Annotated in this window: 102 protein-coding genes and 5 tRNA genes (1 of these 107 only partly in view); 77 read left to right on the plus strand and 30 right to left on the minus strand. The window is 47.8% G+C overall.

From position 1 onward, the window contains the following. From pckA to BMX82_RS04290, 23 genes are all read left to right on the plus strand, one after another. Positions 1-1349, plus strand: the 3' portion of a protein-coding gene (pckA, locus tag BMX82_RS04180) for a phosphoenolpyruvate carboxykinase (ATP) (RefSeq protein ID WP_036910493.1). The gene continues 265 nt to the left of window position 1, outside the view; the window shows 1349 of its 1614 coding nt (coding positions 266-1614); the start codon falls outside the window, past its left edge; it ends in the stop codon at positions 1347-1349. A gap of 481 nt (positions 1350-1830) precedes the next feature. Further along, the gene (locus BMX82_RS04185) at positions 1831-2967 is read left to right on the plus strand and encodes a DUF6242 domain-containing protein (RefSeq protein WP_091766406.1); all 1137 of its coding nucleotides are present in this window, start codon (positions 1831-1833) and stop codon (positions 2965-2967) included. A gap of 1 nt (position 2968) precedes the next feature. Further along, the gene (locus BMX82_RS04190; protein WP_036910495.1) at positions 2969-3640 is read left to right on the plus strand and encodes a type IX secretion system protein PorG; all 672 of its coding nucleotides are present in this window, start codon (positions 2969-2971) and stop codon (positions 3638-3640) included. Between the two features lie 5 nt (positions 3641-3645). Next, positions 3646-4392, plus strand: coding sequence for an isoprenyl transferase (locus BMX82_RS04195; protein ID WP_036910497.1), 747 nt, complete (start codon positions 3646-3648; stop codon positions 4390-4392). Positions 4393-4449: 57 nt separating this feature from the next. Further along, positions 4450-7119, plus strand: a complete 2670-nt coding sequence (locus BMX82_RS04200; RefSeq protein WP_036910499.1) for a BamA/OMP85 family outer membrane protein — start codon at positions 4450-4452, stop codon at positions 7117-7119. 27 nt (positions 7120-7146) lie between these two features. Continuing rightward, complete coding sequence (locus BMX82_RS04205; RefSeq protein WP_036910501.1) at positions 7147-7656, plus strand: OmpH/Skp family outer membrane protein; 510 nt, start codon at positions 7147-7149, stop codon at positions 7654-7656. A gap of 40 nt (positions 7657-7696) precedes the next feature. After that, positions 7697-8200, plus strand: coding sequence for an OmpH/Skp family outer membrane protein (locus tag BMX82_RS04210; RefSeq protein ID WP_036910503.1), 504 nt, complete (start codon positions 7697-7699; stop codon positions 8198-8200). A gap of 1 nt (position 8201) precedes the next feature. Continuing rightward, on the plus strand, positions 8202-8714 hold the full coding sequence (locus BMX82_RS04215) for an OmpH/Skp family outer membrane protein (protein WP_091766409.1): 513 nt from the start codon (positions 8202-8204) through the stop codon (positions 8712-8714). After that, complete coding sequence (murI, locus tag BMX82_RS04220; protein ID WP_036910507.1) at positions 8701-9543, plus strand: glutamate racemase; 843 nt, start codon at positions 8701-8703, stop codon at positions 9541-9543. Before BMX82_RS04215 ends, murI begins: the two co-directional genes overlap by 14 nt. 386 nt (positions 9544-9929) lie before the next feature. Beyond that, complete coding sequence (aroQ, locus tag BMX82_RS04225) at positions 9930-10358, plus strand: type II 3-dehydroquinate dehydratase (RefSeq protein WP_091766412.1); 429 nt, start codon at positions 9930-9932, stop codon at positions 10356-10358. Then, entirely contained in the window at positions 10355-10981 is a 627-nt protein-coding gene (locus BMX82_RS04230) for an O-methyltransferase (RefSeq protein WP_091766415.1), read from the plus strand. Before aroQ ends, BMX82_RS04230 begins: the two co-directional genes overlap by 4 nt. A gap of 4 nt (positions 10982-10985) precedes the next feature. After that, positions 10986-11321: a 30S ribosome-binding factor RbfA gene (rbfA, locus tag BMX82_RS04235; RefSeq protein WP_036910513.1), complete on the plus strand. Its 336-nt coding sequence runs from the start codon at positions 10986-10988 to the stop codon at positions 11319-11321. A gap of 11 nt (positions 11322-11332) precedes the next feature. Next, positions 11333-12565, plus strand: a complete 1233-nt coding sequence (locus BMX82_RS04240) for an FtsX-like permease family protein (RefSeq protein WP_091766418.1) — start codon at positions 11333-11335, stop codon at positions 12563-12565. Beyond that, on the plus strand, positions 12565-13467 hold the full coding sequence (xerD, locus tag BMX82_RS04245; protein ID WP_091766421.1) for a site-specific tyrosine recombinase XerD: 903 nt from the start codon (positions 12565-12567) through the stop codon (positions 13465-13467). Before BMX82_RS04240 ends, xerD begins: the two co-directional genes overlap by 1 nt. A gap of 95 nt (positions 13468-13562) precedes the next feature. Then, positions 13563-14819, plus strand: a complete 1257-nt coding sequence (gene metK, locus BMX82_RS04250; protein WP_036910519.1) for a methionine adenosyltransferase — start codon at positions 13563-13565, stop codon at positions 14817-14819. A 3-nt stretch (positions 14820-14822) separates the two neighbouring features. Next, a complete protein-coding gene (locus BMX82_RS04255) occupies positions 14823-15842 on the plus strand; it encodes a DUF4271 domain-containing protein (protein ID WP_091766424.1) in 1020 nt (339 codons plus the stop codon). 7 nt (positions 15843-15849) lie between these two features. Further along, positions 15850-16599 carry a uroporphyrinogen-III synthase gene (locus BMX82_RS04260; protein WP_036910523.1) on the plus strand — a complete coding sequence of 250 codons (750 nt, stop codon included), beginning with the start codon at positions 15850-15852 and terminating at the stop codon, positions 16597-16599. A gap of 5 nt (positions 16600-16604) precedes the next feature. Then, complete coding sequence (gene rnpA, locus BMX82_RS04265) at positions 16605-16994, plus strand: ribonuclease P protein component (protein WP_051949686.1); 390 nt, start codon at positions 16605-16607, stop codon at positions 16992-16994. Beyond that, complete coding sequence (yidD, locus tag BMX82_RS04270; protein ID WP_103915191.1) at positions 16991-17221, plus strand: membrane protein insertion efficiency factor YidD; 231 nt, start codon at positions 16991-16993, stop codon at positions 17219-17221. Before rnpA ends, yidD begins: the two co-directional genes overlap by 4 nt. 34 nt (positions 17222-17255) lie before the next feature. Next, the gene (gene tyrS, locus BMX82_RS04275; RefSeq protein WP_036910525.1) at positions 17256-18551 is read left to right on the plus strand and encodes a tyrosine--tRNA ligase; all 1296 of its coding nucleotides are present in this window, start codon (positions 17256-17258) and stop codon (positions 18549-18551) included. Between the two features lie 58 nt (positions 18552-18609). Next, positions 18610-18680: transfer RNA gene (locus BMX82_RS04280), tRNA-Gln, on the plus strand. A gap of 24 nt (positions 18681-18704) precedes the next feature. Continuing rightward, the gene (gene kduI / locus BMX82_RS04285; protein WP_036910527.1) at positions 18705-19547 is read left to right on the plus strand and encodes a 5-dehydro-4-deoxy-D-glucuronate isomerase; all 843 of its coding nucleotides are present in this window, start codon (positions 18705-18707) and stop codon (positions 19545-19547) included. Positions 19548-19568: 21 nt separating this feature from the next. Then, positions 19569-20372, plus strand: coding sequence for a gluconate 5-dehydrogenase (locus BMX82_RS04290; RefSeq protein ID WP_036910529.1), 804 nt, complete (start codon positions 19569-19571; stop codon positions 20370-20372). A gap of 74 nt (positions 20373-20446) precedes the next feature. Here BMX82_RS04290 and BMX82_RS04295 read toward each other — a convergent pair whose 3' ends face one another. Then, the gene (locus BMX82_RS04295; protein ID WP_036910531.1) at positions 20447-20716 is read right to left on the minus strand and encodes an HU family DNA-binding protein; all 270 of its coding nucleotides are present in this window, start codon (positions 20714-20716) and stop codon (positions 20447-20449) included. Positions 20717-20970: 254 nt separating this feature from the next. On the opposite strand from BMX82_RS04295, the gene BMX82_RS04300 reads away from it, so the two are divergent. The 3 genes from BMX82_RS04300 (at position 20971) to secDF (ending at position 26145) form a co-directional block, all read left to right on the plus strand. Next, a complete protein-coding gene (locus tag BMX82_RS04300; protein WP_091767254.1) occupies positions 20971-21915 on the plus strand; it encodes a rhomboid family intramembrane serine protease in 945 nt (314 codons plus the stop codon). Beyond that, entirely contained in the window at positions 21912-23006 is a 1095-nt protein-coding gene (locus tag BMX82_RS04305; protein WP_036910533.1) for an endonuclease/exonuclease/phosphatase family protein, read from the plus strand. The genes BMX82_RS04300 and BMX82_RS04305 overlap by 4 nt, the downstream gene beginning before the upstream one ends. Positions 23007-23121: 115 nt before the next feature. Next, positions 23122-26145 (plus strand): protein translocase subunit SecDF, encoded by a 3024-nt coding sequence (secDF, locus tag BMX82_RS04310; RefSeq protein ID WP_036910535.1) that lies wholly within the window; start codon positions 23122-23124, stop codon positions 26143-26145. A gap of 183 nt (positions 26146-26328) precedes the next feature. Here secDF and BMX82_RS04315 read toward each other — a convergent pair. Continuing rightward, positions 26329-26403: transfer RNA gene (locus BMX82_RS04315), tRNA-Arg, on the minus strand. 235 nt (positions 26404-26638) lie between these two features. On the opposite strand from BMX82_RS04315, the gene BMX82_RS04320 reads away from it, so the two are divergent. After that, complete coding sequence (locus BMX82_RS04320; RefSeq protein WP_146063080.1) at positions 26639-27316, plus strand: hypothetical protein; 678 nt, start codon at positions 26639-26641, stop codon at positions 27314-27316. Positions 27317-27343: 27 nt separating this feature from the next. Here the strand turns inward: BMX82_RS04320 and BMX82_RS04325 are convergent, their stop codons facing one another. From BMX82_RS04325 to BMX82_RS04340, 4 genes are all read right to left on the minus strand, one after another. Then, positions 27344-30145, minus strand: a complete 2802-nt coding sequence (locus BMX82_RS04325) for a family 43 glycosylhydrolase (protein WP_091766427.1) — start codon at positions 30143-30145, stop codon at positions 27344-27346. Continuing rightward, positions 30142-31299 carry a MalY/PatB family protein gene (locus BMX82_RS04330; protein WP_036910539.1) on the minus strand — a complete coding sequence of 386 codons (1158 nt, stop codon included), beginning with the start codon at positions 31297-31299 and terminating at the stop codon, positions 30142-30144. The genes BMX82_RS04325 and BMX82_RS04330 overlap by 4 nt, the downstream gene beginning before the upstream one ends. Then, entirely contained in the window at positions 31296-32141 is an 846-nt protein-coding gene (locus BMX82_RS04335; RefSeq protein WP_091766430.1) for a DUF3737 family protein, read from the minus strand. Before BMX82_RS04335 ends, BMX82_RS04330 begins: the two co-directional genes overlap by 4 nt. A gap of 117 nt (positions 32142-32258) precedes the next feature. After that, positions 32259-32744, minus strand: coding sequence for a DUF3836 domain-containing protein (locus tag BMX82_RS04340; protein ID WP_081911035.1), 486 nt, complete (start codon positions 32742-32744; stop codon positions 32259-32261). A 209-nt stretch (positions 32745-32953) separates the two neighbouring features. Here BMX82_RS04340 and BMX82_RS04345 point away from each other — a divergent pair, with 209 nt between their 5' ends. From BMX82_RS04345 to BMX82_RS04355, 3 genes are all read left to right on the plus strand, one after another. Beyond that, entirely contained in the window at positions 32954-33451 is a 498-nt protein-coding gene (locus BMX82_RS04345; protein ID WP_143058309.1) for a hypothetical protein, read from the plus strand. 121 nt (positions 33452-33572) lie between these two features. Next, positions 33573-34868, plus strand: coding sequence for a sensor histidine kinase (locus BMX82_RS04350; protein WP_091766433.1), 1296 nt, complete (start codon positions 33573-33575; stop codon positions 34866-34868). Further along, entirely contained in the window at positions 34865-35566 is a 702-nt protein-coding gene (locus BMX82_RS04355) for a response regulator transcription factor (protein ID WP_091766436.1), read from the plus strand. Before BMX82_RS04350 ends, BMX82_RS04355 begins: the two co-directional genes overlap by 4 nt. Here the strand turns inward: BMX82_RS04355 and BMX82_RS04360 are convergent. The 3 genes from BMX82_RS04360 to BMX82_RS04370 form a co-directional block, all read right to left on the minus strand. Beyond that, positions 35563-36366, minus strand: coding sequence for a hypothetical protein (locus BMX82_RS04360; protein WP_036910550.1), 804 nt, complete (start codon positions 36364-36366; stop codon positions 35563-35565). The genes BMX82_RS04355 and BMX82_RS04360 overlap by 4 nt on opposite strands. 92 nt (positions 36367-36458) lie before the next feature. After that, on the minus strand, positions 36459-37454 hold the full coding sequence (locus BMX82_RS04365) for a GNAT family N-acetyltransferase (protein WP_091766439.1): 996 nt from the start codon (positions 37452-37454) through the stop codon (positions 36459-36461). Positions 37455-37471: 17 nt separating this feature from the next. Further along, positions 37472-38296, minus strand: coding sequence for a glycerol acyltransferase (locus BMX82_RS04370; RefSeq protein WP_036910554.1), 825 nt, complete (start codon positions 38294-38296; stop codon positions 37472-37474). A 215-nt stretch (positions 38297-38511) separates the two neighbouring features. Here BMX82_RS04370 and mraZ point away from each other — a divergent pair, with 215 nt between their 5' ends. Genes mraZ through ftsZ form a run of 13 tightly spaced genes read left to right on the plus strand, consistent with a single transcriptional unit; the run spans position 38512 to position 53969 of the window. Then, entirely contained in the window at positions 38512-38967 is a 456-nt protein-coding gene (gene mraZ, locus BMX82_RS04375) for a division/cell wall cluster transcriptional repressor MraZ (RefSeq protein WP_036910556.1), read from the plus strand. Then, a complete protein-coding gene (rsmH, locus tag BMX82_RS04380; protein ID WP_091766441.1) occupies positions 38964-39884 on the plus strand; it encodes a 16S rRNA (cytosine(1402)-N(4))-methyltransferase RsmH in 921 nt (306 codons plus the stop codon). Before mraZ ends, rsmH begins: the two co-directional genes overlap by 4 nt. A gap of 3 nt (positions 39885-39887) precedes the next feature. Further along, a complete protein-coding gene (locus BMX82_RS04385) occupies positions 39888-40355 on the plus strand; it encodes an FtsL-like putative cell division protein (protein ID WP_231622184.1) in 468 nt (155 codons plus the stop codon). Between the two features lie 11 nt (positions 40356-40366). Beyond that, positions 40367-42490 carry a penicillin-binding protein gene (locus BMX82_RS04390; protein WP_036910560.1) on the plus strand — a complete coding sequence of 708 codons (2124 nt, stop codon included), beginning with the start codon at positions 40367-40369 and terminating at the stop codon, positions 42488-42490. A gap of 24 nt (positions 42491-42514) precedes the next feature. Further along, positions 42515-43966, plus strand: a complete 1452-nt coding sequence (locus BMX82_RS04395) for a UDP-N-acetylmuramoyl-L-alanyl-D-glutamate--2,6-diaminopimelate ligase (protein ID WP_036910562.1) — start codon at positions 42515-42517, stop codon at positions 43964-43966. A gap of 12 nt (positions 43967-43978) precedes the next feature. Beyond that, positions 43979-45250: a phospho-N-acetylmuramoyl-pentapeptide-transferase gene (locus BMX82_RS04400; protein WP_091766444.1), complete on the plus strand. Its 1272-nt coding sequence runs from the start codon at positions 43979-43981 to the stop codon at positions 45248-45250. 10 nt (positions 45251-45260) lie between these two features. After that, the gene (gene murD, locus BMX82_RS04405; RefSeq protein ID WP_091766447.1) at positions 45261-46592 is read left to right on the plus strand and encodes a UDP-N-acetylmuramoyl-L-alanine--D-glutamate ligase; all 1332 of its coding nucleotides are present in this window, start codon (positions 45261-45263) and stop codon (positions 46590-46592) included. A gap of 21 nt (positions 46593-46613) precedes the next feature. Further along, positions 46614-47873, plus strand: a complete 1260-nt coding sequence (locus tag BMX82_RS04410) for an FtsW/RodA/SpoVE family cell cycle protein (protein WP_036910568.1) — start codon at positions 46614-46616, stop codon at positions 47871-47873. A gap of 34 nt (positions 47874-47907) precedes the next feature. After that, positions 47908-49011, plus strand: a complete 1104-nt coding sequence (gene murG / locus BMX82_RS04415; RefSeq protein ID WP_036910570.1) for an undecaprenyldiphospho-muramoylpentapeptide beta-N-acetylglucosaminyltransferase — start codon at positions 47908-47910, stop codon at positions 49009-49011. After that, positions 49008-50384 carry a UDP-N-acetylmuramate--L-alanine ligase gene (murC, locus tag BMX82_RS04420; RefSeq protein ID WP_091766450.1) on the plus strand — a complete coding sequence of 459 codons (1377 nt, stop codon included), beginning with the start codon at positions 49008-49010 and terminating at the stop codon, positions 50382-50384. Before murG ends, murC begins: the two co-directional genes overlap by 4 nt. A gap of 12 nt (positions 50385-50396) precedes the next feature. Then, a complete protein-coding gene (locus BMX82_RS04425; RefSeq protein WP_091766453.1) occupies positions 50397-51155 on the plus strand; it encodes a cell division protein FtsQ/DivIB in 759 nt (252 codons plus the stop codon). Between the two features lie 12 nt (positions 51156-51167). After that, the gene (gene ftsA / locus BMX82_RS04430; protein ID WP_036910856.1) at positions 51168-52616 is read left to right on the plus strand and encodes a cell division protein FtsA; all 1449 of its coding nucleotides are present in this window, start codon (positions 51168-51170) and stop codon (positions 52614-52616) included. A gap of 15 nt (positions 52617-52631) precedes the next feature. Then, complete coding sequence (gene ftsZ, locus BMX82_RS04435) at positions 52632-53969, plus strand: cell division protein FtsZ (protein WP_091766456.1); 1338 nt, start codon at positions 52632-52634, stop codon at positions 53967-53969. On the opposite strand, the gene recO is transcribed toward ftsZ, so the two are convergent. Next, complete coding sequence (gene recO / locus BMX82_RS04440) at positions 53964-54689, minus strand: DNA repair protein RecO (RefSeq protein WP_036910577.1); 726 nt, start codon at positions 54687-54689, stop codon at positions 53964-53966. The two genes, ftsZ and recO, sit on opposite strands and share 6 nt — an antisense overlap. A 147-nt stretch (positions 54690-54836) precedes the next feature. On the opposite strand from recO, the gene BMX82_RS12960 reads away from it, so the two are divergent. From BMX82_RS12960 to BMX82_RS04470, 7 genes are all read left to right on the plus strand, one after another. Beyond that, positions 54837-54908 (plus strand) — tRNA-Glu (locus tag BMX82_RS12960). Positions 54909-55060: 152 nt separating this feature from the next. Continuing rightward, the gene (gene rpsT / locus BMX82_RS04445) at positions 55061-55312 is read left to right on the plus strand and encodes a 30S ribosomal protein S20 (RefSeq protein WP_036910579.1); all 252 of its coding nucleotides are present in this window, start codon (positions 55061-55063) and stop codon (positions 55310-55312) included. Positions 55313-55524: 212 nt separating this feature from the next. Continuing rightward, the gene (gene gyrB, locus BMX82_RS04450; protein ID WP_036910581.1) at positions 55525-57501 is read left to right on the plus strand and encodes a DNA topoisomerase (ATP-hydrolyzing) subunit B; all 1977 of its coding nucleotides are present in this window, start codon (positions 55525-55527) and stop codon (positions 57499-57501) included. A 322-nt stretch (positions 57502-57823) separates the two neighbouring features. Then, complete coding sequence (locus BMX82_RS04455; RefSeq protein ID WP_091766459.1) at positions 57824-58375, plus strand: hypothetical protein; 552 nt, start codon at positions 57824-57826, stop codon at positions 58373-58375. Positions 58376-58444: 69 nt separating this feature from the next. Further along, positions 58445-59056 carry a hypothetical protein gene (locus BMX82_RS04460; RefSeq protein ID WP_091766462.1) on the plus strand — a complete coding sequence of 204 codons (612 nt, stop codon included), beginning with the start codon at positions 58445-58447 and terminating at the stop codon, positions 59054-59056. Between the two features lie 240 nt (positions 59057-59296). Beyond that, a complete protein-coding gene (locus tag BMX82_RS04465; RefSeq protein WP_091766465.1) occupies positions 59297-60268 on the plus strand; it encodes a hypothetical protein in 972 nt (323 codons plus the stop codon). Positions 60269-60392: 124 nt separating this feature from the next. Further along, positions 60393-60674: an HU family DNA-binding protein gene (locus tag BMX82_RS04470; RefSeq protein ID WP_091766468.1), complete on the plus strand. Its 282-nt coding sequence runs from the start codon at positions 60393-60395 to the stop codon at positions 60672-60674. A gap of 105 nt (positions 60675-60779) precedes the next feature. Here BMX82_RS04470 and buk read toward each other — a convergent pair whose 3' ends face one another. Then, positions 60780-61850: a butyrate kinase gene (gene buk / locus BMX82_RS04475; RefSeq protein ID WP_091766471.1), complete on the minus strand. Its 1071-nt coding sequence runs from the start codon at positions 61848-61850 to the stop codon at positions 60780-60782. Next, complete coding sequence (locus BMX82_RS04480; protein WP_036910583.1) at positions 61847-62683, minus strand: phosphate acyltransferase; 837 nt, start codon at positions 62681-62683, stop codon at positions 61847-61849. Before BMX82_RS04480 ends, buk begins: the two co-directional genes overlap by 4 nt. Before the next feature lie 83 nt (positions 62684-62766). Between BMX82_RS04480 and BMX82_RS04485 the strand changes: the two genes are divergently transcribed. Then, positions 62767-65109 carry a glycoside hydrolase family 95 protein gene (locus tag BMX82_RS04485; protein WP_091767258.1) on the plus strand — a complete coding sequence of 781 codons (2343 nt, stop codon included), beginning with the start codon at positions 62767-62769 and terminating at the stop codon, positions 65107-65109. After that, the gene (locus BMX82_RS04490; protein ID WP_036910585.1) at positions 65103-65978 is read left to right on the plus strand and encodes a helix-turn-helix domain-containing protein; all 876 of its coding nucleotides are present in this window, start codon (positions 65103-65105) and stop codon (positions 65976-65978) included. Before BMX82_RS04485 ends, BMX82_RS04490 begins: the two co-directional genes overlap by 7 nt. On the opposite strand, the gene BMX82_RS04495 is transcribed toward BMX82_RS04490, so the two are convergent. From BMX82_RS04495 to BMX82_RS04555, 13 genes are all read right to left on the minus strand, one after another. Beyond that, complete coding sequence (locus BMX82_RS04495; RefSeq protein ID WP_091767262.1) at positions 65973-66605, minus strand: DUF3109 family protein; 633 nt, start codon at positions 66603-66605, stop codon at positions 65973-65975. The two genes, BMX82_RS04490 and BMX82_RS04495, sit on opposite strands and share 6 nt — an antisense overlap. A gap of 107 nt (positions 66606-66712) precedes the next feature. Beyond that, positions 66713-67378: a uracil-DNA glycosylase gene (locus tag BMX82_RS04500; protein WP_091766474.1), complete on the minus strand. Its 666-nt coding sequence runs from the start codon at positions 67376-67378 to the stop codon at positions 66713-66715. A gap of 94 nt (positions 67379-67472) precedes the next feature. Next, the gene (gpmI, locus tag BMX82_RS04505) at positions 67473-68993 is read right to left on the minus strand and encodes a 2,3-bisphosphoglycerate-independent phosphoglycerate mutase (RefSeq protein ID WP_036910589.1); all 1521 of its coding nucleotides are present in this window, start codon (positions 68991-68993) and stop codon (positions 67473-67475) included. A 174-nt stretch (positions 68994-69167) separates the two neighbouring features. Continuing rightward, positions 69168-70595: an alanine/glycine:cation symporter family protein gene (locus BMX82_RS04510; RefSeq protein ID WP_091766476.1), complete on the minus strand. Its 1428-nt coding sequence runs from the start codon at positions 70593-70595 to the stop codon at positions 69168-69170. 34 nt (positions 70596-70629) lie between these two features. Then, entirely contained in the window at positions 70630-71256 is a 627-nt protein-coding gene (locus BMX82_RS04515; protein WP_036910592.1) for a ribonuclease HII, read from the minus strand. A 4-nt stretch (positions 71257-71260) separates the two neighbouring features. Next, positions 71261-72481: an aminotransferase class V-fold PLP-dependent enzyme gene (locus BMX82_RS04520; protein ID WP_091766479.1), complete on the minus strand. Its 1221-nt coding sequence runs from the start codon at positions 72479-72481 to the stop codon at positions 71261-71263. A gap of 1 nt (position 72482) precedes the next feature. Beyond that, complete coding sequence (gene sufD / locus BMX82_RS04525; protein ID WP_036910596.1) at positions 72483-73913, minus strand: Fe-S cluster assembly protein SufD; 1431 nt, start codon at positions 73911-73913, stop codon at positions 72483-72485. Next, the gene (sufC, locus tag BMX82_RS04530) at positions 73910-74665 is read right to left on the minus strand and encodes a Fe-S cluster assembly ATPase SufC (protein WP_036910598.1); all 756 of its coding nucleotides are present in this window, start codon (positions 74663-74665) and stop codon (positions 73910-73912) included. Before sufC ends, sufD begins: the two co-directional genes overlap by 4 nt. A 34-nt stretch (positions 74666-74699) precedes the next feature. Then, positions 74700-76148, minus strand: a complete 1449-nt coding sequence (gene sufB / locus BMX82_RS04535; RefSeq protein ID WP_036910600.1) for a Fe-S cluster assembly protein SufB — start codon at positions 76146-76148, stop codon at positions 74700-74702. Between the two features lie 2 nt (positions 76149-76150). Beyond that, positions 76151-78952, minus strand: coding sequence for a translation initiation factor IF-2 (gene infB / locus BMX82_RS04540; protein ID WP_036910602.1), 2802 nt, complete (start codon positions 78950-78952; stop codon positions 76151-76153). A gap of 32 nt (positions 78953-78984) precedes the next feature. Beyond that, on the minus strand, positions 78985-80244 hold the full coding sequence (gene nusA / locus BMX82_RS04545; RefSeq protein ID WP_036910605.1) for a transcription termination factor NusA: 1260 nt from the start codon (positions 80242-80244) through the stop codon (positions 78985-78987). A gap of 29 nt (positions 80245-80273) precedes the next feature. Further along, positions 80274-80741: a ribosome assembly cofactor RimP gene (gene rimP, locus BMX82_RS04550; protein WP_036910608.1), complete on the minus strand. Its 468-nt coding sequence runs from the start codon at positions 80739-80741 to the stop codon at positions 80274-80276. Between the two features lie 110 nt (positions 80742-80851). Next, positions 80852-82615: a S41 family peptidase gene (locus BMX82_RS04555; protein WP_036910610.1), complete on the minus strand. Its 1764-nt coding sequence runs from the start codon at positions 82613-82615 to the stop codon at positions 80852-80854. A gap of 171 nt (positions 82616-82786) precedes the next feature. Here BMX82_RS04555 and BMX82_RS04560 point away from each other — a divergent pair. The 5 genes from BMX82_RS04560 (at position 82787) to BMX82_RS04580 (ending at position 85798) form a co-directional block, all read left to right on the plus strand. Beyond that, positions 82787-82860 (plus strand) — tRNA-Asn (locus BMX82_RS04560). 128 nt (positions 82861-82988) lie between these two features. Beyond that, a complete protein-coding gene (locus BMX82_RS04565) occupies positions 82989-83282 on the plus strand; it encodes a hypothetical protein (protein WP_091766481.1) in 294 nt (97 codons plus the stop codon). A 378-nt stretch (positions 83283-83660) separates the two neighbouring features. Next, the gene (locus BMX82_RS04570; RefSeq protein WP_036910613.1) at positions 83661-84026 is read left to right on the plus strand and encodes a type I restriction enzyme endonuclease domain-containing protein; all 366 of its coding nucleotides are present in this window, start codon (positions 83661-83663) and stop codon (positions 84024-84026) included. Positions 84027-84036: 10 nt separating this feature from the next. Further along, positions 84037-84993: a bile acid:sodium symporter family protein gene (locus BMX82_RS04575; protein WP_036910862.1), complete on the plus strand. Its 957-nt coding sequence runs from the start codon at positions 84037-84039 to the stop codon at positions 84991-84993. A gap of 34 nt (positions 84994-85027) precedes the next feature. Further along, complete coding sequence (locus BMX82_RS04580; RefSeq protein WP_091766484.1) at positions 85028-85798, plus strand: DNA alkylation repair protein; 771 nt, start codon at positions 85028-85030, stop codon at positions 85796-85798. On the opposite strand, the gene BMX82_RS04585 is transcribed toward BMX82_RS04580, so the two are convergent. After that, positions 85793-87091: an MATE family efflux transporter gene (locus BMX82_RS04585; protein WP_091766487.1), complete on the minus strand. Its 1299-nt coding sequence runs from the start codon at positions 87089-87091 to the stop codon at positions 85793-85795. The two genes, BMX82_RS04580 and BMX82_RS04585, sit on opposite strands and share 6 nt — an antisense overlap. An 88-nt stretch (positions 87092-87179) precedes the next feature. Here BMX82_RS04585 and argS point away from each other — a divergent pair, with 88 nt between their 5' ends. The 3 genes from argS to BMX82_RS04600 all read left to right on the plus strand — a co-directional run bounded on the left by argS (position 87180) and on the right by BMX82_RS04600 (position 90192). Next, positions 87180-88961, plus strand: coding sequence for an arginine--tRNA ligase (gene argS / locus BMX82_RS04590; protein WP_036910619.1), 1782 nt, complete (start codon positions 87180-87182; stop codon positions 88959-88961). Beyond that, the gene (locus BMX82_RS04595) at positions 88961-89419 is read left to right on the plus strand and encodes an RNase H family protein (protein WP_091766490.1); all 459 of its coding nucleotides are present in this window, start codon (positions 88961-88963) and stop codon (positions 89417-89419) included. Before argS ends, BMX82_RS04595 begins: the two co-directional genes overlap by 1 nt. 128 nt (positions 89420-89547) lie before the next feature. Next, complete coding sequence (locus tag BMX82_RS04600; RefSeq protein ID WP_091766493.1) at positions 89548-90192, plus strand: porin family protein; 645 nt, start codon at positions 89548-89550, stop codon at positions 90190-90192. A gap of 345 nt (positions 90193-90537) precedes the next feature. On the opposite strand, the gene BMX82_RS04605 is transcribed toward BMX82_RS04600, so the two are convergent. Together BMX82_RS04605 and ribD are read right to left on the minus strand one after the other, a co-directional pair. Further along, positions 90538-91785: a VapE domain-containing protein gene (locus BMX82_RS04605; protein WP_091766496.1), complete on the minus strand. Its 1248-nt coding sequence runs from the start codon at positions 91783-91785 to the stop codon at positions 90538-90540. A gap of 430 nt (positions 91786-92215) precedes the next feature. Continuing rightward, positions 92216-93136 (minus strand): bifunctional diaminohydroxyphosphoribosylaminopyrimidine deaminase/5-amino-6-(5-phosphoribosylamino)uracil reductase RibD, encoded by a 921-nt coding sequence (ribD, locus tag BMX82_RS04610; protein WP_036910631.1) that lies wholly within the window; start codon positions 93134-93136, stop codon positions 92216-92218. A 37-nt stretch (positions 93137-93173) separates the two neighbouring features. Between ribD and prmC the strand changes: the two genes are divergently transcribed. The 11 genes from prmC (at position 93174) to BMX82_RS04665 (ending at position 102819) form a co-directional block, all read left to right on the plus strand. Then, a complete protein-coding gene (prmC, locus tag BMX82_RS04615) occupies positions 93174-94004 on the plus strand; it encodes a peptide chain release factor N(5)-glutamine methyltransferase (protein ID WP_091766499.1) in 831 nt (276 codons plus the stop codon). Then, the gene (locus tag BMX82_RS04620; RefSeq protein ID WP_091766501.1) at positions 94001-94501 is read left to right on the plus strand and encodes a regulatory protein RecX; all 501 of its coding nucleotides are present in this window, start codon (positions 94001-94003) and stop codon (positions 94499-94501) included. The genes prmC and BMX82_RS04620 overlap by 4 nt, the downstream gene beginning before the upstream one ends. After that, positions 94488-95189 (plus strand): ComF family protein, encoded by a 702-nt coding sequence (locus tag BMX82_RS04625; protein WP_091766504.1) that lies wholly within the window; start codon positions 94488-94490, stop codon positions 95187-95189. Before BMX82_RS04620 ends, BMX82_RS04625 begins: the two co-directional genes overlap by 14 nt. A gap of 79 nt (positions 95190-95268) precedes the next feature. Then, complete coding sequence (gene pyrE / locus BMX82_RS04630) at positions 95269-95898, plus strand: orotate phosphoribosyltransferase (protein ID WP_036910640.1); 630 nt, start codon at positions 95269-95271, stop codon at positions 95896-95898. 22 nt (positions 95899-95920) lie between these two features. Continuing rightward, positions 95921-96352 (plus strand): SRPBCC family protein, encoded by a 432-nt coding sequence (locus tag BMX82_RS04635; RefSeq protein WP_036910641.1) that lies wholly within the window; start codon positions 95921-95923, stop codon positions 96350-96352. A 40-nt stretch (positions 96353-96392) separates the two neighbouring features. Beyond that, positions 96393-97724, plus strand: a complete 1332-nt coding sequence (gene argH / locus BMX82_RS04640) for an argininosuccinate lyase (RefSeq protein WP_036910642.1) — start codon at positions 96393-96395, stop codon at positions 97722-97724. A 6-nt stretch (positions 97725-97730) separates the two neighbouring features. Then, the gene (locus BMX82_RS04645) at positions 97731-98279 is read left to right on the plus strand and encodes a hypothetical protein (protein WP_091766507.1); all 549 of its coding nucleotides are present in this window, start codon (positions 97731-97733) and stop codon (positions 98277-98279) included. Positions 98280-98361: 82 nt separating this feature from the next. Beyond that, positions 98362-98447 (plus strand) — tRNA-Leu (locus tag BMX82_RS04650). Positions 98448-98519: 72 nt separating this feature from the next. After that, entirely contained in the window at positions 98520-100181 is a 1662-nt protein-coding gene (locus BMX82_RS04655; protein ID WP_036910643.1) for a tetratricopeptide repeat protein, read from the plus strand. A 16-nt stretch (positions 100182-100197) separates the two neighbouring features. Then, positions 100198-101232, plus strand: a complete 1035-nt coding sequence (locus BMX82_RS04660; protein WP_091766510.1) for a DUF4369 domain-containing protein — start codon at positions 100198-100200, stop codon at positions 101230-101232. 39 nt (positions 101233-101271) lie between these two features. Next, a complete protein-coding gene (locus BMX82_RS04665) occupies positions 101272-102819 on the plus strand; it encodes a YifB family Mg chelatase-like AAA ATPase (RefSeq protein ID WP_036910644.1) in 1548 nt (515 codons plus the stop codon). Positions 102820-102822: 3 nt separating this feature from the next. Here the strand turns inward: BMX82_RS04665 and BMX82_RS04670 are convergent, their stop codons facing one another. Next, on the minus strand, positions 102823-104736 hold the full coding sequence (locus tag BMX82_RS04670) for an AsmA family protein (RefSeq protein WP_091766513.1): 1914 nt from the start codon (positions 104734-104736) through the stop codon (positions 102823-102825). A 119-nt stretch (positions 104737-104855) separates the two neighbouring features. Here BMX82_RS04670 and BMX82_RS04675 point away from each other — a divergent pair, with 119 nt between their 5' ends. Genes BMX82_RS04675 through BMX82_RS04685 form a run of 3 tightly spaced genes read left to right on the plus strand, consistent with a single transcriptional unit; the run spans position 104856 to position 106356 of the window. After that, complete coding sequence (locus BMX82_RS04675; RefSeq protein WP_036910646.1) at positions 104856-105275, plus strand: Fur family transcriptional regulator; 420 nt, start codon at positions 104856-104858, stop codon at positions 105273-105275. Continuing rightward, positions 105272-105961: an HAD family hydrolase gene (locus tag BMX82_RS04680; protein WP_036910648.1), complete on the plus strand. Its 690-nt coding sequence runs from the start codon at positions 105272-105274 to the stop codon at positions 105959-105961. The genes BMX82_RS04675 and BMX82_RS04680 overlap by 4 nt, the downstream gene beginning before the upstream one ends. Further along, complete coding sequence (locus tag BMX82_RS04685) at positions 105958-106356, plus strand: acyl-CoA thioesterase (protein WP_036910650.1); 399 nt, start codon at positions 105958-105960, stop codon at positions 106354-106356. Before BMX82_RS04680 ends, BMX82_RS04685 begins: the two co-directional genes overlap by 4 nt. On the opposite strand, the gene BMX82_RS04690 is transcribed toward BMX82_RS04685, so the two are convergent. Next, positions 106353-109232 (minus strand): two-component regulator propeller domain-containing protein, encoded by a 2880-nt coding sequence (locus BMX82_RS04690; protein ID WP_091766516.1) that lies wholly within the window; start codon positions 109230-109232, stop codon positions 106353-106355. The two genes, BMX82_RS04685 and BMX82_RS04690, sit on opposite strands and share 4 nt — an antisense overlap. Before the next feature lie 199 nt (positions 109233-109431). Between BMX82_RS04690 and BMX82_RS04695 the strand changes: the two genes are divergently transcribed. The 3 genes from BMX82_RS04695 to BMX82_RS04705 are packed head-to-tail and all read left to right on the plus strand — an operon-like array spanning position 109432 to position 115335. Beyond that, positions 109432-110544: a glycoside hydrolase family 43 protein gene (locus tag BMX82_RS04695; protein ID WP_091766519.1), complete on the plus strand. Its 1113-nt coding sequence runs from the start codon at positions 109432-109434 to the stop codon at positions 110542-110544. A gap of 45 nt (positions 110545-110589) precedes the next feature. Further along, positions 110590-113643: a SusC/RagA family TonB-linked outer membrane protein gene (locus tag BMX82_RS04700; RefSeq protein WP_091766522.1), complete on the plus strand. Its 3054-nt coding sequence runs from the start codon at positions 110590-110592 to the stop codon at positions 113641-113643. Between the two features lie 18 nt (positions 113644-113661). After that, positions 113662-115335, plus strand: coding sequence for a RagB/SusD family nutrient uptake outer membrane protein (locus BMX82_RS04705; protein WP_091766525.1), 1674 nt, complete (start codon positions 113662-113664; stop codon positions 115333-115335). Positions 115336-115343 lie beyond the last annotated feature (8 nt).

The following is a 115343-nucleotide window of genomic DNA, read 5'->3' on the forward strand; positions in this document are numbered from 1 at the left end:
CCATGAGCGAGGAGGTTTGGGCCAAGGTTAAGGAGATCGCTATCAAGGAGCTCTGCAACAAGGAGCTTTATGTAGTCGACGCTTTCTGCGGTGCTAACGAGGCTACACGTCTGGCTGTTCGTTTCATCGTTGAGGTTGCTTGGCAGGCTCACTTCGTAAAGAACATGTTTATCCAGCCAACTGCTGAGGAGCTGGAGAAGTTCGAGCCTAACTTCGTCATCTATAACGCTTCTAAGGCAAAGGTTGAGAACTACAAGGAGCTGGGTCTGAACTCAGAGACTTGTGTTGCCTTCAACACAACAAGCCGCGAGCAGTGCATCATCAACACGTGGTATGGTGGTGAGATGAAGAAGGGTATGTTCTCTATGCAGAACTACTATCTGCCTCTGCAGGGTATCGCTTCAATGCACTGCTCTGCTAACACCGACATGGAGGGTAAGAACACCGCAATCTTCTTCGGTCTGTCTGGTACAGGTAAGACCACTCTGTCAACCGATCCAAAGCGTCTGCTGATTGGTGACGACGAGCACGGATGGGACGACGAGGGTGTATTCAACCTCGAGGGCGGTTGCTATGCTAAGGTTATCAACCTGAGCAAGGAGAACGAGCCTGACATCTACGGCGCTATCAAGCGTAACGCTCTTCTGGAGAACGTAACTGTAGCTGCTGACGGCAAGATTGACTTCGCTGATAAGAGCGTAACCGAGAATACTCGTGTATCATATCCTATCGACCACATCGAGAAGATTGCTCAGAAGGTAAACGGCAAGAGCGCTGGTCCTGATGCTAAGAACGTAATCTTCCTGAGTGCTGACGCATTCGGTGTACTGCCTCCAGTATCTATCCTGACTCCAGAGCAGACCAAGTACTACTTCCTGTCTGGTTTCACAGCTAAGCTGGCTGGTACAGAGCGTGGTATCACAGAGCCAACTCCAACATTCTCTGCTTGCTTCGGCCAGGCATTCCTGGAGCTGCACCCAACAAAGTATGCTGAGGAGCTGGTTAAGAAGATGGAGAAGAGCGGTGCTAAGGCATACCTCGTTAACACTGGTTGGAACGGTACCGGTAAGCGTATCTCTATCCCCGATACACGTGGTATCATCGACGCTATCCTGGACGGAAGCATCCTGAAGGCTCCTACAAAGAAGGTTCCTTTCTTCGACTTCGAGGTTCCAACAGAGCTGCCTAACGTAAATCCTGCTATCCTTGATCCTCGCGACACTTACGCTACTGCTGCTGAGTGGGAGGAGAAGGCTAAGGATCTGGCTGCACGCTTCATCAAGAACTTCAAGAAGTACGAGGGCAACGAGGCTGGTAAGGCTCTGGTAGCTGCTGGTCCTAAGCTCTAATAGAGAATTTGACTTACATCAAATAAAGGGTGGTTTCTTCTGAAATCACCCTTATTTCATTGCACGCTTCGACAAAAACCATTACCTTTGCATATGTAATCGTGAGATTATTTCTTTATTCATTAGGTTAGTAGTTAGATTTTTAAGGTAAAGATTATGTTATTAGATTTTCAAACAACGGTCATGTTGGCGGCGGTTGTTATTGCCTCCGTGCTAAGCATTATAACATTAATGCACACCAGCGTTCGATAAAAAAGCGAGGGTGAAGCCAATTTCCGTTGAAAAAGAGTGTGGGGTGAGGGATCATACCACACTCTTTTTTAATGAAAAAATGAAAAAATAAAAGACAGAAAAACAAAACTAACTTAAAATCGGTCAAATTATGGCATATTTTCTTTAATTATAAGGTGAAAATGACTTATTTTTGAGGAATTGTTGGTAAATTTGCAGCCAAAATGCAACAAAATTGATATTAGATTCAATGAAACGATATATCCAAATGCTCTGTTTCCTAACGTTGGGGATGCTTATATGCACTTCATGTCTCAATTCTGACGACGACAACGACAAGGAATATTATAGTGATACAGCCGTCAGCGCCTTCTCTCTGTCGGTAGTAAACCGTTATATACATACGACTTCATCGTTAGGTACTGACTCTGTATATAAGAAGACCTTGACAAACCCCGTTGTTTTCACTATCGACCAGTATCAGCACAAGATATACAATACAGACTCGTTGCCATCTGATTGTGATATAAAACATGTTCTAGCCAACATTACTAGCATCAATAGCGGCACGATTGTTATTAACTACCTTGCAAATTCAGGAACAGACTCTCTGATGTACTTCAGCAACACCGATTCTATCGACATGACCAAGGCAAAAGAGATTCGTGTCTATGCTCAGGACGGTAACAACTTCCGCTCTTATCAATTGACAATTAACGTACATCAGGTTGAAAGCAGCAAGATAATTTGGGAGCAGAAATCTCTTACTGATATGCCTATAGACCCAAAAAAGGCAATCTGGGAACAGCGTATAGCCGCTGTAGGCCTCAAGCAGTTTATCGGTGCAGGCAGAGCAGAAGCATACGCCTACAACATCAATGGAAAGCTGATGGTCAGCAAAGACAATGGCACAAGTTGGAAAGAAGAAGAAAGCGACAACAACACCTCGCTGTTGCCATTCACCAATTTCGCCTTTACTTCATGGCCTTTTGCTGCTAATGACTCTACAGACTACCAGTTGTTGGTTGGCGCAAACGACTTTTACGACAAAGCTTGCGTAGTATGGCGTAAGATTAACGAGTTTTCTTTCCGTAGTCAGCCTTCCAAATGGGTATTTCTGCCTGTAGAAAGCAACAATGTATATTATCTGCCCAAAATGGAAAACCTAAACCTTGTATATTTCAATGGCAAGGCTCTCGCCATTGGTAACGACGGTAAAATCTACGTAAGTCGCGACCAGGGTCTCACCTGGAAAACAACATACACATACACCCTCCCCCATGAAATCGGGACCTATAACCTCATTGCCACGACTGATGACAATGGTTATCTCTGGCTTGTTGGTAAAGATACCGGTGAAGTATGGCGAGGCCAAATGATAGAATAGAGTGAGAAAATTTATAGTAGGTATCTTCATGGTGGCACTCTCAATAGCCACACATGCTCAAGAAGAACCTGAATACAGGATGGAACTGGGTGCAGGTCTCGGATTGATTACCTACGTAGGGGATTTTAATAGCAGCCTTGCTAAAGGAATGCAGTCTTACGGAACAATTCTCGCAAAGTATCGCTTAAACCCTCGAATGGCAGTGGCCATAAATATAGGGACAGGAAAGGTTAAAGGCTCGACTGACGATGTCAACACATGGTATCCTACAGAACACTATGAGTTCAATCATCGCATTTCGGAAACAGACTTGCGCTTTGAATACAACTTCTGGGCATATGGGACAGGAGAGGAGTATAGAGGAGCACGCCGGCTAACACCTTTCATCACAGTAGGGCTAGGAGCTACCCTCTATGGAGAAGATCAGAATGGTATAACAGCCAACCTGCCTATCGGCGCAGGTATCAAATACAAACTCGGACAACGGCTGAACTTGACAGCAGAATGGGTAATGCACTTTACACCGAGTGACAAGTTGGACGGCAGAAGCGATGTCTATGGTATCAAGAGCAGCGGATTCTTCAAGAACAGCGACTGCTATAGTACTCTTCAAGTAGCATTGACTTACGACTTCTTTGCAAAATGTAAAACGTGTAATAACGATAGAGATTAAGATATATGAAAGAACTTTTGGACATGAACCGCATTCCTCAGCACATTGCCATCATTATGGACGGCAATGGCCGCTGGGCCACCGAACGGGGTAAGGATCGTAGTTTCGGCCATCAGGCCGGTGTCGATGCCGTACGTCGCATCACCTCTGAATGTACCCGCTTAGGCGTGAAGTTCCTCACCCTATATACCTTCTCCACGGAGAATTGGAATCGCCCAGCCAATGAGGTGGCAGCCCTAATGGGACTGGTGCTTACATCGCTTGAGGATGAGATATTCATGAAAAACAATGTGCGTTTCCGCGTTGTCGGCGACCGTTCACGCATTCCGGAAGCTGTCAATAAAAAACTGGCCGAAACAGAGACACACACCGCAGGTAATACAGCAATGACAATGGTGGTAGCTTTGAGCTACTCTTCAAAGTTAGAGCTAACCGCAGTCACCCGCAAGATTGCACAGGAAGTAAAAGATGGGAAATTGAATATCTGCGATATTACCGAAGACACCATCAACGATCGTCTTTGGACAAACTTCATGCCAGATCCCGAGTTACTCATCCGTACTGGAGGTGAATTACGTATTTCAAATTATCTACTCTGGCAAATTGCCTATTCTGAATTGTATTTCTGCGATACATATTGGCCTGACTTCATGGAGGAAGACCTTCATAAGGCCATATATAGTTATCAAAGTCGCCAGCGCCGCTTTGGGAAAACCGAAGCACAGGTAGAGGCTGAAGAAGAGAAAAAATAAATAAGATAAAAGTATAATCATAAAGTGACATATAATATTATTAATAAGGTACGGGCAATGATAAAAGGCGTCTTAGCTCTTTGCATTTTTACCTTTTTACCTTTAAACATCACTGCTCAGGATAAAATTATAAGCCCTGACATCTCATACGCAGGTACACCACGTACCTGCGAGATTGCCGGTATAGCTGTTGAAGGTGTTGATGGCTACGAAGACTATGTACTTACAGGCCTTTCCGGTCTGACTATCGGACAGGAAATCGAAGTGCCTGGCAGTCAGATTACTGAAGCCGTCAAACGCTATTGGCGCAACGGTCTATTCTCGAAAGTCAGTATCACAGCAGACTCTATCGTTGGCTCTAAGATTTACCTCTGCATACACTTAGGCATGCGTCCTCGTATCAGTGCTATTAACTATAATGGCATCAAGAAGGCTGAGCGCGAAGACATGGAAGCAAAATTAGGTATGGTGAAAGGTATGAGTCTTACTCGTAATATCGTTGACCGTGCCAAGATTCTTGCCAAGAAATATTTCGATGATAAAGGCTATAAGAATGCAGAGATTGAGATTCTCCAGCGCGAGCAAGAAGGAACTAATCAGGTTGTCCTCGATGTTAATATCGACAAGAAAGACAAAATGCGTGTACACCAGATTATATTCGACGGTAATGACAAACTTACCGATGGAAGAATCAAGGGTTCACTCTTCGGCAAAGGTGCTTTCGGTAAAATTCACGAAGCCAACAAGTTCAATAACATCTTCAAATCGAAGAAATTCACCGACGAGCGTTACAAGGAAGCAAAACAGGCATTGATTGAGAAGTATAATGAACTTGGTTTCCGTGATGCTTCCATCATTGAGGATTCCGTCTACGGCTTCGACGACAAACATGTCAACGTATATGTAAAAGTGGACGAGGGAGACAAGTACTATGTTCGCAATATTACATGGGTAGGTAACACCGTTGTTTCCACAGACTACTTGAATGCCGTGCTCGGCATGAAACGAGGCGATGTATACAACCAGAAGCAGATGAATAAACGATTAAAAGAAGACGACGATGCTGCTGGTAACTACTATTACAACAATGGTTACGTATTCTCGAACATCGAGCCAGTAGAAGTGAATATCGATGGTGACTCTATCGATGTCGAGATGCGCGTCATAGAAGGTCCACAGGCTCACTTGAACCATGTACGTATCTATGGTAATGACCGACTTTACGAGGAGGTTGTACGTCGTGAACTCCGCACAAAGCCTGGCGATTTATTCAACAAGGAAGCCCTGCAACGTTCTGCCCGTGATATAGCCTCCATGGGATTCTTCGATCCGGAGAAGGTAGCTCCCGATATCAAGCCCAACTATGAAGATGGTACCGTAGATGTTAACTGGGCACTTGAGCAGAAAAGTAATGACCAGTTGGAGTTTTCGCTTGGTTGGGGACAGACGGGTATTATCGGTAAGGTTGGTATCAAGTTTAACAACTTCTCTATCCGCAACCTCTTCGGCAAGAACAAACTCCATCGTGGCATCCTGCCTTATGGCGATGGAGAGCAGCTTGGATTCAGTTTCCAGACCAATGGTAGCTATTATAGCTCATTGAGTGCTAACTATGGTACTAACTGGTTTGGCGGTAAACGCCCGAACAGTTTGAGCATCGGAGCATTCTATTCCAAGCAAAGCGATATTTCCAGCTACTACCGTAATAACGCATTCTACAACAACTATGCTATGTACAATTACGGATATACTGGTTATAACCCCTACTATATGAACTACGATTCGATGCTCGACGACGATAAGACCATGACAGTATTCGGTGCATCTCTCGGATGGGGCAAGCGCCTACGTTGGCCTGACGATTTCTTCCAGTTCTCTGCACAACTTGGCTACACACGCTATATGTTGCGCGACTGGAGCTATTTCTATATCCACAATGGTAATTGTAACAACATCAACTTAGGCCTCACTTTGTCGCGTACCTCTACCGACAACCAGCTCTTCCCACGTCATGGCTCTGAATTCATGGCGTCGGTGACAGTTACGCCACCTTGGTCGTTGTTCGACAAGAAGGACTATGCCAATCTGGCCAAGAACTCAAGCTCGGCAACTTACGAAGACGAGTTGCAGGATGTTTACCGCTGGATTGAGTATCACAAGTGGAAGTTCAAGAGTCGTACCTTTACTGCTCTTACAGGTGGACAGAAATGCTTTGTGCTGATGACCCGTGTAGAAATGGGACTGCTAGGCAGTTACAACAAGGACAAGCGTTCGCCATTCGAGACCTTCTACGTAGGAGGTGATGGTATGAGCGGATATTCATACGGCTACTCAGAGGAAACCATCGGTCTACGTGGTTATGAAAACGGTTCACTGTCTTACTCTTCGGCCTATGAGGAGATGATGAATGGACGATCCATCTCGTCATACAACTCTTACGCCTACGACCGCTTCACACTTGAACTGCGTTATCCGTTCATGTTGGGCAACACTACCATTTACGGACTAGGCTTCCTCGAAGGCGGTAATGCATGGGCCAATGCCAAAAACTTCAACCCCTTCAAGATGAAACGATCTGCAGGTATCGGTGTGCGCATCTACCTCCCGATGGTTGGTCTGATGGGTATCGACTGGGCTTATGGTTTCGACAAGGTTTATACCAACCAGTCAGGAGCACAATCACGCGGCGGCAGCAACTTCCACTTCATTCTCGGACAGGAATTTTAAAGTGTAACAATAAAAAGAAAGAAGCTTATGAAGAAATTGATAATCTGCTTAATCTGTGCCTTTTGCGGTTGCATGTCATCCTCAGCACAGAAGTTTGCCGTGGTGGATATGGAGTATATCCTCAAAAACATCCCCGCCTACGAACGTGCTAACGAACAGTTAAATCAGGTTTCCAAACAGTGGCAGGCAGAAGTCGATGCCCTGAATACCGAAGCCCAAACTCTCTATAAGAACTATCAGAACGAGGTTGTCTTCCTTTCTAAAGAACAGAAGAAAGCTAAGCAGGATGCTATCGTTGAGAAAGAGAAGCAGGCTGCAGATTTAAAGAAACAGTATTTTGGGCCTGAGGGCGAACTCTTCAAGAAGCGCACAGCTTTGATGTCGCCTATTCAGGATGAGGTCTACAATGCCGTCAAGGACATCGCTGACCAGCGTGGCTATCAGTTGGTACTCGATCGTGCCAGCAATTCTGGCATCATCTTCGGTTCTCCCAAGATTGACATCTCTTCAGACGTTCTTCGAAAACTTGGTTACTAACCTTTACAAGCATATTAATTAAAAACAATAGAAAAAGAAAATGAAGAAATTAATTATTTGCGCTATTTGCGCTATTTGCGGTTTCACAACCGCCAACGCACAGAGTAAGTTCGGTCACGTGAATACTCAGGAAATCATCCAAGCTATGCCTGAGTACTCAAAAGCAGAGTCAGAAATCAAAGCCCTCCAGAGTCAATATGAGGCAGACCTGAAGAGCATGCAGGATGAACTGCAGAAAAAGGGTGAGGCCTTCGACAAGGAGCAAGCCACACTGCCTGATAACATCAAGCAGCGTCGTCAGCAGGAACTTCAGGATATGTATCAGAAGATTCAGCAGAGTTTCCAGGATAACCAGCAAGCTCTCCAGAAGGCTTCTCAAGAAAAGATGCAGGCTATTCAGGCTAAGGTACTTGACGCAATCAAGTCTGTAGGTCAAACAAATGGTTATGTCTACATCATGGAAGATAACTCACTGCCCTACATCAGCTCAACCCTCTCTACTGATGTTACTGCACAGGTAAAGGCTAAGCTTGGATTGAAGTAATATGAAGCGATTCGCAAGCATCTTGATATTCGTGTTTGTTCTCCTGAGTACATTCGCTCAGGAAAACAACACTTTCAGGTTTGGTTTTCTCAGCTATAAGGCAGCTTTGGAGTCGATGCCAGACTATGCCACCATACAGCAGAAGATGAAAGACCTTCAGGCCCAATATCAGGCTGAAGCCAAACGAGTAGAAGACGAGTTCAACCAAAAATACGAAGATTTTCTTGAAGGTCAGCGCGATTTTCCAAAGACCATTCTTCAAAAACGTCAAACCGAATTACAGGAACTGATGGCTAAGAACATCGCTTTCAAGGAGAACGGGCGTCAGGAGTTAGCTCAAGCAGAGCAGAATGCAATGGCTCCATTGCGAATCAAACTCATCGAAACACTTGGGAAAATCGGTCGCGAGCAAGGTTACGCCTTTATCCTCGACACCGACATCAAGGCACTTCCTTTTATCAACCCTGCAATGGGTGAAGATATCAACCAACTGGTACAGAATGCTCTCAAGTAGTCCAGGTCCAATCGGTGTCTTCGACAGCGGCTACGGCGGCCTAACCATTCTTCATGGCATCCGCCAACTGCTTCCCCAATATGATTATCTTTATTTGGGCGACAACGCCCGTGCCCCCTATGGATCACGTTCGTTCGACGTGGTCTACGAATTTACCCGTCAAGCAGTATTAAAACTTTTCGAGATGGGGTGTCATCTCGTTATCTTAGGTTGCAATACTGCTTCAGCCAAAGCCCTCCGCACCATTCAGCAGAACGATCTTCCAAAGTGGGATTCCAAACGTCGTGTACTTGGTATTATTCGACCTACGGCCGAAGTCATTGGTAATCTCACTAAGAGTCGCCATATAGGTGTGCTTGCCACCGAGGGGACCATTAAAAGTGAGAGCTACAATCTTGAGATAAATAAGCTCCATCCTGATATTCAGGTAAGTGGTGTAGCCTGTCCTTTCTGGGTCCCCCTCGTAGAATACAACGAGGCTAATTCCCCTGGCGCTGACTATTTCGTCAAGAAGCGCATTGACCAGATTATGCTGCTCGACCCGCAAATCGATGCCCTCATCCTCGGCTGCACCCACTACCCATTGCTCATGCCGAAAATTCTAAAATATCTCCCTGAAGGCGTACACATTGTTTCTCAAGGCGAATACGTGGCCAAGAGCTTGAAACAATACCTTGAACGTCATCCCCAGATAGAACAGCGCTGCTCAAAAAACGGGAAGACCCACTACCTTACAACTGAGAATCCTGAGAGATTCAAGGAATCAGCCCAGATATTCCTCCACGAATCTATTAAGGTTGACAACATCACCTTAGGGACCTTTTGCTGATGCATTAATTTCGTCTCCCCCAATATTTACATATCGACAGTTGACAAAAGAATTCTTCACGGATCTACTCCACGGTAAAAGCCCTTCGTCTCGGTCACATAATATCCAGCGAACTGCGTTTGTACCGTCCATTAAGGTGTGAAAACGATAATCTCTTTCTGTGCTACCGTCATCTGCACTATTGTAATCATCACACATAATTTTACTAACAAATATTCTTTCAATAGAAATATATAAATTCCGATTTTCTTCTCACTTTTTCATACCTTTGAAACAAAGGTCCCGAAGTTAGGCTGCACCTCTGAAACAAAAGAAAAATGGCATTTTTCTTTGTATTTCGCTTGATTTACACTAACTTTGCACCCGTATTATATAATAAGGTGAAAATGAAGATTCAGATTATCAATGGGCCGAACCTCAACTTACTAGGGCAACGCGAACCTGGCATCTATGGTTCAGAGTCATTCGACAGCTATCTGCCTGAATTACGCAAACAGTTTCCTGATGTACAGATAGACTACTATCAGAGTAATATTGAGGGCGAACTTATCAACAAAATGCAGGAGACTGGCTTCTTCGGTGGCTACGATGGTATCGCGCTGAATGCAGGAGCTTATACCCATACCAGCGTGGCTCTTCATGATTGTATCCGCAGTCTGAAATGTCCCGTTGTTGAGATACACATCTCAAACGTGCACCAGCGCGAAGAGTTCCGTCATAAGTCGATGATATCGAGTGCATGCAAAGGTGTTATCTGCGGATTCGGTCTCGATTCATACCGCTTGGCTATCGAAGCACTGAAAGTTTCTAAATGACACTTGACGAATACATCCTTCAGCACACAGAGCCTGAGCCTGAATACTTATATCGGCTGTGGCGAGCCACAAACATCCACACTATTCATGGGAGGATGGCAAGCGGACATCTGCAAGGACGATTACTGAAGATGCTGGTACAAATGATTCGTCCAAAAAACATTTTGGAAATTGGCACATTCAGCGGATATAGTGCCATATCGATGGCAGAAGGTCTACCAGAGAGTGGAAAACTCTATACTTTCGAGATTAACGATGAGATGGAGGACTTCACCCGTCCGTGGATAGAGGGTTGTGAAGTATCCAGCAAAATTGAGTTCATAATAGGTGACGCTCTGATAGATGCACCAAAACTTGGCATAGAATTTGATTTAGCCTTTATGGATGGTGACAAGCGCACATACCGCGAATGTTATGAAATGGTAATGGATATTTTAAAACCAGGAGGATTTATCTTCGCCGACAACACACTCTGGGATGGACATGTAGTAGACCACACTTATGACAATGACCACCAAACGAAAGGTATTGAGACATTTAACAACTATATTGCCCAAGACAAAAGAGTAGAACAAGTAATACTTCCTCTGCGCGACGGGCTAACACTAATAAGAAAAAAATAGAATTATGCAAGAGACAAGACAGAACAAAATTGCGAGACTACTTCAGAAAGAGCTCTCGCTGATATTCCAGCAGCAGACTCGCGCCACTCACGGTGTGATGATTTCCGTAACACGTACCAAGATATCACCCGACCTCAGTATCTGTACAGCCTATCTGAGTGTGTTCCCCAGCGAGAGGGGGGAGGAAATGCTCAACAATATCAACGCTAATACCAAAAGTATCAGATTTGAATTGGGCAATCGCGTAAGAAATCAGCTGAGAATCATTCCTGAACTAAGATTTTTCATCGACGATAGTTTGGACTATATTGAGCGCATTGACGAACTCCTGAAAAAATAGAATAATACAAGGTGAACTTCCCTTTTTTTATAGCGCGTAGATATCTCTTTTCAAAGAAATCAACACACGCCATCAACGTAATCAGCGGCATCTCTGTTATAGGTGTCGCTGTAGCCACTATGGCACTTGTTGTTACCCTCTCTGTTTTCAACGGCTTTCATGATCTGGTTGCATCGTTCTTCACCGACTTCGACCCACAACTAAAAGTGGTACCTGCAGAAGGGAAAACAGTCGCTGCTGACGATCCGATTCTGGCACAGATAAAACAACTACCACAGATAGATGTCGCCACAGAGAGTGTGGAGGATATGGCATTGGCAATTTATAAGGGACGCCAAGCGATGGTTGTGGTCAAAGGTGTGGAAGACAACTTTGAACAATTGACACATATTAGCGATATTCTATTGGGCGACGGCGAATTCGGACTGCATGCAGCTAACATGGATTATGGCATTCTCGGCATCCGACTAGCAGAAATATTGGGCACAGGCTACACCTACGACGAACCTCTCCACATCTATGCTCCTCGAAGAGAGGGGCAATTCGACATCTCGAACCCCGAAGATGCATTCGAGGAAGACGAACTATACTCACCAGGTGTGCTCTTCAATGTGAAGCAGTCAAAATACGATAAGAACTATATTCTGACCAGCATCGGCTTTGCCCGTCGCATTTTCGGACAACAGGGAATGCTCTCTTCCTTGGAACTGAGATTGAAACCTGGTAGCAATTTTGATGGAGTAAAGACGGAAATTAAAAAGATCTGTGGCGACAAATATGTAGTAAAAGACCGTTTTGAGCAGCAAGACGACACGTTTAAGATCATGAAGATTGAGAAGCTTATTGCCTATATATTCCTGACATTCATCCTAATGGTGGCATGCTTCAATATTATTGGTTCGCTCTCAATGTTGATTATTGATAAGAAAGACGACGTGGTAACGCTCCGCAATCTGGGAGCCTCGGACAAGCAAATTATCCGTATCTTCCTATTCGAAGGGCGTTTAATTTCTGCTATCGGTGCTATTCTCGGCATCAGCCTTGGTCTGTTTCTTTGTTGGGCACAACAACGATTCGGCATCGTAGCTCTCGGCTCGTCAAGTGGATCGTTTATTATCAATGCTTATCCTGTCAGTGTGCATTCCGAAGACATCATTCTGGTTTTCATCACCGTATTACTTGTTGGATTCCTTTCTGTCTGGTATCCAGTGAACTACTTTGCCAAACGCCTGCTCAACGCCTAATGGGTAATGATAAAGACATTGTAAAAAGTTATGTGCGCTACCTGAAACTGCAGCGCAACATGTCGAGCAATACGCTTGACGCATACCAGCGCGATCTCAGAAAACTACTTGGCTATCTGGAGATGGAAAAGAAAAGCGTACTTGAAGTAACACTCAAAGATCTTCAACACTTTGCTGCAGAACTTCACGACATTGGCATTCATTCCCGTTCACAATGTCGTATTCTTAGTGGAATACGATCATTTTTCCATTTTCTACAATTAGATGGCTATCGCGACGATGATCCAACAGAGTTGCTGGAGTCGCCCCAGCTAAGTGAGCACTTGCCCGAAGTACTCACAACAGCGGAGATTGATAAGCTAGAAGCTTGCATTGACCTCTCAAAATGGGAGGGACATAGAAATCGCGCCATCATAGAAGTACTTTTCTCTTGCGGCCTGCGTGTGAGTGAGCTAGTGAACCTGAAATTGTCGAATCTCTATCTCGAAGAAGAATTCGTGAGGGTTCTGGGCAAGGGATCGAAAGAACGGCTGATACCCATCTCGCAGAAAGCCATTCATGAGTTGGAGCTTTGGTTCAACGATCGTAACCACATGACAATCAAGCCAGGAGAAGAGGATTATGTATTCCTGAATCGGTATGGCAAGCACCTCACACGCACGATGATACTCATCATGATCAAGCGATTGGCAGAGGTAGCCAGTATACAAAAGACCATTTCGCCCCACACCCTACGTCACTCATTTGCTACAGCCCTACTCGAAGGCGGTGCTGACCTGCGTGTAATACAGGTTCTATTGGGGCACGAAAGCATCGGAACAACGGAAATCTACACACATTTGGACACCTCGACTCTTCGACGCGAAATATTGGAACACCATCCAAGGAACAAGCAAAAGTAAAGAATTAACGTAGCTTTAACGTGTTTTTTGCATCTAATCCACAAAAAAGGTGTAACTTTGCACCCAGATTGTAAATAATTAAAAAGTTAGAGAGAATGAGTTACCTATTTTCATCAGAATCAGTTTCTGAGGGTCACCCCGACAAAGTGGCGGATCAGATTTCCGACGCGATATTAGACCAGTTCCTGGCATACGATCCGAAGGCACGTTGCGCCATTGAGTCGTTTGTCACCACAGGCCAAGTAGTTATTATGGGCGAGGTACGTAGTGATGTTTATATTGACCTGCAGACTATTGCCCGCAATACCATCAAACGTATAGGTTATACCAAAGCAGAGTATCAGTTTGATGGCGACTCTTGCGGTATCCTAAGTGCCATCCACGAACAGAGTGCCGACATCAATCGCGGTGTCGACAATGGCAATGAAGACGAGCAGGGTGCTGGCGACCAGGGAATGATGTTTGGCTATGCAACAAACGAAACAGAGAGCTATATGCCTGTTTCACTCGACTTGGCCCATCTGATTATGCGCACACTGGCCGACATCCGAAAAGAGGGTAAGGAGATGACATACCTCAGACCCGATGCCAAGAGCCAAGTAACGATACAGTACAGCGACGCTGGTATTCCTGAGCGCATTGACACTATCGTGGTATCTACCCAGCACGATGAGTTTGATGAGGATGAAAAGATGCTTGCGAAAATCAAGGACGACGTCATCAACATTTTGATTCCTCGTGTCAAACAGCAGATTCACTCTCAGAAAGTACTTGACCTGTTTGGTCTTGACATCAAGTATTACGTGAACCCTACTGGTAAGTTCGTAATTGGAGGACCTCACGGAGATACAGGTCTTACAGGTCGTAAAATTATTGTCGACACTTACGGAGGAAAGGGCGCCCATGGTGGTGGTGCTTTCTCTGGCAAGGACTCATCAAAGGTAGATCGTTCTGCAGCCTATGCAGCCCGGCATATTGCCAAGAACATGGTTGCAGCTGGCGTCGCTGACGAAATGCTGGTTCAGGTAAGTTATGCCATCGGTGTAGCCAAGCCTATGAATATTTACGTGAACACCTATGGCCGTAGTAATGTTGAGATGAGTGATGGCGAGATTGCCAAAAAGATTGAGAAGCTGTTCGATCTGCGTCCAAAGGCCATTGAGCGTAATCTAAAATTGCGCCAGCCTATGTATAGCGAGACTGCAGCATACGGACACATGGGGCGTCAGCCTGAAGTGAAGAAGAAGACATTCACCAGTCACTACCACGAAACCAAGGAGATTGATGTAGAACTCTTCACTTGGGAAAAACTTGATCGTATAGAGGATATTCGCAAAGAGTTCGGACTATAATCCATGCTGCCACAGGATAGCATACATACCGCATTACCATCAACCATCGTTGATGATACGGTGGCAAGTCCTTCGACAAGACCGCAGACACCATATCAGGTGCTGCGGTCATTGCCGAAAGATGCCACACCAGCCCAGCAAGACTCAGCCATCCAATCGTGGTTCGAGCCTTCAGAGATTCATTATAGTGAGCAACCAGACACGCTCCACTTACCAGGGCACGATGTAGCTCGGGATTTAAAGGAAGTCAGCCTACCCCAATATTATAGAGAGAATTTTTTTTCATCAGACTCCCTTTATCATCCAGAGTTGAGTGGTGGTCGTATTGGCGTTGCGGGCGACCCAATACCTTATGCACTCCATAACGATAGTATCATCACCGGTATTTTGTTATGCAGCTTCCTGCTAATTATGTTTGGGATGTCACGCATCTCTAGTTTCATGATACATCAGGCAAAGAACTTTTTCTATACTCCAAAAGTAGAGCAGAGTTTCACAGAAACGGGTACGGAAATTAAATTCCAGTTGGTATTCCTGCTGATTACCAGCTTGTTTTATGGACTTCTTTTCTTTTTCTATGCCACCCGTACTATATCTGACACCTTTATCCTATCATCAGAATACGGGCTTTTAGTAATCTATGCCATTGTCATAGTCTGCTATTTCTTGATAAAGGTCATATTGTATACTATAGTCAACAATATCTTCTTTAATCAGAAGAAAAATTTACATTTCCTAGGTACTCAGTTGTTCGTAGTAGCCTTAGAGGGCCTCTTTATGTTCCCCTTGGTATTACTCCTAACATACTTCCAACTTTCCATGCAAAATGCTATCAATTACTGCATTTTCATACTCTCTTTAGCCAAAATTCTAACATTTTACAAGTCTTACATCATCTTTTTTAAGCAAAAAGGGTGGTTTCTGCAGATTATTTTGTACTTTTGTGCCCTCGAAATGATACCTTTAGCCTTGCTTTGGGGCGGGCTCTTGGACATCACGAGTATTTTGAAAGTAAATTATTAGGACACAGATGATTAAGAAGATTTTGGTTTCACAGCCCAAACCTACTAGTGAGAAGTCGCCATATTTTGATATTGCGAACAAGTTCGGAGTAGAACTGATTTTCCGCCCGTTCATTAAGGTGGAGCCAATTAGTTCCAAAGATTTCCGTGCACAGAAAGTAAGCATCCTTGATTACACAGCTGTTGTATTCACTTCACGTCACGCCATCGACCACTTCTTCAATATGGCTAAGGAATTGAGAGTAACAATCCCTGAGGACATGAAGTATTTCTGTGTCACAGAGACTATTGCACTCTATATCCAGAAGTATGTACAGTATCGCAAGCGCAAGGTTTTCTTCGGAGAGACAGGCCGAGTAGAAGACCTTGTACCCACAATGGTTAAGCACAAGACAGAGAAGTATCTCGTTCCCATGAGCGACGTGCATAACGACAAACTCTCTCTGCTGCTCGACTCAAAGAAGTTGCAGCACAAGGAGTGCATTATGTATAAAACCGTCAGCAACGACTTCACGCCCGAGGAGGTTAAGTCGTTCGATTATGACATGCTGATTTTCTTCAGCCCTGCAGGTATCGAGTCACTCTGCAAGAACTTCCCCAATTTCAAACAGGGAGAAATTGCCATTGCAACATTTGGCCCCACCACAGCAAAAGCCGCTAAGGAAGCTGGACTTCGCCTCGATATTGAAGCACCCTCTGAGAAATATCCTTCAATGACAGGTGCTCTTCAGCACTATCTGCTCGAGACACAAGATTAATAATAATGATGGTGGCTCCTACTTTCAAGAAACAGGAGCGCATCGTCAGCAGTTTGCTGATAGAAACGCTCTTCGGCAAAGGTGATAGCCAATCGCTGGCAGCCTTTCCGTTGAGAGCTGTATACCTCCAGACAGAACGACGTCAAGGTTGCGCCCCTGTACAAATACTGATCAGCGTACCTAAGAAACGATTCAAACACGCTGTCGACAGAAACCGCATTAAGCGCCAAGTGCGTGAGGCCTACCGCCACCACAAAGGATTGCTCTGCAACTATGTGCCCGAAAATCAACAACTGCTGATTGCATTTATATGGCTTTCCGACAGACATTGTCCTACCAACGAGGTAGAAAAGCGCGTAGTCAGTATTCTACAACGCATCGCGACAAAATCATGAAATGGCTGTCTCATATCATATCTTGCCTTTTGGTACTACCTATCCGTTTTTACCAATTGTGCATTTCTCCTCTCTTAGGGCCTTCGTGCCGCTTTCAGCCGACATGCAGTGAATATGCCCGAGAAGCCATCATGAAACATGGTCCCATTAAAGGATTGGGATTAGCTATCTGGCGTATATTAAGGTGTAACCCTTGGGGAGGTAGTGGATATGATCCTGTGCCCTAGAAGAGAAAAAGAGTAAAAGTTAAAAATAAGACATATGAAGAATTTTGTAGAAGAACTGAAATGGCGTGGCATGCTGGCACAGATTATGCCAGGAACTGAGGAACTGCTCCAAAAGGAGATGGTTACCGCATACCTGGGTACTGATCCCACAGCCGACTCACTCCATATCGGACATCTTTGTGGCATCATGATGCTTCGCCATCTGCAGCGCTGTGGCCATCGCCCCATTATTCTTGTGGGTGGTGCTACAGGTATGATTGGCGACCCCTCTGGTAAGAGTCAGGAGCGTAATCTGCTTAACGACGAGACCCTGCGCCACAATCAGGAATGCATTAAGAAACAGGTAGCCAAGTTCCTTGATTTCGAGTCGAAGGAACCCAATGCCGCCATTATGGTCAACAATTACGACTGGATGAAGAATTTCACCTTCCTCGATTTTGCCCGTGAGGTTGGTAAACACATCACCGTCAACTATATGATGGCAAAGGAAAGTGTTCAGCAGCGCCTAAATGGTACAGCCCGCGATGGGCTCTCTTTCACGGAGTTCACCTATCAGTTGCTTCAAGGCTACGATTTCCTGTATCTCTATCAACATTATGGTGTGAAGTTGCAGCTTGGTGGCAACGACCAATGGGGTAACATGACCACAGGTACCGAGCTTATCCGTCGAACATTGGGCAATGAGGTTGAGACATTTGCCCTCACCTGTCCTCTCATCACCAAGAGTGATGGTAAAAAATTTGGTAAGACAGAGAGTGGTAACATCTGGCTCGACCCAGCCCGCACCACTCCGTATAAGTTCTACCAGTTCTGGCTCAACGTCAGCGACGACGACGCAGAGCGTTATATCAAGATCTTCACTTCACTTGAGAAGGATGTCATTGATGCTTTGATCGAGGAGCATAAGCAAGATCCCGGCCGTCGTATTCTTCAGAAACGTCTGGCAGAGGAGGTAACTGTTATGGTACACTCTCAGGAAGCACTTAACACAGCTATCGAAGCCTCTAATATCCTTTTTGGTAAATCTACCAAGGAAAGTCTGGAGAAACTCGACGAACAGACCTTCCTCGACGTATTTGATGGCGTTCCTCAGTTTGAAATCTGCAAGGATCAGCTCGGTCAGCCCGCTATCGAACTGCTTACTACCGCAGCTCCCGTGTTCCCTTCTAAGGGCGAGATGCGCAAGATGGTACAAGGTGGCGGTGTTTCTCTGAATAAGGAAAAAATCACCGATCAGAACCAGGCCATCACTGCTGATGACCTAATTGACGGTAAATATCTTCTGGCCCAGAAAGGCAAGAAGAACTACTATCTGCTGATAGTAAAGTAAGAAAGATATGTGAAAATTTGGCTATATGCCAAATTTTCACTACCTTTGCAACCGCAATTGGACGATGGTGTAATGGTAACACTACAGGTTTTGGTTCTGTCATTCCCGGTTCGAATCCGAGTCGTCCAACTCTAGAACAAACAACTAAAGCTTATGGAAACTAACTACGAAATAAGATACGCTGCCCATCCAGAGGATGCCAGGCACTATGACACAGCCCGACTTCGTCGTGATTTTCTGATAGATACCATATTTGCCATAAACGAGGTAAATATGATATATTCGATGTATGACCGTATGATTGTTGGAGGTGCCATGCCTGTGGGAGAAGTTTTGAAACTCGAGGCCATCGACCCTTTAAAAGCCGAGTTCTTCACCACCCGACGCGAAATTGGCATTTATAATGTCGGCGGATCTGGCACAGTGAAGGTTGGTGATAACACTTTCTCACTCAACTTCAAGGAAGCACTATACATTGGCAGCGGCGACAGAGATGTAGTTTTCTGCAGTAATGATCCCGAGAAGCCTGCCAAGTTCTATTTCAACTCTACCACAGCCCATACCGCCTACCCATGCAGGAAAATCACCAAGCAGGATGCTGTTGTGGCCCACATGGGAGATCTTAAGATGTCGAACGAGCGCAATATCAACAAAATGATTGTGAATCAGGTACTGCCTACCTGTCAACTACAGATGGGCATGACCGAATTGGCCCCAGGCAGCGTTTGGAATACCATGCCAGCCCATGTCCACAGTCGCCGCATGGAAGCCTATTTCTATTTTGAGTTGCCCGAGGATCAGGCTGTTTGTCACTTCATGGGGGAGCCACAAGAAACGCGCCACATCTGGCTTCACAACGAACAGGCGGTAATCTCGCCTGAATGGAGCATTCATAGCGCAGCAGCCACTCACAACTACACTTTCATATGGGGAATGGGCGGTGAGAATCTCGACTATGGCGATCAAGACTTTTCGAAGATTACTGATTTAAAATAAACTTCTAAAACAAAACAAATTATGGCAAATTTATTTTCACTCGAAGGTAAGAACGCTTGGATCACTGGCGCATCTTACGGTATTGGTTTCAACATTGCCAAGGCATTTGTTGCTGCTGGTATCAAGAACATTATCTTCAACGACATCAATGAAGCTGCCTTGCAGCGTGGTCTTGACAACTACAAGGAGGCTGGTATTGACAATGTAAAGGGTTATGTGTGCGACGTTACCGACGAGAATGCCGTCAAAGCACTCGTAGAGAAGATTCACGCAGAAGTAGGCCAGATCGACATCCTTGTCAACAACGCAGGCATCATCAAACGTATCCCTATGCACGAAATGAAGCGTGCCGAGTTCCAGCAGGTCATCGACGTCGATCTCGTTGCTCCTTATATCGTTTCTTCAGCCGTTATTCCTGAGATGATGGAGCGTCGTGAGGGTAAGATTATCAATATATGCTCCATGATGTCTGAGCTAGGCCGTGAGACCGTATCAGCCTATGCAGCTGCCAAGGGTGGACTGAAGATGCTGACCCGTAACATCTGTTCTGAGTATGGTGAATACAACATCCAGTGTAATGGCATTGGTCCTGGCTACATCGCAACTCCTCAGACAGCACCTCTGCGCGAGCGTCAGCCAGATGGAAGCCGTCATCCATTCGATTCGTTCATCTGCGCCAAGACTCCTGCAGGCCGCTGGCTTGATCCCAGTGAGTTGGGTGGTCCCGCAGTATTCCTCGCATCTCACGCTTCCGACGCAGTGAACGGCCATGTGCTTTATGTTGATGGTGGTATTCTGGCCTATATCGGCAAGCAGCCTAAGTAATTCTGCAGGTACATATATATAAAATAAAGGGGCTCCAAATTGGAACCCCTTAAATTTTTATTACAATTCAAAGATTACAGAGCAGCGGTGAGCTCAGCACCAGCCTTGAACTTAGCAACCTTCTTAGCAGCAATCTTAATCTTCTGCTTTGTAGCGGGGTTGATACCCTCACGAGCAGGGCGCTTGTTTACGCTGAAAGTACCAAAACCAACGAGCTGTACCTTGTCACCTTTTACGAGAGCGTCCTTAATAGCTGCTACTGTGGCGTCGAGAGCCTTCTTTGAGTCTACCTTTGAGAGACCAGCACCTGCTGCAATCTTCTCTACCAATTCTGTTTTGTTCATAATTAAGATAATTTTAATGAATTATTAATAGTAATAACTAATGTATAGTCGAATTTCAGGGCAAATATAATAGAAAGTATTTAAAGAAACAACAAAAAAACAGAAAAAATTACTTTTTTATTGAAAAATAGTTGTATTCGCCCTTTTTTTGATACAAAAAAGAGATATTTTTCGTAATTTTGCGCCCAAATCGTGCTTTAAGGCACAAAACGCGAAAATACGAAATAGAAAATAGTCAAATAGTAAATGATATGATGTTCCGCATACCCCCTATTACAAAGAATCTGCTTATCATCAACCTGATTGCATTCTTTGCAACATTTGTACTCCAACTGCGAGGAATCGACTTGGCCGATATCGGCGGCCTTCACTTCTTCCTGGCCAATGATTTCCATCTGTATCAGTTGGTCACCTACCTGTTCCTGCATGCCAATTTCATGCATATACTGAGTAATATGTTCGGTCTTTGGATGTTTGGCTGCGTGATAGAGAATGTTTGGGGACCCAAAAAATTCCTTTTTTATTACATTTCGTGCGGAATCGGTGCCGGGCTCTTACAGGAACTTGCACAGTTAGGCTCGTTCTATATGACCATTTCGGCTCAGGATCCCAGCGTCAGCTTTGGCGAGATCTTCGCCATTGGCCACCAGTTGGGGCAGCAATTAAATGCCTGGACCACCATTGGTGCCTCAGGTGCCGTTTATGCAGTCATTTTGGCTTTCGGTATGACGTTCCCCAACGAGCGATTATTCATCATACCCTTCCCTTTCCCCATTAAAGCCAAATGGTTTGTGCTGTTCTATGTAGCCATCGAGTTCTTCTCGGCCCTCGGCTCTTCTGGCGATGGTGTTGCTCATACAGCCCACTTGGGAGGTATGCTTTTCGGTTTCCTCATGATCCGCTACTGGAATCGTCATCCCAGCTCAGGTTTCGACCGCAATCGCGGCCAGCAATTCTTCGAGAATCTGAAGCGTAACTTCGATCAGCGTCGTTACAGTCAGGGACGTTCTCATCAAAGCAACCCTAATATGCACGCTCAGCGAGGAGGTTCAAAAGAGGTCGATCGTGAGTTTAACGCCCGCAAGAAACAGAATCAAGAAGAGATAGACGCCATTCTCGACAAGATTCGCAAAAGCGGCTACGATAGTTTGACCAAGGAAGAGAAGAAAAAACTCTTCGACGCAAGCAACGAGCGATGATTAAACAACTCAAGTCGTTTACCATCAACCTGATGGCCGGTGCTAATGTGGCAACAGTACTGTTGATGGTGTTGGCTGGCTATTCAGACCATCTCGACCCTCGGGAGTATCCCCTCCTCTCGGTGATGGGCATGACCTTCCCCGTATTCCTAATAGCCAATCTTGTGTTTCTCTTCTTCTGGCTCACATTCAAGTGGCGTAAGATATGGATTCCCATTGTGGGCTATGCCGTTGTCTATGTGCCACTTACTACTTATATGCCAATCCACAAGTCACAAGAAATGCCCGATGGCACCATCAAACTGATATCCTACAACGTGTGTCAGTATGGTGGCAACTACAAGTATGAATATGGTTTTGAGACGGTGTACCATTACCTGGAAGAACAGAATGCAGATATTGTATGTATACAGGAAGACGTTGACACCTGGCGACGATTTGTATTCAACTGGTATAAGAAAATCTATGCCTATAACGACACCACCATCTTCCATAAAACTTCCACCAGTATGAATGGCGTGGGCATTCACACAAAATACCCCATACTGAAGAAGGAACGCATCATGTACAAGTCAGTAGGCAACGGTTCTGTAGCCTATTACCTGAAAGTACAGGACGATACCGTCATCGTGATTAACAACCACCTAGAAGGCACTCATCTTTCAAATGAAGACCGAGCCAACTACAAACGCATGATCAGAGGCAAGATGGAAAAAGACACGGTAAAAACCGAAGCCTTCTTCCTACTCAAGAAACTAGGTCGGTATGCCGCCAAACGAGCACCTGAAGCCGACGCCGTACATACCTATATTGAGGCACATCGTGAGTACCCCATCATCGTGTGTGGCGACTTCAACGACAACCCCATCAGCTACTCCCGTCGCACTATTGCACAAGGGCTTACCGACTGTTATAAAGAAACAGGCTGCGGCATCGGTTTGTCATATAATCAGAAAGGTTTCTTTGTGCGCATCGACCATATTCTGTGCTCTGACCATTTTAAGCCCTACAACTGCACAGTTGACAACAAAATGGACGCAAGCGACCATTATCCCATCATTTGCAACCTAAAATTGGCTCCTAAACAATAAAAAATCAGCGAAAATCGCCGATTTATTTTTCATTATGTAAAAAAATGCCTATATTTGCACGCTAAAAATGTACGCGAACAGAATTAATAATAAATAAATAACAACAAAAATCAAAATGCAAAACAAAGGAATTGTAAAATTTATCGCAGTGCTTCTGATTCTCGTGTGCTGCTTCTACCTTTCCTTCTCATTCGTAACGCGCCATTACGAAAGTAAGGCTGCGGCTATGGGCGAGGAGGCAGGTGCGGAGTACCTCGACTCAATCAAGAACGAGAAGGTGTATATGGGCATCTACTCACTGAAGCAGTGCCGTGAGATGGAGATTGGCCTGGGTCTTGACCTGAAAGGCGGTATGAACGTGATCCTCGAGGTTTCAGTACCCGATGTAGTCGACGTGCTCGCCGACCACAAGCAGGACGCTGCCTACAAGAAGGCCATGGAGCTCGCCAAGAAGGAAGAGGAGACTAGCCAGAACGACTTCATCTCTCTCTTCGTAAAGTATTGGAAGCAGGAAGGCAACGGCCGTCCCCTCGCCGCCATCTTTGCTACTCAGCAGATGAAGGGCAAGGTGAGCACACAGTCAAGCGACTCTGAGGTAGAGGCCGCTTTGCGTGCTGAGGTACAGAGCGCCGTTGACAACTCATTCAACGTAGTCCGCAACCGTATCGACAAGTTTGGCGTTGTTCAGCCAAACATCCAGAAACTCGAAGGCCAAAGCGGCCGTATCATGGTCGAGATGCCTGGTATCAAGGAGCCTGAGCGTGTTCGTAAGCTCCTCCAAGGTTCTGCCAACCTCGAGTTCTGGGAGACTTATAACTCACAAGAAGTGACACCGCTGTTGGCTCAGCTCAACCAGCGTTATGCTGCTCAGGGCGGCGAAGTAGTAGACTCTGCTGCCGTTGCTGCCGACACGACAGCTGTCGACACTGCCAAGGCTGTCGCTGCTGGCGACCTCGCTGCCAAGTTGGCAAAGAAGGACAACAAGGCTACCGATTCTAAGGCTGCCGAGCTGGCAAAGAAGCAGAATCCTCTGTTCTCTGTCTTCCAGCCCACACAGGGCAACACCCTCGCTGTTGTTGGTTATGCCAACGCTCGCGATACCGCCGAGATCAACAAGATTATCTATAGCGACATTGCTGCGCGCATTTTCCCCTCAGAACTGAAGCTCCGCTGGGGTGCTAAGGCCGAGGACTTCGGCGGTCAGGACACTAAGGGAGACATTTTCGAACTCTATGCTCTGAAAATCACAGAGCCTTCAGGCCGAGCTCCGTTGGAGGGTGATGTCATCACCAGCGCCAAGGACGACTTCGACCAGATGGGTCACCCTTCTGTATCAATGCAGATGAACTCTGACGGTGCTCGCCGCTGGAGTCAGATTACCAAGCAGAATATCGGTAAGGCCGTGGCCATTGTTCTCGATGACGCAGTTTACTCTGCTCCCCGCATCCTGACTCAGATTGACGGAGGCAACTCTCAGATTACTGGTAACTTCACTATCGAGGACACAAAAGACCTGGCCAACACGCTGAACTCCGGTAAGATGCCGGCTCCTACCCGCATCGTGCAGGAGGAGGTTGTTGGTCCTTCACTGGGTGCTCAGTCAATCCAGCAGGGAATCATCTCGTTCATCGTTGCCTTCGTACTGCTGATGATCTACATGATCTTGCTGTACGGTTTCGTTCCTGGTATCCTTTCAGATATCGCTCTGCTGTTCAACCTGTTCTTCACATTGGGTATCCTCACCTCATTCCAGGCCGCTCTTACCATGCCTGGTATCGCCGGTATCGTACTCACACTGGGTACTGCTGTGGATGCCAACGTGCTGATTTACGAGCGCATCAAGGAGGAGCTGAAGAAAGGTCTGGGTGTTAAGGAGGCTCTCAACAAGGGTTACTCTAACGCCTTCAGCGCGATCTTCGACTCAAACTTCACTTCACTGATCACAGGTATCATTCTGCTCTACTTTGGTACAGGTCCTGTAAAGGGCTTCGCTACCACTTGGATCATCGGTATCGTTTGCTCATTCTTCACAGCCGTTTACCTCACACGTATCGTCTATGACTACATGCTGAAGAAGGACAAGTGGACCAACCTGACTTTCGTAACAGGCTATTCTAAGAATCTGATGCAGAATGCCCACTACAATTTCATGGGCACCTATAAGAAGTCGTTCGTTGTTTATGGCGTGTTCGCCATTCTGTTCTGCATCTCATTTGCCGTTCGCGGTCTGAGCCAGAGCATCGACTTCACCGGTGGTCGCAACTATGTTGTAACCCTCGACAAGGTGACTCCTGTTGAGGAGGTTCGTCAGGCCATGGCCGGTGCCTTCATCAACACCATGGGTGAGAAGGCCAATCAGGAGGCTAACACTTCTGTCATCGCCCTCGGTACCGATGGTAAGACTGTTCGTATCTCTACCAACTGGGATATCGAGTCAAACAATCCTGAGGTCGACGATCAGGCAGAGACCATCCTCTTCAACACTCTGAAGAAGGCAGGCCTCGTAAGTCAGGCAAATGTCGACGCCTTCAAGAACCCCGATGTTCGCGAGGGTGGTTCAATCATCTCTTCTCAGAAGGTAGGTCCTTCAGTAGCTAAAGACATCACCTATGGTGCTATCATCAGCGTGCTGATTGCTCTGGTAGCCATCTTCCTCTACATCCTGCTGCGCTTCCGCAACCTCGCCTTCTCAGTAGGCGCCATCGTTGCGCTGGCCCTCGATGCTTTGGTAGTACTCGGCCTCTACTCAGCCCTGTGGGGAATTCTGCCCATGTCGCTCGAGATCGACCAGGTATTCATCGGTGCCATCCTGACCGTGATCGGTTACTCTATCAACGATAAGGTGGTAGTATTCGACCGTATCCGTGAGAACATCGGCCTCTATGGCAAGCGCGACCGTCAGCAGCTGTTCAACGATTCGCTGAACCAGACGCTGGCTCGTACCATCAACACCTCAGTAACGACCTTGATCGTACTGTTGGCCATCTTCATTCTCGGTGGTGACAGTATCCGTTCGTTCTCGTTTGCAATGATTTTGGGTGTTGTATTCGGTACCCTGTCTTCACTCTTTATCGCTGCTCCCACAGCCTACCTGACTATGGGTCGCACCATTAAGGAAGACACCGCAGAAACAAAGTAAATAATTTCTTTTTCAAGAAGAACATACTACTGCTCGGGGCTGCAGTCCACTAAGGACTGCGGCCTTTTTATATTCACAATAACGTCATCTATCCCCTGTTACAAGCTGCCTGTAACACCATTACAAAACGTTTGTAACGGGCAGTATCATTCATCACAAATCTGCATTCTGCTGAGTTTCTCATGGTACCCCGACCGAGAATCGAACTCGGAACTAAGCTTTAGGAGAGCCTTGTTATATCCATTTAACTATCAGGGCGTGTGGTTTTCGGATGCAAAGATAGCGCAAAATTTTGATACAGCAAAGAGAAAGCAAACATATTTGCTTCCTAGAACATGATATTCTTACCCTTTTTTGTTTCATTTTGTTTCGTGAAACAAAATGAAACAAAAATTCTTTGGTTATATAATCCTTAATTACTAATTTTGCGCCATTAACTATATACCATAAAAGAAGAATACCTTTGCGTACAATATATAATTGAGAATAAATGATGAAACGAACCATAACCGTATTGGCCTCTTTATTGATACTAGGGGCAACTTCTACAAAAGCAGAATCTGCAGATTCGTATGAGGAGTTTGAAGAGTCTAAGATTCGTATTAATGTGACAGGCGAACTGAATAGTGCTGACGCATGGAAACTGGAGGCAGGATGCCATTGGTTTCCTATTCCTTTTGTAGGAGTAGGAGGCTCGTTGGGTTACTATAGGCAGTTTTCTACAACGGATATAGCAAGAGGGGATACATGGTGGACTAATGAAGATTCCGAAAAAGCACAGAACCTCTTTTTGCATCCATCTGCCATTTTCTTCTCGCCATACATCTTCAGAAAGTCGGATTATGCGATTTGTTTGTATGGGGAACTGGGTACCCTGCTAACCATTCCATACGATAGAATCGACATTGATATAAATCCCAACGAGGTCCGTATTCCTGAAAATCGTAAGAGCATTAGTAGTAGTAAGGGCGCATGGTGTTTCTTTGACGGCAAGATAGGTCTGTCTCTCAGAGTCAACAAGGGGACGATAACTTTGGGATATTCGTATTCCACTCTCGATGTGTATGCCCAGCGTAGAACTATGAAATACGACAATCAGAAGTTTGACCAGTTCTACCCCAAAGCTAAAGGTACTCATGGTGCCTTTCTATCTATCCAGATAGGCCTATAGCGTTTGCAGCCATATAATCCTGCCAAACTAATGGGCGACTTTTTGCTGGAAGGCATCGAATTGGGCTTGGCCGCTGTTGCCATAGCAGAACAATCCTACACGGATGCCCTTCCAATAGCCTGAATGCATGGAGAACGCAGAACCTGCGGGCTGGTAATGTAGTCCATCGGTACTATAATAGAACTGGTGGCTGTTGGCCTGACAATCGTTGGTGACGCGGAGCCAAAGCTTTTGGAAACGGCCATTCTGGACAAGGGTACGCTGCCCATCGACTTCAATAAAAACGCCTTCTTTGCAGAGACCAACGCCTCGGAACTGTTTGCCAGAGCAGAAAAGCCCCGCATAATTATCACCTGAAGCCTCAACCATCGTAAGACTTTCACTCTGATAACCTACGACTTTCTGCGTCAACATGTTATGACTGACCATTAGACAATCGGCAGGCAGAGCCTTTAGCGTGAGCCAGCCCTTACGGGCTGTGAGGCTCCAATGAGTATCGACAGGGTTGTGGTTCCACTGCCATTGGAGGCCAAGAGTGGCAGAGAAGTCGTCAGAGGTCTGAGGCAGGAAGACTGTAGCCGATGGAATGGGCTTTTTCCATGAAGCGACAGGCTCACCAATGTCGTTTCCATCGAAATCGACGCCCATCAATGGCCAGTCGGCTTCCCAACGGGCGGGCTGCAGATGGACCACACGTCCCAAGACGGGCGTCTCCTGAAAATGGTAAAACCACCAAGAGCCATCAGAGGCATCAACCAAAGCACCTTGATGAGGACCATTCACACGGGTAGAGCCTTGTTCGAGAACAACACGGCGCTCGTATGGACCATAGATGTTCTTAGAACGAAGTGCAGTCTGCCATCCCTGGCCTACTCCGCCCTCAGGAATAATAAGATAGTACCAGCCGTTGCGCTTAAGGAATTTGGTTCCCTCGGCCACAGGGCCTTCGTAGACGGTCTGACCTTCGTCGAGCAAGGTCTTACCGTCAGCCGACATGCGATGGACGATGATAGGGCCCGCGCCACGACGGCTACGCCCTAAGTAGGCTTGTCCGTCTTCGTCCCAGAAAGGACAAGGATCCTCCCATCTCTCGACACGTTTCACCAGATGGAGCGGCGCCCAAGGGCCATGAGGATTGCGGGCGGTGGTCATATAAAGTCCCTCGTCGGGGGTACAAAAATAGACGTAGTAAAGACCGTTGTGATAGCGGATGGCTGGTGCCCACGAGCCGCCGGCATAGTGTTGGTTATCATCCCATCCCGGCTCATCGAAGCGGCGGTATATCTGACTGATATACTTCCAGTTGACCATATCATCGCTCTCAAGTACTTGCATGCCAAGGAAATGGAAATCGGAAGCGACCATATAATATTTTGAGCCCACTCGGATGACATCAGGATCGGAGAAGTCTACATTAAGCACGGGGTTGCGATAGGTGCCGTCGCCTTGGTCGCCCCATCCTTCAACATCGTCATTCACAAAGTCTGGACGTATATCGGGCTGTTCTGTCACAATCTCAATATTCGAGAACTTCACATTGCGAGCATGACGCACAAAAAAGCCTTTGGCAGGCAGGTTGCCCCACATGGTGGCTTCTGGATAGGCTTTTTCTTTCTCGTCGCGGATGGTATCGCAGATTTGTGCCATTTCATCGGCTTTGACACCCCCTTTATGATAGAGTGATATGTTTGAGAGCGAGACATTACGAACAGGATGACCAGGCAGTCCAGTGATACTGCAACCCATGGAGCCCGCATGGCGAATTTGGATGTTATTGAGGTGGACGCCATCAATGTGCCCCACATGATTGATGGGTACGATGGCTTCCATATTGGCACCACTGGACAGGTAGCCACGTCCACGATTGCCCAGACGGATGAAGATGGGTGACTCAGTACCTTCGACGGTGAAATCGGATATATTGACGTTCTCGAGCACGCCTCCATCGACAATTTCAAGCGAGATGGCAGAAGAACCTATCCACTGACCGAAAAACTTCTCCTTCTGATCAGCACTAGGCTTCACCACAATGCCAGAGATGTTGACGTTACGAAAACCGCCATTGGTCTCTGTGCCCAGCTTCACGGCATTGCAGTGGCTCGACACCACACAATCGCTGATGCGAATATTCTCGCAAAGACGAGGCGATGTGCTTTTTAGCGTAATGCCGTCGTCGTCGCTATCGGCCATCATGCCTCGTACTATCACATCGTGACAGCCATCAATATCGAGAGCATCATTATTATAGTTATTACGGTTAAAAACCTTGATTCCATCGATATGCAGACGGTCACAAGCCAGATAGTGCTGCATCCAGCAACCACTGTTTTTAAGGGTAACGTCCTTAATAGTAATGTCCTGACTCTGGATAAAGCGAATGAGATGGGGGCGCGTGACACCCTCGTCATTCCAAGATAGTTTTTCGAAAGCACGCCCCTGCCCGTCAATGATACCATAGCCATCGATAACTATATTATGTACCGAGTCGGCATAGATCAGCTGAATGGTCTCTGTCTGGGTTCGGAGGGATACATAGCTCGATTTCATCGGGCGATAATCTTTCAGATCAGTAGAACCCAAGACAACTGCGCCATGATCAAGATGGAGATGGACATTGCTTTTCAGTACAATGGTTCCTATCCTGAAAAGGCCTGCAGGAATTACAACACGACCTCCACCTTTTTCAGAACAGCGGTCGATGGCTTTCTGAAAAGCCTCCGTACTATTTACCCCAGCATCGCTGGTGGCTCCATAATCTACAACATTATAATCGGCAGCCCTACAAATGAATGCCGGAATCAGGAGAAGTGTTGTTAGCAGATGTCTCATAATATGTTGGCTATACGTTTCAATGCTTCTTCCAAACGGCTACGCTGTGTGGCAATGTTGAAGCGGACATACCCCTCGCCCGTCTGAGGACCATACATCGTACCAGGATTTATCCACACCTTTGCCTCATTCAACAGACGGTCGCATAACTGCTGGGCGGTAATGCCCATGGCAGAGATGTCAACCCATGGAAGATAGGTGCCTTCGAGGCGACAGAGTTTCCACTGGGGCAGTCTTTCCTCGATGAAATCGCGCAAAAAGCAGTAGTTCTTCCAAAGATACTGGTTCAATTCGTCAATCCACTCTTCGCTCTCGTTATAGGCTGCCTTTAGGGCTACAGGACCAAAAGGATTCAGGTCGCACACCTCGTTAATATTGATGGCACGATCCAGTCGGCGACGCCATTCAGGTTGTGCACAGATGATATTAGCGGCCTGCAAGCCAGCGATATTGAACGACTTGGAGGGAGAGTTAAGTATGACACTATTCTGACGACAGTTGTCGCTCACAGCAGCAAAGGGTTGGAACTTGTAGCCTGGCATAATAAGTTCACAATGTATCTCGTCGCTCACCACCTTAACACTGTGTTTCAGACAGATATCATTCATGCGTTCCAGTTCCGCTTTAGTCCACACACGCCCACAGGGATTGTGGGGGTTACAGAGCAGGAAGACAGTAGTTTTCTCGTCGGAACACTTGACTTCGAAATCGGCCCAGTCTACTTCAAAGGTATCATCAACCCGCTTCAATGCTGTCTCAAGCACTTCACAACCATTATTTCGAACAGAAGAGAAGAAGCAGTTATAATCAGGCGAAAGGATAAGCACCTTTTCACCTGGCATGGTTAATGCTTTGATTGCGACCGACATAGCTGGAACAACTCCAGTAGTATAGAGTATTTCTTCACGCCGGATGGACCACTCGTGGCGACGCTGAAACCATGAGATAATAGCTTCATAATAGTCTTCCTCGACAACGGTATAGCCAAATACCCCATGGGCGGCACGCCTTTTAACGGCATCAAGGATAGCTGGGGCAGCCTTAAAGTCCATGTCTGCCACCCAGAGGGGAATCACGTCAGCCGAGGGACCTTCATCCCATTTTACACAGCCCGTACCTCTGCGCTCTACTTCTTCATCGAAATTATACTTCATTTCCTAGTTTCTATTACACAATTATTCGGTTGACGCACGTTCTCATCAATGGTGATACTACCGATGGAATCGGCAATAATGTGCCCAGATGTAGGATTCTTAATATTCTCAATATGGCCTTTAATATCTGCCTCGACGGTGGAGTACTCAAACATACGGTCACATGCTGCGTCGATAGTACAATTCTCGAGCACCAGGTTCTGGGTGTAGCACAGTAACTGTTCACCTGCCAAATGACAATTCACAAGTCGTACGTTCTTGGAGTGCCAAGCCAGATACTCGCCATCGAGTACTGAGTCATAGACAGTTACATTCTCGCACTCCCAAAAAGAGTCTTTTGTCAGGATCTTAGCGTTATGAATCTCCACATTCTTGCAATACTGGAACACGTACTTTGAGTCGCTCTCAAACCCATCGACATAGATATTCTCTGAGAACATGAAGGGATAAGTGCCTCCATGTAACTTGACGTTCTTGATCTTAATACCATTCACCTTCCAGAAAGTCTCGTCAGCATCGGTAATCTCCACATTCTCAAGTTCTAAATTCTTCATCTCGCGGAAGAACTTCGGGCCATCGATACGCGAATTCTTCATCACTAAATCGTTTGTATACCAGATGGCAGAACGAGAATCCATAGCAAAATAACAATTCTCAATATAGGCGCCATCGACATGCCACCAGGGATACTTACCATAAAACTTGCAATCGTGTGCTTCCATGTTCTGGCACTGCTTGATACCAGATTCGCCATCAGTGATTGTTACATTCTCCAATCGTAAATCATGACAGGCGAACAAAGGACGCTCGCCGCCGAATTTCTCATCTTTTATCAGTTTCATTGTTTTGTATTGTTTTATTCGGCGACAAAGATACAAATAAAAATCCGTAATCGGTTCACATCGACTACGGATTCTATAACCTATTTAAAGGTTTTTAATATGTTAGAGAGAGATTTATCATCGTTTGGCAATCAGACGACTATCGAGCGGCTCCATCACAACCATGCGACTTGAGAGGAACATATTGTCTTTTGCCTCGTTCATTTTATAGGTCCTGACCGTTGTAAGACTGGGAGCAACAGAGCGATAAAGCGTAACCTCGGCAGGCAGGTCGTAAGCCTGTTTCTCAGCATTCCACTTGCAAGTCTCCATGTTGTAGCCGTTCTTGTAATACTTGTAGTTGTGACAGAAATCGTTCACCCAATCCTTGCGGCCCTCATCCCAGCGCAATACTTCGCGGGTGGTAAGACGACCCTGCTCGTCGTACTCGTAACGATACTCCATCTTGGCACACACTTCATTGTCAGCCTTTTGCTCGTAGACTTCAATTCTGTGAATCACACCATCCTCCAGATCTGAGTTGTACAGATAGGGGGCATTCACGTCGTTAGCGGCATTGAAATACATCGTGAGAACTGTTGCGATAGTGATAATTGATTCCATATCTCTAATATTTTAATTGTTACTACATCTGTTTGACGTTGCAAAGGTAAGAAAAGTTGCAAAGGCATTAAGTTATCAGAATGTTATCTTTAGGTTAAATCCGAAGCACCATGTTAACAAACTATAAAAACAGCGTCTTCGATGCAGTATTTCACCACCCTCACACATTATAATAATAGGAAGGGGATTATTTTATTAATCATAAAGATATGGAAAAGAGAATCTTATTATGGATGGTCGCAATACTGACGCTTTGCAGTTGCTCTACAAGCGACAATATTTACGATCCTATTTCGCTATCCAAAGTGTCTCATAGCGATTGTGGGAATCATATTCGGACGCGTGGCGAATATGCGCCAAAGTTAAAGCTCACCTATAATAAGGATAGCAAGACCATTACTGGTGAGTATATCAACTACACGCTGAACTGCGACTATACCAATGCAGGCATCAATATTGACCATGATGTCGACGGGGCACTTGTCTTAAATCCTTGGAATGACGGTGAGGGTAAAGCCAACTGCATCTGTCATATAAACATCTACTTCACCATTCATAACGCCACCATGCCAAGATACCATCTCATCTTAAACCGCCAAAAAGTCATCATCCATGAAGGAGACGGTTCCATACGCGAAGAGATTTGGACAGACTACGATGGTGTTATTTCCTTCTCAACCCAGAATACAATTACAATAAATCTGTAATACAGATATCATAATAAACTTCTGTTTTTATTTGGTCATCTCAGGAAAAACCTATACCTTTGCCCCTTGTATTAAAGAGAAGCAAAGCAGGCCATCGACGGGCTGACGCGAGAAGACCATTATGCATAGAAACAGGTATAGAAACGTTTCAATCATTAGTGCGGCGGCAGTATTGTTGCTACTGGCCCTCTATATGTGGATGACCTACCGCTCTGTGTCGAAAGACATCTCGGAAAGGGCCAGTAACCAGTTGACATGGGCCATGTTCTATGAAAGTTACCAACGCGCGGAATTTGTAACCACTGGCGACACTCTCAGTCTGCCCCAGGCACGAGGAAATCTGAGTCTGGCCTCATCGGTCGAAGGTATGAACGACGCGTTAAGTTGCAAATATCAGTCAGAGATATCGCTTGACACAGTGGCTCTGTTTGTCGACTCATTGCTGAGCATAGCCCACATTAACCGCGATGTAACAATCCAAGAAATAGATGCCACCAAGAAGGTGATTCGTCAGAACAATAACCGAAGTACATCGTGGTCTCTGCTGACAAAACCTGTCAGTATACGTCGCAATCAGTCAAAGGCTATACGATTGGCGCTGAACAATCCCTATCCGGAATTAGCCCAAAAACTGAGCCCGCTATTCCTCATCAGCGCCATTATCCTGGGGTTCTTCGCCATCATCATCTTTCAACTATTGCGCTTCATTACGGAACAGGAACAGATTGCAGAACTGAGAAACGACTTCTCGTATGCCATGGTGCACGACATGAAGTCGCCACTATCGTCGATTATCATGGGAGCCCACTTCCTGCATAGCGGCAAGGTTGACGACAAGCCTCAGATTAAAGAGAAATATTATAGTATTATCGAGGATGAGGCAGAACACCTGCTGACACTTGTCAACAAACTGCTTACCATCTCGAAACTGGAAAACAAGAAACTGATACTCAACAAGTGGGACATCAATCTTGAGCCCATTATTGATGATCTTATAGAGAAAACCAAACCTAAGACCACAAAACCTTTAAAGGTTACTACCGACTTAAAGACAAAGAACATTCTGGCCGACGAACAGTATATTACAGAGGCCATTTCGAATCTGTTAGACAACGCTATCAAATACTCAAAAGACAATATCGAAATCAAGATATCAACCATAGATACCGACAAATATGTATTACTTAAGGTTCGTGACAATGGAATCGGCATCTCGAAAGAGGAGCAGCAGGTGATATTCGACAAGTTCGAACGGGCGGCTATACACGAGAAGAATCGCAAAGGCGGTGTAAGCGGTTTCGGTCTTGGACTGAACTACGTAGATCAAGTGATGAAAGCCCATGGCGGCAAAGTTACAGTGTCAAGTGAGAAAGATAATTATTCCGAATTTACTCTTTATATACCCAAGAACGTATGATAAAACTATTGTTAGTAGAAGACGACGAATCGCTGGCTTACATTGAGAAGACCGGTTTGGAAGATATCATAGGCGGCTATGAGGTAACGACTGCTGCCAATGGAAAGGAAGGCGTAAAAGCCTGGGAAGAGACGCATCCCGATGTGATTATATCAGATATCGACATGCCCGTAATGAATGGTTTTGAGATGGTGGAGCGTATCCGCGAGACGGATGGCAATGTGATTATCATCTTCACCTCTGCCCTTACCTCACCCAACGATGTGAAAGCCGGTTACCGTCTTGGCATCAACAACTATGTGAAAAAGCCTTTTGTACCCGAGGAGTTAGATGCCCATATTCAAGCTCTGATGAAAATGCGCGGTGGACTCAAGACACAGAACGAGACCAGCCACTACAAACTGGGCAAATACACGCTTGACGCCGATCATGCAACGTTGAGAAACGACGAAACAGGAGAAACTCAGACTATAACGGTGCGTGAGGCCCAGATTCTACAGCTGCTGGCAGACAATAAGAACAATGTGGTGAGGCGCGAGGCCATACTCAGTCGGTTCTGGAACACAGAGGATGACTACTTTGCCTCACGTTCGCTTGATGTTTTCATTAACAAATTGAGAAAGCTGTTAGCTGACGAGCCTAAAATCAACCTGAAAACGATTCGAGGCATCGGACTACAATTGCTGGTCGAGGGTTAATCAATGGGCTTGTAAGGCTCCATTGCTTTCAAGGTATAAAAGACAGCAGGCAGAACCAAGATGGCAACCATGAAGAACCACCAGCCCTCGAAAACGGTGCCTATCAGGCAAAGCATAACGATATAAAACACCACGTCACCAATGATGACAGGTATCACGCTACGGGAATACTCGTAGACCCATCCCTCAAACATCACCATCATCATAGTTGGCACTATTAGTAACGGACTGTTGTAAAGAAGTGACAACAAAGACATAACAACACCATAAACAGTTATCACGATGGCAGGACGATGCTTCCATTCCAATATCTCACGAAGCACAGCCCCATAGATAACCAGATTACAAGTAGCCTCAATAGCCGACAGCACCAAAATGGAGAAGATCGGATGAATTCTCATCCACCTGTATGTTTCACGCACGGTGGAATCCGACTCTGTAATAATCGTACCGTCAGGCTCTGCTATCGGATTATACACAATACAATTGAGCAAAGCCATACCTGCCATAGCTATAATCAGCGCAATAATCACCTTCCAACGCACGTTTCTGGGAATACGTCCCTCTGAATAAGACGCAAAACCAAAATGAAGAAACACCCAATGAAGGAGAATACAAAGTGTAAAGATCATACAGCATCCTCCAACTGTCATGATACTCATGGTTGTTGTTGTGCCCGATTCGTTTTCATTGAATCCATCGATGAATCCCGTGACAAAGCCGACAACGGCTCCACCAACAAACAGCACTCCAAGAGTAATTCCAAGTGCCAGAAGTAAATACATCAATGCCTTCTTCATCGTTTTTTTACACTTTATCGGGTGCAAAGATACGACGATTTTCTGAGATACTCCCCTATCGCAATGTTATCTTTAGGTTAAATCTTTAAGGTTCAAACCACGTTCTCCTTATAAATCAAGTTGTTGGCGCCGCTCGTAATTTTCAAGGCTTCAGGATGTTCCTTAATGAAAGAATCGATATGGCGCACACGTTTTTCTTCAAAGATCTCCTCAATAGCAATGAGAATACCTGTCTCTTCAACATCGCCAAAACCATAGTTGATTGCTGTACCAAAAAGTTTCATAGTAGGCGAGAGACTCATATAAGCATTAACCAGCGGCGGAATATTATAGCCCAATTTACGAACCTGCCCATTCAATATCTTATAGTCTTCCTTGAATGTATGGCCGCTGAAGAGTGCCTCCAACTCCTTCGGGTCCGTCTCCAATTCAAGCGGTTTCATCGGGATAATCAACTTGTCCTTATCGTCGAAATGCTTTTTCAGAAAATAAAGAATCATATCACGACCTTTGCGGATATAAGAAGGATACATGGTCATCTTACCAAAGAAATACTTCACGTTGGGCTTGATAACTGTCAGAGCGCCAAGTCCATCCCAAAGATTGTCGAGCGCAAAGAGACTTTTGGCACCCATGCGGGAACTCTGATAAGGGAGAGCAACAAACGAACGTCCCAGTTCGATAGTCAAAGGCGCATAGTCCTTAATAAAGCGATCAGAGAAATGGAACATATGGCTGGTAGCCAGGATGGGCTGACCTTTTTCGTCATACTCCCAGTCGGTACCCAACAGATAACGATAACCACCAATGATTTCTTCTGCCTCAGGATTCCATACGATAAGCTGCTTATAACAATTGTCACAGGTATCGAACTCATCGATATCCATTGACTTGCCCGTACCTCCACCAGCTTCACGGAAAGCGATCTCACGAAGTCGCCCGATCTCCTTCATTACATTAGGTGCGTTGTGAGCAGTTATCACATAAATCTCGTTATGACTCTTGTTCGTCATACGAAGTTGGCGCTCAGGTGTCAGCTCACTCTTAAGAAGTTCTTTGTCTATTGGCTGGATAATCTCCTGTTCCATTTTATTTATTTATAGCTTTAAAGTTTATAACAGTTTTCTCTAACAAATTGTGCCCATTCCATCGGCGATTTGCTTTTGTCAAAAGTTTGCCAGGGTACAGGCTTTCCTATCTTGATTTGAAAGGTTTTATGCACGTTTTTATACATTTCATCGACCAAATAGAGCATTGCGAGATTGAATGGCAGATACCTATCACTGAAATTAGCCAGACGATAAAAGAAATTAGAATTCTGCCCTCCGAAATGAATCGGCACAACATCACGTTGGTACTCTACACTCTTAGAAATAAAAGTTTTGGTCCAGGGTATATCCTCAATAACCCCATTACGACGGCGAGAACATAAGCCCGCAGGGAACATCAGCATATGATTGTCACTCTCAAATCCCGCCTTCACCATAGCAGGGAAGTTGCGACTTTGGCCGCCTGTCTTATTGATAGGGATACAGACGGGAGCCAAACCTGGCAAATTCATCAGTAAGTCGTTGACAAGATAGCGGAATCGTCCGTTATAATGCCTACCGATAACAGCCCCAAGAGCCACCCCATCCTCTCCACCAAGGGGATGATTGCTGACAAAGGTGTAAAGTTTGCCGTCCTGAGGATCCGGAAGATTCTCCTTACCCTCAATCTCCAATGTCATGTCGAGATATCTGACACACTCCTCGAGCCATTCCACCCCCGATTTGTCGCGACTCTCCCACAGGAAAGCGTTGACTTCATCCTGATGAGCGATGCGCTTGAGCCAGCTAATCAAGGGGCGTGGTACAAACTTTGCCCTTGTGCCCATCTTGCCTTTCAATATCTGATCGATATCAATGGTTTTCTCTGTTACAGTTGTCATTCTCTCTTCAAAACACTAACGTGGTGCAAAAATAGCACATTTCTTTCAATAATGAGCAAAAAAAAGAAGAAAAAGTTTCTTTTTAAATGTATTTAGTACACAAAAGGGGGTTAAATCAATAAAATAAAGTTAAAAATAAAAAAAAGTGGGGAAATGTGGTGCAAAGTGGGGAAAAATTCATATCTTTGTAACCGATTTCTATTAATTATGTACGTATGCGTTTTTTAGGTAATATAGAAGCAAAGGCCGATACAAAGGGAAGAGCCTTTCTGCCAGCCGTTTTCCGCAAGGTGCTACAAGCATCAGGCGAGGAATGTCTGGTACTGAGAAAGGATGTTTTCCAAAAGTGTTTGGTGCTATACCCTGAAAGCGTATGGAATCAGCGTCTTGATCTGCTGAAGCAGCAGCTTCGCCCCTGGAAACAGTCACATCAGCAGATGTTCAGACAGTTTGTATCAGAGGCAGAAGTCGTAACACTTGACGGCAATGGCCGCTTCCTGATTTCAAAGCGTCTGCAGAAGATTGCAGAAATAGAACAAGACATCCAGTTTATCGGCATGGACGACACCATCGAGATATGGTCGCCGAGAAACCTGGAACAGACCCTCAAGACCGATGACGACTTCGGTATGGAATTTGAGAATATCATGAATACCAACGAGAACCAATGATGACTACTGCCGATACATATCACGTTCCAGTACTTCTACAGGAAAGCATCGACGGGCTTGACATCAAGCCCGATGGTGTTTATGTAGACGTTACTTTTGGCGGTGGCGGACACAGTAAGGAGATTCTGCGCAGACTTGGCAAGAAAGGTCATCTATACAGTTTTGACCAAGACGAAGACGCAGAGTGCAACATCGTTAATGACGAGCGTTTCACATTCGTAAGAAGCAATTTCAGATATCTCCGCAACTGGATGCGCTATTATGGCGTTGAAAAGATCGACGGACTTCTGGCCGACCTTGGTGTTTCCAGTCACCATTTCGATGACGAGACACGCGGTTTCTCTTTCCGTTTCGATTCTCCACTAGATATGCGGATGAACAAACGGGCAGGAATGACGGCAGCAGAAATCCTGAACAGTTACGACGAGGAACAACTTTCGGACATTCTTTACATCTATGGTGAACTGAAGAATGCTCGAAGAATAGCCTCAGCCATCGTCAAGGCCCGTAACGAGAAACATATAGAGACCACCAGCGACCTGATGGCAGCCACAGAGAAGCTATTTCAACGGGAGCGTGAGAAGAAAGAAATGGCCAAGATGTTTCAGGCCCTGCGTATAGAGGTAAACCACGAGATGAGTGCTTTGAAAGAGATGCTCAATGGCGCAAGAGATGTCCTTGGCGAAGGTGGCAGGCTGTCGGTCATCACCTACCACTCACTAGAAGACCGCATTGTGAAGAACTTCATGAAAGCAGGCAATGCAGAGGGTAAGGTAAAACAAGACTTCTTCGGACGTACAGAAGCACCTTTTAAGTCGATTAACAATAAAGTTATCGTACCCACAGATGAGGAACAACAGCAGAACCCACGAAGCCGAAGTGCAAAATTAAGGATCGCAGAAAGAGTTTTAGATTAAAATATGGCAGAAGACAAGAGCATGAAGCCAGAAGTGCAGGATGAGGAGAGCGTCAGCATACTGGAAGAAGCAGCCGACATGAAGGAACAGGCCAAGAAGACCATCCAGATGATTAAGGAGAAGGCGAAGGAAGAAGATCCCAAACTAACCTCTTCCTTGACATTGAGGACGATTCTCGGTGGTGACTTCCTGACAGCCGACATGGTTCGCCGACAAATCTGGCTCTTCGTACTGATGGTTGTCTTTACCATCCTCTATGTAGCATTCAGATACCAGTGTCAGCAGGACATGATTGCCATAGACAAGCTGGAGAAAGAAGTCCTCGATGCGAAATACAAGGCCCTTTCGAGTTCAAGCACCCTTACTGAGAAATGCCGTGAGAGCCATGTACTGGAAGCTTTGAAGCATAACAAAGACAGTTTGCTGCACATTGCAGACCAGCCACCTTATATAATTAATGTACCAGAATAAAGAGAGGCGGAATGAGTAAGTTCAAAAGCGAAAAAGTAATGCCCCGCTACTTTGCCATTGCAGTAGTCATGACATTGATTGGTTTTGCCATTGTAGGTAAGGCCATGTATATCATGACCGCCAAGAAGCAATATTGGACTGAAGTGGCATCCCGTCTGAAACGCGACAGCGTTACCGTAAAGCCAAGCCGTGGCAACATTCTCAGTTGCGACGGCCAGCTGATGGCCAGCAGTATTCCAGAATATAAGGTATACATGGACTTTCAGGCTGGAGCCGATGACTCTGTCGGCAGCCACAAGCGCGACTCTGTCTGGGAAGAGAAGATAGACAGCATCTGTCTGGGCTTAAACCAGATCTTTCCATCAAAAAGCGTCAATGAGTTTAAAACACACCTGCTTGAAGGAAAAAAGAAGGTACAGAAGAACGGCACCGTGGGCGCCCGCCATTGGGCCATCTGGCCACGGCGCATCGACTATAATACCTTCTGCGAGATTCGCCAATTGCCGATTTTCAAGGAGCCTGTATATAAAGGCGGTTTTCATTGGGAAGAATATAATGCCCGCCGCAAACCGTTCGGTTCATTGGGCGAACGTACCATCGGTGCTATGTTCGGAGCCAAGGATAGTGCCAAATACGGTTTGGAACTATCGTTCGACTCTATCCTCCGAGGCAAAGACGGCTTGATGCACCGCCGTAAGATTCTTAGCAAGTACCTGGATATTCCCGTTCTCTCTCCTATTGATGGTGCTGACATTGTAACAACCATCGACGTAGGTATGCAAGACTTGGCAGAGCGCGCTGTTGTTGAGGAACTGAAGGAGATTAACGGAGAAATGGGCGTTGCCATTCTGATGGAAGTGGAGACAGGCGATGTAAAAGCTATTGTTAATATGTCGCGTGGTTCAGATGGACGATATTACGAAACTGTGAACAACGCTATCAGCTATCGTTGTGAGCCAGGCTCTGTATTCAAGGTCGCATCGTTCCTGGTAGCCCTCGACGATGGTATCATTCCCAACGATACGAACTTCGTAATCCATACCGGTAGCGGTGTCATGGAGATGCACGGCAGACTGATGAAAGATCACAACTGGCGTCGTGGCGGTTATCAGGATATAAACGTTGCCAGAACGCTCGAAGTCAGCTCGAACATCGGCGTGAGCTATGTCATCGACAAGTTCTATGGCAGTAACCCCAGAAAATATGTAGAAGGTCTTTATCGTGTAGGCATCCACGAAGATCTGAAGATTCCTCTGGTGGGCTATCGCACCCCGATGATTCGTATGCCCGACACTAAGACCACTGATCGCGCCAAATACTGGAGTAAAACGACTCTACCTTGGATGAGCATCGGCTACGAGACACAGATTGCCCCCATCAACACGGTTGCTTTCTACAACGCAATAGCCAACAATGGCAAGATGATGCAACCCCGCTTTGTTAAGCAGATTGTAAAGAATGGCGAAGTCATTAAGGAATTTGAGCCCGTTGTTCTGAAAGAGCGTATTGCAAAACCCCAGGCCATCAAAACCATGCAGACCATTCTGGAACATGTGGTTAGTCAAGGATTAGGAAAGAAAGCCGGCTCAAAATCGTTTAAGGTGGCAGGAAAGACCGGTACAGCTCAGGTGGCTGACCAATACGGAGGCTACCACTCTGGTGTTACCCGCTACTGGCTTTCGTTTGCGGGTTACTTCCCTGCAGACAATCCACGCTACAGTTGTATTGTATGCCTGAAGAAGTCTGGTCTTCCCGCATCAGGCGGTGGTATGAGCGGTGTGGTATTCCACCATATTTCCGAAGGTGTCATGGCCCAGAATCTGAAGCGAAGCGTAGAAGACGCTCACGATGAATATTCCGTTCTGACCCCAATAGTAAAGGAAGGTGATGTCGTAGCGTCAAATCGCGTACTGAGACAACTTGGCGTGAAGGCAGGCAATAATATCAACGAAAAGAGAACTGCCAGGAACATTGTACCCAATGTTATAGGCATGGGAGCCCGCGATGCTGTTTACCAAATGGAAAGCAGAGGCGTCAAGACAAAACTGAGAGGCAGAGGCAGGGTGAAGTCACAAAGCATCTTTGCAGGGACAGCCGTCAGACAGGGCATGGTGTGCGAATTAATATTAGAATAATAATCAAATAATGTATAGAGAGAGATGAAACTGAACGAGCTGCTTAAACATGTAGAAGTAGTCGAGATCCTTGGTAATATGGATGTAGAGATTACTGGTGTGAATATTGATTCACGTCGCATTGAAGCCGGTCATCTGTTTGTTGCCATTCCTGGCACACAGACCGACGGTCACAAGTTCATTCCAAAAGCTATCGAACAAGGCGCTACAGCCGTGCTCTGCGAATATTTCCCGGAAGAGAGAAAGCCCGGCATCACCTATATAGCAGTAACATCAACTGAAGGCTGCGTCGGTGAGGTGGCTACCCAGTTCTTTGGTGATCCTTCACGGAAACTGAAACTGGTGGGTGTAACTGGCACAAATGGTAAGACAACCATTGCGACCTTACTATATAATATGTTCCGTAAGTTTGGACACAAATGCGGTCTGCTCTCTACCGTCTGCAATTACATTGAAGGTGAGGCAATTCCCGCAGACCATACCACACCAGACCCAATAGAACTGAACCGCCTGCTCGCTAAGATGGTAGAGGCAGGTTGTGAGTATGCTTTTATGGAGTGTAGCAGTCATGCTATTGCCCAGAAGCGCATCGGCGGACTCAGATTTACCGGTGGACTCTTTACCAATCTGACTCGTGATCATCTGGACTATCATAAGACGTTCGAAAACTATCGCGATGCGAAGAAAGCCTTCTTCGACGGACTCGACAAGGATGCTTTCGCTATTACCAACGCCGACGATAAGAACGGCTCTGTTATGGTTCAGAACTGTAAGGCACAAATCAAGACCTACTCTACCCGTTCGATGGCCGACTTCAAGGCGAAGATCATCGAATGTCACTTTGAAGGCATGTATCTCGACATTAATGGCAAGGAAGTAGGTGTACAATTTATTGGCAAATTCAATGTCAGCAATCTGCTTGCAGTATATGGCGCTGCAGTTATGCTGGGCAAGAAGCCCGATGACATCCTCGTCATTCTGAGCACACTGAAGAGTGTGAACGGACGATTGGAGCCTATCCATTCACCCGAGGGATACACAGCCATCGTTGACTATGCCCACACGCCCGACGCACTTGAGAATGTACTGAATGCCATCCACGAAGTGCTCGATGGTAAAGGGAAGGTGATTACCGTATGCGGTGCCGGCGGCAATCGTGACAAGGGGAAACGCCCGCTGATGGCGCAAGAAGCAGTAAAACAAAGCGATAAGGTGATTATTACCAGCGACAACCCCCGTTTTGAAGAGCCACAAGACATTATCAATGATATGCTGGCAGGTCTCGATGCTAAACAGATGAAGAAAGTTGTTAGCATTGTCGACCGCCGAGAAGCCATTCGCACAGCATGTATGATGGCAGAGAAGGGAGACGTCATCCTCATTGCCGGCAAGGGACATGAGGACTATCAGGAGATTCAGGGTGTGAAACATCACTTTGATGATAAGGAAGTAGTTCGCGACATCTTTAACGCTTAATTTTTTTGGCTTATGTTATACTATTTGTTCAGATTCCTCGACCAATATGACATCCCAGGCTCTCACATGTGGGCCTACATCTCTTTCCGCTCCATTCTGACGCTGATTCTCTCATTGATGATCTCGGCCTGGTTTGGCGAGAAGTTCATCAAGTGGATGAAACGTAGGAAAATCTATGAAACCGAGCGCGATCCGAAGATCGACCCGTTTGGAGTCGAGAAGAAAGGAGTGCCGACCATGGGCGGCATCATCATTATCGTCAGCATACTCGTACCTGTTCTTCTGCTTTGTCGTATACGTAACACTTACATCATCCTGATGATCATCACCACCATCTGGTTGGGATTCCTAGGATTCCTTGATGACTATATCAAGATTTTCAGACGCAACAAAGACGGTCTGAAAGGCAAATACAAGATTGTAGGACAAGTCAGTATTGGTTTCATCGTAGGTTTGACCCTCTGGTTGAGCCCCGATGTCGTTGTCAGAGAGAATGTCAACGTGAAACAGCATAATCAGGAATTAGTGGTAAAGCATAAACCTGAAGCTGTTAAGTCACTACAGACCACCATTCCTTTCATCAAGAATCACAATCTGAATTATTCAGAGATCATGTCATTCTTCGGAAAGAACAAGGTAGCGGCAGGTTGGGTTATCTTCGTGTTTATCACCATCATAGCCGTAACAGGCGTATCCAACGGTGCCAACCTGAACGACGGCATGGACGGCATGTGTGCAGGAAACTCTGCCATAGTCGGTGTGGCACTAGGCATATTGGCTTATGTTTCATCACACATAGGCTATGCCTCCTATTTCGACATCATGTACATCCCTCACTCTGAGGAGTTAGTAGTCTTCCTTTGCGCATTTATTGGAGCCATGATTGGTTTCCTGTGGTATAATGCATATCCTGCTCAGGTGTTCATGGGCGATACAGGATCGCTGACCATCGGTGGTATCATCGGTGTATGTGCCGTCATTATCCACAAAGAGCTTCTGCTTCCAATCCTCTGCGGAATCTTCTTCGTAGAAAGTCTGAGTGTCATCATACAGACCCAGTGGTTTAAGATCCAGAAGCGGAAAGGCAAGCGTGTACGCGTATTCCGCGCCACCCCGATCCACGACAACTTCCGCAAGTTGGATTCCCAGTTAGATGCGACCAGCACCTATATCTTTAAGAGCTGGCCCAATCGCCCATTCCATGAATCAAAGATCACCATCCGCTTCTGGATTACATCCATTATCTTAGCGGCATTGGCCATCATAACATTAAAGATGAGATAAAAAAAAGAAAATGAAAAGAATAGTTATCTTAGGAGCAGGAGAAAGCGGTGCCGGCGCAGCTGTCCTCGCCAAGAAAGAAGGTTTCGACGTGTTCGTATCAGACATGTCGAAGATTGCCGACAAATATAAGAAACTGCTGAACGACCACCAGATTGAATGGGAAGAAGGACAGCACACAGAGGAAAAGATTCTCAATGCCGACGAGATTATCAAGAGTCCAGGCATCCCCGATACCGCTCCCATGATTCAGAAAATCATCGGTAAAGGTATTCATATCATCAGTGAGATTGAGTTCGCTGGCCGATACACCAACTCGAAGATGATTTGCATCACTGGCTCTAATGGTAAGACCACCACCACATCGCTCATCTATCACATCTTCAAAGATGCGGGTTATGATGTCGGATTGGCTGGCAACATCGGTAATTCACTCGCCCTGCAGGTGGCTGAGGATCCTCACGAATACTATGTGATTGAACTGAGTTCTTTCCAACTGGACAACATGTACGATTTCCGTGCCGATATCGCCATCCTGCTGAATATCACGCCCGACCATCTCGACCGCTACAACTTCGAGATGCAGAACTATGTTGATGCCAAGATGCGCATTATCCAGAACCAGACCCCGAAAGATGCTTTCATCTATTGGGCCGACGACCCCATCATCAAACGTGAACTGGAGAAGTACGACATCAAAGCCATCCAGTATCCTTTCTCAGAGTTGAAGGAGAAAGGCGTGATTGGCTACATTGAAGAAGGACAGTATAAGATTGAGGAGCCCGAGCCATTTAATATGGAACAGGAGAGCCTCAGCCTCACGGGTAAGCACAACATATACAACTCGCTGGCCGCAGGTATCGCAGCTGATATCGCAGGTATCAAGAAAGAGGAGATCCGCAAGTCTCTGAGCGACTTCCCCGGCGTAGAGCATCGTCTGGAAAAGGTATGTATGGTTCGTGGCGTCCAATACATCAACGACTCCAAGGCAACGAATGTCGATGCCTGCTGGTATGCGCTCGAAGCCATGAAGACAAAGGTCATCCTCATCATTGGCGGAAAAGACAAGGGCAACGACTACAGCCCCATCAAACCGTTAATCAAGGAGAAATGCTCTGGCCTCGTTTATCTTGGCGCCGACAATCAGAAGCTACACGACAACTTCGACGGAATGGGCATACCCGTACGCGACACCCACTCCATGAAGGAATGTATCGAAGCATGCTACGAGATGGCACAGCCTGGAGAGACCGTACTGCTCAGCCCCTGCTGCGCATCCTTCGACCTCTTCAAGAACATGGAGGATCGTGGCGAACAGTTCAAGGAACTGGCAAGAAGTTTATAGTTTACTGTTTATGGTATAGAGATGAATAAAAAGATTGGCAACATCTTCAAAGGAGATAAGGTCATCTGGATGGTATTTTTCTTCCTCTGTATGATCAGTATCGTCGAAGTATTCTCAGCTTCGAGCAACCTGACATATAAGAGCCAGAACTACATCGGGCCGATTGCTTTCCACACCGTCACCATCATCATCGGTGCCATCGTGGCAGTAGTCACCCTTAATATACCATGCCGTTATTTCAAGCTGATGACACCTTTCTTACTTATCATCTCAGGCTTTACCCTGCTATGGGTGCTTGTCGGCGGCGAATCCATCAACGGTGCCAACCGCGTCATCTCACTCCCTGGCGGCATCACCTTCCAGCCATCAGAGATAGCCAAGGGCACGATGGTACTTATCACGGCCCAGATTCTCAGTGCTATGCAAAGAGAAGAAGGAGCCGACAAGAAAGCATTCAAGTATATCCTGTGGATTGTCGTGCCCACAGCCGCTCTCATTGGTATTGAGAACCTGTCTACTGCCGCCTTGCTCTTTGCCGTCATCTTCCTCATGATGTTCATCGGCCGCGTGCCTATGGTACAGATGGGCAAGCTTGTTGGAGTAGCAACTGTCCTCATTGGCATCTTCCTTGCGCTGGTATTGACGCTTGGAAGCATTGGAGCCTCACAAGAGAGTACCAGCCAGACGGTAGAGACGGTAAATGGTCAGACCACCGACACAAAGGTCATCAAGGGTGGTGGTGTCTTTCACCGCTTTGTCACTTGGCGTAACCGTATTATCAAGCATCTCGACAAGAAAGACATTTCTCCAGAAGAGTACGACCTTGACAAAGATGCACAGGTGGCTCACGCCAATATCGCCATTGTATCAAGCAATATCATCGGTAAGGGTCCGGGACAATCCGTAGAGCGCGACTTCCTCTCGCAGGCATTCTCCGACTTTATCTTTGCCATCGTGATTGAGGAATTAGGCATTATCGGCGCTACCTTCGTGGTGTTCCTCTATATCGTACTGCTATACAGAACGGCTCGCATTGCCAGCCGGTGCGAGAACAATTTCCCTGCCTTCCTCGCCATGGGACTAGCTTTGCTACTCGTGGTTCAGGCTGTCTTCAATATGCTGGTAGCCGTCGGCATCGCTCCTGTTACAGGCCAGCCCCTGCCATTGATCAGTAAAGGCGGAACTTCGACCATTATCAACTGCGCCTATATCGGTGCTATTCTCAGTGTTAGTCGTTCTGCGAAAAAAAGGGAGCCAAAAATAGCCGTAAAAGAAATATAATTTGTAATTTTGCACCCAATATAATAAATAAGGTATGAGCGAAGAACTGAGAGTCATCATTAGCGGAGGCGGAACAGGTGGTCACATATTCCCTGCCGTCTCAATTGCAAACGCCATCAAAGCCTTGCGCCCAGACGCCAAGATTCTGTTTGTAGGAGCCTTGGGACGCATGGAGATGCAGCGTGTTCCAGCAGCAGGCTATGAGATTAAGGGCTTGCCTATTTGTGGTTTCGACCGCAAGAACCTTCTTAAGAACTTCAAGGTGCTCTATAAGATCTGGAAGAGTCAGCAGATGGCCAAGAAGATTATCAAGGATTTCCGTCCACAGGTTGCTGTGGGTGTTGGCGGCTATGCCAGCGGTCCTACTCTGAACAAAGCCGCAGCCATGGGCATCCCCTGCCTCATCCAAGAGCAGAACTCCTATGCCGGAGTCACCAATAAGTTACTCGCCAAGAAGGCCGAGAAGATATGCGTGGCATACGAGGGCATGGAGCGTTTCTTCCCTGCCGACAAGATTATTCTGACAGGAAACCCTGTTCGTCAGGCATTACTCGACACCACCATATCGAAAGAGGAAGCCGTTAAGAGTTTCGGCCTCGACCCAACCAAGAAAACAATTCTGCTCGTAGGCGGCAGTCTGGGTGCCAGAACCATCAATGAGAGTGTCCTTCAGCATCTTGATCTCGTCAAGTCATCCGACGTGCAGTTTATATGGCAGACAGGCAAATACTATAGTGCAGAGATTGCCGAGCGTCTGAAAGGCCAGGATATTCCGAATCTGAAGGTGACCGATTTCATCACCGACATGGGTGCGGCCTATCAGGCAGCCGACCTCGTAATCAGCCGTGCCGGTGCCAGCAGTATCTCTGAATTCTGCCTGATTGGCAAGCCCGTCATTCTTGTTCCAAGTCCGAATGTGGCAGAAGACCACCAGACCAAGAACGCCTTGGCTCTGGCCAACCGCGACGCTGCCATCTATGTAAAAGATGTAGATGCACCTGACACACTATTAGAACTTGCAGTCAAGACAGTCAACGACGATGCATGGCTGAAGTCATTAAGTGAGAACGTTCTGAAACTCGCATTACCCGACTCGGCAGAGATTATCGCAAAAGAAGTAATCAAGTTAGCAAAATGAAAATAGAAGATATTAAAGCAGTATATTTCGTAGGAGCAGGTGGCATCGGCATGAGCGCCATCGCTCGCTATTTCCTTAAGAAAGGATTAGTCGTAGCAGGCTACGACAAGACACCTTCTGAGCTGACACGTCAGCTTGAGAAGGAAGGCATGCTGATCCATTACGAAGAAGACACAGAACAGATTCCCTTTGCCTGTCAGCAAAAGGCCTCTTGCCTTGTTATTTACACACCTGCGATACCTGCCGAGCATCAAGAACTGCAATTCTTCCGCAACAACGGATTCGAGATACAGAAACGTGCACAAGTACTTGGCACACTGACACAAGCCCACAAAGGTCTCTGTGTGGCAGGCACCCATGGCAAGACCACCACATCGACCATGTGCGCCCATATCATGCACCAGAGTCATCTTGACTGTAATGCATTCCTTGGTGGTATCTCGAAAAACTACGGCACGAACTACATCCTTTCCGACTCCGACTTCGTGGTTATCGAGGCAGATGAGTTCGACCGTTCTTTCCATTGGTTGCGCCCATGGATGAGTGTCATCACCTCTACCGACCCCGACCATCTGGACATTTATGGCACGAAAGAGGCCTATCTCGAGAGCTTCCGTCACTATACAGAACTCATCCAGCCAGAAGGCGCTCTGATTATCCACCGCAATCTGGAAATGAAGGAGCATCTGCAGGATGGTGTACGCCGCTATGACTACAGCCTCAACGAGGGCGACTTCCACGCAGAGAACATCCGCATCGGCAATGGTGAGATTGTCTTCGACTTCATCTCTCCCATAGAGAATGTGAAAGATGTGCAGCTCGGACAGCCCGTCCCCATCAACATCGAGAATGGCATCGCCGCTATGGCCATGGCGCAACTCAACGGCTGCACAGCCGAGGAGCTGAAATACGGCATGAAGACCTATGGCGGCGTAGACCGCCGTTTCGACTTCAAGATCAAGACCGACAAGCTTGTCTTCCTGAGCGATTACGCCCACCATCCCAAAGAAATATACCAAAGCGCCAAGAGCATCCGTGAGCTGTACAAAGACAAGCATATCACCGCTATCTTCCAGCCCCACCTCTATACCCGTACCCGCGACTTCTACAAAGATTTCGCAGAGGCTCTGAGCCAGCTCGACGAGGTTGTTCTCACCGAGATCTATCCCGCTCGCGAAGAGCCCATAGAAGGTGTTACGTCAAAGCTCATCTATGACAACCTGAAGACTGGCGTGAAGAAAAAAATGATTCAGAAGGATGAGGTGCTCAACTACATCAAGACCCACCAGTTCGAAGTGCTTGTCGTACTTGGAGCCGGCGACCTTGACAATCAGGTGCCCCAGATGGTAAAGATATTAAATAGCAAGAAATAAGTAAATAGACTGATGACCGTCAACTGGAAGAAATCTGCTCTTGTAGCTTGCGACCTCGTTATCGCTGCCTACCTGCTGCTCGCCATCACCGCGTTCAACCGCCCTGATGTAAAGGCGACGCATTGCTCGGAGGTCAAGATCGACATCGAGGAGAGCGAGGTAGAAGGCTTCCTGAACGTAGACGAGATAAAGCGCATCCTGTCGCAAGACCACCTTTATCCTCTCTCCCAGCCCATGCAGGCCATTAGTCCGCGTAAGATAGAAGAAAGTCTGCACAAGAGTCCCTTTGTCGAGAAGGCAGAATGCCACAAGACCCAAAGTGGTCATGTATGTATCCGCATCCAGCAGCGGCTGCCGGTAGTCAGAGTGATGGCCGACAACGGTGAGAACTATTACGTAGACTCTCACGGCAATATGATGCCAGAGACCCGATACGTCACCGATCTCATCATTGCTACAGGACATATCTCACGCAAATATGCGCAGGGCATTCTGACACAGGTTGCGAAAATCGTTCTGCAAGACAACTTCTGGAAAAACCAGGTTGTACAGATCAATGTTCTTCCAAACGGTTCGATGGAGATAGTGCCTCGCGTTGGCGATCACATCATCTATCTCGGATTGCCCAATCAGGTAGAGAAGAAGTTGGAGCGCATGCGTAAGTTCTATCTATACGGTCTCAACAAGGCCGGGTGGAACAAGTACTCATATATCAGTGTAGAATTCAACAATCAGATTATCTGCAAGAAAAGGAATAGTAGTAAATCGTAAATATATCAGATGATGGCAGCAAAGGAATTTATCGTAGCAATTGAACTCGGTTCATCCAAAATGACCGGTATCGCGGGTCAGAAGAACCTCGACGGCAGCATTAACGTGCTCGCTATGGTCAAGGAGGATTCTTCTTCGTTTATCCGCAAGGGAGTGGTCTACAATATCGACAAGACCGCTCAATGCCTTACCAGTATCATCAAGAAACTGGAAAACCAACTTAAGACAGAGATCACTCAGGTATACGTGGGTGTAGGCGGACAATCTATCCGTGGTGTCAAGAATGTCGTGTCCAAAGACCTGCCCGTAGAAACCATCGTCACCCAAGACATGGTTATTGAACTGATGGATGCTAACCGCAATATGACTTATCAGGATCAGGAAATCCTCGATGCTGCCGTCCAGGAATATAAAGTAGGTCCTCAGTTCCAGCTCGATCCTGTTGGCATTCAGGCCACCCACTTGGAAGGACATTTCCTGAACATCCTGGAGCGCAAGGCATTCTACAGGAATCTCAACAAGTGTTTTGAAGTTGCGGGTATCAATGTAGCCGAGATGTATCTGGCACCTCTGGCACTGGCCGACAGCGTGCTGACCGAGGCAGAGAAGCGTTCCGGTTGTGCACTTGTTGATATCGGTGCCGACACGACCACTGTTTCCGTATACAGCAAGAACATCCTGCGCCACCTGGCCGTCATCCCCCTCGGAAGCAACAATATCACCAAAGACATTGCCACCCTGCAGATGGAGGAATCAGATGCCGAGAATATGAAACTGAAATACGGTTCAGCCTTCACCGACAACAACGACATTGACAATGAACTGAAATACTCTATCGACCCGGAGCGCCAGATTGAGAGCCGTAAGTTCATTGAGATTGTTGAAGGCCGTGTTGAGGAAATCATAGAGAACGTATGGTATCAGGTTCCTTCAGAGTTCTACGACAAACTGCTGGGTGGTATCATTCTCACTGGTGGCGGTTCAAACATGAAGAATATCGAGAAGGCATTCACGAACCACACCCATATCGAGAAAATCAGAATCGCCAAGTTCGTTACGCAGACCATTCTTACCAACAACGAAGAAATCAAGTCACATAACGGCATGATGAACACGGTGCTTGGACTGCTCATCAAGGGCGATATCAATTGCGCTGGCAGCGCCATCGACCCGAATGGCGACCTCTTTGGCAGCCAGAAACAAACCATTCATCCGACAAACGACCAGCGTCCTGCGCGCCAGGCCTCTGACATCCCTGCCGGTGTCATCCGCACAGAGGCAGAGAAGCAGAAGGCCGAGGAAGAACGACGCCGCCAGCAGGAGGAGGAAGAGCGCATCAGGCGTGAAGAAGAGCTCCGCCAGCAGGAGGAAGAAGAGCGTATCCGCAAGGAGAACAGTTTCTGGAACAAGGCCAAGAGAAGCCTTCTGAATTTTGGTAAGTCTATTGTTGAAGAAGAATAAAAACGCAAGAGCATTATGGAGAATAACATGAATATAGATATCCTGGACTTCGGAGCACCGGAGAAGGAACACAGCATCATTAAGGTTATTGGTGTTGGCGGTGGCGGCGGCAATGCAGTCAACCACATGTACCGCGAGGGCATTCACGACGTAACGTTCGTGCTTTGCAACACAGACAACCAGGCACTCAACGACTCGCCCGTACCTGTTCACCTGCAGCTTGGCAAGGAAGGCCTTGGCGCAGGAAACAAACCCGAGAAGGCCCGCCTGGCAGCAGAAGAGAGCATTGAAGACATCCGCAACATGCTCAGTGACGGCACACGTATGGCCTTTATCACCGCCGGTATGGGTGGTGGCACTGGCACAGGTGCGGCACCAGTCATTGCCCGCATCTCAAAAGAGCTTGGCATCCTCACCGTAGGTATCGTCACCATCCCCTTCCGCTTTGAGGGCGACCGTAAGATCGACCAGGCTCTGGATGGTGTTGAAGAGATGCAGAAGCACGTCGACGCCCTGCTTGTCATCAACAACGAGCGTCTGCGTGAGATCTACCCCGAACTGTCGGTCCTCGACGCTTTTGGCAAGGCTGATGACACCCTGAGCGTGGCAGCCAAGTCTATCGCCGAGATCATCACCGTACACGGCCTTATCAATCTCGACTTCAATGATGTGAAGACCGTATTGAAAGACGGAGGCGTTGCCATCATGTCAACAGGCTATGGCGAAGGTGAAGGACGCGTGAAGAAGGCCATCGAAGACGCTTTGAACTCACCGCTGCTCAACGACAACGACATCTTCAACTCGAAGAAAATCCTGTTGTCCATCTCGTTTGCAGGCTCTAAGGACGGCCAGCAGTCGCTGATGATGGAGGAGATGAACGACGTGAACGACTTTATGGCCAAGTTTGGCAACGACTTCGAAATCAAGTGGGGACTCGCCACCGATCTCGAACTGGGTAAGAAGGTCAAGGTCACCATCCTTGCCACAGGCTTTGGCATTGAGAGCATCGACGGCATGGGCAACCACCTGAAGAAACAGAGTCAGGAAGACCTCAACCGCATTGCTGCAGAACAGGAAAAGGCTGCCGAGCGCCAGGACCGTCGCAACCGCTACTATGGCGGCGAAGGGACCACCAAGCGCTACAAGCGCCGCCCGAACATCTACCTGTTCCGCCCTGAGGATCTTGATAACGACGATGTCATCTCCGCTGTAGAACAGACACCTACTTATAAACGCACGCGCGAGATTCTCGAGAGCATCAACAGTCAGACCAATAGCATCGAGGCTGTCGATATCGACGACACGCCCTCTGATTCACATGATGCCATTCAGAGCACCATCGTGTTCTCATAAATAGAGTTCTTGAAGCACGCTTATCGACTTCATCTCCGGAAAATCCGGCAGGTGAAGTCGATAATACTTTAACGACACCTCCAGCAAGCGGTTACGTTGCTGGTGCGACATCTGAAACAGGTGCATTGTCGGATAGTCCATTCGCATCATCAGCTGTACGCGCTCCGCTTCTTCTGGGAATAAGAAGTCCCTATGCACGGGGGGCTGAGGCATGAACACACTCTCACGCAAGTCAAAATAGTCGCCGGCACGATAGTGCTCCAGATTAGGATAGAAACCCAGGAAACGCGAGAGCCTCATCAGAAACACCAGATGGAAATTGGCAAAGCCACCACTCTTGCCGTCGAGCCACAACACACTACTCTCCAGATAGTCGTAAAGCAACTCATTACGCTGCTCTGAGCGAAGCGCATAATACAGGAACTCAGCCACAAAGAGAGAGATAGCCAGCTTGTGCGGATCGAACGGGATTGACGAGAAAGGTACGGCCAACCTCACGTCCGACAGTTTCTGCAACTGCACCTTCTGCCTCACATCCACCTCAATCTCCAGCATCGTCATGGGCTGGAAGAACTGCTTCTTGATCTTCGACTTTGTCGACTTCGGTATATTGACGATAAACGATAATCTACCGTGGCTTCTGGTGAACATATCCACAATGATACGCGTTTCACCATACTTAAGCGAGTGAAGCACAATGGCCTGAGTTTTCGTCAACATACGTGGGCAAAGGTACGAAAAAAGTGAAAAAGTAAAGAAGTGAAAAGCAGAAAAATACAAAAAAGAGGGTAAAATGGCATTTTTTTTATAGAAAATTTGGTGGATTGGAAAAATAGCAGTAATTTTGCACCCGCTAAAAAAGGCGATGGTCCCTTCGTCTATCGGTTAGGACGAGAGATTTTCATTCTCTAAAGAGGAGTTCGACTCTCCTAGGGACTACAGAATTAAATCTGTCATCTGCACAGCCAGTGCTACTGAGAACATCAGGAACGGTGACAGAGGACTTTCGGAAGAAAGTCTGCCCAGGGTAGCCCCAAAGGCGTAAAACCCACAAGCTTTAAGTTAAACATTCAAATTTTTAAATTAAAAAAATGGCAAATCACAAATCATCAGTGAAGAGAATCCGCCAGGACAAGAAGAAGGCGCTTCACAATCGCTACTACGCAAAGACAATGCGTAACGCCGTACGCAAGCTGCGTGCAATGACAAACAAGGACGAGGCAGTAGCCCTCTATCCAAAGGTACAGAAGATGCTCGACAAGCTGGCTAAGACCAATGTTATCCACAAGAACAAGGCAGCCAACCTGAAGTCAAGCCTCGCTCTGCACATCAACAAACTGTAATCAGTTATAGTTTCGTTATAAAACAAAACCGCAATCTTTTCAGGTTGCGGTTCTTTTTTTGTAGTTTTTTAGCAGATAAACATAGTTTATCTGACTTTTTTTTTGTACCTTTGCCAAAAATTTGGCGAATTACGGGCTGCATCTCAGCAAAAAGCAAGCTTTCCGCATTCGATTTGCACCGTTTTTGCAACCAATTAGTGAATTATAAAGAAATGACTGAAGAACAACTCAACCAAGAACAAAATTACTCCGCGAGCAATATTCAGGTGCTCGAGGGTTTGGAAGCTGTACGTAAGCGCCCCGCTATGTACATTGGTGACATCAGCGAAAAGGGACTTCATCATCTGGTCAATGAAACCGTCGACAACTCTATCGACGAGGCCATGGCCGGTTACTGTACACATATCGAAGTAACTATCAACGAAGACAATTCTATCACCGTACAGGACAACGGACGTGGTATTCCCGTCGACGAGCATGAGAAGATGCACAAGTCGGCCCTTGAGGTCGTTATGACCGTTCTCCATGCCGGTGGTAAGTTTGATAAAGGCTCCTACAAAGTATCAGGAGGTCTGCATGGTGTAGGTGTAAGCTGTGTAAACGCCCTCTCTACCCACATGATGTCACAGGTATTCCGCAATGGTCACATCTACCAGCAGGAATACGAGAAGGGTAAGCCCCTCTACGACGTAAAGATTGTAGGCGACACCGATAAGACCGGTACCCGTCAGCAGTTCTGGCCCGACGGTACCATCTTCACCACCACAGAGTACAAGTACGACATCATCGCCAAGCGTATGCGTGAGCTGGCATACCTGAATGCCGGTATCACCATCACACTGACCGACCTGCGTCCCGATGAGGAAGGCAATCTCCGTCAGCCCGAGGTGTTCCATGCCAAGGAAGGCCTGAAGGAGTTCGTTCGCTACGTCGACCGTCACCGCACCTCAATCATCGGCGATCCTATCTGTCTGAAGACTGAGAAGGATGGTGTGCCCATCGAGGTAGCCCTGCTGTACAACAGCGATTACTCAGAGAATATCCACTCTTACGTTAACAATATCAACACCATCGAGGGTGGTACCCACCTTACTGGTTTCCGCATCGCCTTGGCTCGTACACTTAAGAAGTACGCCGACGAGGACGATCAGCTGCGCAAGCAGATTGAGAAGGCCAAGATCGAGGTAGCCCAGGACGACTTCCGCGAGGGTCTTACCGCCATCATCTCAGTAAAGGTAGCCGAGCCTCAGTTCGAGGGTCAGACCAAGACCAAGCTCGGTAACAGCGAGGTGAACGGTGCCGTACAGAAGGCCGTAGGCGAGGCTATGACCAACTACCTGGAGGAGAACCCCAAAGAGGCCCATACCATCTGCGAGAAGGTAATTCTGGCCGCTACAGCACGTATTGCAGCCCGCAAGGCCCGCGAGAGTGTACAGCGTAAGAACCCGATGACTGGCGGTGGCCTGCCTGGTAAGTTGGCCGACTGCTCAAACAAAGATCCTAAGGAGTGCGAGATTTTCCTCGTCGAGGGTGATTCGGCCGGTGGTTCTGCTAAGCAGGGCCGCGACCGTCACTTCCAGGCCATCCTGCCTCTGCGTGGTAAGATTCTGAATGTAGAGAAGGTACAGTGGCACCGTGTGTTCGAGGCCGAATCGGTTATGAACATCATCCAGAGTATTGGTGTACGCTTCGGCGTTGACGGCGAGGACTCAAAGGATGCCAATATCGATAAACTGCGTTACGATAAGATTATCATCATGACCGACGCCGACGTCGATGGTTCTCACATCGACACACTGATCATGACACTCTTCTATCGCTTCATGCCACAGGTTATCCAGGGCGGTCACCTCTACATCGCTACCCCACCACTCTACAAGTGTACTTACAAGAAGACCTCAGAGTACTGCTACACCGAGCAGCAGCGCCAGGCATTCATCGATAAGTACGTAGCAGGTAACGGCGACGACAAGGCTCTGCACACCCAGCGCTACAAAGGTCTTGGTGAGATGAACCCCGAGCAGCTGTGGGAGACCACTATGAATCCCGAGAACCGCTTGCTAAAGCAGGTAACTATCGAGAACGCCGCCGAGGCCGACGAGATCTTCTCAATGCTGATGGGCGACGACGTAGAACCACGTCGCGAGTTCATCGAGAAGAACGCCACCTACGCTAATATCGACGCGTAAGGCACGATATCAAATACTTCAAATACTTTTCAAATCCCCACTTGCGATAGGTCTTATCCTATTCAGGTGGGGATTCTCATAGTTTGACAGAGATACCATATAGCAGAATACCGTTTCTAAAAGGTATACACATAGCACATTAAAGGCAGTTCCTCGTTGTTTATCAGCAACTTACATCTTACTTTTTAGAAACGTTTATATCGAATATTTATCTCATTTCTTTTTGTGAATTTGAGAAAAAACATTAATTTTGCAGCAAAATTATGCAAGATTCATGTACTTTCTAAGTTATACCTAATATAAACCATTAAAATTTGAAAAGATGAAAAAAGCAATTTTTAATTTCGGATTATTCTTATTGGCTGTTCTTCTGCCAATAGGATGCAATAGTGATGACAAAAAGGACCAAGAATTTGAAATAGGAATACCTATTTCACAAATAGAATGCGAAGACAATATTACAAATTTCTTCAATTCTGCTTTACCATACTCATCCATTTATCATTACTCAGATTCTTTCTTCTGTACTCCCGAAGAATTTGATAAGAATATTTGTTATGTTATTAATAGCAATACAGAATTGCAGAATGTATGTCGTAACGTTCCAAGAAACCTATTACCAGAAATTGATTTTTCTAATTACACACTAATCGTTGGACAAGAGCACGCTCAACTTGGCAATAAGCCTAAAGATTTGCTAAAAAAGACTCTTTATGAAACTGAAACTGGTTACATTTTGAGTCTGTACTATAATAAATTTGTCATGGGCTCAGGCTCTGTTGACACATTCCCAAGATTCATTGTATATTTCTGGGGAATCTATCCAAAACTTAAAAATAACAACATTATTATAAAACTTTCTATTAAAGATTAAGATGAAAAAATGCATTACTGTTTTTAGCTTTATATTGTTATGATATATATAACAAAAAATTTTTCGAATATGATAAAAATGGTATCAAAAAAGTACGTTAGAGATAAATTAAGTATATTATTACTGTTTATTTCTATTATTGGGTTGTTATATAGTTGTGATTCATCTAATAAAGAAGAAGGATTTGTCCTGGAAGAATTTTTAATCGATGACAGTGACATGAAATCTATAACTGATTCTGTTGTCGAAATGCATCTTTCTATATTACAATCAAATAAACAGATATTATCATTGAATCTTTCTCAAAAGGATTCTGCTTTATTTTTTATTTTTTCATTAAGAAACAAAAAAGACTTGGTTTACAACTATATTTACAGAGAAAACAAAAGAATTGTTGGTTATACGAACTCAGGGGATGTTAAACTAATATTATTATCTGATATAAATAATATTTCTGAATTTGGCAGCCAGTTTGGTAAATTTATTCATCCTACAGGGAACTCTGAAGTTTTTAGATATTTAAATTACCCTCAGAATCTTTATATTGGAGAAGGAGAAAATGCATGGCCAACCTTTGAGTTGATCTATGATCCAACATACATTGTATATCCGTATGTAAACAACAGATTCTTATATCCAATAATGACAAAAAATCCAAATATAGATATAAATTCAGATTGAATAGGTTTAGAATAAAAGTTTGACTATACGCTACAGGATAATGAGTACACTTACAATCAAAAAGAAATTATGATCTACGAGAATGGGACACTGAAGCAGATTCTGGTCGATGGTGGCTATGTCACCTTCAGCGGAACCACTAAAATATTAACACATAAATCTTAGCAAAATGAGAAAAACTATATTATTTTTTCTTTTTTGACAAGTTCTTGGAATCTTTATGCCCAAGAAATAACCGCAATGCAGAATCGAATATATGGAGGTGACTCTCTGGAAATTCGACGAATGGATTTCAGTGGGTTTGACTTAGACGGAAAAGACAAGACGTGGAATCTGAAGGGCGTGAAACTATATAAAAAGAGGCTGCGATCAAGGTATATCGAAAAAAAAGATACTCTTTTAAGCATTGGCTTACTTAATCGTGTACTCTACCAACAGTCGAGAGGCGGACAGTCTATCGTCAGCATAGAAGATAAATTGATGCAGATTGATTATAAAGAGGCTGAGGAATATCTAAGATTTCCAATGAAACAGGGCGATTCCATCGCAGGACAGTTCAGCGGAAAAGGACTATACTGCGGACAGGTCCCCGTGTATCGATATGGCACATACGTAACGAAAGCTGATTCAGTCGGTAAAATTATTCTTCCTTCGGGTAAGGAAATATATGGAGTGGCTCGTGTACACACGGAAAGGCTTATTAACCTGGATTATGACAACAAGACCGCTGAAAGAACAAAGATGCAGGAAAACGTCTACCGCTGGTTTGCTGATGGGTATCGCTATCCTATACTGGAAGCCATTATTACCACAAAAAGCGAGAAAGTGATGGAGCAACTACTTTTCTATTGCAACCCTGAGGATCAGGAACGACTGGCATCTAATGATGTAAACAAGGTGGTGAGGGATGCCGTGGCAAAGGTCGGAGAGAGTTCTCGTAATGAGAAGAACACGAAGAATGACGATGGATTCAGATATGAGATAAGCCAAAACGGTCAAGGGATAAGTATTCATTACCAGACAGAAAAGCCTGTAAAGATTGTAGCTATGCTTGCAAGTAATCAAGGCTATGTGTATCAGCATATAGAGAGAAACGATGGTGCTGACACTGGGGAAATCGATATCAGTACCAACGGACTTAGACGAGGACAATATGTTGTTTATCTGAATGCAAACGGCAAAAACCACGCAGAAAAGATAAGTGTGCGGTAGTGGCATTTAGGATTTGGCCAGCGCTGATATTTTAAGGAAAGGATTGATAAATTGTCGTACCTTTGCAGCCGCAAACAAGTTGCAACGGTATTTGCGTAATTATTAATCCTTTAAAACAAGAAGTATGTTAGAACTGAACATTTCAAAAAACAACAATCAGCTTAATGCGGGCTACGGCAAATATTATGCCCGCGTGGAATATAAGGAAACGCTCGGAATTGACGAAATGGCTAAGCACATGGCGCAACACAACACGCCATTCTCGGTAGGTACCATTACAGGTATATTGCGTGACTTCGTTGACTGTACTCGTGAACTCTGTCTTAGCGGAAACACAGTAAAGATAGACGACCTGGCCATCTTCAAGTGCTCAGTAGATGCTAATGGACTTACACTTTCAAACTAATTGCAGCAATAGCAACAGCTATTGTCTCGGTACTCGGAGCTGGCGCTGTGGTCAGCTGCATGTAGATAGGAATCCTCTCCGCCAATTGGCGGGGAGGATGTTTTTCTATTCATATACCTTGGCTTTTCGTTTGCCTTGGAGTACGGCGAGGGCATTGAGGGCGAGGGCTTCCATCTCATCCTCGCCAGGGAAGCAGTGGATGGGAGCCAAGAACTCCACACGTTGACGGAGGCGGCTGACAACATACTCAGAACGTGCCAGACCGCCCGTGAGCAGGATGGCATCGATATGGCCACAGAGTACAGCCGACTCAGCAGCGATGCTCTTGGCAACATGATAGATCATGGCATTGAGGATGAGTTCGGCATGTTTGTCACCATAGTCTTCGATACGGCGGATCACCTCGCGCACATCGTTGGTACCCAGATGGGCATTGAGACCTGCCTTTCCTGCAATACGCTTCAAGAGCTGCTTCTCGTTATACTTGCCACTGAAACAAAGACGGATAAGGTCGGAAGCCGGCAGCGAGCCGGCACGTTCCGGTGAAAAAGGGCCTTCGCCATCGAGGGCGTTGTTAGCATCAACGGCACGTCCGTGGTCGTGAGCCGCCACAGATATGCCACCACCCATATGACAGATAATCAGGTTGAGGTCTTCATACTCCTTGCCTATCTCGGCGGCATAGCGACGGGCTATGGCACGCTGGTTGAGGGCATGCCAGATACAGATACGGTTCATCAAAGGGGAGCCGGAGATACGGGCATAGTCGTTGAGCTCGTCGACAACACCTGGATCGGCAATGAAAGAACGACAGCCAGGAGTGGAGGCGGCTATCTCGTGTGCTATCAGGCAACCCAGGTTACAAGCATGATTATGGAGGGCTATGCCGCTATGGGTGTCTTGAATCATAAGGTCGTTAATCTCGTAGACACCACCCTCAAGCGGTTTTACAAGGCCACCACGCCCAATGACGGCATCGAACTCTACAGGGATGTTGGCCTGGCGAAGTTCATCGAGCACCAGTTGGCGACGGAAGTCCTGCTGCTCTATCACATCGTCGAAACAAGCCAGCTGTTCAGGGGTATGCGCGATGTTACGGACGAGCAAGGGCGACTCATCCTCAAAGACTGCCACCTTTGTAGAGGTAGAGCCTGGATTGATGACAAGTATCTTCATATAGCAGCAAGGGCGAGAGAATAGTACTTCGACTCCGGACTGTCAGCACGCGATGGCAACACGCAGCAACACTGTGTACCCTGCAACACACCAGCCGTCTTGGCATAGCCAAAGAGGGTGATGGTCTTATAAAACACGTTGCCTGCCACGATGTCGGGGAATATCAGTGCATCAGCCTGTCCGTCGATGACGGAACGGATGCCTTTCTCACGCAGGCTGACGGAGTCGAGCGAGGTCTTCAGGTCTAACGGTCCATCGATGATGCAGCGCCCGAAGGCACCTGTCTGGGCCTCGGCGATAATCTCCAGATAGTCGACAGTATAGGGGAATGTCTTGGCACTTACCTTCTCTGCACAATGGATGAGCGAGATACGCGGTTCCTCGATACCAAGGGCATGGCACACATAGTTCACATAGTGAATCTGCTGGCGACGTTGAGCCTCGGTGGGCACAGGAATCACGGCGGCATCGGTGAAAAAGAGCAGTTTCTCGTATTTGGGGATCTCGGCCATCGCCACATGGGTGAGCACATGACCCGGGCGGATGATGCCACTTTCCTTATCTAATATGGCTCGCAGAAGCACATCGGTATTGATGAGTCCCTTCATCAGGATGTCGGCCTCACCGCTCTTACACAGGGCCACCGCACGACGGGCGCACTCTTCCTTATCGTCGCCATCGACATAGATAGGTTCGATGAAGCCCATCTCCACACCTTTCTCTACAGCATAACGGGTACTGGCGTCGTTGGCACACACCACGGCTACACGCTTTTTGTCGCCTCGCTGCTGGAGAAAGACAATCATATCATTCAGGGTCTTTATCGGCTGCATGGTCTTTAAATTTTTGGTTTTATGCTGCAAATATACAAAAAGTTTTGTATCTTTGCAAGCGGAAAGAACTAAAAACAATGATTATGAGGAAATATCTGCTAATTTCTGCTATTCTTATGGGAAGCTCTTCTTTGTGTGAAGCACAGACTGAGCAGGCGCCTATGCTGTTGCAGTACGACAAGCCTGCCACCTACTTCGAGGAGTCGCTGCCCATAGGTAACGGTAAACTTGGCGCCCTGGTATATGGTGGTACTGACGACAACATCATCTACCTGAACGATATTACCTTATGGACGGGGAAACCCGTAGACAGAAACCTTGATGCCGATGCCCACCAGTGGATACCAAAGATACGCGAAGCGCTGTTCTGTGAAGACTACAAGCTTGCCGACTCACTGCAGTTGCACGTACAGGGTCCCAACTCACAGTATTTCCAACCGCTGGGTACGCTGCATATCAAAGACCTGGGGCTGGGCGCTATCACAAACTACCAGCGCAGCCTCAGCCTCGACTCGGCTATTATCAAAGACAGGTACGTACGCAACGGAAAGACTATTGAGCGAGAGTACTTCGCCTCGAACCCCGACAAGCTGATTGCCATCCGACTGAAGGGTGACATCAACTGCAGGATAGCCCTAACGGCTCAGGTGCCTCATCAGGTAAAGGCCATCCCCACCCAACTCACGATGACAGGTCACGCTACGGGCCTTTCTCAAGAGAGCATCCACTTCTGCACGATGCTCAGCGTTAAGACGGATGGCGAAGTGGCTGCATCAGACTCTTCCGTAACAATCACGAATGCCAAGGAGGCGATTCTCTATATCGTCAACGAGACGAGTTTTAACGGTTTTGACAAGCATCCCGTCAGAGAAGGCGCACCCTATCTAGAGAATGCAGCTAACGACATCTGGCACACTCAGAACATGAGCTACGACGAGTTCTACACCCGTCATCTGGCTGACTACAAGGCTATCTACGACCGTGTAAAGATCCGTCTCTCGGATAAGGCCATAGCCCACAAGGGTAATACCGATGACTTATTGCTCGACTATACCAACCATGGAGGCAAGAGCCGCTATCTCGAAGAGCTATATTTCCAGTTCGGACGCTATCTGCTGATCTCCTGCTCACGTACAACTGGCGTTCCCGCTAACCTGCAGGGACTCTGGACACCTCACCTCTGGTCGCCATGGCGTGGCAACTATACGGTAAACATCAACCTTGAGGAGAACTACTGGCCCGCTTTCGTGGCTAATATGGCAGAGACGGCTACCCCACTCGACGGCTTTATCAGCGCGCTTGCTACTAACGGCAGGTTTACCGCCAAGAACTACTATAATATCGGTGAAGGCTGGTGCTCGAGCCATAACAGTGACATCTGGGCAATGACAAACCCCGTAGGCGAGAAGCGCGAAAGCCCTATGTGGTCGAACTGGAATATGGGCGGGGCCTGGCTGGTGAATACCCTGTGGGAGCGCTATCAGTTTACACAAGACAAGGCTTATCTGAAGGACATTGCCTACCCGCTGATGAAGGGTGCTGCCCGGTTCTGTCTGCGCTGGCTCATTGAGAATCCTAAACAGCCTGGCGAGCTGATAACAGCTCCCAGCACGTCGCCCGAGAACGAGTATAAAACAGATAAGGGCTATCACGGCACCACCTGCTATGGCGGTACAGCCGACCTGGCCATTATACGCGAACTCTTCATCAACACGATTGCCGCAGGCAAAATTCTCGGTCAAAAAGACAAGGAGATGGAGCTGGCTCTGGCTAAGTTGCATCCTTATACCATCGGTCACATGGGCGACCTGAACGAATGGTACTACGATTGGGACGACTGGGACTTTAAGCATCGCCACCAGAGTCACCTGATTGGCCTATACCCAGGCAGTCACCTGACTGATCCGGCTCTACAGAAAGCAGCTGAAAGGACTCTTGAGATCAAAGGTGATGAGACGACAGGATGGAGCACCGGATGGCGCATCAACTTGTGGGCACGACTGAAGAACGGAGAGAAGGCACATCAGATATACCGAAAACTGCTGACAGCTGTTGCACCTCAGAAAAGCAAAGCACCTAACTACAGCAAAGGCGGGGGCACTTATCCTAATCTCTTCGATGCTCACCCACCTTTTCAGATCGACGGTAACTTCGGCGGCACAGCTGGCGTCTGCGAGATGCTCATACAGAGTAAGGACGGCGTCATTGAACTGCTGCCCGCCATTCCTGAAGCATGGAAGGACGGGGCTGTCAGCGGACTCTGTGCCAGAGGCGGCTATGAGGTGGCATTTGAATGGAAAGACGGCAAGGTGCGTGACTGCCAAATCAAGGCTAAGAACAACGGCCGTGTCACCTTATTATATAATAACATGCAGAAGACTATTAAGTTGAAAGCAGGTCAAACTCAAAATATCAAGACGTGGTAAAATTACAAATCAAAGAAACAGATCTGAACAAGGCAAAGAGCTGGAGCGAGTCGGTTTTCCTTGACGACGACCTCCTGCTGACGGAGCACATCAACAAGGCTCCTATGCCTACAGAGCCCAGAAAGATGAACTTTATCCTCATCGGACTGTGTACTAAAGGTAGAATCGAGTATCGACTCGACACCCAAGAGATGATTATCAACCCTGGCGATATTCTCATTGTCAGCGATAAGCATGTGGTAGATAAGTATCAACCCTCGCCCGACATGGAAGGATTGTGTATGATGCTTAGCGTGAACTTCTTCCATGAGATTATCCAGAACGTGAGGGATGTCAACTCACTATTCCTCTTTGCCCGTAGTCACCCTGTGATGAGTCTCGACAGGAAGGAGCAGGACACCTTTAAGGAGTACTTCCAAGTGATTAAGCAAAAGATTGGCGACAATGGAAACTTCTTCCACAAGGATCTGATCAGAACTTTGCTACTGGCTATGTTCTACGACGTTGGCAATATCATCAACCGAGTAAGGAAGCTCGACAAGCCACAGACACGCGCTGAAGCCATCTTCACCAACTTCATCAAGATGGTTGAGGCTAACTACAAACATGAACGCCGTATCAGCTGGTATGCCATACAGCTTGGCATCACACCGAAGTATCTGTCGGAAACGGTAAAGGCCGTTAGCCGTCGTACACCTAACGAATGGGTCGACAACTATGTCATGATGGAATTGCGCGTTCTTCTGAAGAACTCTACCAAGAGCATCAAGGAGATTACCGAAGAGATGAATTTCCCCAATCAGAGTTTCCTGGGTAAATTCTTCAAGGAGCATGTAGGCATCTCGCCCAATAAGTTCCGTAAACTATAAGTAGTTCTGGCGGCGCAGCTCTTCAACGGTATCGAGCAACTCCTGATACCATGCCTCGCCAAAACGACGGATAAGCGGGTCGCGAAGGAATTCATAGAGCCGGAGGTTCTCTTGAATACCCTTGGCAACGGCCATCTTGCAGACCGACCAACGGTTGTAGTTCAGACCTATAAGGCCCTCGCCAATACGCTTCTCACGAATAGGATAGAGCGCACAACTTACAGGCTTGCAGAAACGGGTTCGCCCTGCTCTGTAAGCCTTTTCTAATGCGCAAAGACAACAGTTCCTGATGGGCAAATGGGTGTTCCAATCTTCTATATCACCATAATAGGTAAACACACAATCCTTGCCACGAACGATACTCGTCACCAAGTCACCCTCCTGATCGGTATAAGCCACACCTTGCTTGTCGATCACTGCCTGAGCCGATGCAGACAGATCGCCCCACACCTCGTCGAGACAATTCTCAATCTCAGCAACCTCATCGAAGGTCACAGGTGCACCAGCGTCGCCCTCTACACAGCATTCGCCTTTGCAAACGCTGAGGTCACAACAAAATTTCTCCGTCAATATCTCTGACGAGAGCAACACATCGCCTACTTGGATAATGGGTGGAAGTTGATTCATCTTCTGATTGAATTTTGGCACGGATTACACGGATTTACACTGCTTTATTCTTATGCACAGAGCCGTGTCTTTATTTATAAAGCCGCGTAATCCGTGCCTAAAGTCTTTTACCAAAGAATGGGAGTCATGCCGTTTTGTTCGAGATAGGCGTTACAACGTGAGAACTGATGCTGACCAAACCAACCACCACGATTGGCACTCAGGGGTGAGGGATGGACAGATTCAAGCACGAGATTGTTCTGCTTGTCAATCATATATGCCTTTGAACGGGCATAGCCACCCCAAAGCATATATACCAGATGCTGGCGGTTCTGTGCCAAGACCTGGATAGCGGCATCGGTAAACTTCTGCCAACCTAAGGCTGAATGACTGTTAGCCTGATGAGCTCGAACGGTGAGCGATGCATTGAGCAGCAACACACCTTGTTCAGCCCAGCGTGTCAAGTTGCCAGAGGTAGGAACGGGTGTACCAAGGTCGTCCTGAATCTCCTTAAAGATGTTCTGCAGCGAGGGCGGAAACTGGATACCATCCTGCACAGAGAAACTCAGTCCGTGGGCCTGTCCTGGCTCGTGATAGGGATCCTGACCGATAATCACCACCTTCACCTTGTCGAACGGACACAGGTTAAAGGCATTAAAAATCAGTTTGCCTGGAGGATAGCACGTAGTGGTTTGATACTCCTTACGCACAGCTTCAGTGAGCTGAGCAAAGTAAGGCTTCTCAAACTCGCCCTGCAAATACTGCTTCCAAGAGTCCTCTATCTGTACTGCCATATTTCTTTAATAATTTGGCACGGATTACGCAGATTAACACGGATTAATTTTGTTTCGCCAAATCCGTGAAATCCGTGTAATCCGTGCCTGAAAATTAGTCTGTAATCAGGTTCTCACCAGTCATGTCGGCAGGCTGCTCCAGTCCCATGATATGGAGGATAGAGGGAGCTACGTCGGCCAGACGACCGTCCTTCACTGTTGCCGAGTTGTTGTTGGTTACATAGATGAATGGAACGGGATTCAGTGAGTGAGCGGTGTTAGGCGTACCATCAGGATTGATGGCGTTATCAGCATTACCATGGTCAGCAATGATGATTGCCTCGTAATCGTTAGCCTTAGCAGCCTCGATTACGTCCTTCACGCAGTTGTCAACAGCCCAGACGGCCTTGGCAATAGCGTTGTACACACCAGTATGGCCTACCATATCGCCGTTAGCGAAGTTAACCACAATGAAATCATACTTTGCCTCGTTGATAGCAGCCACCAGCTTATCCTTCACCTCAAAAGCACTCATCTCAGGCTTCAAGTCGTAGGTTGCTACCTTCGGAGAGGGAACCAGGATGCGATCCTCGCCCTCGTAAGGCTGCTCGCGACCACCATTGAAGAAGAATGTTACGTGAGCATACTTCTCGGTCTCGGCGGTGTGGAGCTGCTTCTTGCCCTGCTGTGAGAGATATTCTCCCAGCGTATTCTCAACGTTCTCCTTGGGGAAGAGAATGTTGACACCTGTGAAGCTGGCATCGTATGGAGTCATGCAATAGTACTGCAGTCCAGGGATGGTCTTCATGCCCTGCTCAGGCATATCCTGCTGAGTCAGTACGATGGTGAGCTCCTTGGCACGGTCGTTGCGGAAATTGATGAAAATCACAACGTCGCCCTCTTCGATGCAACCATTGACACTGGCATTGTGGATAGGCTTGATGAACTCATCGGTCACACCGTCGGCATAGCTCTCCTCTACGGCTTTCACCATATCAGTAGCCTGCTTACCTGTGCCATTCACGATGAGGTCGTAGCCCTCTTTCACACGCTCCCAACGCTTATCACGGTCCATTGCATAGAAACGACCTACAATCGAGGCGATAGCAGCATCATTGTCTGCACATGCCTTAGTCACCTGCTCAATGAATCCCTTACCGCTCTTGGGGTCGGTATCACGACCGTCCATGAAACAGTGAACGAAAGTCTGATTCTTCAGTCCATAGTGCTTACCCACCTCGATGAGCTTGAACAGGTGGTCGAGTGAAGAGTGTACACCACCGTCAGAGCAAAGACCCATCAGGTGCAGTTTCTTATTATTTTCTTTGGCGTAGGTATAAGCTGCCTTCACCTGAGGATTATCTACGATAGAACCGTCTTTGCATGCGCGGTTGATCTTAACAAGGTCCTGATAAACGATACGACCAGCACCGATATTGAGGTGACCCACCTCTGAGTTACCCATCTGTCCGTCGGGCAGACCAACGTCTTCACCAGAGGCCATGAGCTGAGAGTGAGCCGAAGTAGCTGTCAACAAATCGAGATAAGGAGTCGGTGTGTTGAAAATCACGTCACCCTTACCATGCTTACCGATTCCCCATCCATCGAGAATCATCAATAATGCTTTCTTTGCCATAATCTTATTACTAATTTAAACGTACGTTCTATTTTGCGGTGCAAAATTACAAAATTTCTTCGAAATGAGTACGATAACACATTGCTTTTAAGCAGATTTCACACCTGCTCGACTCAAAATTCCACTCATCGAATCATACAATCTTCCAAATTGCTAACTCCTCTTATCAGAATGTTATTCCCAACACTCCAACTCGCCTTCCAACTCAGGCAACTGACTGCGGTGGAACGCAGGTTCTTTAATGCCCTGTCGCTTCTGCTGGCGATAGTCGTCGAGCAGACGGAAGGCATAGCGACCCAGAAGCATGATAGCCACGAGGTTACAAGCCGTGAGGAAAGCCATAAAAAAGTCAACAATGTTCCAAACCAACTCGAAACTGGCCAATGCGCCAAACACAACCATCACGCCTGCCGAACAAATGCGATAGACGGTCATCACCTTCGTGTTGGGGGTGATAAAACGGATGTTTGCCTCGCCATAATAGTAGTTGCCGATGATGCTGGAGAAAGCAAAAAGAAAGATAGCGACAGCCACGAAGACTGGTCCGGCCGATCCAACCTCGCTCTGCAAAGCTGACTGCGTAAGGGCAATTCCATTGAGTTCTGGTGTCTGATAAAGCCCACTTATCAGGATGATAAAGGCCGTACACGAGCATACCAACAACGTATCGGTAAATACACCCAATGCCTGAATCAGTCCTTGCTTCACTGGATGACTCACAGCTGCCGTTGCTGCCACATTCGGCGCACTACCCTCGCCCGCCTCGTTCGAGAACAGTCCACGCTTTACACCATTCATGATCGTAGCACCGATACCGCCACCAGCTATCTGCTGGATGCCGAACGCATCACTCACAATTACCTTCAATACGTGTGGGATATGCTCGATGTTCATCACGATAATCACCAATGCCAGCACCACATAGCCAATAGCCATCACAGGCACTAACACCGCACTGACATGGGCAATACGCTGAATACCGCCAAACACGATGAATAAGCCTAAGGCAGCCAACATTGCTCCCACCCAAACGGGCGACCAGCCGAAGGCCTCCTGCATGGCACCACAGATGGTGTTGGCCTGAATAGAGTTATTCGAGAGTCCGAACTGCAGCGTGATGAGCACCGCAAACGTAATGGCAAGCCAACGCTGATGCAGGCCTTGCTGGATATAATAGGCTGGTCCGCCAATAAACGAATCCTTATGTTTCTGTTTGAATAGCTGCGCCAATGTAGATTCGACGAAAGCCGTTGCCGAACCTATCAACGCTATCACCCACATCCAGAACACCGCTCCCGGGCCTCCGATGGCGATGGCCGAAGCCACACCAGCCAAGTTACCTGTGCCCACGCGGGTGGCCACACTCACTGCAAAAGCCTGGAACGAGGAGATGTGTTTACGTTTGCCCTCGGCAGCGTTCTCCGTAATCTGTTCGCCAACGGTATCAACCGCCGAATCTGTGAGCAGACGAATCATCTCGCCCACCATACGGAACTGTACAAAGCGTGTCTTCACCGTAAACCACACGCCACAACCCACCAGCGCAGCTATCAGCACATAGCCCCACACGGCATCGTTTATCGTAGTAATCAGCTCATTCATAAATCATCTTTTCCATCACAAAGGTTCGGATATCTTAGAAATCAAAGTCAATACTGAGTTGACCGTCGCCTAAGAGGTTATAGCTCTTGCGGTGATAGGGGGTAATGCCGTATTGGCGGATGGCTTCGCGATGTTTCTTCGTGGGATAGCCTTTGTTGGAGAGCCAGTCATATTGGGGATATTCCTCTGCCAACTGGTTCATATAATCGTCACGATAGGTCTTGGCAAGAATCGATGCTGCTGCGATGGCGAGGTATTTGCCATCACCTTTGACAATGGTGGTAGAGGGCAGCGTCTTTCCTTCTGCCGGGTCTTTATAGGGTTTGAAGCGATTACCATCGATGATAATAGCCTCAGGGCGAACCTTCAACTGGTCGAGGGCTCGATGCATGGCAAGAATCGAAGCGTTGAGAATGTTTATCTTATCGATCTCCTCTGGGGTGACGATGCCTACAGCCCATGCTACAGCATCCTTCTCGATGATTTCACGAAGCTGATAACGGCGCTTCTCGGTAAGTTGCTTGGAGTCGTTGAGAAGTTCGTTTTGATAGCCATCAGGCAGAATGACAGCAGCTGCATAGACGCTACCAGCCAGACAGCCACGCCCAGCTTCATCACAACCTGCTTCAATCTTGCCTTCGTAGTAATGACTCGCCAACATCTTGTCAGAACATTTGCGAAACACGACGGATACCTGCTACAAGGGCATCAATCTCTTCTTTCGTATTATATAGTGCAAACGAGGCTCTCACAGTACCAGAGATTCCAAGTCTGTCCATCAAGGGCTGGGCACAATGATGACCTGTTCGAACTGCAATGCCCAGACGGTCAAGCAAGGTTCCCATATCCAAGTGGTGGATATCGCCTACGTTGAAACTCACCACAGCATCCTTCAACGATGTATCCTTCGGGCCATAAATATGCATGTCAGGAATTGTCAAGAGTTGTTCCATGCAATATTTTGTGAGTTGCTGTTCATGTGCCTGAATAGCTTCGAAGCCAATGGAATCGATATATTCGATGGCTTTAGCGAGTCCGTGGGTAGCCACATAATCGGGGGTGCCAGCCTCGAACTTAAAGGGCAAGCGCTCGAAAGTCGTCTTCTCCCAAGTCACCTTATCAATCATCTCGCCACCACCCTGATAGGGAGGCAGTTTTTCGAGCCATTCTTCCTTGCCATAGAGCACGCCTATGCCCGTAGGACCATACATCTTATGTCCGCTGAAAGCAAAAAAGTCGCAATCCATCGCCTGCACATCCACCTTGAAGTGGGGTGCGCTCTGGGCGCCATCCACTAATACGGGGATATCGTGAGCGTGGGCTATCTTGATGATCTGCTCGACAGGATTAACAGTTCCCAATACATTGCTGACATGGACCACACTGATCATCTTGGTTTTCTCTGTAATAAGTGCTTCCAACTGATCGAGGCAGAGCAATCCGTCATCCATAATAGGAACATGCTTCACAACAATACCCCGTTTCATCGCCTGAAGCTGCCAGCTGACGATGTTGGAATGGTGCTCCATATCAGTCACAATCACCTCGTCGCCAGTCTGCATCTGCGATTCACAGAACGACTGAGCCACCAAGTTAATCGCCTCTGTGGTACCACGGGTAAAAACAATCTCCTCTATCTTGCGGGCATTGATAAATCTGCGGACCTTTTCACGGGCCGCCTCGTGCAGATCGGTAGCCTGTTGCGAAAGATAGTGAACACCACGATGCACGTTGGCATTTACATTGAGGTATTCATCCCTCATGGCGTCGAGCACCATGAGCGGCTTCTGCGTGGTTGCTGCATTATCGAGATAAACCAGCGGCTTCTTATAGACCTCGCGACCCAGGATGGGGAAATCCTCACGTACCTTATTTATATCGTACATATTACTTACACAATTTACAACCAGAGCATTTGTTGAGTTCGCCACGGAATCGCTTTTCTACCAAGTAGTGAAGGCGATCGCGGAGAGGTTCGAGCTGCATGTGGTCGATAACCTCGTTGATGAAGGCATTCTGCAACAGGAGTTTAGCCTCATTGAGCGAGATGCCTCGCTGACGCATATAGAAGAGGGCGGCATCGTTAAGCTGTCCAACGGTTGAGCCATGGGCACACTTCACGTCGTCGGCATAAATCTCGAGCATGGGCTGGGTGTACATACGCGCCTCTTTGGTTGCCGTCAGATTCTGATTGGTCATCTGCGAGATAGTCTTCTGAGCCCCATGCTCTACCAACACACGGCCAGCAAAGGCACCAACAGCCTTATCGTCGAGCACATATTTATAAAGTTCGTTCGAAGTGCAGTGCGGCACTTGATGGGTAATCAGCGTGTTGTTATCCACGTGCTGCTGCTTATCGGCTATCACACAACCATAGCACTGACACTCAGCCCCCTCGCCAGAGAAAGTGAGGTCGAGCTTGTTACGCGTAATACCGTTATGCAGCGTAATTACATTGTGGTTCACACGGCTGTTAGCCTGCTGGTCGATATAGACATTGCTTACACGCACATTCTTATGGTGTGTCTCCTCCATGCAGTAGAGGTCTAACGACGCATTCTCGCCCACATAAGCCTCAATGACCTGAGTAGCCAGGAAGTTACGATCGTCGGCAGCATGGTCGCAGAAGAGCATCTTGATCTCTGCGTTCTCTTCGAGCACAATAAGCACACGTCGGTTCACCATCAGATCAGGCACCTGACGCTGGGCATTCTGGGGTGTTGCCTTGGCCGATGGCCGAGCCACCTCAGGCTCGGAAGAGCTGATGCGAGCATCGCTCTTCACTCGCAAGGTCGGTGCCTTCAGGATATTGATTACCTGAATGGCACGATCAACCTTAACATTTTTGGGCACGTAAACCAGTAGTCCGTCCTGTGCCAGCATGGTGTTGAGCGCTGTGACAGCATCCTCACTGGTCTTAGCCTGCTTGGTGTAGTATTTGCTCACCAACTCAGGATAATCTCTCAACGAGCCGATAATCACACCCTCAGGCAGATGTCCCTTTGGTTTTTCATCGTGATAGAACATGTCGTTCACCACGAAGTAGAGGCTGGTAGAGAGGTTGGGCACATCGCAATGGAAAGCCTCATAAGGATCGACGGGAATCTGGAGACGGCTGAGGTTCACACCATAGTCAGGCTCGAAGAGCTTCTGCATATCGGTGTACTTATAGCGCTCCACCTTACGTGAGGGAAAGCCCAGAGTCTTGAAATTCTCAAAGGCCTCATCACGCACGGCATTCATCGCCTCTGGTGCATGCGAGAAAATCATCTCACGTGCCTGCTGGTACAACTCTATATATTGTTGTTCTGAGTTCATTCTTCTCCTATTTCTTCCTTAATCCAATCGTAACCATGCTCTTGAATCTGCTTGGCCAGTTCTGGGCCGCCAGTCTTCACGATACGCCCCTTGTACAGCACATGTACAAACTGAGGCTTGATCATCTCAAGCAAGCGATCGTAATGGGTGATGACGATGCATGAAGTCTCTGGTGTCTGCAGTTTATTCACTCCTTCGGCCACGATACGCATAGCATCGACGTCAAGACCAGAGTCGGTCTCATCGAGAATGCTCAGCTTTGGCTCAAGCATAGCCATCTGGAAGATTTCGTTGCGCTTCTTCTCACCACCACTAAAGCCCTCGTTTACAGAACGGTTAGCCAGTTTGGAATCAAGTTCAACAATCTTACGCTTCTCACGCTGAAGCTTCAGGAACTCAGCGGCGTTCATGGGTTCCAGACCCTGATACTTACGTTTCTCATTGATGGCTGCCTTCATGAAGTTAGTCATCGACACGCCAGGAATCTCAACAGGATACTGGAACGAGAGGAACAGCCCCTCATGAGCACGATCCTCTGGTTTCATCTCCAGCAGATTCTTGCCATTGAAGAAAGCCTCGCCTTCAGTCACCTCATAAAGCGGATTGCCCACGAGCACAGCACTCAAGGTCGATTTTCCAGAACCGTTAGGTCCCATGATGGCATGTGTCTCACCATCGTTGATCACAAGGTCAATACCTTTTAATATCTCTTTGTCGCCAATGCGAGCATGTAGATTTCTTACCTCAAGCATTTATTTACCTTTTTACTTTTTTATCTTTTTACCTTTACCCTACGGTTCCTTCAAGTGATACACTCAGCAGTTTCTGAGCCTCAACGGCAAACTCCATGGGGAGTTTCTGGAGCACTTCCTTTGCATAGCCGTTGACAATGAGTCCTACTGCCTGCTCGGTAGGGATACCACGCTGGTTACAATAGAAGAGCTGATCCTCAGAGATTTTCGAAGTCGTAGCCTCGTGCTCGAAGATAGCCGTGTCGTTATGCACATCCATATAAGGGAAGGTATGTGCACCACAATCAGAGCCCAGCAGCAACGAGTCGCACGAAGAGTAATTACGCGCATTATCAGCATTGCTGGTAGCACGCACCAATCCGCGATAAGAGTTCTGCGAATGGCCTGCCGAGATACCCTTAGAGATGATGGTACTCTTGGTGTTCTTACCAATATGAATCATCTTGGTACCCGTATCAGCCTCTTGATAGTTGTTGGTCACAGCCACACTATAGAACTCTGCCTGAGAATTATCGCCACGCAGGATGCACGACGGATATTTCCAAGTAATGGCGGAACCCGTTTCAACCTGAGTCCAGGAGAGTTTAGAGTCCACACCACGCAAATCGCCACGTTTAGTTACCAGATTCAGCACACCACCTTTACCGTTTTCATCGCCAGGATACCAGTTCTGAACGGTTGAGTACTTCACCTCAGCACGGTTCATCACGATAATCTCTACGATGGCCGCATGGAGCTGGTTCTCATCACGCATTGGCGCTGTACATCCTTCGAGATAAGATACGTAAGCATCGTCATCAGCGATAATCAATGTACGCTCGAACTGTCCCGTATTCCTTGCATTGATGCGGAAATAAGAACTAAGTTCCATGGGACAGCGAACACCTTTGGGGATATAGACAAACGAACCGTCGCTGAACACAGCACTATTCAAGGCTGCAAAGAAATTATCGCGATAAGGCACCACCGTACCTAAGTACTGGCGTACCAAATCACCATGTTCCTTGATGGCCTCACCTATCGAGCAGAAGATAACACCCTTCTCGCGGAGTTTCTCCTTAAAGGTGGTCTTCACCGAAACCGAGTCCATGATGGCATCGACAGCGGTATTACCACTCAGCGCTAAACGCTCTTCCAGAGGAATACCAAGTTTGTCGAACGTCTTTTCAAGTTCAGGGTCAATCTTTCCGTCGCCTTCAGGCTTCTTGGCCAAAGGATCGGCATAGTAGCTGATGGCCTGATAGTCAATAGGAGGCACATGCACATGTCCCCATTTGGGCTCCGTCTGCTCCTTCCAGTAGCGGAACGCCTTTAAGCGGAACTCGAGCATCCACTCAGGCTCCCCTTTCTTAGCAGAGATGAGCCGAACGATGTCCTCGTTCAGCCCCTTCTCTATAATCTCTGTATGTACGTCAGTGGTAAAACCGAATTCGTATTTCTGTTCTGCCACCTGACGGACAAACTCATTTTTCTTTTCTGACATTCTTACAGTTTCTGTTCTACCTCGATCTCAGTGAAGGTCTCGATGATATCACCCACCTGGATGTCGTTGAAGTTAACCAGTGAGATACCACACTCCAGTCCGGTTGCCACTTCCTTGGCATCGTCCTTATAACGCTTCAGGGCGTCGATAGGAGCGGTGTGGATCACGATACCATCGCGGATGACGCGAGCCTTATCCTTGTTATGTACCTTACCATCGGTAACAAGACCACCGGCAACTGTACCGACCTTGGATATCTTAAATACCTGCTTAACCTCGATCTCACCAGAGATAACCTCCTTCTTCACCTTGTCAAGCATACCCTGCATGGTCTGCTTCACATCGTCGATAGCATCGTAGATGATAGAGTAGGTATTGATTTCAACACCCTCACGATCAGCGGCACGACGGGCATCGGCAGAAGGACGAACCTGGAATCCGATGATGATAGCCTCAGATGCTGATGCCAGCATGACATCATTCTCAGAAATCTGACCTACGGCCTTGTTGATCACATTTACCTGAACCTTCTCGGTAGAGAGCTTGATGAACGAATCGCTCAGTGCCTCAATAGATCCGTCGGTATCACCCTTCACGATGATGTTCAACTCGTGGAACTCACCCAAGGCAATACGGTGTGACAACTCGTCGAGACCCAGTTTGGTGGTTGTACGCAAGCTCTGCTCACGCTGCAACTGGATACGCTTGTTAGCGATATCACGAGCTTCCTGTTCCGACTCCATCACATGGAAAGAGTCACCAGCGGTAGGCGCACCATTCAGACCCAGGATAATAGCAGGCTCAGCAGGTCCGGCCTCATTGATGCGCTGGTTACGCTCGTTGAACATAGCCTTCACCTTACCCCAGGCAGTACCTGCGATGACAACATCGCCGACCTTCAGTGTACCATTAGACACAAGCACTGTTGACACATAGCCACGGCCTTTATCAAGTGAACTCTCGATGATGCTACCAGTGGCCTTACGGTTAGGATTAGCCTTCAGGTCGAGCATCTCGGCCTCGAGCAGCACTTTTTCAAGCAACTCGTCGACACCAATACCCTTCTTGGCACTGATCTCCTGACACTGGTACTTACCACCCCACTCCTCAACGAGCAGGTTCATGTTGGCCAGGTCTTCACGAATCTTATCTGGGTTAGCACCTGGTTTATCAATCTTATTGATGGCGAACACCATTGGAACATTAGCAGCCTGAGCATGAGCAATAGCCTCCTTGGTAGTAGGCATTACTGAGTCATCAGCCGCAACGATGATAATGGCGATATCAGTTACCTGAGCACCACGGGCACGCATGGCAGTGAAAGCCTCGTGACCAGGCGTGTCGAGGAATGTAATCTGACGGCCATCCTTCAGTTTCACGTTATAGGCACCGATGTGCTGGGTGATACCACCAGCCTCACCGGCAATCACGTTGGTGTTACGGATGTGGTCGAGCAGAGATGTCTTACCATGGTCAACGTGTCCCATCACTGTTACGATTGGAGCGCGACTGATCAGATCGTTCTCATCGTCCTCCTCCTCAGTAATGGCGTTCTGCACTTCGGCTGATACATATTCTGTGGTGAATCCGAACTCCTCGGCAACGATATTGATAGTCTCAGCATCCAGGCGCTGGTTGATAGACACCATGATACCGATGCTCATACATGTACCGATAACCTGGTTGACGCCAACATTCATCATCGTAGCGAGCTCTGAAACAGTCACGAACTCTGTCAGCTTGAGTATCTTGCTCTCTGCAGCCTGTGACTCCATCTCCTCCTGCATACGCTCGGCGACGGCATCACGCTTCTCACGACGGTATTTAGCACCTTTCTTATTCTGATTCTTAGATGTAAGACGGGCCAGTGTCTCCTTTACCTGACGGGCTACAGCCTCATCATCCACCTCCAACTGCTTCACTGGGCGGTTCTTCTTATTCTTCTTACCACCCTGCTGGTTGCCGTTATCCTGGAAGTTCTGGTTGCCTCCCTTATTCTTATTCTTCTTGTTCTGGTTATTCTGACCCTTATCCTGATTGGCAGCAGCCTCGATATCCACACGTTCCTTACCGCCACGGATGCGCTCACGCTTCTTCTTCTCGCCATTAACGCCACCGTGCATCTGGGCCTGTTTCTCCTCACGCTCCTTACGGCGCTCCTCCTTTGACTTCTTCTTAGGACGAGTGCTCTGGTTCAGAGAATCGAGGTCAATCTTACCAACCACATTCAGGTTAGGCACAGATTTCTGTTCAGTCCTCAACTTAAAGACATTATTATCATCAGCAGCCTGCTCCGTCTGAACGGGAGTCTCCTTTGGAGCTTCCTTTACTACAGGAGCAATAGGCTCCGGCTTCACCTCTTTGACAGGCTCTACCTTAGGCTCCTCGGGCTTCTTCTCCACTACGGGCTCTGGCTCCTTTTCTTCCTTCACCACAGCTACGGGTTCGGCCTTCGGCGTCTTGTCCTCCTGGGGCTTGGGCTTACCAATGCTGTCCAGGTCAATCTTTCCTAGAGGAGTGAAAGTCTGGCGGCGCTCTTCCTTCGGCTCTGATACAGACTCCGATCTTGCGTCCTTCTTAGGCTTCTTCTCCTTCTTTGGGAACATCATGCCAGCCTGGGTCTTAACGTCTTTGTCGCCCTTGAATTCCCTAACGAGCGCATTATACTGCTCGTCGGTAATCTTAGTATTGACATTAGCGTCGTCTTTGATTTCACCCAAGTCTCTCTTATTCTTCAGAAAGTCTACTGCCGTCTGAAGACCGATGTTCAATTCTGTTAATACTTTATTTAATCTGACTCCCATTCTTAACCTTTTTATTTTTTCCTCTTTTCTTTTTACTCAAACTCAGCACGAAGAACATCCAACAGATGATCTACCGTCTCCTCCTCAAGGTCAGCCTTTTCAATCAGCATCTCACGTGGAGCATTGAGAACAGCCTTGGCTGTATCCAGACCAATAGCCTTGATAGCGTCGATTACCCACTGGTCGATCTCATCAGAGAACTCATCCAGATAGATATCCTCGTCGGCCTCGTTTTCACTAACAACGCGGAATACGTCGATGGTATACTCTGTCAGCATAGAAGCCAGCTTGATGTTCATACCACCACGACCGATGGCCAGAGAAACCTCCTCGGGCTGCAGATAAACCTCTGCCTTACGGTTCTCCTGATCAAGAACGATGCTTGAAACCTTAGCAGGACTCAACGCACGCTGGATATAGAGCTGTACATTGCTTGAGTAGTTGATTACGTCGATATTCTCATTGCAGAGTTCACGAACGATACCGTGCACACGGCTACCCTTCACACCAACACAAGCTCCAACAGGGTCGATACGCTCGTCATAGCTCTCAACGGCCACCTTGGCACGATCGCCTGGCATACGGGCCACCTTCTTGATGGTAATCAGACCGTCGTTGATCTCAGGCACCTCGGCCTCGAGCAGACGCTCCAGGAATACAGGACTGGTACGAGAAAGGATGATGCGAGGGTTATTATTCTCGTTCTGCACTTCCTTCACAATGGCACGAACGGTTTCACCTTTGTGGTAGTTGTCAGAAGGAATCTGCTCCTGCTTAGGCAGGTGGAGTTCGTTACCCTCGTCGTCCATCAGCAGCACCTCGCGCTTCCAGATCTGGTAAACCTCACCGCTAACAATGGTATTCACCTTATCCTTATACTTCTGATAGAGAGAGTCATGCTCCAGCTCAAGAATCTTAGAAGCCAAAGTCTGACGCAGATTCAGGATGGCACGGCGGCCGAACTTAGCGAACTCAACCTCCTCAGAGACCTCCTCGCCAACCTCGTAGTCGGGTTCGATCTTCTGAGCCTCGCTCAGTGCAATCTCCTTATTCTCGTCCTGCACATCACCATCAGCCACAACCACACGGTTACGATGAATCTCAAAGTCGCCCTTGTCGGGGTTCACAATCACATCAAAGTTCTCATCCGAACCAAACATCTTAGCGATCACATTACGGAAGCTCTCCTCCAGAACGCTCACCAACGTGGTACGGTCGATGTTCTTTGTCTCTTTGAATTCCTGAAAGGTCTCAATCATTGAGGGGCCTTTCTCTTCTTTCTTAATTGCCATTGTCTTATTCTTTATTTTTATTCATTAGCTTACTTAAATGCCAACAGATACTTGGCATACTTGATTTGATCCATCGAGAATGTCTTATCCACATCCACCAGCACGGGGCGCTTCTTTCCTTCCTGTTTCTGCTTTTCGCGAACAGTCAACACGAAATCGCGTCCTTCAACCGACTTCAGGACACCCTGTATCTTCTTACCATCGAGTCCAAGGACCTCCAATGTATCACCAATATGATTCTGGTACTGCTGAGCCACCTTGAACGGTTGTCCAAGTCCAGCGCTGCCAACCTCCAGCTCATACTCTCCGAGCTCCTCGCCCAGACGCTCCTGAAGGAATCGGCTCAATTCCGCACAATCTTCAATCCACACACCGTCTGCATGGTCAATCTCAATGACGATTCTGTCATTGGCCACAAAATTAATGTCTACCAGGAAATAGTCGTTGCCCTGCAACCACTCTTCCGTCAATGCTTGAATAGTTTCCTTATTTATCATCTAATACATATTAATATCGAAAATGAGAGACTCTTTCGAGCCTCTCATTCCGCTGAACGGGTGCAAAGGTAAGCATTTTCCCGCTAACTACCAAATATTTAGCTGTTTTTTTACGCAATATAGCTGAATATTTCTAATTCCTTCTGTTTCAGAGAGATATTTCCAAATGGTTTCTTGTCGATTCTGATGACTGAAGAAGTATCCTTGCCCTTCTTGGGAGTCAGCAATTTTTGATACTCCTCAGGCGACTTCAGCAGCCTTTCGGCCTCTTTCAGCTGGCGATCGAAATTAAGTCCGGCCTCGATAGCGCCCGACTGATAATAGTAGGCAGCGATAATGTCCGCTTCAAGAATATGCATCAGCACCGTCTTATATTTCTCCAAATCAACAGCCACGTCATGGTTCAACTTCGATTCGAGCGTATCGAATGCCTGCTTGGCATCGTCATAATACCCTTCAAACTTAGCCGTCTTCACCAGTTCGGCAAACTGTTTCTTGCTCACGGGGTCGTAGGTGAATCCGCTCTTAATGACACGTGCCTTGAACTCCTGCCAGTCAGCATCAGTCAGGTGGAACTCCGACGCAGAAGCGATTACAGGATGTTTGGCGATATAATCTACCACATAGTCGAACATCACCTCCGTAGAGTCCTGACCACTGGCCGAGAGATAGAAGGCGATGTTGGGAATCGTATCGGCCTTCACCTCAACATCCGGTTTAATACCACCGCCATCACGCACCTCACGACCGCGACGGGTATAGAACACCTTTGTCAACGAATCGGGTATATGCTCACGATAGCCGCTTCCGTCGTGCTTATAGTTTATAGCCTGAATACAACGCCCGCTGGGGATGTAGTATTTCGAGGTCGTCACCTTCATATTTGTATTGTAAGGCAAGTCAATAGGAACCTGCACCAATCCCTTTCCATACGTGCGCGTACCTAGTATTATACCTCTGTCCAGATCCTGAATGGCACCACTGGTAATCTCGCTGGCACTGGCCGTCTCACCATTCACAAGCACCACCAGCGGCATCACCGTGTCGACAGGTTCCACTGTGGTCTTATATTCCTTGTTCGCCTGTCTCACCTTACCGCGATTTGCCACCACCGTGATTCCTTTCTGCAGCCACAGGTTCAGGATGTCGACAGCCTCCTGCTCTGAGCCGCCGCCATTACCGCGAAGGTCAAGAATCAGCGAAGTCGCCCCCCTCTTCTTCAGATCCACGAAAGCACGACGCATTTCCTTGGCGCATCCTTCCGTAAACTGGTTCAGGTTGATGTAGCCGATATTACCGTCCCTCATACCATAGTACGGCATCTCAGGCAGTTTGATGTTCCTGCGGGTAATCTTGAAACTCATCAGTTTGCCTGTCGACGGACGCATCACCTTCAGCAGGAAGCTCGTGCCAGGCTCACCACGCAGATGATCACTCACATAGCCCACCTGCTTATCCGTCATCATCGAGTCGTCGATGCTCAGAATCACGTCACCCTTCTTCAGCCCAGCCTCAGCTGCCGGCATATTAGCATAGGGTTCATCAATCACCACGCGATCCAGTTTCTGGTGCTTTCTGATAAGAGCGCCGATACCGGCATACTTACCCGTGAGCATCATTCTCAGGTCCTTCGTCTCGTCCTGAGCATAATATTCCGTATAAGGATCCAGCCTGCGAAGCATAGCCGTGATACCCGTACCGATGGTTTCCTTCGGGTTCAGGGTGTCCACATAGAGCAGCTCCAGGTTCTTATACACGTGATTAAAGATATCGAGATGCTTCGCCACCTCAAAGTTGTGGTCGTTCGTTTTCTGAGCCTGTGCCGTCATCGAAACAACCATCATCATCAGAACGGGTATGATATGTCTTCTCATAACTTCCTTAAGTTGATAAATACAGCTGCAAAATTACATGATTATCTCAAGAAAACGTTCTTTTTCCCTCCTTTTTTGCAAAAAATTTAAGTTTCTATGAATTTTTTCGCTTAAAAGTTTGGTAGTTTCAAAAAATCGCCGTACTTTTGCACCCGCTTAACAGCAAGACCTGCTTCAGTAGCTCAGTTGGTTAGAGCACCTGACTGTTAATCAGGGGGTCGTTGGTTCAAGCCCATCCTGAAGCGCAAAAGTCCCAATCGAAAGGTTGGGACTTTTTTTGTATTTAACAAAAAAATAACATAGGTTTAATCCTTTTTGTTAATGAAAACATCTATCTTTGCACCGTCAATTAACAAATTAATAAAGATAGATAATGATGAAAGCAATAAATAAAACATCGATTGGTATTGTATGCGTACTCCTTTGTGTTCCATTCCTGCACATGATTAATAATCTCCATTTCATGGATTGGGCATATATGGCAGGCAGCGCATTTTATGTTGCCATATTGTTCTCTATGGCGATTATCTTACTTAAATATGCCACATCCAAAGAGCAGATGCAATTATCGGGCACATTGTTAAAGAGTGCATGTAAATATTGGGCCATCGCCTTTGCCGTCATGATGCTGATTCTGGTGTTTGCCAAATATTTTATTATGAATTAGTCTTCATCGGGAGTAAATTATATCAAGAGAAATCTAACACCTTTTTTCTTTTTTGCCATAGGAAACACCATTGAGAGCACGTAATTTTTATTTTTTGATTAATTATTCTTTATTTCTTTTCTCATTTTTGAATAACTCTATTTTTTTTGTACCTTTGGGGCAAAATATTTCTAAAAATATGGCAAAGAAAAAGGAACAGATAGAATCGGTTAACAGATAGTTATATGGATTGCATATTTGATATAAATGATACTAATGACATGTATACAAAAACGGCTTTTCCTATATATGAAGATGGTAATATGTATACAAAAACGCCAAATCATATACATGTTAATCATCATATAGATAAGTTAAAGAAAAGATATATTATTGACAATGACGTTCAAAAAGACAGAAAAGGAAATCATTAAAGCCATTGTGAAGTACGACGAGGATGCCCAGAAGATGGGGCTGAGTACTTATGAGTATGCTTTCTATACCGCAGTGGCCAATAATGAGAGTGCCAAGGAACTGATGGGTAAGGACAAACTGCGTGAACTGGCTGTTGTGCTCACAGAAACCATCCGTAAGAATGCTTCCATCGACTGGACTATCAAAGAAAACGTAAGAGCCAAAATGAAAGTTGCCGTCAAACGACTACTACGTAAGTATGGCTATCCGCCTGATATGCAATTGTTAGCAACGGAAACCGTATTGAAGCAGGCTGAAAAGATTGCAGAAGAAATAGTCAATAATGATTAAGTATCTCTTTATGAAAACTTTGATACTACTTAGCCGAGGACTGGCGGGCAACGCCTCTCTGTTCGTCATCGCCGTTGCAGTGATAACGTTCTTCATACCAGAATTGTTTGTATGGGTGCGCGGCACCACTCAGACGGTCATCCTGGGCATCATCATGCTCACGATGGGACTGACCCTTACCACCGATGATTTCCGCATATTGGCCCGTCGACCGTTTGATATCCTTATCGGCGCATGTGCACAGTTCTTCATCATGCCCTGCGTGGCATACCTGCTGGTAAACGTTTTCCGGTTGGAGCCCGCATTGGCATTGGGCATCCTGCTGGTTGGCTGCTGTCCTGGCGGCGTGTCGAGTAACATCATGTCATATCTCTGTCATGGCGACGTGGCCTTCAGTGTTGGCATGACCTGTGCCTCAACCCTTCTGGCTCCAGTCATGACACCACTGCTGATGGAGCTTACGGCAGGTCAGATTATCGAGATCGACGCTATCGGCATGTTCATTAACATCCTGATAGTCACCATCATCCCCGTTGGCTTGGGCTGTTTTCTCAACTATATCTATTCTAAGAGCAAACACTTCCCCACCATCCAGAGCCTGATGCCTGGTCTCAGCGTAATATGTCTGGCATGCATTGTTGGCGGTGTCATCTCAACGGTTCACGACGACCTGATAGCTCGCGGACTATGGCTATTCCTTTGGACGTTTGCCGTTGTGTTCTGCCACAACACCCTAGGTTATATCCTGGGCTACACGTCAGGTCGGTTAGCAGGATTCAACCAGGCCAAGAAGCGCACCATCTCTATAGAGGTAGGCATGCAGAACGCCGGTCTCGCCACAGTCCTTGCAGGAAATTTCTTTGCCGCCCAGCCACTGGCAGTACTTCCCTGCGCCATCAGCTGTGCCTGGCACAGCATCAGCGGAACCATTCTGGCAGGACTGTTCCTTCGCCGCGACAAGCACTAAGCCCTAACATCAAACCAATAAAACCGATATACAAATGACTGCCAAGGAAGTGATAACCTACATGGAGTCGATGCGAGACGAGGCGCAACGACAGATATTAATGCGATTCTTCAAGACCGCAGAAGGAGAATATGGCTACGGCGATGAGTTCTTAGGACTGAAAGTGCCTCAGACAAGAGAGGTCGTCAAGGCCGCATGGAAAGACTTCCCATTAGACGAGGTTCCCGAACTGCTAATGAACCGCTGGCACGAAGTGCGCCTCTGTGGTTTCCTGATTCTTGTGGAAAAGTTCGAACGGCTCGCCACCAAACGGCTGGAAAACGACGCATCCGCCATACAGGGCCGCGATGAAATCCTGCTGATGTATCTCAAATATGCCGACCAAGCCAACAACTGGGACCTGGTAGACCTCTCGGTTCATAAGATTCTTGGCCACTGGCTGCTTCTGCCCTCAAATCTTGGCAATCGTGATTACAAGCAAACGATTCTCGACGAGCTGGCTCAGAGCAAGAGTCTCTGGCGACAGCGCATGAGCATGGTCTGCTCCTGGAAGACCTCCCAGATGGGCGACCCCTCATGGTGCCTGCGCTATGCAGAGATCCATCTGCACCACCCACACGACCTGATGCATAAGGCTGTTGGCTGGATGCTCCGCGAGATGGGCAAACGGGTCTCGATGGATATGCTGAGAGACTTCCTTAGCAAGCACGCCCATGAGATGCCTCGTACCGCCCTCCGCTATGCCATCGAAAAGATGTCAGACGATGAGCGCCAGTATTGGATGACGTACAAAGCAGAGTTATAAGGAAAGAATGCCCAGTCGGCGGAACCAGACGGTTTGCACGACACCTCGTGTGACCAGATAGACGACCTGGGCAAGCCACAACGCATGATTGCCGATGAAACCGCACAAAACATAATATGTCGAAAAGAACAGCAAGGCCGCTACGAACGAGGAGACCAGCATGCCACGGGTAGCAGTGATGCCCACGAAAACGCCATCCCAGATAAACGCCATCACCCCAGCAGCAGGAATCAGCCATGCCCACCAGATAAACGCATGAGCCGCCTCCCTCACCTGAGGCTCGTCAGTCAGCAGACGCACCAACCACTCACCACCAAAAATATATACTAAAGTATAGACACCCGTCACTATCAACGCCAACATCCAAAGCCGTTGCAAGGTCTCACGGAGGGCAATAGTGTTACGAGCGCCAAAGGTCTTCCCGCCCAATGCCTCGCCCGCATAAGCAAAGCCATCCATGAAGTACGAGAAAAACAGGTAGAGCTGCATCAGCACGGTATTCACTGAGAGGATGACCGCTCCGCTACGAGCACCCGCAGAGGTGAAAAACAAATTGACAGCCACCAGACAGAGCGTGCGCAGAAAGATGTCGCGGTTCACCTTGAAGAATACGCCGATATGACGGAACAGCCGTTTACGCTGGAAGTAGCGCGACAACCGCCCATAATACCTCATCAGCAACACAACGGCCACGATGAAACCGGCATATTGCGCAATGACCGTACCCATAGCCACACCCTCTATCTTCAGTCCGAAGCCATAGACCAGCGTGAGTGAAGCCAGAATGTTGACGATGTTCTGCATGATACTGATAAACATCGGGATACGGGTGTTCTGCATACCGATAAACCACCCCGAGAGACTATAGAGCCCCAACATGGCAGGCGCTCCCCAAATCACGATATCAAAGTAAGTCGAGGCAAACGGCGCCACATCAGCCGTAGGGCCGATAAACCAGAACATGAGCCATTTCATCGGTGTCTGTAGCACGATAAACAGCAACGCTATCCCCAGAGCAATCGCCACCGAACTCACCAGCAGCCTCATCACCTCTACCATATCCCTGCGCCCCAAAGCCTGCGAGGTGAGACCACTCGAGCCCATACGCAGGAATCCGAAGAGCCAGTAAACGAGGTTGAAGATCATCGAGCCCACCGCCACAGCGCCGATATACACAGCGCTGCCCATGTGCCCCACGATGGCCACATCAATCATTCCCAACAGCGGCACCGTAATGTTCGATACGATGCTGGGAATGGCAATTTGAAGTATTTGATGGTCTCTTTTGTTCATTTTCGTTGCAAAGTTACGCTTTTTATTTCTATATGTTTGGCTTTTATCTTGTTTTTTCGTAATTTTGCACCCAAAATTCCGAAGAAGTATGAATATAGAAGCATTGATCAGCAAAGCTGCAGGCGAGGCCGTGAAGGCGCTCTATGGCATGGATGCCACAGAAAAGATGCTGCAGCTGCAGAAGACGAGAAGTGAGTTTGAGGGTAACCTGACACTGGTAGTATTCCCATTTGTAAAGGCCGCTCGAAAGAGCCCTGAGCAGACCGCTCAGGAGATTGGCGAGTATCTGAGTGCCCACTGTTCGGCCGTAGAGAAGTTCAACGTTGTAAAGGGCTTCCTCAACCTGAGCATTGGCGACGGCGCATGGGTAGAGCTGCTTGGCGCCATCGATAAGGACGAGCACTTCGGCATGAAGCAGGCCACCGACGATTCACCCCTCGTGATGATCGAGTATTCTTCACCCAATACCAACAAGCCCCTCCACCTCGGCCATGTGCGCAACAACCTGTTGGGCTGGTCGCTGGCCCAGATTATGGAGGCCAACGGCAACAAGGTGGTAAAGACCAACATCGTGAACGATCGCGGCATCCACATCTGTAAGTCGATGCTTGCCTGGCTGAAGTACGGCAACGGCGAGACACCAGAGAGCTCTGGCAAGAAGGGCGACCATCTGATTGGCGACTACTACGTAGCCTTCGACAAGCACTACCGCGAGGAAGTGAAGGAGCTCGTAGCTCAGGGCATGGACGAAGAGAAGGCCAAGCAGGAAGCCCCCCTCATCAAGGAGGCTCATGAGATGCTGGTTAAGTGGGAGCAGAACGACCCAGAGGTGCGCGCCTTGTGGGAGAAGATGAACAACTGGGTATATGCCGGCTTCGACGAGACCTACAAGAAGATGGGCGTAGGCTTCGATAAGATCTATTACGAGAGCCAGACCTACCTCAAGGGTAAGGCAAAGGTAGAAGAAGGCCTTGCCAAGGGCCTCTTCGAGCGCCACGACGACAACTCCGTATGGGCCGACCTCACCAACGAGGGCCTCGACCAGAAGCTGCTGCTCCGTAGCGATGGCACCAGCGTTTATATGACTCAGGACATCGGTACGGCTGAGATGCGCTTCCAGGACTACCCCATCGACAAGATGATCTACGTGGTGGGCAACGAGCAGAACTACCATTTCCAGGTGCTCTCTATCCTCCTCGACCGTCTCGGCTTCAAGTGGGGCAAAGAGCTCGTCCACTTCTCTTACGGCATGGTAGAGCTGCCCAACGGTAAGATGAAGAGCCGCGAGGGAACCGTAGTCGACGCCGACGACCTGATGCAGCTCATGGTAGAAGATGCCTACAAGACCTCGATGGAACTGGGCAAATTCGACGATATGACCGAGGAAGAGCGCCGCGAGATAGCCCGCATCGTAGGTATGGGCGCCCTGAAGTACTTCATCCTGAAGGTCGATGCCCGTAAGAACATGCTCTTCAATCCAGAAGAAAGTATCGATTTCAACGGCAATACAGGCCCCTTCATCCAGTACACCTATGCCCGTATCCGCTCCATCCTCCGCAAGGCAGGCGACCAGGCCAACATGGGCACAGCCGCCATCAGCCTCAACGAGAAGGAGGTAGAACTCATCCAGAAGATGAACGAGTTCGGCGCCGCCGTCGAGCAGGCCGGCAAGGACTACTCGCCCTCAGGCATTGCCAACTACTGCTACGAGCTCACCAAGGTGTTCAACCAGTTCTACCACGACTACTCCATCCTCAACGAGGCCGACGAGCAGAAGAAGCTCTTCCGTCTGGTTCTGGCCAAGAACGTAGCCAAGATCATCAAGAACGCCATGAGTCTGCTTGGCATCGAAGTTCCTGAGCGAATGTAATGCAGAACCCTCCAGACTATAGACACGACACCGTACTGCCCTTACCTCCCGAGGTAAAGGCAGACGCGTGGGCTGTCGACGCCGCCTGTTCAGGCAACCCCGGCCCCATGGAGTATCAGGCCATCGACCTCCAGACGGGCTATCAGGTGTTCCACTACGGCCCCGTCCACGGCACCAACAACATCGGCGAGTTTCTCGCCATTGTCCATGCTTTGGCATTAGCATGGCAGCAAGGTCTTCACGACAAGGCCATCTATTCCGACTCCTACAATGCCATCCTCTGGGTTCAGAAGCGTAAGTGTAAGACCAAGCTGGAGCGTACGCCCCAGACAGAGCCCCTGTTCCAGATCATCGCCCGCGCCGAGCGATGGCTTCAGACCCACAACTACCGCAACCCCATCATCAAGTGGGAAACCCAGAAATGGGGCGAAGTCCCCGCCGACTTCGGCAGAAAGTAGCATCGCTTTTTCATTCTTTCATACGTTTTCTTTTGTCAAACTGCAAAAAAACATTAACTTTGCACAGAATCATGCAAGATTTTGGCATTCACGCAGTTCTATATAAAAACCATTAAAATTATAAACTAATGAAAAGAGTATTTATTACATTATTGCTTTTGTCTGCGACTATTGGTATAGAAGCACAGCACAATCACAATAGGTGGTCCTTGATTCCTCGAATAGGTATAAACTCGTCAAAGACAACAGACAATCAGTATTGGGTCCTTCCCGAGACAACAGAAAAAGAAATGGCTAAAGTACGTGATACGAATAGAAAAGTAGGAATTGTTGCTGGGCTTGATGCCGATTATATGTTCACTAAATGGTTAGGAGGCACTCTTGGAGTGACTTATTCAAACGAAGGTTTTAAGAAGTACGAAATAACCCAGGACCTGAATTACCTAAATATATCCGTATTGGCAAATATCTACACCTTCAAGGGATTAGCCCTGAAGAGTGGTATACAATATGGCATTTTGCTTGGGGCCCATAACGATGAAAAATATGGAGAAGCAACTAAAGAGGCCCTTGGTTATGACCTAAATGACAACAAAAGGGACTATCGCAAAGAGAACTGGTCTATTCCTATTGCAGTCAGCTATGAGTATAAAAACATTGTTCTTGACTTGCGTTATAACATCGGCATAAAGAATATATACAGTCATAAAGATGACGATGACTATAAAACCAAGTCGCTATGGCTGACGTTAGGATATAGATTAAAGATGTAATATGATATTTTGCTAAAGAATCTTAATCTTTTATGCTGATAGTGCAGTATTTTGCACTTTCTGCAGTATATATAACAGAGCAGTACATATATAATAGAATTGAGTCTTTAGTTAATTAGTAGTAACATAAGTAGAATAATTTTCCCCATGACAGAACACGTTGATTATTAATTTTAGGGCTTGTGCCATCCTAAATAAAATAGGATGGCACTTTTTTGCTGTCCATAGAGCCAAGACCTAACCCATTCGCCGGGAATGCCTTTGCAGAAAGGACATTGGGCGGGTTAGGTGTGTGGAAAAGAGGTAACCCAGACCTAACCTACACCTAACCCAACACCTAACCCTTTAGGCCGACTTCAGCGGAACGGCCTTATAGCTGACAACGTTCTTTGGAGCCGTGTGTTCATAACCCAGCTCTTTCATCGCCATACCGATATGTACTTTCGTGCTGTGATCGCTCTTTACTGAGGGATATTCACGCTGAATGAGTTTCAACATCTGACCGCTGCTCAGACCCTTTACCACCTCTCCCTCCTCGGGCTTGCGAAAACATGCCTGGATAATCTCTGCTATATCCTTCTGTTCTACATAGTTCTCATTCAGCTGCTGAATGCGGGCCACCTCGTCGTTGTTGAACCAGTAGGGAGCTCTCATCTCACGCAGTTCGTAGAGCACCTGAGCATAGAGCTGCTCATAGTCTATCTCGCCCGTGTTGTCGATATACTGTCCCTTGGGAATGGTAAGACAGATATAACGGCGACTGCCTGTGGCGTCTGACAGCGGATGGGGATTGTTGGTCGTTGCCACAAACGAGGCAAAACGGGGGCGGTCGTCCTGCGAGCAGCCATAGATGGGGCGCCCGTTCACCTTACTCTTTGAAAGTGTCTGCTTCAAGGCGGCATGCTGACTGGGGCGGATGGCTTCGAGCTCATCGAGGTTCACCAGCAAATTGTTTGTCAGCGCCATCTCCTTGTCGAACTTATTCGAGAGGTTCAGATGGTCCAGAAAATACTGACGAAGCTCAGGAGGCAGCATACGCACCACAAAAGTGGTCTTTCCGCATCCCTGGGCGCCAATCAGCGTAGGCACGCACTCATTGCCGTGAAGCGTATCCATCTGCAGCCAATGGGCTACAGCAGCACGCAACCAGATGGACAGGTAGTTAAGATGCTCTGTGCTGATACCAGGAAGGCGACTGAAGAGCTTTGCCACATGGTTCTGTCCATCCCATGCGGGCAGACGATCGAAGAAGTCCTGAATAGGATTGAACTCAGCCACCTCCTCAGAGTGCACAAACTCCATGATTTCCGTTTTGGGAGAGCCCTTCTCTATCACATGTTCGCGCTTGGCACGGATGATGATGCTGTTAAGGGCCTCTTGCGACAGAGGACGGTAGTTGAAATTTTTAAGGTCAACAGAGGATACTGCCGAGTCAGCATCAGTAGCCTCAGCAGGTAGTTTTGTAAACTCTATCTTTCCGTTCAACACGTTGCGGCGGAAGAGATAGTTGTCATGAAGAAACTGCTCAATCATGAGCGTAGCTTCGCTTGAGGCATGGAGTGCCTCGCCATTAATAGACAGACTTTTTGACATCTAAAAGATTTAAATCGTTAATACTAAAGTTTAAGTTTTTGCCGCGCTTCTCATAGCGTGCTTTCAATGTGCAAAGATACAAAATTTTTTTGTGTTTTGCAAGTTTTTCCCCCAATTATTCTATACTTTTTGCGACTTTTTTTCAAAGTGATTAGGTGTCGGGTTAGGTGTAGGTTAGGTCTGGGTTACCTCTTTTCCACACACCTAACCCGCCCAACGTCCTTTCTGCAAAGGCATTCCCGGCGAATGGGTTAGGTCTGGGCCTCAAAACAGAAAATTTATGCATTTTTGTTAGGATACTGATAACGGGTAGTTTGGACGTACCTAACGAGGAGGTTGTTACGTCCAAACTACCCGTTAGGTACGTCCAAACTCCATGACCTATAGGATGAAGTCAGACAATGCATGATTATACAAATCGTGCATAAACTTACGCTTTGCGGAAAGTGACGATGGTGTTACCGTTGAACTGCTGAGAGCTGGCGACGATGGCGTTGGCGGGGATGTGGGGAGCACGGGTGCCATCGGTGACAGTCATCTGCGTGTTGGTCTCCACACGAATCTCGTCCCAAAGGCCCTGAACCAGGAAGTTGCGGAGCGTCTGAGCACCACCCTCGACAATGAGCGACTGGATGTTGTGGGCATGCAGGCTCTCAAGATTCAGCGGATGGGCATGATCGACCACAAGCCGCTTTGGATTGGGACCACACCACTCACGCACCGTCAGTTGAGGGTGGTCGCGCTCTTCAGTGACACGCCCCACGAGGATGGCATCCTCCTCAGCACGCAGCTTATGAGAGAGCATCTTCGTAAAAGCGTTGGATATCTGAACGGGCTGGCAGTGATCGTCGATGAAGCCATTGGCCGTCTGCGCCCATTTCAGAATGATATAGGGGCGGTTTTCCCGATGGAATGTGAAGAAACGACGATTCAGCGCCTTACATGCCTCTTCGAGCACACCCACCTCGACCTCGATACCTGCCTCGCGGAGCTTACGGATGCCTCGACCCTGAACCTCAGCGAATTCATCGATGCATCCCACCACCACACGGCGCACACCTTTTCTGATAATCAGGTCGGCACAAGGGGGTGTCTTACCATAATGCGAACAGGGTTCGAGCGACACATAGATGGTGGCCTCGCTCAGCAATGCCTCATCCTCAGGGCGCACAGAAGCGAAAGCATTCACTTCGGCATGACCCTCGCCACAGCGGACATGGTAGCCCTCGCCGATGATACGTCCGTCGGCACTTACGATGACTGCCCCCACCATGGGGTTGGGTTTGGCGTTCTGCTGTCCGTTCTTGGCCAGCTGTATGCAGCGTTGCATGAATTTCTCGTCGTCTATCATTATATTATCGTTTTTTTTGTTTAATTTTGCAGGCGCAATGAGTTACGAAGAACTGTGGCACAGACTGACGCCCTTGTATGAGGCTGGCGAGGCAAAAGCCGTCGCCCGCTGGGTGCTCGACGTGCGCTTCGGTTTATCGATGGCCGATATTCTTTGCGGCAAAGTTACTGATTTATCCGCAAACGACCAAGCAGAACTGGAAAAAATGATGCTGCGACTGGAAAAAGGCGAGCCCGTGCAATACGTAGTGGGTACGGCCGACTTCTACGGACGACAGTTTCATGTAGAGCCAGGCGTGCTGGTGCCAAGACCTGAAACGGCAGAACTCTGCGAGTGGATACTGACGCAGAAAAGCCGTCCCTCTGCACTGCTCGACATCGGCACAGGCAGCGGATGCATCGCTATCACGCTGGCCCTGGAGATGCCTGAGACAAAGGTCTCAGCATGGGACATCTCTGACGCGGCTCTCGGCATAGCCCAGGGTAATGCCAAGACACTGGAAGCTGACGTGTGTTTTGAGAAGCAAGACGCCCTGAGCCCGCCAAGCGACAGCAGACGCTGGGACGTGATTGTGAGCAATCCCCCTTATATCAAGCCTCAGGAGCGCGATGGAATGGCGGAAAACGTACTGAACCATGAGCCCGAAGTGGCGCTCTTCGCACCAGAAGAGAACCCCATCATCTTCTACCAGCGCATTGGCGACTATGCATGGAAGAGCCTCACCTCTGGCGGACTGCTCTTCTACGAGTTGAACCCTCTGACGGCCAATGAGGTGAGCACTTACCTGAGCCGTCTGGGCTTCGAGGAGATAGAGATCCGCCAAGATCTGTTTGGCAAACAACGCATGCTTAAAGCTAAGAAGAGATGAAAAAGGAAATGACAGAACAGGAGGCCTACCTGAGGCTGGCAGCCCTCTGCGCCCAAGCAGAACACTGCGAACAGGAGATGCGCGACAAGATGAGGCGCTGGGGGCTGGACGAAGCGGCACAGGACAAGGTGGTGGAACGCCTGACGAAAGAACGCTATATTGACGAAGAACGCTACGCACGGGCCTTTGTGAAAGACAAGATACGCTACAACAAATGGGGGCGACGCAAGGTGCAGCAGGCATTATGGATGAAACACATCAGCGACGATATCCAACAACAAGTGCTCGATGAAATCGATGAAAAAGAATATCTTGACGTGCTTCGACCATTATTGAAACAGAAACGGAAAAGCATCAAGGCGGAGAGCGACTACGAACTGAACCAGAAACTGGTGCGCTTTGCCCTGAGCCGAGGCTTCGGCTTCGACATCATCCGCCAGTGTCTGGACGTAAACGAAGACGATTTCGACGAGGATTCTGACGATGAAACCGATTAGTTTCTGGCGGCGACTGCTCGACTTGATAGCACCAAGGACATGTATGGTGTGCGGTCATAGGCTGACACCTACCGAGGAGGTGATATGCGCCAGATGTAACTTCCACTTGCCACGGACAGGCTTTCATCGCGACGCCTGCGGAAACGAGATGGCACGCCTCTTCTGGGCACAGATACCCATAGAGCGGGCTGCAGCCCTCTTCTACTACGAGCCTCAGGCCGAGACTGCCCGCATCATCTATACGCTGAAATACGATCACCACCCAGAATCGGGCGTTGTCATGGGGCGCATGATGGCCCAGGAGCTGAATGCATCGGGATTCTTCGATGGAATCGACGCTATTGTGCCTATACCTCTTGCCAGGAAAAGGTTGCGCCAGCGTGGCTATAACCAGAGCATGGAGATAGCCAAAGGGGTGAGCGCCGTCACCAGACTGCCCATCATCAGCAATGCCGTGAAGCGTACCGCGTTTGAAGGCAGTCAGACAAGTAAGGGGTTCTGGGGGCGGAAGGAAAATGTAGAGAAGGCTTTCCAACTCGTTAACGGTAAAGACATTAAGAACAAACACCTGCTAATCATCGACGACGTAGTGACCACCGGAGCCACCGTCATGGCTTGCAGCAAGGAACTGACAAAGGCCGGTGGCGTGAAAGTGAGCGTCTTAGCGCTCTGTTTCGCAAAATCTTAGATTTTTTACTTTTTTACCTTTTTACCTTTCTACCTTTTTACTTTTTTTTGTATCTTTGCACCCAAATTATTTAATAGGTATGGACATTAAGAATCAATTAGCAAGAAAACTGATGGATATCAAGGCCATCAAGTTACAGCCAAACGACCCGTTCACATGGGCTTCGGGCTGGAAGTCACCCATCTACACCGACAACCGCAAGACGCTGTCGTTTACCGACTTGCGCTCTTTCGTGAAGTTGGAGTTGTGTCACGCCATTCAGGAGAATTTTCCCGAGGCCGACGCCGTTGCAGGCGTTGCGACAGGTGCCATTGCCCAAGGCGCATTGGTAGCCGACCAGCTTGGACTGCCATTCAGCTATGTCCGTCCGAAGCCGAAAGATCACGGCATGGGCAACCAGATTGAAGGCGAGATTAAGAAAGGTGCTAAGGTGGTGGTAGTAGAAGACCTCATCTCTACTGGCGGCAGTTCGCTGAAGGCCGTGGCCGCCCTGCGTGACTATGGCGTCGAGGTGGTTGGCATGGTGGCTTCGTTCACCTATGGTTTCCCCGTTGCCGAGAAGGCTTTCGAGGAGGCAGGCGTAAAACTCATCACCCTGACCGACTATGAGCACGTGGTGGAAGAGGCTGCCAAGACCGGATATATCAAGAACGAGGAGAAGGCCGTACTCGCCGAGTGGCGCAAGAGTCCTGATACCTGGAAGCAGTAATTTTCAATCTTCAATATAAGTTATGGGATTATTCGGAAGTGAGAGCAAGTTTGAGAGTAGCGTGAAGCAGATACCCTACCCTCAGCAGGCCGTATACGACAATATCAGCAATCTGAACAACCTCGAGAAGGTGCGCGACCGCATTCCCGAGGATAAGGTGAGCGACTTCAGCTTCGACCAGGACACCGTAAGTCTGCAGGTTCCGCCCGTAGGCGAGTTGAAACTCCGCATCTGTGAGCGCGAGGAGCCCAAGTGCGTGAAGTTCGAGACCGTACAGTCGCCCGTCCCCTTCAACGTATGGGTTCAGGTGCTCCCCGTCGATGAGGACAACTCGAAGATGAAGGTAACGGTGAAGGCCGAGCTGAACCCATTTATCAAGAGCATGGTAGAGAAGCCCCTTCAGGAGGGTGTCGAGAAGATTGCCGACGCCTTGGCACAGGTACACTACGTGTAAGGTAAAAAGATAAAAAACAAAAAAGGTAAAAAGGGTAAAGATGAAACTCTGGGAAAAGAATTTCGAGATTAACAAGGAGATTGAGCGTTTCACCGTTGGACGCGACCGTGAGATGGATCTCTATCTGGCTAAGTACGACGTGCTCGGTTCGATGGCACACATCACGATGCTCGAGAGTATCGGACTGCTGGAGAAAGAGGAGCTGACACAGTTGCTGGCCGAGTTGAAGAACATCTACCAACTCTGTGAACGCGGTGAGTTCGCGATTGAAGACGATGTGGAGGATGTTCACTCTCAGGTGGAGATGCTGCTCACCCGTAAACTCGGCGACATGGGCAAGAAGATTCACTCTGGCCGCAGTCGTAACGATCAGGTGCTGGTTGACTTGAAACTCTTTACCCGTCACGAGCTGAAGGATATTGCCGACGAGGTGAAGATCCTCTTCGACGAGCTCATCCAGAAGAGTAATCAGTATAAGGATGTGCTGATGCCTGGCTATACCCACCTGCAGATAGCCATGCCGTCGAGCTTCGGCCTGTGGTTTGGCGCCTACGCAGAGAGTCTGACAGACGATATGCTCTTCCTTCAGGCAGCCTACAAGATGACCAACCGCAACCCGCTGGGGTCGGCTGCCGGCTATGGCTCAAGTTTCCCCCTGAATCGTACGATGACTACGGAGCTACTAGGCTTCGACTCGATGGACTATAACGTGGTGTATGCCCAGATGGGGCGCGGAAAGATGGAGCGCAACGTGGGCTTCGCCATCGCCACCATCGCAGGAACCATCGCCAAGATGGCCTTCGACGCCTGCCTGTTCAACTCGCAGAACTTCTCGTTCGTAAAACTCCCCAAAGAGTGCACAACAGGCTCGTCGATCATGCCCCACAAGAAGAATCCCGATGTCTTCGAGCTCATTCGTGCCAAGTGCAACAAGTTGCAGAGTCTGCCTCAGCAGATCATGCTGATGATGAACAACCTGCCCGTGGGCTACTTCCGCGACCTGCAGATTATCAAAGAGGTGTTCCTGCCCGCCTTTGGCGAACTGAAGGACTGCCTGCAGATGGCCGCCTACATTATTAATAAGATAGAGGTAAACGAGCACATACTCGACAACCCCATGTACGACCCGATGTTCTCGGTAGAGGAGGTGAACCGCCTGGCTGCCAACGGCATGCCTTTCCGCGATGCCTATAAGAAGGTGGGGCTCGACATCGAAGCTGGCACCTTCAAGGCCAGCCACGATATCCACCACACACACGAAGGCTCTATCGGCAATCTCTGCAACGACCAGATTCAGGCGCTGATGCAGCAGACGCTCGACGGATTCAACTTCGAACGGATGACAGAGGCAGAACAGGCCTTGCTGAAATAAACGACCATGCAGAGGAAGCACTGGCTATTAAGCATCTTTATCATGCTACTGGCTGCCTGTAGCGGCGACAGCAGCATCTCGAAGGAATATGTGTGCTACTTCATCTTCAACACTCAATTGCATCCGTTGCCTTGTCATCTGACGGGTATTCTTGGCAACCCCGGCCATTTTGTCAAGGTACAGACCAGCGTTATTCAAGGGGTAAGACACTTGCAGACCACCCGTAATTACGATCATGCTACGGAAGACGTGATACTCAGGAATGAGATTGAGAAGAGCAAGTGTGAACTGGGAGCCAACAACTGTATCATCATCGGCACCAGCAGCTATGACAACCAGCTGGTGGCCTACGACGGGCAGTGTCCCAACTGCCTGAAAGAAAAGGGAGGGACGAACTATCCGCTTACATGGCAACAGAACGGAACCCTGCTGCATTGCGCCAAGTGCGACCGTTCGTATGATGTGAATAACGGCGTTTGCAACAGTTCTGGACGAACGCTCTTAAAATACTATGCCGTTCTGGACGCAAACGGGCTCTTGAGAGCGTGGAATTAGAGACTACCTGCTAATATTTTATTAAATAATGTAGAAAAGTTTGGCTTTTCGGCTTTTTTGAAGTATCTTTGCACTCGGTTTAGCCGTGATGGTGGAATTGGTAGACACGAGGGACTTAAAATCCCTTGACCAGAAATGGTTGTGCGGGTTCGAGTCCCGCTCGCGGCACAATTTTACAGCCGAAGGCAATGTGCCTAAGCGGCGTACCAACACCGCTAGCGGCACTAATACTATAACAATATGCAGAAAAAAAACTACCTACTTATGTCAGCCGCATCACTGATGCTTCTCTCCTCTTGTTCTAAGCTTGGAGCGCTTTCTGCTGACAACTTCACAGTGACCCCTAATCCTTTAGAGACCCAGCAGGGTACAGTACCAGCAACCATCAATGGCCACTTCCCAGAGAAGTACATGAAGAAAAAGGCCGTTGTAACCGTCGTGCCTGAGTTGCGCTACTCTAACGGAACAGTTGTACAAGGCAACACCGCCACCTTCCAAGGTGAGAGTGTGCTTGGTAACGATCAGACCATCTCATACCGCATGGGTGGCAACTACACGATGAAGACCAACTTCGCCTATGCCGACGACAACAAGGCAGAGATGTTCCTCACCTTCGACGCCCGCATCGGCTCTAAGAAGGTTCAGGTTCCAGAGGTGAAGGTGGCCAATGGCATCATCGCCACATCGGAACTGTATAAGCGTACTATCCTGACTTCGCAGGCAGCCATTGCTCCTGATGCCTATCAGCGCATCACGAAGAAGAAGCAGGAGGCTAACATCAAGTTCCTGATTCAGCAGGCTAACCTGCGCAAGAGCGAGCTGAAGAACAACTCTGTACAGGAGTTTGTGAAGATGCTGAAGCAGATTAACAGCGATCATGAGGGATTGAACCTCGACAATGTAGAGGTGTCGGCCTATGCTTCGCCCGATGGTGGTTTCAACATCAACGACAAGCTGGCTAACCAGCGACAGAAGGTTTCTGAGCAGTATGTGAATCAGGAACTGAAGAAGATCAAGATGAAGGCCCCCGTCGACGCCAAGTACACAGCACAGGACTGGGAGGGCTTCCAGGAACTGGTAAAGGCCAGCAACATCCAGGATAAGGACATTATCCTGCGTGTGCTCTCTATGTATAAGGATCCGCAGGAGCGCGAACAGCAGATCAGAAACATCTCTTCTGCCTTCCGCGAACTGGCTGACGGCATTCTGCCCGAACTGCGCCGTGCCCGTCTGACAATCAATTACGAGACCATCGGACGCAGCGACGAGCAGATCTTAGAACAGATGGCTGCCGACCCCAAGAAGCTGAGCATCGAGGAACTGCTCTATGGCGCCACCCTGAAGGAGACAAGTGCCGAAAAGGAGAAGGTATACCAGTTGGCAGCTCAGATCTATCCTAACGACAGCCGCGCCTTCAACAACCTTGCCACACTGGAATATGCCAAGGGTAACTACGATGCTGCCAAGCAGTATCTGGAGAAAGCAAAGGGACTGCCAGAGGCTAACGCAAACCTGGGACTGCTGGCTCTGAAGAACGGCGACATTGCCGCTGCCGAGCAGCTGATTGCCAGCGCTACCGGTGCCAACGGTCTGGCAGAGGTGATGGGTAACCTGAATCTGGCCAAGGGCAACTACGCCCAGGCAGAGCAGGATTTTGCCGACATCTACACCAACAGCGCGGCTCTGGCCCAGATTCTCAACAAGGACTATGTGTCGGCTGCCGTGACGCTGAAGTACGTCAAGAACCCTGACGCAACAACAGAGTATCTGAAAGCGCTGATGAATGCCCGTATGGGAAACGCGGCCGATGCGAACGAAGCACTTCAGAATGCTATCAGCAAAGACCCGACGTTTGCAAAATATGCAGCCAACGACATTGAGTTGGAAAAGATAAGAAAATAAAAAAAAGGAAGGTAAAATGGCAAAAAGCGTAATACGGACTATCTTATCATGGGGTGGAAAGGTCTTACCTTTTTGCCTTTTTACCTTTTTACTGTTAAGTTGTGGCGGCGACAAAGGAAAGTTCAAGATAGAGGGCAGCTTCCGTGGTATGAACCAGGGAGAGCTGTATATCTATGACATGAGCGGTGCACATAAGCTGGACACGATTGGTCTGGCCAGAGGAGAGTTCAACTACCAGATGGCACTCGACGAACCGGCAACCTTTGTCATCGTATTCCCCAACTTCTCCGAACTGCCTGTATTCGCGGAGCCTGGAGCTACCATCAAGATCAGTGGTGACGCCACCCATCTGAAAGAAACAGAAATCAAAGGCACAAAGACCAACAAGGAGATGACGGCCTTCCGTCTGCAAACAAGCAATATGACGCCACCTGAATACAACCAGGCGGTGGTTCAGTATATCAAGGAGCATCCCACCTCTCCTATCAGTCTCTATCTGCTTAACAGGAACTTTATCCAAACGGAGGTACCAGACTTCCGACAGGCACGAGAACTGACGGAGATAATGAGTCAGGCCATGCCCGACAACAAGCAGATTGCATCGCTCGCAGAACAGCTGTCAGGACTGCAATCGCTGAAAGACGGAGAGAAAATGCCCCATTTCAACGCAACAGACATCAATGGCAAGCACGTTTCTCTGGCAGACATGAACGCCAAGGTGAATGTCATTATGCTCTGGGCCTCATGGAACTATGAAAGTGTGAACCTGCTGAACCAGATTCACAGAATGACGACACACTATGGTGAAAACCTGAAAGTGATTACTGTCAGCATTGATGCGAATATCAAGGACTGCCGACGCATTGCAGAACGCGACTCCCTGAAATGGAGTACTGTCTGCGACGGACTTATGTGGGAGTCGCCCATGATCAGGAAAACAGGACTCTCGTATCTGCCTGACAACGTGGTCTTCGACAGTCAAGGCAAGATACTCGGGCACTCCCTGAACTACCAGGAACTGGTAAGAAAACTAGACGAGAACATCAGATAATAATTAATAACCGCTCATAAACCTGTTACCACCAATACTATGCTTGTAAAGACATTCTGTGCAGCCGTCATGGGGCTGGAAGCTACGACAATCACCATCGAAGTCAATATGACAAGGGGCGTCATGTTCCACTTGTCGGGTTTGGCAGACACAGCTGTCAAAGAAAGCTATGACCGCATTCGTGCGGCTATGACCAACATAGGCTTCAAGCCACCTACAGCCGACCTGACCGTTAACCTCAGTCCTGCGGATATCCGTAAAGAAGGCTGTGGCTACGACCTGCCTTTGGCTATCGGCATTCTGGCTGCACACGGGAAAGTGAGCGACAGTCTGTTGTCGGACTACATGATGATAGGAGAATTGGGACTGGACGGAAAGCTGAAGCCTGTGAGCGGTGCGCTCTCTGTGGCCATCCGTGCCAGGAAGGAGAAGTTCAAGGGATTGTTCGTGCCAAAAGAAAATGCCCGCGAGGCCGCCGTTGTGAACAATCTCGACGTCTATGGCGTGGATAATCTGTGCGACGTGATTAGTTTTCTGAACGGTAGCGACCAATACGAGCCTACCTTCGTTGACACCCGTAAGGAGTTCTACGAACAACAATATGCCTGCGACCTGGATTTTGCCGACGTCAAAGGACAGGAGAGTGTGAAACGAGCCCTGGAGGTTGCTGCCGCAGGCGGTCATAACCTCATCATGATAGGTGCGCCTGGCAGTGGAAAATCGATGATGGCCAAACGCCTGCCTGGCATCCTGCCCCCACTCTCGCTGGCTGAGAGTTTAGAAACAACGCAGATTCACTCTGTGGCAGGGAAACTGAGCAGCGGTACATCACTCATCTCTCAAAGACCTTTCCGCAGTCCACACCACACCGTCTCACAGGTTGCTATGACTGGAGGTGGAAACAGAGCTTTGCCTGGTGAGGTATCTATGGCCCACAATGGGGTGCTCTTCCTCGATGAGCTGCCAGAGTTCTCAAAATCGACTCTCGAAGTGCTGCGTCAGCCACTTGAAGACCGGAAAATCACCATCAGCCGCGCTAAGTATACGGTGGAATATCCGTGTTCTTTCATGTTCGTTGCATCGATGAATCCCTGTCCCTGCGGTTATTATGGCGACCCGACCCATCACTGCGTCTGTTCGCCAGGTCAGATAAGCCGTTATCTCTCCAAGATCAGCGGTCCGCTGCTCGACCGTATAGACATACACTGTGAAGTGAGTGTTGTACCATTCAAACAACTGTCGCAGATGCAGCCAGGAGAGCCAAGTGCTGTTATCAGGGAACGAGTCATCAAAGCCCGACAGATACAGGAACAGCGCTTTCGCGGTTTCAAGGGTGTCTACTGTAATGCACAGATGACGGAACGAATGATACACCAATTTGCCGAGCCTGACAATGCCAGTCTTGACATGCTTCGAATGGCCATGGAACGGCTGAGCCTCAGCGCTCGTGCATATAGTCGCATTCTCAAGGTGGCCCGCACCATTGCAGATCTTGAAGGCACAGAAAAGGTGCAGAGCCATCATATTGCCGAGGCCATCGGCTACAGGAACCTGGATCGTGGCGACTGGGCAGAAAGAGGTTTTTAATACCTAACGTTCTCTTTTCTTTTTCTTGTTGGCCTTCTTATCTTTCTTTTGCCAGGGCATATGATGGAGCTTCACGTTGGGCTTCACCTTCATCTTATGGATAGAGTCGGTACTGGTAAAGGAGAAATCGCAGAGCAGATCAACATTCTTGTTCTTCTGCGAGAGGTGGCCAAGGGCGATTGCTCCGTCGCTGTTGATGGTCGCATCGACATTCTTCACTTTCACTTTCTTGTAGCTTGCTTCCATCACTGTGGCATTTACATGGCCAATAGGCAGTTTGCCACCTTTCCTTCTCCTAATCTGTGCCGTACGTGGTTTCGACATATCGAAAGTGAAGTTGGCCCGACAAGCGACAGCTCCGATATCCTTCATCTCCAAGACTTTGCCCAGCCTGAGAGAACTGGTATGCACGCTGCCAGACACATACTTGGTCTTCTCGTTGAGCGTCAGGTTGAAGTTCATCCTGCCCACAGCCGTACGCAGTAAACCCTTGAACTGCTCTTTTTTATAAAGAACGGCCAAGTCGCCTGTATAGCCTATGGTACCCAAGGCCTTGAGCTGTTTCATCATAAACTTCTTCACGGCAAACTGGTTAATGATATCCACTGCTGTCTTGGTTGGGGTGGTCATATTCTTGACATGGAAACGGATGTCTAACAGTTCTTTCTCTTTCAGATGTCTGATACTGCCATAAGCATCGAGCTTCAGCTTCTGGTCTGCTGTATTCACATGGATATCGCTAAACTGCATCGTACTGTCTGTTCCATTCAGCTTTACCTTCAGTTCCAACGGAATCGTAAAGTTGGACAGAACAGGCGCAAACGGACGGGAGATATCCTTAAGTTGCGTTTTACCGGAGATCTCTGAGGTGTTATAGACTAATTTCCTTCCTGTTTTCTTACTTGGAAGGATGACTTCACCATGATCGAAGGTCAGGACAGTACCTTCCTGTTGGATAGTCACGTCGCTGAGATGTACCTTTTCTTTATTAATTCCCGCCGTAAAACGCAAGTCTTTGACGTCAAAGCCCGTCAATGAGTCTTTTGCCACAAAGCTGGTCATGGTGATATTGGCTGTATCTTTGCCGTAATGATTCACAGTGAACTGCATGTGGGCAAGCACATCCAGATGGCCAGCATCGAAAGCACCGCGGTGGGGTCTGCCTGTGTTCTTACGGGGCTGGTGATTGTTCAGGACATAGTGCAGACTATCAACACTTACAAGCAACTGGCCTTTTTCTTCTGTTAGCTTCAGACGCGATAAACCCATGCGGGTTGTCAGCATCTTACCTTTCTTCGTTAGTCTGTCGAACTTACCTCTCAGATGGCGTATCTCACCTTTTTGATGCCCTGCCCACCCCTTACTATAATCAAGTTTCTCCAGATAGAATGTGTCTTCATTATATACAACATCGATCCGGGCGACCTTCAAATCGCTGACATCCAATGATAGTTTCCGCTTCTTTTCCTGCTTCTCACCCTCAGATTGCTTAGCTTTAGGTTTATCACTTTTAAAGGCGTCGATCACAAACTGATAGTTGGCGACGCTGTCTTCTGGCTGATACAGACGGACTTTCACACCCTCTATCCCTGCTTTGGAAACTTTCACCTTCCGCGCTGTCAGTTCCCACAAATCGAGAGTCAGAGCCAGTTTCCTGGCCTGTAACATCTTGCGTTGTTGCAAGTCCTCCACATCAAGTCCCATCAGATTAATATTGAAAGCCAGAAAGTTCACGCTGACGCTGTCTATCCTAACTTCCGTCTGAAGTTTCTCTTTCAACAAGCCTGTTGAATAGCTTAGCAGTTTCTGCTGAACCGAACTGGTATTCAGCAAGATGGCTGCCGTTATCAACAATATAAGCAACAAAGCGACAAAACCACCGAGAATCTTCAAGACAAGAAGTAATAACCTTTTCATCTTTTAATTGGTTTTTAGTCTATTCGGCTACAAAGATACGAAAAATTTCTTAATACATATTTATTTATTCTATATTTCTTCGTATCTTTGTGCGCAAATTCATCAATAAAACAAACAGCATGGACGAAGCAGCGTGTGTCGCATTACTCGAAGAACATGGCGTCAGACCTACCGCCAACCGCATTGTCGTGGCTAAGGCTCTTGCAAGTTCTATACAGCCCCAGTCATTGGCAGAACTGGAACGTAAAATCTCGACTATCGATAAGTCGAATGTGTTTCGTGCCCTCACACTCTTCAAAGAGCACCATCTGGTACATGCCATCGAAGGGAGCAGTGACGGCACCAAATATGAACTCTGCTATAGTCACAATCATGAGCATGACGATGACCAGCACCCGCATTTCTACTGCGAAGAGTGCCATGAGACCTACTGCCTCGACTATACCGACATGCCGGAGATTCAGTTGCCAGAGGGGTTCAAAATGACTTCGGCCAATATGATGATTAAGGGTATCTGCCCTCACTGCAATAAAAAATGATAGATTTCAGAAATATACGCGTTCTGGCTTTTGACGCCGATGACACATTATGGGACTGCCAGTCTCACTTTGAATCTGTAGAGAACCATCTCTACCGTCTCATTGCACCCTATTGTGACAATCCCGCCCATGAACTGTTCATGACAGAATCAGGTAATATGGCTGATCTGGGTTATGGCTGCAAAGCCTTCACCATCTCTATTATAGAAACCGCCCTCCGCGTAGCGGGCGACCATTTGTCAGCAGAAGAGCTTTCCGATCTTCTCAGCGACAGCAAATCACTGCTCCATCTGCCTGCGACCCCACTTCCTGAGGTTAAAGAAACACTCCAGCGTCTGCAGGCCTGGCCCTATCGGCTTGCTGTCTTTACTAAAGGAGAATTGCAGGATCAGGAAAACAAACTCCATCGCAGCGGACTTGCAAAATACTTCTCACATGTAGAGATCACATCGAACAAGACAGAAGTAGAGTTTCAGCAACTCTGCGAACACCTGGACATTCTACCCGAACACCTGCTGATGATCGGTAACTCGCTGAAGAGCGACATTGCACCAGCCCTCAACATCGGAGCTTCTGCAATCCACATCCCCTTCCACGTTACATGGCAGCTGGAACACTCTGAAGACATTGAGCACGAACGCCTTGTTAAAATAACCCATTTCAACGAAATACTTAAACTCTTATGAACTATATTTTCGAAACCCGCATGGAAGTGCGCGACTATGAATGCGACATTGAAGGCATTGTTAACAATGCTAACTATCTGCATTATGCCGAGCATACCCGCCACCTGTTTCTCCGCAGTCTTGGCGTCAGTTTCGCTGCCTTACACGAAAAGGGGGTTGATGCCGTCGTGGCTCGTATGAATCTGCAGTTCAAGACACCGCTACGTTGCGACGATGAATTCATCTCACGTCTGGCTCTTGAGAAGCAAGGAATCAAATACGTTTTCCATCAAGCCATCTATAGGGCCTCTGATGAAAAACTCTGTTTCTATGGCGACATCACGCTCGTCTGTCTCATTAACGGCCGCCTTGCACCCAGTCCAGACTACGACGAGGCCTTCAAAGAGTTTATTTAAATCTCACCTCCCTGTTCTGCGTATTCACTGGGAAGAACACCAAACTCTTTCTTAAAAAGCTTGGTAAAATACTTAGGTGTATTGAAACCTACTGCCATTGAGAGTTCCGTCATCTTGATGTCGGGGCGCTGTCGCAGAATGCGACAAGCTTCCTTCAGACGGATACTATTGATGAAGCCCGTAACGTTTTGATCGGTCAGTGCACGGAGCTTATTATATAAGGTCGAGGAAGACACACACATGTCAGAAGCAAACTGCTCACGGTCGTAGTCTGCATCGTCGAGATGCTGCTTAACACAATCGATAGCCTTGCTAAGGAACAATTCGTCGGGCGAGGAATGCTGCTGCTCTTCTGCTTCTAATGCCTTGCGAGCTCCCTCATACTGGCGGATTACCATCAGTTCCCGATAATGGAGAAGTTCGCTGACACGCTGCTGCAGACGAGCACGACGGTTGACACGAGCCTTATACCACTCTTTGACACCATAGACAGCTGCTATCAGGAGAACAAAATAAATAAGGTAAGCCCACCAAGTCAGATACCAAGGGGGCAGCACGCGCACATGGATGGAATAAGGCAACTCTACCAAACGACCATAGCTGTCGTAAGCACGGAGTTTCAACTCATAGCTGCCAGCAGGCAGGTTCTGATAGGTCGCGCGGCGGTTTTCGGCGTCGGTGTTGTGCCAGTCACGATCATAGCCCTCCAGACGATAGGTATAGCGACACTGTTCCTGATTCTGATAGGCCAGAAGCGAGAACTCAACAGAGAACTTACGGACATCCGATGGAATGGTGATTTCTCGCGTAAAGAATGGGGTGTTTGGGGAAATCGTCTGGCGACGGACAGAGTCGAGCCAAAGATAGGTATGGTCGTCGATGAGCAAATCGGTAACCACAAGTGATGGCATTCTGCCTTGTTGCCAGCGCTCCGTCTGAGCGGCATCAAATGAGAAGAAACCCGTGGCACTTCCATAGAACAACTCATTACCATAATGGAAAGCGCCATTGGGAGAGAAGCGGATGGCCTCGATACCATCTTCCATATTATAGTAAGTAGTGGTGGCATGTTTGCCAGAAAGCATCAGTCGTACCAGTCCCTTATCGGTCGAGAGCCAGATTGCACCAGTGTCGTCGCCCTGAATACTATAGAGTCCGCCCGTACCAATATGATAGAGATGGTTTACAGGCAAGAAAGTGTCGGTTTCATCGTTATAAAGGAAGAGTCCGCCACTTGCAGAGATCGCCCACAGACGATGGGCCTGGTCTTCATAAACGGCGGTTGCCTCGTCGATTGGATAGTTATTGCATGCGGGCGCATACTGATGACATGAATAGGACTTAGGCTGATCAAGACGACCTGTGATGCAGATAATACCCTCACCCTCGGTGGCAATCCAGAGACGGTGCCCATGGTCTTCGAAGATAGCCTGTACGTTACAACGACTAAAATCGCGCCCATCTTCAGTCAGCGACAGCATACGTCCCTTTTCTTCAGAGAGAGCAATACCCAGACCATTGGTCTGTCCTACTAACATGGCACCGCTAGGCAACTTATGGAAAGCCTTAACCTCTTCATCACTGATATAGGGCATACTGCTTCGAGACAGATGGCGGGAAGGTTCACCATCTTTCCATACGACAATTCCATGAGAACTTGCCATCCATACTGAGCCATCGGGTTGTTGCTGAATATCAGAAATCGTCTGGACATAGATTCCCTGTGGTCCCGTCATCTGAGCCATACCTGGTATCTGGGTGTTATAGACGACCTGCCCTGAAGAACGCTCATAAAAAGCCAGGCCATAGGGCTGAAGCCCCAACCAGAAACGATTGCCATCGGCAGTAAAAACGGTCTGTATGCGGTTGACTGGCAGTTCAAGTCCTGCCGGGTCGAGATGGAAGAATCGGAAAGGCGACTGGCGGGTACTAAGATGAACGATACCCTGGTTGCGCGTGATGACCCAAAGATTACCCATTCCATCGGTAATCATATCGTAGCAAAAGGTGAGTATGGGGTAGTTGTCTACCTGAGTATAATCATCGATATCGACACGCGTGAGACCTTCAATACAACAGCCCCAAACGGAATGACTCACAGAATCTTCTACCAAGCGGTGAAACGTACGGAAATCGCGACGTCCCTCGTTCATCCAGTGCATAACAGGAGATTGCTCGTTCTCGGGATGATCAAGGCGCACGATACCGTGCTCCCAAGTGCCCACCCACAGACGGCCACGACTATCCATCAGCAACGTCTGGGCGGTATTACGCTCACTGAGTCGCGGATAGCTCACCATGCGCCCAGTCTTCTTATTCAGGCGCAATAAACCTCCTTCCCATGTTCCTATATAAAGATTTCCATGACGATCCTCGGCAAATGAGATAGCTGCCTGAGGCATGTTGATGTCGATGAAATCGTCGATTGTGGCATCATAGCGAGAGACACCAGCATTGGTTCCTGCCCAAACCGTTCCGTCGCTGGTGGTATAGAGAGCACTGATAAGACGAGCCTGTTCGCCACGCAGATGATAGGTCTTGAAGGTTCCTTTTCTGCGATCATAACGGGCCAGACCATCACGGGTACCAATCCAAAGGCCGTCGTTATGGTCTTCAGTAATCGAACGTACATAGTTATTGGGTATGATTCCTGGCGAATAGGCATCACTGCGAAAAGTCTTGAATGCATAACCATCGAAAACCCGAAGACCTTGGTCAGTACCTACCCACATCAGTCCATAATGGTCGAACATCAGGCTACGCGCCTCCTCAGTCCCCTGAACAGGAGTCTGAGACATGATTCTGAGCGGCACACGTTGCGCCGAAACCGTTATACTCAGCATCATCACAATCGCCAGTAACAGCCTTTTCGTCATTAGTTAGTATTCTTGCTGCAAAGATAGTGAAATTTCTCATAAATTATCCAAAATAACAAAAAAAAGACTCTTCCGAGGCCAATTGGGGGTAAAAATAGGCTGTTTTCACGATTTGTTCCCCCAAAATCACACAGAAGAGACATTGATTTAAATCAATTAACGTACTTTTGCAAGCAGAAACTCTAAATAACTAACAACAATGAGAAAAGAACTCTTCCTTACGGCAATACTGATAACTTCTATTGCATCGGCCGAGAATAAGACCATCCGTTCTGGCGAAATCTGGCCAGACGAGAATGGCAAGCACATTAACGCCCATGGAGGCGGCATGATGAAATACGGGAACACCTACTATTGGTTTGGTGAACATAAGGCCGATACCACATCAAGTGCAATGGTCGGTGTGATGTGCTATGCATCGGAAGATCTTCTAAATTGGCGCAACTGCGGCGTTGCCCTGTCCGTTAGTAATGAGAAAGGATCGGATATAGAGCGTGGTTGTGTTTTGGAGCGCCCGAAGGTTATATATAATAAGGTGACGGGGAAGTTCTGTATGTGGTTTCATCTGGAATTAAAAGGTAAAGGTTACAGTGCCGCCCGCTATGGCGTAGCTGTAAGCGACAAACCAGAAGGCCCCTACAAGTTCCTTTACTCACAACGAGCTAATGCCGGCACCTATCCCGTTGAATTCGGCCAAAAAGAGCTTGCCATCGTCGATACGCTCAATATAGAGCATTTTAAAGAGTGGTGGAAACCCGATTGGCGCAAAGCAATCAAGCAGGGACTCTTCTTAAAGCGCGACTTTGGCACAGGACAAATGGCACGCGACATGACGCTCTACATTGACGATGACGGACGAGCTTATCACATCTTTTCTTCTGAAGACAATCTGACCCTGCATATTGCAGAACTCACGGGCGACTATCTTCACCACTCCGGTCGCTATACGCGAGTAGCTCCTGGCGGACAAAACGAGGCTCCAGCCATCTTCAAGAAAGACGGAACTTACTGGATGATTACCTCGGGCTGCACAGGATGGGCTCCCAACGAGGCTCGTATGTTTTCCGCTCCAAGCATCTGGGGACCATGGACACAACACCCCACCCCATGCGTAGGCCCAAAGTCGGAAATCACTTTCGAAGGACAGTCTACTTTCATTCTTCCTTATGGCGACCGTTTCATCTTCATGGCTGACATCTGGCGCCCAAGACATCCAAGTGACGCCAGATATATCTGGTTGCCCATTGAGTTTGAGAAGGGGAAACCTGTCATCAGATGGCGTGATTCATGGAATATCAACGAACTACGATAATTCACCTTACTAACAATTATAACATTAAACTTAAAACAGTAACAAATGAAGTATGCTAATTTAACTCTCCCATCTCGCAAACTATGTTTCGTGGTGGCGTTGGCTGCGGGGATTATGTCATTCCCTTTGTCGACTAAGGCAGAACAGGCCGTTCAGAACGTCCAGCAGACTGGCGTAGTAAAAGGCCAAGTGACTGACAAGAATGGTGACGCCGTGATTGGTGCTACCGTAAAAGTCAAAGATGCACAATCAGGTACCGTTACCGATTTCAATGGTAATTTCTCACTCAACGTGCAGAACGGTGGTACTCTTACCATCTCTTACATTGGCTATCTGACAAAGGAAGTAAGTTTCACTCCTGGCCAAAGCCTTAACATCACTATCGAAGAAGATGCTACTGCTCTTGAAGAAGTGGTTGTAGTAGGTTATGGTGTTCAGAAAAAGTCGGATGTGACCGGTTCTGTTACCTCTATTAATAAGGAACGCCTGAGCAAACTGCCCGTAACTAACGTTCTGCAGGCTGTTCAAGGCGCAGCCGCTGGTGTAAATATCACGCAGGGCAGTTCTATTCCTGGTGATGCTCCCTCTGCATTGATTCGTGGACGTAACTCCATCAACGCAGGAACTGGTCCTTACATCGTTGTCGATGGTATTCCCATCTCGAAGAGCGGTGGTTCGCTGAACGATATCAACCCCGCCGATATCGAGTCGATGGAAATTCTGAAGGATGCCTCTGCTACCGCTATCTATGGTACCAACGGTGCGAATGGTGTAATTCTTATTACCACCAAGCATGGTAAGGACGGTAAACCTACTATCAGCTATAATGGTTATCTGGGTGTTGAGGACTTTGCTAAGAAACTCGACTTCTGTAATGGTGCCCAGATTACACAGCGTTATAAGGACTATGTAGCCCAGAATGCCGGTGAGACCATGTACAACGACTATGTAAAGAACGCCAGCGAGGCCGCTGCACAGGCTGCAGGACAGGAGACAGACTGGCTGTACGACATGATTTCGCAGACTGGTATCATCCAGGATCACAACGTAACCATCAACGGTGGTGCTGATAAGGTGAAGTACTTCATCTCGGGCGACTACATGAGTCAGAAGGGTGTACTGAAGGGCTTTAACTACAAGCGCTACTCACTGCGTATGAACGTGGATGCTGACGTAACAGACTACTTGAAGATTGGTACTAACAGCTATATCGTTTCGCACAACCGCGACGGTGGCCGTGTGAACTTCCTGATGGCCGAGGCCATGTCGCCTTACGGACAGGTTTACGACGAGGACGGCAGCTACTGCCAGTATCCGATGTACTCAGAGACCCTGTTCTTCAACCCTATGCAGAATGTTGACCAGGATCACGAGCGTCGCCAGTGGAACATTAACCTGAACGGTTATGCAGACATTAACTTCGAGAACATCTGGAAGCCTCTGGCTGGACTCCACTATAAGTTTAACTTCGGTTACTCTTACGTTCCTAAGCGCGAGAACTACTATAACGGCGAAGCTCAGTTCAACACATCTGGTGGTTATGGCTACATTTTCAATGCAGAGACACAGAGCCGCACCGTTGAGAACATCCTGAGCTATGCTAAGGATATTCAGAAGCACCACTTCGACATCACGCTGCTGTACGCTTCATCACGTAAGAAGTATCACGACAACACCGCTACAGGTGCTAAGTTCATTAACGACGAGCTGTCATGGCACAATCTGGGTGGTGGTAGCACACAGACTTCTAAGTCGTATACCGACCTGTACAAGACTGTATCACAGATGGGACGTTTGAACTACTCTTACGACAGCCGTTACCTGTTTACTTTCACTGTACGTCGCGACGGTTCATCGGTATTCGGTGATGATAACAAATATGGTACATTCCCATCAGTAGCTCTCGGTTGGAACATCACTAACGAGAAGTTCATGGAGAAGACACAGAGTTGGCTGAACAACCTGAAGCTGCGTCTCTCTTACGGTAAGGCCGGTAACGAGGCCATCGGCGTTTACGAGACACTGGCTAAGATGTCGAACTCAGCCATCACTATGGATGGTGCTTCCGCAACAGCTCTTAATCCAAACAGCCGCATGGGTAACTCTGGACTGGGCTGGGAGACCACCAAGACCTTCAACGTTGGTATCGACTTCGGTATCCTGAACAACCGCATCAACGGTAACATCGATTTCTATACATCGACCACTACCGACCTGCTGTTGCAACGCAACCTGCCAAAGATTTCTGGTTACTCTAACGTATATATGAACATGGGTAAGACCGCTAACAAGGGTCTTGAGGTAACTATCAACTCAAAGAACATTGTTACTAAGGACTTTACATGGGGTACCAACCTCGTATGGTCATGGAACAAGAACGAGATTAAGGACCTGTATGGCGACAAGCAGGACGACCTAGGTAACCGCTGGTTTATTGGTGAGCCTATCAGCGTCATCTACGACTACGTGATGGAAGGCATCTGGCAGGAAGATGAGATTGCTGCCGGTAAGCACTTGCAGCAGGATCCTCAGGCTCAGGCTGGTGATGTGAAACTGGCCGACCTGGATGGTGACGGTAAGATTACACCAGAGGGCGACAAGAAGATTCAGGGCCAGACCACTCCAAAGTGGACCGCAGGTTTGACCAACACCTTCTCATACAAGGGCTTTACACTGAGCGTATTCATCCAGACAGCACAGGGTCACAAGCGTAACAACTCACTGCTGGCTATGGCAGCCGACGAGCAGGGTCGCCGTAACTCAACCACCGAAGTTGGCTACTGGACTCCTGAGAACAAGAGCAACGAATATCGCTCGCTGAGCAAGACCTCAAACCGTTGGGGTTATGGATTCCCACGTAACGCCGGTTACACCCGTATCAAGGACGTTACACTGAGCTACCAGTTCCCAGCACAGGTACTGAATGCACTGCACCTGAGCGCTCTGACTGCTTACGTGAGCGGACGTAACCTCTACACCTTCACCAGCTGGAAGGGATGGGACCCAGAGTCTGACATCACTCAGCGCGGATGGAGTGGTTACGAGAACAACTACCCAATGACTAAGAGCGTTGTATTCGGTCTTAACGTTACATTCTAAAATTAAGGAGATACAATTATGAAACTAAGAAACATTATATATTCAGCACTGGCTGTCAGCGCACTGACTCTGACCTCATGCAGCGACAGCTACTTGGATGAGAAAATGTACTCATCATACGGCACCGACGTGACTGACGTCGAGGCTAAGGTTATCGGCTTGCACCAGAAATTTGCCGACCTCTGGGGATGGAGCGATCAACAGGGATTCGTTGGCTGCTTCCAAGATGGTACCGATGTAGGAGCCCCCGGCTCTACACAAGGTGTTGAGGTGCCTTTCTATCAGTATGGCTCACTGAATGCTGAGAACAGCGGTGTAAGCAAGTTGTGGACATCACTCTACAGTATCATTAATAGTGCTAACATCATTATTAATACAGAGAATGTTGATGCTGCAGCTAAGGGCGAGGCCGAATTCTTCCGTGCATACGCTTACAACCTGCTGGTAACACTGTGGGGACCAGTGCCTCTGCTTACCGAGAGCAAGGCTGAGCCACGTACCGACTTTACACGTAACGCCGTTTCAGAGATCGACGCTGTGATTTTTGCCGATCTGAACGATGCTATCGCTAACCTGCCTGAGGTAGGTAAAACCAAGACACAGAACCGTATCAATAAGGACTGTGCCCGCATTCTGGCTGGTGAAGCTTTCAACCGCATGGGTAAATTTGCCGAGGCCGAGGCTGCTGTATCAGCTACTATCAACAGCGGCAACTACAAGCTCATCTCGGAGCGTTATGGTAAGTTCCTTTCTGATGCCGGCGACTACTACAGCGATATGTTCCGTTGGGGCAACCAGCGCCGTTCGCAGGGTAACACCGAGGGTATCTGGGTATTCCAGATGGAGTACAACCGCGACGTAACAGGTGGTATCATCAATGCCCCACAGCAGCGTCGTAACTGGGTGGCTGCTTTCCACAAGCTGACCGATTTTATGCAGAATGCCGACTCTCTCGGCGGTCGTGGTAACGGTCGTCTGCGTCTGAGCAACTACGTGAAGTATGGTATCTGGGAGGATGGCGATATCCGTAACTCAAACCACAACATCCGTCGTATCCTGTATGCCAACAAGCCAAATGTAAACAAGGAGATTTCGGTAAAGGATGGTTTCCGTGTTGACGATGGCACATCAGGTGCTACCAAGATCACCATCAAGACCGGCGATCGTATCTACTGGAAGACAAGCGATACTCTGGAAGTCATGTATCCTCACCCAACTAAGTGGGGTGCTTACGACCCAACCGACGACTTTGGATGGGAGATGGTTAAGGACTGGCCTCTGATGCGTTTCGCCGAAGCTTATCTGCTCCGTGCCGAGGCTCGTATCAACCAGGGTAACACCGCTGGTGCAGCCGAGGATATCAACGTACTGCGCGACCGTGCTTTCAAGACCTATCGTGCTGAAACAGGTAATGCTAATGCTGGTAAGGTGACTGCTGCACAGATGACTATCGACTTCCTGCTCGACGAGCGCATCCGTGAGATGGTTGGCGAGGAGAACCGTCGTTACACCCTGTGCCGTACAGGCAAGCTGGCTGAACGTGTAAAGATGATGATGGATAAGTGGGCTGAGGGAACCGACAGTAAGAAGATTACCGGTTTCGATGCTTCGAAGCACACCCTGCTGCCTATTCCTCTGTCAGAGATCCAGCTGAACAAGGATGCTGACTTACAGCAGAATCCTGGTTATTAAGACATTAA

Source organism: Prevotella sp. khp7 (assembly GCF_900109055.1).
In the GTDB taxonomy this organism is placed as follows: Bacteria; Bacteroidota; Bacteroidia; order Bacteroidales; family Bacteroidaceae; genus Prevotella.

What these genes read in the sequence shown, in the direction of transcription:
- BMX82_RS04185 (WP_091766406.1), top strand. Translation starts at nt 1,831, where the DNA reads ATGAAACGATATATCCAAATGCTCTGTTTCCTAACGTTGGGGATGCTT.
- BMX82_RS04195 (WP_036910497.1), top strand. Translation starts at nt 3,646, where the DNA reads ATGAAAGAACTTTTGGACATGAACCGCATTCCTCAGCACATTGCCATC.
- BMX82_RS04200 (WP_036910499.1), top strand. Translation starts at nt 4,450, where the DNA reads ATGATAAAAGGCGTCTTAGCTCTTTGCATTTTTACCTTTTTACCTTTA.
- BMX82_RS04205 (WP_036910501.1), top strand. Translation starts at nt 7,147, where the DNA reads ATGAAGAAATTGATAATCTGCTTAATCTGTGCCTTTTGCGGTTGCATG.
- BMX82_RS04210 (WP_036910503.1), top strand. Translation starts at nt 7,697, where the DNA reads ATGAAGAAATTAATTATTTGCGCTATTTGCGCTATTTGCGGTTTCACA.
- BMX82_RS04215 (WP_091766409.1), top strand. Translation starts at nt 8,202, where the DNA reads ATGAAGCGATTCGCAAGCATCTTGATATTCGTGTTTGTTCTCCTGAGT.
- murI (WP_036910507.1), top strand. Translation starts at nt 8,701, where the DNA reads ATGCTCTCAAGTAGTCCAGGTCCAATCGGTGTCTTCGACAGCGGCTAC.
- aroQ (WP_091766412.1), top strand. Translation starts at nt 9,930, where the DNA reads ATGAAGATTCAGATTATCAATGGGCCGAACCTCAACTTACTAGGGCAA.
- BMX82_RS04230 (WP_091766415.1), top strand. Translation starts at nt 10,355, where the DNA reads ATGACACTTGACGAATACATCCTTCAGCACACAGAGCCTGAGCCTGAA.
- rbfA (WP_036910513.1), top strand. Translation starts at nt 10,986, where the DNA reads ATGCAAGAGACAAGACAGAACAAAATTGCGAGACTACTTCAGAAAGAG.
- xerD (WP_091766421.1), top strand. Translation starts at nt 12,565, where the DNA reads ATGGGTAATGATAAAGACATTGTAAAAAGTTATGTGCGCTACCTGAAA.
- metK (WP_036910519.1), top strand. Translation starts at nt 13,563, where the DNA reads ATGAGTTACCTATTTTCATCAGAATCAGTTTCTGAGGGTCACCCCGAC.
- BMX82_RS04255 (WP_091766424.1), top strand. Translation starts at nt 14,823, where the DNA reads ATGCTGCCACAGGATAGCATACATACCGCATTACCATCAACCATCGTT.
- BMX82_RS04260 (WP_036910523.1), top strand. Translation starts at nt 15,850, where the DNA reads ATGATTAAGAAGATTTTGGTTTCACAGCCCAAACCTACTAGTGAGAAG.
- rnpA (WP_051949686.1), top strand. Translation starts at nt 16,605, where the DNA reads ATGATGGTGGCTCCTACTTTCAAGAAACAGGAGCGCATCGTCAGCAGT.
- yidD (WP_103915191.1), top strand. Translation starts at nt 16,991, where the DNA reads ATGAAATGGCTGTCTCATATCATATCTTGCCTTTTGGTACTACCTATC.
- tyrS (WP_036910525.1), top strand. Translation starts at nt 17,256, where the DNA reads ATGAAGAATTTTGTAGAAGAACTGAAATGGCGTGGCATGCTGGCACAG.
- kduI (WP_036910527.1), top strand. Translation starts at nt 18,705, where the DNA reads ATGGAAACTAACTACGAAATAAGATACGCTGCCCATCCAGAGGATGCC.
- BMX82_RS04290 (WP_036910529.1), top strand. Translation starts at nt 19,569, where the DNA reads ATGGCAAATTTATTTTCACTCGAAGGTAAGAACGCTTGGATCACTGGC.
- BMX82_RS04295 (WP_036910531.1), bottom strand. Translation starts at nt 20,716, where the DNA reads ATGAACAAAACAGAATTGGTAGAGAAGATTGCAGCAGGTGCTGGTCTC.
- BMX82_RS04300 (WP_091767254.1), top strand. Translation starts at nt 20,971, where the DNA reads ATGTTCCGCATACCCCCTATTACAAAGAATCTGCTTATCATCAACCTG.
- BMX82_RS04305 (WP_036910533.1), top strand. Translation starts at nt 21,912, where the DNA reads ATGATTAAACAACTCAAGTCGTTTACCATCAACCTGATGGCCGGTGCT.
- secDF (WP_036910535.1), top strand. Translation starts at nt 23,122, where the DNA reads ATGCAAAACAAAGGAATTGTAAAATTTATCGCAGTGCTTCTGATTCTC.
- BMX82_RS04320 (WP_146063080.1), top strand. Translation starts at nt 26,639, where the DNA reads ATGAAACGAACCATAACCGTATTGGCCTCTTTATTGATACTAGGGGCA.
- BMX82_RS04325 (WP_091766427.1), bottom strand. Translation starts at nt 30,145, where the DNA reads ATGAGACATCTGCTAACAACACTTCTCCTGATTCCGGCATTCATTTGT.
- BMX82_RS04330 (WP_036910539.1), bottom strand. Translation starts at nt 31,299, where the DNA reads ATGAAGTATAATTTCGATGAAGAAGTAGAGCGCAGAGGTACGGGCTGT.
- BMX82_RS04335 (WP_091766430.1), bottom strand. Translation starts at nt 32,141, where the DNA reads ATGAAACTGATAAAAGATGAGAAATTCGGCGGCGAGCGTCCTTTGTTC.
- BMX82_RS04340 (WP_081911035.1), bottom strand. Translation starts at nt 32,744, where the DNA reads ATGGAATCAATTATCACTATCGCAACAGTTCTCACGATGTATTTCAAT.
- BMX82_RS04345 (WP_143058309.1), top strand. Translation starts at nt 32,954, where the DNA reads ATGGAAAAGAGAATCTTATTATGGATGGTCGCAATACTGACGCTTTGC.
- BMX82_RS04350 (WP_091766433.1), top strand. Translation starts at nt 33,573, where the DNA reads ATGCATAGAAACAGGTATAGAAACGTTTCAATCATTAGTGCGGCGGCA.
- BMX82_RS04355 (WP_091766436.1), top strand. Translation starts at nt 34,865, where the DNA reads ATGATAAAACTATTGTTAGTAGAAGACGACGAATCGCTGGCTTACATT.
- BMX82_RS04360 (WP_036910550.1), bottom strand. Translation starts at nt 36,366, where the DNA reads ATGAAGAAGGCATTGATGTATTTACTTCTGGCACTTGGAATTACTCTT.
- BMX82_RS04365 (WP_091766439.1), bottom strand. Translation starts at nt 37,454, where the DNA reads ATGGAACAGGAGATTATCCAGCCAATAGACAAAGAACTTCTTAAGAGT.
- BMX82_RS04370 (WP_036910554.1), bottom strand. Translation starts at nt 38,296, where the DNA reads ATGACAACTGTAACAGAGAAAACCATTGATATCGATCAGATATTGAAA.
- mraZ (WP_036910556.1), top strand. Translation starts at nt 38,512, where the DNA reads ATGCGTTTTTTAGGTAATATAGAAGCAAAGGCCGATACAAAGGGAAGA.
- rsmH (WP_091766441.1), top strand. Translation starts at nt 38,964, where the DNA reads ATGATGACTACTGCCGATACATATCACGTTCCAGTACTTCTACAGGAA.
- BMX82_RS04385 (WP_231622184.1), top strand. Translation starts at nt 39,888, where the DNA reads ATGGCAGAAGACAAGAGCATGAAGCCAGAAGTGCAGGATGAGGAGAGC.
- BMX82_RS04390 (WP_036910560.1), top strand. Translation starts at nt 40,367, where the DNA reads ATGAGTAAGTTCAAAAGCGAAAAAGTAATGCCCCGCTACTTTGCCATT.
- BMX82_RS04395 (WP_036910562.1), top strand. Translation starts at nt 42,515, where the DNA reads ATGAAACTGAACGAGCTGCTTAAACATGTAGAAGTAGTCGAGATCCTT.
- BMX82_RS04400 (WP_091766444.1), top strand. Translation starts at nt 43,979, where the DNA reads ATGTTATACTATTTGTTCAGATTCCTCGACCAATATGACATCCCAGGC.
- murD (WP_091766447.1), top strand. Translation starts at nt 45,261, where the DNA reads ATGAAAAGAATAGTTATCTTAGGAGCAGGAGAAAGCGGTGCCGGCGCA.
- BMX82_RS04410 (WP_036910568.1), top strand. Translation starts at nt 46,614, where the DNA reads ATGAATAAAAAGATTGGCAACATCTTCAAAGGAGATAAGGTCATCTGG.
- murG (WP_036910570.1), top strand. Translation starts at nt 47,908, where the DNA reads ATGAGCGAAGAACTGAGAGTCATCATTAGCGGAGGCGGAACAGGTGGT.
- murC (WP_091766450.1), top strand. Translation starts at nt 49,008, where the DNA reads ATGAAAATAGAAGATATTAAAGCAGTATATTTCGTAGGAGCAGGTGGC.
- BMX82_RS04425 (WP_091766453.1), top strand. Translation starts at nt 50,397, where the DNA reads ATGACCGTCAACTGGAAGAAATCTGCTCTTGTAGCTTGCGACCTCGTT.
- ftsA (WP_036910856.1), top strand. Translation starts at nt 51,168, where the DNA reads ATGGCAGCAAAGGAATTTATCGTAGCAATTGAACTCGGTTCATCCAAA.
- ftsZ (WP_091766456.1), top strand. Translation starts at nt 52,632, where the DNA reads ATGGAGAATAACATGAATATAGATATCCTGGACTTCGGAGCACCGGAG.
- recO (WP_036910577.1), bottom strand. Translation starts at nt 54,689, where the DNA reads ATGTTGACGAAAACTCAGGCCATTGTGCTTCACTCGCTTAAGTATGGT.
- rpsT (WP_036910579.1), top strand. Translation starts at nt 55,061, where the DNA reads ATGGCAAATCACAAATCATCAGTGAAGAGAATCCGCCAGGACAAGAAG.
- gyrB (WP_036910581.1), top strand. Translation starts at nt 55,525, where the DNA reads ATGACTGAAGAACAACTCAACCAAGAACAAAATTACTCCGCGAGCAAT.
- BMX82_RS04455 (WP_091766459.1), top strand. Translation starts at nt 57,824, where the DNA reads ATGAAAAAAGCAATTTTTAATTTCGGATTATTCTTATTGGCTGTTCTT.
- BMX82_RS04460 (WP_091766462.1), top strand. Translation starts at nt 58,445, where the DNA reads ATGATAAAAATGGTATCAAAAAAGTACGTTAGAGATAAATTAAGTATA.
- BMX82_RS04465 (WP_091766465.1), top strand. Translation starts at nt 59,297, where the DNA reads ATGCAGAATCGAATATATGGAGGTGACTCTCTGGAAATTCGACGAATG.
- BMX82_RS04470 (WP_091766468.1), top strand. Translation starts at nt 60,393, where the DNA reads ATGTTAGAACTGAACATTTCAAAAAACAACAATCAGCTTAATGCGGGC.
- buk (WP_091766471.1), bottom strand. Translation starts at nt 61,850, where the DNA reads ATGAAGATACTTGTCATCAATCCAGGCTCTACCTCTACAAAGGTGGCA.
- BMX82_RS04480 (WP_036910583.1), bottom strand. Translation starts at nt 62,683, where the DNA reads ATGCAGCCGATAAAGACCCTGAATGATATGATTGTCTTTCTCCAGCAG.
- BMX82_RS04485 (WP_091767258.1), top strand. Translation starts at nt 62,767, where the DNA reads ATGAGGAAATATCTGCTAATTTCTGCTATTCTTATGGGAAGCTCTTCT.
- BMX82_RS04495 (WP_091767262.1), bottom strand. Translation starts at nt 66,605, where the DNA reads ATGAATCAACTTCCACCCATTATCCAAGTAGGCGATGTGTTGCTCTCG.
- BMX82_RS04500 (WP_091766474.1), bottom strand. Translation starts at nt 67,378, where the DNA reads ATGGCAGTACAGATAGAGGACTCTTGGAAGCAGTATTTGCAGGGCGAG.
- gpmI (WP_036910589.1), bottom strand. Translation starts at nt 68,993, where the DNA reads ATGGCAAAGAAAGCATTATTGATGATTCTCGATGGATGGGGAATCGGT.
- BMX82_RS04510 (WP_091766476.1), bottom strand. Translation starts at nt 70,595, where the DNA reads ATGAATGAGCTGATTACTACGATAAACGATGCCGTGTGGGGCTATGTG.
- BMX82_RS04515 (WP_036910592.1), bottom strand. Translation starts at nt 71,256, where the DNA reads ATGTTGGCGAGTCATTACTACGAAGGCAAGATTGAAGCAGGTTGTGAT.
- BMX82_RS04520 (WP_091766479.1), bottom strand. Translation starts at nt 72,481, where the DNA reads ATGTACGATATAAATAAGGTACGTGAGGATTTCCCCATCCTGGGTCGC.
- sufD (WP_036910596.1), bottom strand. Translation starts at nt 73,913, where the DNA reads ATGAACTCAGAACAACAATATATAGAGTTGTACCAGCAGGCACGTGAG.
- sufC (WP_036910598.1), bottom strand. Translation starts at nt 74,665, where the DNA reads ATGCTTGAGGTAAGAAATCTACATGCTCGCATTGGCGACAAAGAGATA.
- sufB (WP_036910600.1), bottom strand. Translation starts at nt 76,148, where the DNA reads ATGTCAGAAAAGAAAAATGAGTTTGTCCGTCAGGTGGCAGAACAGAAA.
- infB (WP_036910602.1), bottom strand. Translation starts at nt 78,952, where the DNA reads ATGGGAGTCAGATTAAATAAAGTATTAACAGAATTGAACATCGGTCTT.
- nusA (WP_036910605.1), bottom strand. Translation starts at nt 80,244, where the DNA reads ATGGCAATTAAGAAAGAAGAGAAAGGCCCCTCAATGATTGAGACCTTT.
- rimP (WP_036910608.1), bottom strand. Translation starts at nt 80,741, where the DNA reads ATGATAAATAAGGAAACTATTCAAGCATTGACGGAAGAGTGGTTGCAG.
- BMX82_RS04555 (WP_036910610.1), bottom strand. Translation starts at nt 82,615, where the DNA reads ATGAGAAGACATATCATACCCGTTCTGATGATGATGGTTGTTTCGATG.
- BMX82_RS04565 (WP_091766481.1), top strand. Translation starts at nt 82,989, where the DNA reads ATGATGAAAGCAATAAATAAAACATCGATTGGTATTGTATGCGTACTC.
- BMX82_RS04570 (WP_036910613.1), top strand. Translation starts at nt 83,661, where the DNA reads ATGACGTTCAAAAAGACAGAAAAGGAAATCATTAAAGCCATTGTGAAG.
- BMX82_RS04575 (WP_036910862.1), top strand. Translation starts at nt 84,037, where the DNA reads ATGAAAACTTTGATACTACTTAGCCGAGGACTGGCGGGCAACGCCTCT.
- BMX82_RS04580 (WP_091766484.1), top strand. Translation starts at nt 85,028, where the DNA reads ATGACTGCCAAGGAAGTGATAACCTACATGGAGTCGATGCGAGACGAG.
- BMX82_RS04585 (WP_091766487.1), bottom strand. Translation starts at nt 87,091, where the DNA reads ATGAACAAAAGAGACCATCAAATACTTCAAATTGCCATTCCCAGCATC.
- argS (WP_036910619.1), top strand. Translation starts at nt 87,180, where the DNA reads ATGAATATAGAAGCATTGATCAGCAAAGCTGCAGGCGAGGCCGTGAAG.
- BMX82_RS04595 (WP_091766490.1), top strand. Translation starts at nt 88,961, where the DNA reads ATGCAGAACCCTCCAGACTATAGACACGACACCGTACTGCCCTTACCT.
- BMX82_RS04600 (WP_091766493.1), top strand. Translation starts at nt 89,548, where the DNA reads ATGAAAAGAGTATTTATTACATTATTGCTTTTGTCTGCGACTATTGGT.
- BMX82_RS04605 (WP_091766496.1), bottom strand. Translation starts at nt 91,785, where the DNA reads ATGTCAAAAAGTCTGTCTATTAATGGCGAGGCACTCCATGCCTCAAGC.
- ribD (WP_036910631.1), bottom strand. Translation starts at nt 93,136, where the DNA reads ATGATAGACGACGAGAAATTCATGCAACGCTGCATACAGCTGGCCAAG.
- prmC (WP_091766499.1), top strand. Translation starts at nt 93,174, where the DNA reads ATGAGTTACGAAGAACTGTGGCACAGACTGACGCCCTTGTATGAGGCT.
- BMX82_RS04620 (WP_091766501.1), top strand. Translation starts at nt 94,001, where the DNA reads ATGAAAAAGGAAATGACAGAACAGGAGGCCTACCTGAGGCTGGCAGCC.
- BMX82_RS04625 (WP_091766504.1), top strand. Translation starts at nt 94,488, where the DNA reads ATGAAACCGATTAGTTTCTGGCGGCGACTGCTCGACTTGATAGCACCA.
- pyrE (WP_036910640.1), top strand. Translation starts at nt 95,269, where the DNA reads ATGGACATTAAGAATCAATTAGCAAGAAAACTGATGGATATCAAGGCC.
- BMX82_RS04635 (WP_036910641.1), top strand. Translation starts at nt 95,921, where the DNA reads ATGGGATTATTCGGAAGTGAGAGCAAGTTTGAGAGTAGCGTGAAGCAG.
- argH (WP_036910642.1), top strand. Translation starts at nt 96,393, where the DNA reads ATGAAACTCTGGGAAAAGAATTTCGAGATTAACAAGGAGATTGAGCGT.
- BMX82_RS04645 (WP_091766507.1), top strand. Translation starts at nt 97,731, where the DNA reads ATGCAGAGGAAGCACTGGCTATTAAGCATCTTTATCATGCTACTGGCT.
- BMX82_RS04655 (WP_036910643.1), top strand. Translation starts at nt 98,520, where the DNA reads ATGCAGAAAAAAAACTACCTACTTATGTCAGCCGCATCACTGATGCTT.
- BMX82_RS04660 (WP_091766510.1), top strand. Translation starts at nt 100,198, where the DNA reads ATGGCAAAAAGCGTAATACGGACTATCTTATCATGGGGTGGAAAGGTC.
- BMX82_RS04665 (WP_036910644.1), top strand. Translation starts at nt 101,272, where the DNA reads ATGCTTGTAAAGACATTCTGTGCAGCCGTCATGGGGCTGGAAGCTACG.
- BMX82_RS04670 (WP_091766513.1), bottom strand. Translation starts at nt 104,736, where the DNA reads ATGAAAAGGTTATTACTTCTTGTCTTGAAGATTCTCGGTGGTTTTGTC.
- BMX82_RS04675 (WP_036910646.1), top strand. Translation starts at nt 104,856, where the DNA reads ATGGACGAAGCAGCGTGTGTCGCATTACTCGAAGAACATGGCGTCAGA.
- BMX82_RS04680 (WP_036910648.1), top strand. Translation starts at nt 105,272, where the DNA reads ATGATAGATTTCAGAAATATACGCGTTCTGGCTTTTGACGCCGATGAC.
- BMX82_RS04685 (WP_036910650.1), top strand. Translation starts at nt 105,958, where the DNA reads ATGAACTATATTTTCGAAACCCGCATGGAAGTGCGCGACTATGAATGC.
- BMX82_RS04690 (WP_091766516.1), bottom strand. Translation starts at nt 109,232, where the DNA reads ATGACGAAAAGGCTGTTACTGGCGATTGTGATGATGCTGAGTATAACG.
- BMX82_RS04695 (WP_091766519.1), top strand. Translation starts at nt 109,432, where the DNA reads ATGAGAAAAGAACTCTTCCTTACGGCAATACTGATAACTTCTATTGCA.
- BMX82_RS04700 (WP_091766522.1), top strand. Translation starts at nt 110,590, where the DNA reads ATGAAGTATGCTAATTTAACTCTCCCATCTCGCAAACTATGTTTCGTG.
- BMX82_RS04705 (WP_091766525.1), top strand. Translation starts at nt 113,662, where the DNA reads ATGAAACTAAGAAACATTATATATTCAGCACTGGCTGTCAGCGCACTG.